This is a genomic window from Halococcus morrhuae DSM 1307, assembly GCF_000336695.1.
In the GTDB taxonomy this organism is placed as follows: Archaea; Halobacteriota; Halobacteria; order Halobacteriales; family Halococcaceae; genus Halococcus; species Halococcus morrhuae.
Genome location: NZ_AOMC01000015.1, coordinates 1 through 81171, shown reverse-complemented (window position 1 = coordinate 81171; position 81171 = coordinate 1). Strand labels below are relative to the sequence as shown.

General features: G+C 65.8%; 88 protein-coding genes and 1 tRNA gene. 38 read left to right on the top strand and 51 right to left on the bottom strand.

Annotation, left to right across the window (positions count from 1 at the left end; all coding sequences use genetic code 11):
- Window positions 1-167: 167 nt before the first annotated feature.
- From C448_RS01105 to C448_RS01095, 3 genes are all read right to left on the bottom strand, one after another.
- A complete protein-coding gene (locus C448_RS01105; RefSeq protein WP_004051282.1) occupies window positions 168-866 on the bottom strand; it encodes a hypothetical protein in 699 nt (232 codons plus the stop codon).
- Between the two features lie 176 nt (window positions 867-1042).
- Window positions 1043-1603 (bottom strand): DUF1102 domain-containing protein, encoded by a 561-nt coding sequence (locus tag C448_RS01100; RefSeq protein WP_004051281.1) that lies wholly within the window; start codon window positions 1601-1603, stop codon window positions 1043-1045.
- A gap of 416 nt (window positions 1604-2019) precedes the next feature.
- A complete protein-coding gene (locus C448_RS01095; protein WP_004051280.1) occupies window positions 2020-2727 on the bottom strand; it encodes a hypothetical protein in 708 nt (235 codons plus the stop codon).
- Between the two features lie 343 nt (window positions 2728-3070).
- Here C448_RS01095 and C448_RS01090 point away from each other — a divergent pair, with 343 nt between their 5' ends.
- The 5 genes from C448_RS01090 to C448_RS01070 all read left to right on the top strand — a co-directional run bounded on the left by C448_RS01090 (window position 3071) and on the right by C448_RS01070 (window position 7984).
- Window positions 3071-3805 (top strand): DsbA family protein, encoded by a 735-nt coding sequence (locus C448_RS01090; protein ID WP_004051279.1) that lies wholly within the window; start codon window positions 3071-3073, stop codon window positions 3803-3805.
- A gap of 22 nt (window positions 3806-3827) precedes the next feature.
- A complete protein-coding gene (locus C448_RS01085) occupies window positions 3828-4358 on the top strand; it encodes a hypothetical protein (RefSeq protein ID WP_004051278.1) in 531 nt (176 codons plus the stop codon).
- 1 nt (window position 4359) lies between these two features.
- Complete coding sequence (locus C448_RS01080) at window positions 4360-5307, top strand: cytochrome c biogenesis CcdA family protein (RefSeq protein WP_004051277.1); 948 nt, start codon at window positions 4360-4362, stop codon at window positions 5305-5307.
- Between the two features lie 335 nt (window positions 5308-5642).
- Complete coding sequence (locus C448_RS01075) at window positions 5643-6362, top strand: DUF2270 domain-containing protein (protein WP_004051276.1); 720 nt, start codon at window positions 5643-5645, stop codon at window positions 6360-6362.
- Window positions 6363-6577: 215 nt separating this feature from the next.
- On the top strand, window positions 6578-7984 hold the full coding sequence (locus C448_RS01070; protein WP_004051275.1) for an FAD-dependent oxidoreductase: 1407 nt from the start codon (window positions 6578-6580) through the stop codon (window positions 7982-7984).
- Between the two features lie 18 nt (window positions 7985-8002).
- Here the strand turns inward: C448_RS01070 and C448_RS01065 are convergent, their stop codons facing one another.
- Genes C448_RS01065 through C448_RS01055 form a run of 3 tightly spaced genes read right to left on the bottom strand, consistent with a single transcriptional unit; the run spans window position 8003 to window position 11582 of the window.
- Window positions 8003-9328, bottom strand: coding sequence for an ABC transporter ATP-binding protein (locus tag C448_RS01065; RefSeq protein WP_004051274.1), 1326 nt, complete (start codon window positions 9326-9328; stop codon window positions 8003-8005).
- Window positions 9325-10407, bottom strand: coding sequence for an ABC transporter ATP-binding protein (locus C448_RS01060; protein ID WP_004051273.1), 1083 nt, complete (start codon window positions 10405-10407; stop codon window positions 9325-9327). The genes C448_RS01065 and C448_RS01060 overlap by 4 nt, the downstream gene beginning before the upstream one ends.
- Entirely contained in the window at window positions 10404-11582 is a 1179-nt protein-coding gene (locus C448_RS01055) for an ABC transporter permease (protein ID WP_004051272.1), read from the bottom strand. The genes C448_RS01060 and C448_RS01055 overlap by 4 nt, the downstream gene beginning before the upstream one ends.
- A 248-nt stretch (window positions 11583-11830) precedes the next feature.
- Between C448_RS01055 and C448_RS01050 the strand changes: the two genes are divergently transcribed.
- Complete coding sequence (locus C448_RS01050) at window positions 11831-12844, top strand: ABC transporter permease (RefSeq protein WP_004051271.1); 1014 nt, start codon at window positions 11831-11833, stop codon at window positions 12842-12844.
- Between the two features lie 46 nt (window positions 12845-12890).
- Here the strand turns inward: C448_RS01050 and C448_RS01045 are convergent, their stop codons facing one another.
- From C448_RS01045 to C448_RS01035, 3 genes are all read right to left on the bottom strand, one after another.
- On the bottom strand, window positions 12891-13796 hold the full coding sequence (locus C448_RS01045; protein WP_004051270.1) for a serine/threonine-protein kinase RIO2: 906 nt from the start codon (window positions 13794-13796) through the stop codon (window positions 12891-12893).
- A 135-nt stretch (window positions 13797-13931) separates the two neighbouring features.
- A complete protein-coding gene (locus C448_RS01040) occupies window positions 13932-14360 on the bottom strand; it encodes a DoxX family protein (protein WP_049915997.1) in 429 nt (142 codons plus the stop codon).
- Between the two features lie 82 nt (window positions 14361-14442).
- Window positions 14443-15411, bottom strand: a complete 969-nt coding sequence (locus C448_RS01035) for an asparaginase (protein WP_004051268.1) — start codon at window positions 15409-15411, stop codon at window positions 14443-14445.
- A 214-nt stretch (window positions 15412-15625) separates the two neighbouring features.
- On the opposite strand from C448_RS01035, the gene C448_RS01030 reads away from it, so the two are divergent.
- A complete protein-coding gene (locus C448_RS01030; RefSeq protein WP_004051267.1) occupies window positions 15626-16096 on the top strand; it encodes a DUF7384 family protein in 471 nt (156 codons plus the stop codon).
- A gap of 1 nt (window position 16097) precedes the next feature.
- Here C448_RS01030 and C448_RS01025 read toward each other — a convergent pair whose 3' ends face one another.
- The 12 genes from C448_RS01025 to C448_RS00970 form a co-directional block, all read right to left on the bottom strand.
- The gene (locus tag C448_RS01025) at window positions 16098-16556 is read right to left on the bottom strand and encodes a GNAT family N-acetyltransferase (RefSeq protein WP_004051265.1); all 459 of its coding nucleotides are present in this window, start codon (window positions 16554-16556) and stop codon (window positions 16098-16100) included.
- A 306-nt stretch (window positions 16557-16862) separates the two neighbouring features.
- Entirely contained in the window at window positions 16863-17495 is a 633-nt protein-coding gene (locus C448_RS01020; RefSeq protein ID WP_004051263.1) for a non-canonical purine NTP pyrophosphatase, read from the bottom strand.
- A gap of 45 nt (window positions 17496-17540) precedes the next feature.
- Complete coding sequence (locus C448_RS01015) at window positions 17541-17816, bottom strand: DUF5808 domain-containing protein (RefSeq protein ID WP_004051262.1); 276 nt, start codon at window positions 17814-17816, stop codon at window positions 17541-17543.
- 32 nt (window positions 17817-17848) lie between these two features.
- Window positions 17849-19453: a bifunctional N(6)-L-threonylcarbamoyladenine synthase/serine/threonine protein kinase gene (locus tag C448_RS01010; RefSeq protein ID WP_004051259.1), complete on the bottom strand. Its 1605-nt coding sequence runs from the start codon at window positions 19451-19453 to the stop codon at window positions 17849-17851.
- 57 nt (window positions 19454-19510) lie between these two features.
- Window positions 19511-19645 (bottom strand): 30S ribosomal protein S27ae, encoded by a 135-nt coding sequence (locus C448_RS01005; RefSeq protein ID WP_004051257.1) that lies wholly within the window; start codon window positions 19643-19645, stop codon window positions 19511-19513.
- On the bottom strand, window positions 19645-19968 hold the full coding sequence (locus tag C448_RS01000) for a 30S ribosomal protein S24e (protein WP_004051255.1): 324 nt from the start codon (window positions 19966-19968) through the stop codon (window positions 19645-19647). Before C448_RS01000 ends, C448_RS01005 begins: the two co-directional genes overlap by 1 nt.
- Window positions 19969-20051: 83 nt before the next feature.
- Window positions 20052-20414 carry an NUDIX hydrolase gene (locus C448_RS00995; protein WP_004051253.1) on the bottom strand — a complete coding sequence of 121 codons (363 nt, stop codon included), beginning with the start codon at window positions 20412-20414 and terminating at the stop codon, window positions 20052-20054.
- A gap of 352 nt (window positions 20415-20766) precedes the next feature.
- A complete protein-coding gene (locus tag C448_RS00990; protein ID WP_004051251.1) occupies window positions 20767-21333 on the bottom strand; it encodes a GTP-dependent dephospho-CoA kinase family protein in 567 nt (188 codons plus the stop codon).
- Between the two features lies 1 nt (window position 21334).
- Window positions 21335-21532, bottom strand: a complete 198-nt coding sequence (spt4, locus tag C448_RS00985; protein WP_004051249.1) for a transcription elongation factor subunit Spt4 — start codon at window positions 21530-21532, stop codon at window positions 21335-21337.
- A gap of 2 nt (window positions 21533-21534) precedes the next feature.
- The gene (locus C448_RS00980) at window positions 21535-22110 is read right to left on the bottom strand and encodes a DNA-directed RNA polymerase (protein ID WP_004051246.1); all 576 of its coding nucleotides are present in this window, start codon (window positions 22108-22110) and stop codon (window positions 21535-21537) included.
- On the bottom strand, window positions 22110-22472 hold the full coding sequence (locus C448_RS00975; protein ID WP_193363101.1) for a PIN domain-containing protein: 363 nt from the start codon (window positions 22470-22472) through the stop codon (window positions 22110-22112). The genes C448_RS00980 and C448_RS00975 overlap by 1 nt, the downstream gene beginning before the upstream one ends.
- A gap of 14 nt (window positions 22473-22486) precedes the next feature.
- The gene (locus C448_RS00970; protein WP_004051242.1) at window positions 22487-23731 is read right to left on the bottom strand and encodes a translation initiation factor IF-2 subunit gamma; all 1245 of its coding nucleotides are present in this window, start codon (window positions 23729-23731) and stop codon (window positions 22487-22489) included.
- A 138-nt stretch (window positions 23732-23869) separates the two neighbouring features.
- Here C448_RS00970 and C448_RS00965 point away from each other — a divergent pair, with 138 nt between their 5' ends.
- The 6 genes from C448_RS00965 to C448_RS00940 all read left to right on the top strand — a co-directional run bounded on the left by C448_RS00965 (window position 23870) and on the right by C448_RS00940 (window position 29741).
- Entirely contained in the window at window positions 23870-24400 is a 531-nt protein-coding gene (locus C448_RS00965; protein WP_004051239.1) for a hypothetical protein, read from the top strand.
- 99 nt (window positions 24401-24499) lie between these two features.
- Window positions 24500-25441 (top strand): ferritin-like domain-containing protein, encoded by a 942-nt coding sequence (locus tag C448_RS00960; protein ID WP_004051237.1) that lies wholly within the window; start codon window positions 24500-24502, stop codon window positions 25439-25441.
- Window positions 25442-25537: 96 nt separating this feature from the next.
- Window positions 25538-26221 carry a haloacid dehalogenase type II gene (locus C448_RS00955; RefSeq protein WP_004051235.1) on the top strand — a complete coding sequence of 228 codons (684 nt, stop codon included), beginning with the start codon at window positions 25538-25540 and terminating at the stop codon, window positions 26219-26221.
- A gap of 47 nt (window positions 26222-26268) precedes the next feature.
- Window positions 26269-27234, top strand: a complete 966-nt coding sequence (locus C448_RS00950) for a DUF5787 family protein (protein WP_004051233.1) — start codon at window positions 26269-26271, stop codon at window positions 27232-27234.
- Between the two features lie 126 nt (window positions 27235-27360).
- Entirely contained in the window at window positions 27361-29064 is a 1704-nt protein-coding gene (gene thsA, locus C448_RS00945) for a thermosome subunit alpha (RefSeq protein WP_004051231.1), read from the top strand.
- A gap of 338 nt (window positions 29065-29402) precedes the next feature.
- The gene (locus tag C448_RS00940) at window positions 29403-29741 is read left to right on the top strand and encodes a hypothetical protein (RefSeq protein ID WP_004051229.1); all 339 of its coding nucleotides are present in this window, start codon (window positions 29403-29405) and stop codon (window positions 29739-29741) included.
- Here the strand turns inward: C448_RS00940 and lrp are convergent.
- Complete coding sequence (gene lrp, locus C448_RS00935; RefSeq protein ID WP_004051227.1) at window positions 29738-30193, bottom strand: HTH-type transcriptional regulator Lrp; 456 nt, start codon at window positions 30191-30193, stop codon at window positions 29738-29740. The two genes, C448_RS00940 and lrp, sit on opposite strands and share 4 nt — an antisense overlap.
- A 125-nt stretch (window positions 30194-30318) precedes the next feature.
- Between lrp and glnA the strand changes: the two genes are divergently transcribed.
- Window positions 30319-31689, top strand: coding sequence for a type I glutamate--ammonia ligase (glnA, locus tag C448_RS00930; protein WP_004051225.1), 1371 nt, complete (start codon window positions 30319-30321; stop codon window positions 31687-31689).
- Here glnA and C448_RS00925 read toward each other — a convergent pair.
- The 8 genes from C448_RS00925 to C448_RS00890 all read right to left on the bottom strand — a co-directional run bounded on the left by C448_RS00925 (window position 31671) and on the right by C448_RS00890 (window position 39627).
- On the bottom strand, window positions 31671-32582 hold the full coding sequence (locus C448_RS00925) for a phosphatase PAP2 family protein (protein ID WP_004051223.1): 912 nt from the start codon (window positions 32580-32582) through the stop codon (window positions 31671-31673). The two genes, glnA and C448_RS00925, sit on opposite strands and share 19 nt — an antisense overlap.
- Window positions 32583-33047, bottom strand: a complete 465-nt coding sequence (locus C448_RS00920) for a hypothetical protein (protein ID WP_004051220.1) — start codon at window positions 33045-33047, stop codon at window positions 32583-32585. It abuts the gene before it with no gap.
- Entirely contained in the window at window positions 33044-33904 is an 861-nt protein-coding gene (locus C448_RS00915; protein WP_152415488.1) for a YihY/virulence factor BrkB family protein, read from the bottom strand. The genes C448_RS00920 and C448_RS00915 overlap by 4 nt, the downstream gene beginning before the upstream one ends.
- 50 nt (window positions 33905-33954) lie before the next feature.
- Window positions 33955-34767, bottom strand: a complete 813-nt coding sequence (locus C448_RS00910) for a YihY/virulence factor BrkB family protein (RefSeq protein ID WP_004051215.1) — start codon at window positions 34765-34767, stop codon at window positions 33955-33957.
- Window positions 34768-34822: 55 nt separating this feature from the next.
- Window positions 34823-35665 carry a YihY/virulence factor BrkB family protein gene (locus tag C448_RS00905; protein WP_004051214.1) on the bottom strand — a complete coding sequence of 281 codons (843 nt, stop codon included), beginning with the start codon at window positions 35663-35665 and terminating at the stop codon, window positions 34823-34825.
- A gap of 122 nt (window positions 35666-35787) precedes the next feature.
- Window positions 35788-36894: a tRNA (guanine(26)-N(2))-dimethyltransferase gene (locus C448_RS00900; protein WP_004051211.1), complete on the bottom strand. Its 1107-nt coding sequence runs from the start codon at window positions 36892-36894 to the stop codon at window positions 35788-35790.
- 358 nt (window positions 36895-37252) lie between these two features.
- Window positions 37253-38896: a hypothetical protein gene (locus tag C448_RS00895; RefSeq protein WP_004051210.1), complete on the bottom strand. Its 1644-nt coding sequence runs from the start codon at window positions 38894-38896 to the stop codon at window positions 37253-37255.
- Window positions 38893-39627 (bottom strand): ABC transporter ATP-binding protein, encoded by a 735-nt coding sequence (locus tag C448_RS00890; protein WP_004051208.1) that lies wholly within the window; start codon window positions 39625-39627, stop codon window positions 38893-38895. The genes C448_RS00895 and C448_RS00890 overlap by 4 nt, the downstream gene beginning before the upstream one ends.
- A 112-nt stretch (window positions 39628-39739) precedes the next feature.
- On the opposite strand from C448_RS00890, the gene C448_RS00885 reads away from it, so the two are divergent.
- Window positions 39740-40084 (top strand): SWIM zinc finger family protein, encoded by a 345-nt coding sequence (locus C448_RS00885; RefSeq protein WP_004051206.1) that lies wholly within the window; start codon window positions 39740-39742, stop codon window positions 40082-40084.
- A gap of 17 nt (window positions 40085-40101) precedes the next feature.
- On the opposite strand, the gene C448_RS00880 is transcribed toward C448_RS00885, so the two are convergent.
- The 3 genes from C448_RS00880 to C448_RS00870 all read right to left on the bottom strand — a co-directional run bounded on the left by C448_RS00880 (window position 40102) and on the right by C448_RS00870 (window position 45101).
- Window positions 40102-41964: a cation:proton antiporter domain-containing protein gene (locus C448_RS00880; protein WP_004051205.1), complete on the bottom strand. Its 1863-nt coding sequence runs from the start codon at window positions 41962-41964 to the stop codon at window positions 40102-40104.
- A 142-nt stretch (window positions 41965-42106) separates the two neighbouring features.
- Complete coding sequence (locus tag C448_RS00875; protein ID WP_004051203.1) at window positions 42107-44560, bottom strand: xanthine dehydrogenase family protein molybdopterin-binding subunit; 2454 nt, start codon at window positions 44558-44560, stop codon at window positions 42107-42109.
- Entirely contained in the window at window positions 44553-45101 is a 549-nt protein-coding gene (locus tag C448_RS00870) for a (2Fe-2S)-binding protein (RefSeq protein ID WP_004051202.1), read from the bottom strand. The genes C448_RS00875 and C448_RS00870 overlap by 8 nt, the downstream gene beginning before the upstream one ends.
- Before the next feature lie 274 nt (window positions 45102-45375).
- Here C448_RS00870 and C448_RS00865 point away from each other — a divergent pair, with 274 nt between their 5' ends.
- Window positions 45376-46830 carry an NCS2 family permease gene (locus C448_RS00865; RefSeq protein ID WP_004051201.1) on the top strand — a complete coding sequence of 485 codons (1455 nt, stop codon included), beginning with the start codon at window positions 45376-45378 and terminating at the stop codon, window positions 46828-46830.
- A 90-nt stretch (window positions 46831-46920) separates the two neighbouring features.
- On the opposite strand, the gene C448_RS00860 is transcribed toward C448_RS00865, so the two are convergent.
- The 3 genes from C448_RS00860 to C448_RS00850 all read right to left on the bottom strand — a co-directional run bounded on the left by C448_RS00860 (window position 46921) and on the right by C448_RS00850 (window position 50536).
- Complete coding sequence (locus tag C448_RS00860; protein WP_004051200.1) at window positions 46921-48591, bottom strand: adenine deaminase; 1671 nt, start codon at window positions 48589-48591, stop codon at window positions 46921-46923.
- Complete coding sequence (locus C448_RS00855) at window positions 48588-49904, bottom strand: 5'-deoxyadenosine deaminase (RefSeq protein ID WP_004051199.1); 1317 nt, start codon at window positions 49902-49904, stop codon at window positions 48588-48590. Before C448_RS00855 ends, C448_RS00860 begins: the two co-directional genes overlap by 4 nt.
- A 395-nt stretch (window positions 49905-50299) precedes the next feature.
- Entirely contained in the window at window positions 50300-50536 is a 237-nt protein-coding gene (locus tag C448_RS00850) for a DUF5816 domain-containing protein (protein WP_004051198.1), read from the bottom strand.
- 94 nt (window positions 50537-50630) lie between these two features.
- On the opposite strand from C448_RS00850, the gene C448_RS00845 reads away from it, so the two are divergent.
- Window positions 50631-51035, top strand: coding sequence for a universal stress protein (locus C448_RS00845; RefSeq protein WP_004051197.1), 405 nt, complete (start codon window positions 50631-50633; stop codon window positions 51033-51035).
- A 6-nt stretch (window positions 51036-51041) separates the two neighbouring features.
- Here the strand turns inward: C448_RS00845 and C448_RS00840 are convergent, their stop codons facing one another.
- Window positions 51042-52043: a mechanosensitive ion channel family protein gene (locus tag C448_RS00840; protein ID WP_004051196.1), complete on the bottom strand. Its 1002-nt coding sequence runs from the start codon at window positions 52041-52043 to the stop codon at window positions 51042-51044.
- A 192-nt stretch (window positions 52044-52235) separates the two neighbouring features.
- Between C448_RS00840 and C448_RS00835 the strand changes: the two genes are divergently transcribed.
- The 10 genes from C448_RS00835 to C448_RS00790 all read left to right on the top strand — a co-directional run bounded on the left by C448_RS00835 (window position 52236) and on the right by C448_RS00790 (window position 59984).
- The gene (locus tag C448_RS00835; RefSeq protein WP_004051195.1) at window positions 52236-53144 is read left to right on the top strand and encodes an ABC transporter ATP-binding protein; all 909 of its coding nucleotides are present in this window, start codon (window positions 52236-52238) and stop codon (window positions 53142-53144) included.
- A 28-nt stretch (window positions 53145-53172) separates the two neighbouring features.
- Window positions 53173-54606 (top strand): Fe-S cluster assembly protein SufB, encoded by a 1434-nt coding sequence (gene sufB / locus C448_RS00830; protein WP_004051194.1) that lies wholly within the window; start codon window positions 53173-53175, stop codon window positions 54604-54606.
- A 3-nt stretch (window positions 54607-54609) separates the two neighbouring features.
- A complete protein-coding gene (sufD, locus tag C448_RS00825) occupies window positions 54610-55821 on the top strand; it encodes a Fe-S cluster assembly protein SufD (protein ID WP_004051192.1) in 1212 nt (403 codons plus the stop codon).
- Window positions 55822-55906: 85 nt separating this feature from the next.
- Entirely contained in the window at window positions 55907-56389 is a 483-nt protein-coding gene (locus C448_RS00820; protein WP_004051190.1) for a hypothetical protein, read from the top strand.
- Between the two features lie 25 nt (window positions 56390-56414).
- Window positions 56415-56846, top strand: a complete 432-nt coding sequence (locus tag C448_RS00815; RefSeq protein ID WP_004051188.1) for a metal-dependent transcriptional regulator — start codon at window positions 56415-56417, stop codon at window positions 56844-56846.
- A 56-nt stretch (window positions 56847-56902) separates the two neighbouring features.
- Window positions 56903-56975: transfer RNA gene (locus C448_RS00810), tRNA-Gln, on the top strand.
- 173 nt (window positions 56976-57148) lie between these two features.
- Window positions 57149-57715, top strand: a complete 567-nt coding sequence (locus tag C448_RS00805; RefSeq protein WP_004051186.1) for an SCP2 sterol-binding domain-containing protein — start codon at window positions 57149-57151, stop codon at window positions 57713-57715.
- A 1-nt stretch (window position 57716) separates the two neighbouring features.
- Window positions 57717-58925 carry an acyl-CoA dehydrogenase family protein gene (locus C448_RS00800; protein ID WP_004051184.1) on the top strand — a complete coding sequence of 403 codons (1209 nt, stop codon included), beginning with the start codon at window positions 57717-57719 and terminating at the stop codon, window positions 58923-58925.
- Between the two features lie 2 nt (window positions 58926-58927).
- Window positions 58928-59596: a helix-turn-helix domain-containing protein gene (locus C448_RS00795; protein ID WP_004051182.1), complete on the top strand. Its 669-nt coding sequence runs from the start codon at window positions 58928-58930 to the stop codon at window positions 59594-59596.
- Between the two features lie 130 nt (window positions 59597-59726).
- Complete coding sequence (locus C448_RS00790; RefSeq protein ID WP_004051180.1) at window positions 59727-59984, top strand: MTH865 family protein; 258 nt, start codon at window positions 59727-59729, stop codon at window positions 59982-59984.
- A 44-nt stretch (window positions 59985-60028) separates the two neighbouring features.
- Here C448_RS00790 and C448_RS00785 read toward each other — a convergent pair whose 3' ends face one another.
- The 5 genes from C448_RS00785 to C448_RS00765 form a co-directional block, all read right to left on the bottom strand.
- Window positions 60029-60286, bottom strand: coding sequence for a glutathione S-transferase N-terminal domain-containing protein (locus C448_RS00785; protein WP_004051178.1), 258 nt, complete (start codon window positions 60284-60286; stop codon window positions 60029-60031).
- Window positions 60287-60349: 63 nt separating this feature from the next.
- Window positions 60350-61747, bottom strand: coding sequence for an aryl-sulfate sulfotransferase (locus C448_RS00780; protein ID WP_004051176.1), 1398 nt, complete (start codon window positions 61745-61747; stop codon window positions 60350-60352).
- Window positions 61748-61908: 161 nt separating this feature from the next.
- A complete protein-coding gene (pyrE, locus tag C448_RS00775) occupies window positions 61909-62430 on the bottom strand; it encodes an orotate phosphoribosyltransferase (RefSeq protein ID WP_004051174.1) in 522 nt (173 codons plus the stop codon).
- A gap of 91 nt (window positions 62431-62521) precedes the next feature.
- Entirely contained in the window at window positions 62522-63124 is a 603-nt protein-coding gene (locus C448_RS00770) for a DUF502 domain-containing protein (protein WP_004051172.1), read from the bottom strand.
- Between the two features lie 91 nt (window positions 63125-63215).
- Window positions 63216-64049, bottom strand: coding sequence for a proline dehydrogenase family protein (locus C448_RS00765; protein ID WP_004051169.1), 834 nt, complete (start codon window positions 64047-64049; stop codon window positions 63216-63218).
- 87 nt (window positions 64050-64136) lie between these two features.
- Here C448_RS00765 and C448_RS00760 point away from each other — a divergent pair, with 87 nt between their 5' ends.
- The 5 genes from C448_RS00760 (at window position 64137) to C448_RS00740 (ending at window position 69260) form a co-directional block, all read left to right on the top strand.
- Window positions 64137-64682, top strand: coding sequence for a CDP-2,3-bis-(O-geranylgeranyl)-sn-glycerol synthase (locus C448_RS00760; RefSeq protein ID WP_004051166.1), 546 nt, complete (start codon window positions 64137-64139; stop codon window positions 64680-64682).
- A gap of 366 nt (window positions 64683-65048) precedes the next feature.
- A complete protein-coding gene (gene hemC, locus C448_RS00755) occupies window positions 65049-66137 on the top strand; it encodes a hydroxymethylbilane synthase (RefSeq protein ID WP_004051164.1) in 1089 nt (362 codons plus the stop codon).
- Window positions 66134-66877, top strand: coding sequence for a uroporphyrinogen-III C-methyltransferase (cobA, locus tag C448_RS00750; RefSeq protein ID WP_049915995.1), 744 nt, complete (start codon window positions 66134-66136; stop codon window positions 66875-66877). The genes hemC and cobA overlap by 4 nt, the downstream gene beginning before the upstream one ends.
- Window positions 66874-67593 (top strand): uroporphyrinogen-III synthase, encoded by a 720-nt coding sequence (locus C448_RS00745; RefSeq protein WP_004051160.1) that lies wholly within the window; start codon window positions 66874-66876, stop codon window positions 67591-67593. Before cobA ends, C448_RS00745 begins: the two co-directional genes overlap by 4 nt.
- Before the next feature lie 260 nt (window positions 67594-67853).
- The gene (locus C448_RS00740; RefSeq protein ID WP_004051158.1) at window positions 67854-69260 is read left to right on the top strand and encodes a DHHA1 domain-containing protein; all 1407 of its coding nucleotides are present in this window, start codon (window positions 67854-67856) and stop codon (window positions 69258-69260) included.
- Here the strand turns inward: C448_RS00740 and C448_RS00735 are convergent, their stop codons facing one another.
- On the bottom strand, window positions 69261-69821 hold the full coding sequence (locus tag C448_RS00735) for a class I SAM-dependent methyltransferase (protein ID WP_004051156.1): 561 nt from the start codon (window positions 69819-69821) through the stop codon (window positions 69261-69263). It lies immediately after the preceding gene.
- On the bottom strand, window positions 69821-70261 hold the full coding sequence (locus tag C448_RS00730; RefSeq protein ID WP_004051154.1) for a DUF302 domain-containing protein: 441 nt from the start codon (window positions 70259-70261) through the stop codon (window positions 69821-69823). Before C448_RS00730 ends, C448_RS00735 begins: the two co-directional genes overlap by 1 nt.
- A gap of 97 nt (window positions 70262-70358) precedes the next feature.
- Here C448_RS00730 and C448_RS00725 point away from each other — a divergent pair, with 97 nt between their 5' ends.
- Window positions 70359-71735, top strand: a complete 1377-nt coding sequence (locus C448_RS00725) for a dihydrolipoyl dehydrogenase family protein (protein ID WP_004051153.1) — start codon at window positions 70359-70361, stop codon at window positions 71733-71735.
- Here C448_RS00725 and C448_RS00720 read toward each other — a convergent pair.
- Entirely contained in the window at window positions 71732-72010 is a 279-nt protein-coding gene (locus tag C448_RS00720) for a hypothetical protein (protein WP_004051151.1), read from the bottom strand. The genes C448_RS00725 and C448_RS00720 overlap by 4 nt on opposite strands.
- Before the next feature lie 125 nt (window positions 72011-72135).
- On the opposite strand from C448_RS00720, the gene C448_RS00715 reads away from it, so the two are divergent.
- Entirely contained in the window at window positions 72136-73146 is a 1011-nt protein-coding gene (locus C448_RS00715; RefSeq protein WP_004051149.1) for a threonine aldolase family protein, read from the top strand.
- Here the strand turns inward: C448_RS00715 and C448_RS16855 are convergent.
- The 3 genes from C448_RS16855 to C448_RS00705 are packed head-to-tail and all read right to left on the bottom strand — an operon-like array spanning window position 73143 to window position 74738.
- Entirely contained in the window at window positions 73143-73274 is a 132-nt protein-coding gene (locus C448_RS16855; RefSeq protein ID WP_275039118.1) for a DUF7859 family protein, read from the bottom strand. The genes C448_RS00715 and C448_RS16855 overlap by 4 nt on opposite strands.
- 42 nt (window positions 73275-73316) lie before the next feature.
- The gene (locus tag C448_RS00710; RefSeq protein WP_004051142.1) at window positions 73317-73826 is read right to left on the bottom strand and encodes a metallophosphoesterase; all 510 of its coding nucleotides are present in this window, start codon (window positions 73824-73826) and stop codon (window positions 73317-73319) included.
- A gap of 45 nt (window positions 73827-73871) precedes the next feature.
- Window positions 73872-74738, bottom strand: a complete 867-nt coding sequence (locus C448_RS00705; protein WP_049915994.1) for an SDR family oxidoreductase — start codon at window positions 74736-74738, stop codon at window positions 73872-73874.
- Window positions 74739-74903: 165 nt separating this feature from the next.
- Between C448_RS00705 and C448_RS00700 the strand changes: the two genes are divergently transcribed.
- Window positions 74904-75347, top strand: coding sequence for a universal stress protein (locus tag C448_RS00700; RefSeq protein WP_004051140.1), 444 nt, complete (start codon window positions 74904-74906; stop codon window positions 75345-75347).
- Between the two features lie 74 nt (window positions 75348-75421).
- On the opposite strand, the gene C448_RS00695 is transcribed toward C448_RS00700, so the two are convergent.
- On the bottom strand, window positions 75422-76528 hold the full coding sequence (locus C448_RS00695) for a glycosyltransferase family 2 protein (protein ID WP_004051139.1): 1107 nt from the start codon (window positions 76526-76528) through the stop codon (window positions 75422-75424).
- A gap of 183 nt (window positions 76529-76711) precedes the next feature.
- Between C448_RS00695 and C448_RS00690 the strand changes: the two genes are divergently transcribed.
- Window positions 76712-77563 carry a lipoate--protein ligase family protein gene (locus tag C448_RS00690; RefSeq protein WP_049915996.1) on the top strand — a complete coding sequence of 284 codons (852 nt, stop codon included), beginning with the start codon at window positions 76712-76714 and terminating at the stop codon, window positions 77561-77563.
- A 47-nt stretch (window positions 77564-77610) separates the two neighbouring features.
- Complete coding sequence (locus C448_RS00685) at window positions 77611-78429, top strand: deoxyribonuclease IV (RefSeq protein WP_004051135.1); 819 nt, start codon at window positions 77611-77613, stop codon at window positions 78427-78429.
- Between the two features lie 61 nt (window positions 78430-78490).
- On the opposite strand, the gene C448_RS00680 is transcribed toward C448_RS00685, so the two are convergent.
- The gene (locus C448_RS00680) at window positions 78491-78826 is read right to left on the bottom strand and encodes a hypothetical protein (protein WP_080503131.1); all 336 of its coding nucleotides are present in this window, start codon (window positions 78824-78826) and stop codon (window positions 78491-78493) included.
- Between the two features lie 64 nt (window positions 78827-78890).
- Window positions 78891-79544 carry a DUF7095 family protein gene (locus C448_RS00675; protein WP_004051131.1) on the bottom strand — a complete coding sequence of 218 codons (654 nt, stop codon included), beginning with the start codon at window positions 79542-79544 and terminating at the stop codon, window positions 78891-78893.
- A gap of 74 nt (window positions 79545-79618) precedes the next feature.
- Between C448_RS00675 and C448_RS00670 the strand changes: the two genes are divergently transcribed.
- A partial coding sequence (locus C448_RS00670; RefSeq protein ID WP_004051129.1) for an acyl-CoA dehydrogenase family protein occupies window positions 79619-81171 on the top strand: 1553 nt, incomplete at its 3' end.

Sequence of the window (81171 nt, the reverse complement as noted above, 5' to 3'; positions counted from 1 at the left end):
TAACGTCGGAAACGTAGCGTTCGAGGCTATCGTCTTCGACCCACTCCGCGACGTTCTTCGGCAGGAGGTGTTGCTGATCTTGGTCGTATTGGATAAAGTTAGACGTCACGTGTGGATCCTTACGCTATACAGGAGTTTCCGCTAGATAAAATCTACGTCATGTGACCTCAGCACCCGTAGAATCTGATTTCCCTGCCGATGTTTCTTGGACAGGCTCTATCCTTATTATCGTTGACCGTCTCCTCGTTGTCGGACCACCCGTTACCGGCGTTCCCGCTTCGGGTGTTGCTGCCGTTGCCGCTCCCCACTCCACCATTGCCGTTACCGTTGTTCACGTTCTCGATGGAGTTGGCTTGTGACTTCTCGCTGGATTCGGTCCGAACTTCGACCGACTGGAGCAGGTTCTTGCCGGGCTCAACGCCGCGAGAGTCGATAAGCAGTCCGACGTGCAGCGACTGCCCGCCGGGTCGAAGCGTGACCGCTCCACCCTTGCTTTCGATGGGGTTGCCGTCGGATCCGACGAAGGTTACGGCCTTGCTGCCACCGGCGAACCAGACGCTCACGGGCTGTGCGCCTTTATTCGAGATCGTGAAGACGTTCTGGAATGAGGTTCGACTACCGGGATTGACACCGCGGCTGCCCTCGCCCATTGTCACCTGCAGCGCACCGTCCGAACCATAGGAAGCGAACTGTCCGTTGGGTCCCTCGGACTTTTCGAGTGCGAGAAATGCGGAGGCATCACCCGCGACGTTTACATCCGCTGACCGCTCGGCGCTCGTCGAACTGAACGCACCGGTGGCATGTACGGCGGCGAGCACCACCGCCAGCGCCAGCACTACAGTGCCGAGCTTGCGCGCCCGTTTCATGTTCGACCTCTTGCACGGAGCAGTGGCTCGATCCGCGGGCGTTCGGTCGTGGACAGGGGCGTTCTCGACATCGAGTCGGGATCGTGGTGTGTGGCGTCGAGCCGCGTTGATTCTCCCGTAAATTCTGGGTCGTCACGCGCCTCGCGTGGTCACGAGACGGTGATCGATCGTCGGGGTTAGCTCGGATCCTGTGGCTTGCCGTCAGCGCCGGGGGCCTGTCCGGAGTTGGGAGCTTTGGCGTGGACGGTGATGGCCTCGATGAGATTCCCTTGAGAGGCCCCAGAAGTGGTGTCGACCATGATACCGACCTTGACGGAGCTGCCGACGCCGAGGGAGCTGCCCGCCGATTCGAGGGAACTGGTCGGATCGCCACCCTTGTAGAAGGTCACGGCGTCGGAGCTGTCCTGGATACGGATATCGACCGACTGGCTGCCCTTGTTGGTGATCGTAAACACGTCGTCGAAGGAGGTCTTCGCACTCGGGTTGACGCCCTGGCCGTTGACCTTCGCATCGCCGTCGAGGTTCACCGCCAGCCGGCCGTTGTTGGTGGTGGCGTATTTCTGTCCGTTCGGTCCCGATCCCTGTTCGAGCGCGAGAAACGCCTCCTGGTCGCCAACGACTTCGACATCGGTGCTCCTGTCGGCCGTGACGCTGCTGAACGCGCCGGTGGCCATCACCATCGAGGCGGCGACCACCAGCGCGATCAGCGCGAGCAGTTTTCCTTGTGGCAAACGCATTGGTGTGTCTTGTCCCGCGACCGCTGGACGGCCGGCGGGGTACAGCTACCACCTCCAGCGCTATCCCCGTAGTATTGGGCCGCTTGATACACCATCACGCTCGGCTTGATATCCATCAAGCAGGGCTTGATAGCGGACAGAACCCAGTTTTTGACATAAAAACACGGCTGCAGCATCACTTTCCGAGGTGATCGTCAGCGCGAAACGACTGTAGACGGATGAAATGGCGGGATTGAGATTCTATTGGTTATCTAAACACCACTACTATCGAATCATTTATAAAGGGTATGGGTCGGGGCCGCTCGCTTGTGACGAAATCGAAAATCGATCTCGCTCGGATACGCCGAACAGTCATCCTGTCGGTCCGAAATCCCTTGCTGTGTCGGCTCAGTTAACGATCGCACTGTGTCCGCCGACTACGGCAATAGTGCTGTTCCGGCCGCAACCGCCCGGAAGGCATAGCCGAAGACGAAGACCGCGGGCACGGCCGCCGCGAGTGCGGCGCGCCCGAGACCGATCTCGTGGACCTCGCTTGTACCGACAACGAGTAGTGCTGCTCCGTACAGCGCGCAGGCGATCCTGAGCCCGGGGATCGGAACGCCAGCGAGCACGCAGGGGGCGCTTGCATAGGCGATGACCTGCACGGTTTCGCTGACGCCGGCGCGGTCGTCGTCGCCGAGTGGAAGTAGTATGAGCACTCCGGCCACTACTGCGAAGGGAAGTGCAGTCGGCGAAATAAGGCCGATGGCGATGAGGAGTACGAGAATGCCGAAAACGACCCGCTTGTCGTTGGCGAATGGAATGAGCGCGAGCGTCTCGATGGCTGCTGCGAGATGGAGAGCGAGCGGCGCGACGAACCCGACGGCGATGAGCAGTGCGAGCAGCCCCGAGGCGAGCCGCTGATCGGCGAGTACCGGATAGGAACCCGGAACGAGCGCGAAGCGGGTCGCCTCCTCGATGGCGACCACGACCATGACGAACGCGAGCCCGGGAGCCTGATCGCCCGGCGCGACCCCGGTGGCGAAAAACCGTCGTGGGCGCACCAGCACTTCGAGCCACGCCCGCGCGAGCGCTATCGGCCCCCTGTCACGCCCGCCGGTCGGGTTCTCGACCCACTGCGTCACGTCCTTTCATCGTCGCGTCCCGCCTATCCCGGTTTCGATGCGCCGGCCGGTTCGTGTTTCATCCTCGTTCGCACGTTGACGGGCTCAGCCAGGTGGCTATGGGACCACGCATCGTGGTAGCGATCCGTCAGCTCGGGGCGAAGAGCCCGCGTATTTACGTGATCGGCCACGACTAGGCGACCGTGAGCGTGGCTACCCCCGCCGTCGCGTTCGGTCGCTCCGACGACCGGCGCGCGGAGCGGTCCCCACGGCAACGAGCGGCGAACGAACCCACACGACACGGCCCGGCGAGCGATGGGTCCGTGATCGACAACGCGGCTCTGGCCTCGCCGCTCGTCCGATAATGGACGATTCGCGACTCACGCGACGGACGATACTCGGCGGTCTCGCGACGGTTGCCGTCGGCGGTGGCGTAGTGTACGGTGCCTCGACGCTCGATGCGGGTGGCTCCGGCGGCACCGCTGCGGCCGAGATGCACGCGACGACCGGGACGGGTGCCTACGATATCGAACTCGACGGCCAGCCGGTCATGGGAGCGCTCGATGCGCCGGTTTCGCTCTACTACTGGAGCGAGTATCAGTGTCCGTTCTGTGCACGCTTCGAGAGCGACACGCTGCCGAAACTCATCGAGAACCACGTCGTCACCGGCGACGTCCGCGTGATCTTCATCGAGTTCCCCTATCTCGGCGCGAACTCGATGACGGCCGCCGTGATGAACCAGTGTGTCTGGCGCGAAGTCGAGGGATCGAACCCCAATGCCTACTGGCGATGGCACTCGGCAGTCTTCGAGGCACAGGGGGAGGAGAACTCCGGGTGGGCCTCGAAGGCGAGCCTGCTCGACGTCACGCGCGATGTCGACGGCGTCTCGGCCGATGGCGTCGAACAGTATCTGACACGGAATCGCAACTCGATCGAGAAGAACATCGAGACGGATAGTCAGCGCGCACGCGCCCTCGACATCAGCGGCACGCCGGGGTTCATCGTCTACAATCGCCAGTCCGAAAAGGGCGGGAAGATCGTCGGCGCACAGCCGTACGATCAGTTCGAATCCGCCATCGAACAGGTGAAGAACTCGTGATCGATCGACGAGAGTGGAGAGCATGAGCGTCGAACGTTCGACCGGCGCTGACGGCGGCCTCGTGGCAGCGCTGTCCTTCCCGCTGACGACGAACCGCCGGGCGCTCGGTGCAGCGGTGGTTGCGGTCGTGACGTACGTCGGGCTCGTGTTGAGCTCGTTTCCCGCGTACTCCGCACAGATGCTCGGGGCCGATCTCGGCTATCTCGACGATGCGGTGCTCGCGTTGACGGCGAACACGTACGCCTCGATCGGCCCGTTCGGACTGGGGCTCGTCGTCGCCTACGCGGTGCTCACGGGCGTCGCGCTGACGAACGTGGCGACACAGCTCCGGCTGCAGGACGTCTCGGGCGTGCGCGACCTGCTCGGCGTCGTGCCGGGCCTGCTCGCCTCGGGCTGTGCGAGCTGCGGGGCGGGCGTGCTCGGCCTGTTGGGGTTTGCCGGCGCACTCGCCGCGATGCCGTTCGGCGGCAATCTCCTCCGACTGGCTGGGATCGTCCTGCTGCTCTTCTTCCTCGCACGTTCGGGCGATCCACGGAACTGTCGGGTGAGTTGAGATGGTCACGATCGACCAGCCGTCCCTACTGACGGCGGCGTACGCGGCGGGCGTGTTGATGTTCTTCGCACCGTGTAGCGTCGGCCTCCTGCCCGCGTATCTGACCTACTACTTCACCCACGACGACGGACCGCCTGCTTCCGCGAACCGGACCACGACGAACGGCGACTCGGGAAGTTTCGCGCGACAGCTGTTGCTCGCGAACGGCGTCCTGCTCTTTCTCGCCGGGGCGATCCCCTTGTTCTACATGGCGACGGCGGGGATCCGCCTGCTGTTGCCCGGTTACGAGATCGTCGTCCCGCTGGCGAAACTCGGCACTGGCAGCTATCTCCCGCCGGTGGCGGCGGTGTTCCTCGGCACGGGGCTGTCGGTCGTCGCGACCGGTCGCCGCGGCGCGATTCGTGGGCTCCGCATCGGTGGGATCGCCACCCTCGGCATCGTCCTGCTATACTTGCTCGTCGGCGGGATCGTGCTCGTCGTCGGTCAGTGGGTGCGCCCGTATCTCACGTCGCTCCAGCTGCTCGTCGGACCGTTGCTGGTGGCGCTCGGCATCGCCTACCGTTACGGTATCTCGCCGCTCCGCGCCATCGAACTCCCCGAGCGCGGCGAGGTGTCCGACTCGGAGTTCTTCACCTTCGGCCTGCTCTACGGCATCGGGAGCCTTGCCTGCAACCTCCCGGTGTTTCTGGGCGTCGTGCTCTCGTCGTTTTTCACGGGGAGTTTCCTCTCGGGACTGGCGGTCTTCGCCGCCTTCGCCGCCGGGATGGGAACGCTGATGGTCGGGTTGAGTGTCGTCGCCAGTCTCATGGAGGGGTCGCTCTCGCTCGGGCGCTACGCTGCCCCGGTCCGGACGGTCGGCAGCGCCGCGTTCGTGCTTATCGGGCTGTACGTCACTTGGTACACGTTGCGCTCGCTCGGCTATCTCCCGGATGGTGCACTCCTCGGCTAGCCGCCGACTGATTGGCTGGGAACCTGTCGTTCACACGACTAGTTGTCGAGCCCGTACGTCACTTGCGACCATGCATCTCTGTCCCACTCGTGCACGAATAGTTGATGACGATCCTCATTATCGACCCGATATCGCTACGCGCGCTCCATCGTATGGCAAGTCTTATCCGGAACAGTTCGATAGGGCGACGCACCGATCGAACCGAACTACCGGCGACGCGATGTTCGATACCGATTACGTGATTGACCGATGACGACGAACCACGAGCGACACGCGAACCGATGGCGTGACGGGACACTGACCGATCGCGACCGATCGTCGACGGGGTGGGATCCGTGAGCAGGAGCGAGCCGTTCGATCCGACCGGCGAGAGCGAGCGCCACATCGGCCGCGGGATGTTCGAGGAGGGGATGGGTCCCGGTTCGTCGATGGCCCATCTCTACCGTGGGGAAGTCCACCGGATGACGTTCTGGCGTGAGCGCCTCGATCGCACCACCAACTGGGCGGTCACGATCATGGCGGCGATCCTGACCTGGACGTTCACGAGCGACAACCCTCACTACATCCTCCTCGTTGGTATGGTGATGCTGACGGTCTTCCTCGTGATCGAGGCCCGCCGCTACCGTGGCTACGACCTCTGGCGCTCGCGCGTGCGCCTGTTACAGGCGAACGTCTTCGCGAACGCGCTCGATCCCTCGCAGGAGATCGACGATCCCCACTGGCGGCGCGAACTCAGCGAGGACTACCGCACACCACGCATCAAGATCTCCTTCGAGGAAGCGCTCGCCCACCGGCTCCGCCGCATCTACCTCCCCTTGTTGACTGTCCTGCTCGTCGCCTGGCTGGTCCGCATCACCGCGTTCATGCACGGGACGCCGTGGCCCGCCAGCGCGTCGATCGGAGACGTTCCAGGACTCGCTGTGAGTGCCGCCGTCGCCGTCTTCTTCGTCGGCGCAACGTTGGTCGCATGCCGGCCGCGCACGTGGCAGGCCAACGGTGAGCTCCGACTCACCGACGTCGACGTCTGGAGCGACGCCGACGGCCACCACGACTGATCACGCCGGTCGGCTGGGCCGCTCGACCGAAATCCACGGCCATCACCGGTCCGTAACGGTGGGTTCACCCCCTTGTCTGACCAGCAGCATACTATCGAACGGAAACAGCTGGAAAATATCACTATGAAGGGACACTCATTGCAGTGGGCTTCTGTACTTGGATCGTTAGATGTCTCTGCCCGACAGTATATACTGTCCGCCGCCGAATCTCTCGTGTGAGCACGTTCGTCATCATCGGTGGCGATGCGGCCGGCATGTCCGCGGCAAGCAAGGCCAAACGCGACGATCCCGATCTCGATGTAATCGTTTTCGAGGCCGGTGAGTGGGTCTCCTATGGTGCCTGTGGCCTTCCTTACTACGTCAAGGGCGAGATACAGTCCTTGGAGGACCTCGTCTCGATCACGCCCGAGGAGTTCCGCGAACAGCGCGATATCGACCTCCGGATGAGCCACGAGGTCGTCGCCATCGACCCGAACGATCGGACTGTCACTGCTCGTGGGGAGAGCGAGGTCGTCGTTGAGTATGACCACCTGCTCGTTTCGACCGGTGCCGCGGCCGTCGAACCCCCGATCGATGGTCTCGACAGGGATGGCGTCTACACGCTCAGCTCGATGTCCGACGGTAAGGATCTCCGTGAGTACGTCGGCCGGGCACGAACCGAGGGAACCCTCAACCAGCCTGACAGCGGGCCAGCCTGTCGATTTCTCGACGACTGTAACGGTCCCGTCGGCATCGTCGGCGGCGGTTATATCGGTATCGAGATGGCCGAGGCGCTGGCCGGCAACGGCTTCGAGGTACATCTGTTCCAGCGTGGCGAGCGCATCCTGAAGTCGTTCAGCGAGGCGACGAGTGACGCGATCCTCGATCATCTCGGCGAGCAGGACGTCGCGGTGAACCTGAACGCGGAAGTCGAAGCACTCGCTGGTGGTGATGGGGTCGAAGCGGTCGTGACCGTCGACGGACGAACGCCCGTCGAGATGGTGCTTGTTGGGACCGGTGTCAGCCCGCGTACCGATCTCGCCGAGGACGCCGGCATCGAACTGGGCGCGACGGGCGCTATCGCAGCTGATGCCTACCGGGAGACGAGCCACCCTGACATTTACGCGGCGGGCGACTGCGCGGAGGCCGAACATGTCGTCACCGGTGAACCGGCGTACGTTCCGCTCGCGTTGACGGCCAACCGACACGGCCGAGCGGTCGGTCGAACGGTCGCGGGCACACCGACCGAAGGCGGCGGTATCGCGGGGACGGCAGCCGTCAAGGCCTTTGATCGGGAAGCTGCCCGGACAGGTGTTCTTGATCATCAAAGGGCTCGTCGCGTCGGATTCGATCCCATCACCGAGACTATCGACGCGAAATCGCGCGCCGGCTACTATCCCGGTGGGAGCACGGTCGGGGTGACACTCACCGCCGATCGCGATTCCGGGCGCGTGCTCGGTGGCAGCCTCGTCGCCGAATACGGCGAGGGTGCGGTCCATCGGAGCCATGCGCTCGTCGGTGCCGTCACCGAGGGCATCGGTCTCGGCGAACTCTCGAACTACGATCTCGCGTACGCGCCGCCGTTCAACACGACATGGGATCCCGTCCTAACGGCTGCGAAGGTGCTCGACGGTAATCGTTGAGGCAGGCGAGGACGATCATCATCCGTTCTGCTGCCCGGAGAGCACTGACTCGGCCGTGGACGACTCGCCGCCCACATCGTGGAGATGACACGCCGCTCGGTGTCCGGCCTCGGTTTCTTCGAGCGCGGGCTGTTCTCGGCAACAGATCGTCGCGAACGATTCGTTGAGGCGTTCTTCGGCAGTCGCCAGCTCGCCGGCGACGATCTCCGCGAGCGCAGCCGACAGCACCTGCTCGGCGTTCGCGTCGTGCAGTTCGTCCGGGATGTCGTGAGCCGCACGGATCGCCGTTCGCAGCTCCGCCCCCGATATTTCGTCGGCGTGTTCGGCATCCCCTTCGGTGACGAGTCGTGTGCGGAGCCGCTCGGTATCGAGCGTCCGATTCCGGAGCGCAATTCGGAGATCCAGTATGCCGCGCCACACCTGCTGATCGAAGTCGTAGTCCGGCGGCTGAATCACTGCGGGACAGCGGGTGTGAAATCGACAGCCCGGCGGCGGATCCGCCGGATCGGGCACCGTGCCCGAAAGCTCCGCACGCTCGCCACGCCTGGTGGGGTCTGGCGTCGTCATCGACGCGAGCAACGCACGGGTGTAGGGATGCTGTGGATCGGCGAAGACTGCCTCGGTCGGTCCCCGTTCGACGATCTCGCCGAGATACATCACCGCGACGCGGTCGCAGACGTCGCGCACCACGCTCATGTCGTGGCTGATCAGCAGGATCGAGAGCCCGAACGTCGTCTGAAGGCGTTCGATGAGCGCGAGGATCTCGGCTTCGACGGAGACGTCGAGCGCCGACACCGGCTCGTCGGCGACCAACAGCTCCGGGTTCGACACCAGCGCCCGCGCGAGCGCGACCCGCTGTTTCTGCCCACCGGAGAGTTCGTGCGGATAGCGGTCGTAGTCGTCAGCCGAGAGACCGACCTCGGCGAGCATCGTTTCGACGAGGCTCCGGCGGCGATCATGGTCACGCAATCCGTGGAGTGCCAGCGGCTCGGCCACGGATTCGCCGATCGACAGCCGTGGGTCGAAGCTCGACGTCGGGTCCTGGAATATTATCCCCGTCCGCCGGCGGAAGCGCTTGCGTTCGTCGTCCGTCTGGTTGCCGACGATCTCGCCGTCGAACCGGATCTCGCCATCGGTGGGCGGTTCGAGTCGCAGCAGACTCCGTGCAGCAGTGGATTTTCCACAGCCGGATTCGCCGACGAGACCGAGCGTCTCGCCGCGGCGTATATCGAAACTGATCCCATCGACCGCGCGTACGCGGCCGACCTCGCGGGCCAACAGCCCCTCGGTGATCGGGTAGTGTTTCGTGAGATCATGAACCGAAAGGAGAGTGTCATCGCTCATCGGTTTCCTCCTTCCGTCGCGTGTCCGCCATCGGTTTGCTGTTTCGACTGTTCGCTCGGTTGCGCCGCGCGGTCGGCTGCGCTCTCCTGTACCACCTCTGTGTCGTGGTCTTCGTCGTAGAACACGCAGGCAGCACGATGCGTTTCGTTGTTGTTGGCGGGTTCGAGGGCCGGTTGCTCGCCGCCGATACAATCCTCGACGGCATGGGGGCAGCGTGGATGGAACCGACAGCCGGTCGGCGGGTCGGTCGGGTTCGGGAACCCCCCGCCGATCGTCTCCCGGCGTTCGCCACGTCCCGGCAGACAGCGCAGTAGCGCTTGAGTGTAGGGATGAGCTGGCGTCTCGAACACGTCGTGGACGTCGCCCCGTTCCATCACCTTTCCCGCATACATGACGACCACGCGGTCGGCCATCTCGGCGACGACGCCGAGGTCGTGGGTGACGAACAGGATCGCCATGTCACGCTCGGCCTTGATATCGTTCAAGAGATCAAGGATGCTTGCCTGGGTCGTCACGTCGAGCGCCGTCGTCGGCTCGTCGGCGATCAATAGATCCGGTTCGGCGGCGAGCGCCATCGCGATGACGACGCGCTGTTTCATTCCGCCGGAGAATTCGTGGGGGTATTCGTCGAAGCGCACCGCCGCCTCCGGGATGCCGACCCGGTCGAGCAGTTCGATCCCGCGCTCGCGGGCGGCACGCTTCGAGACGTCCCGATGGAGGCGGATGGCTTCGACGAGTTGCGCACCGACGGAGTAGACGGGGTCGAGTGCACCCTGTGGGTTCTGGAAGACGTGCGCGATACGCTTACCGCGCACGTCCGAGAGCTGTCCGGGCGAGCAGTCCGTGAGGTCGCGTCCATCGAAGTCGATTCGCCCGCCGACGAGCTTGCCGGGCGGCATCGGCAGCAGTTTGGTGATCGATTCACAGGCAACGGTCTTGCCGGAGCCGCTCTCGCCGACCAGACAGACGGTCTCGCCCCGTTCGACCGCGAAGCTCACCCCATCGACCGCCAGCACCGTGCCGTCGCTCGTCTCGAAGTGGGTTCGGAGATCGTTCACCGAGAGGAGTGGTTCGTTCATGCGTTCCCCCGTGGGTCGAGCGTGTCCCGGAGCGCGTCGCCGACGACGCTGAACGAGAACACGGTGATAACCAGAAACGCCAGTGGGAACGCCCACACCCACCACAGTTCCATGTTCAGATCGGTGAGCATCTGCCCCCACGACGGGACGTTCTCGTCGCCCAGCACGACGATGAACGAGATGGCCGCCTCGGTGAGGATCAACAGCGGGATCTGACGCGTCGTGGCCGTGAGAACAGTACTAGAGACGTTCGGCAGGATGTGTCTGCGGATGATCTGCAACCGGCTCGCGCCCGCGCTCTCGGCAGCGGTGATGTAGAGTTCCTCACGGCGCTGGGTGACTTCGCTGCGGACCAAGCGGGCGACACCACCCCAACTGAGCAGTCCGAACACGAGAACGATGAGAAACAGGCTCTGGCCGAAGACGAATCCGAGGACGATATAGACGAGAAACGCCGGCACCGTCTGCTGAATATCGACGTAACGCATCAACACGTCGTCGACCCAGCCGCCGAAGTAGCCCGCGACGGTGCCGACGGCCGTCGCAATCGGCACCATGAGCATCGACGTGACGAGCGCGACGAGCAGACTCACGCCCATCCCGGCCACGACCAGTTCCAGTACGCTCTGGCCGACCGAATTGGTGCCGAACGGGAACTGGAGACTGCCGTGACAGTACTGCTGGACCGCCGTTCCGGTCACGTCGCCGGCGCAGTTGATCGCGACCGTCCCCGCCTCGACGGTGGCAAACAGCGCCGGCTGTTTGGCGTACTGGATGTTCGTCGTCGGGCGATCGAGCACGAGCAGGCTGGCCGTCCCGAGAACGAAGAAGACGGCCAGATAGGCCGCACACGCGACAGCGAGCCTGTTCCGGCGAAATCGTCGCCAGTACTGCATCGTTCGGTCGCGGTTGCGGACGGCCGGAACGACGATGGCGAAGGCGAAGACGACCAGCGAGAGGACGAACAGCCAGTCGAGCCGCGAGGGGGCGTACCACGCACCGATCGACAGATCGTAGCCGGTGAACCGATCGTAGAGAAACAGCAGCGCGAGCAGTCCGAGCGCGACGAGAAAGCCGCCGGTTCGTCGTCCGACCACCGGTCGTTCCTCGCCCAACTCCTCCCAATCGATGGCATCGAACTGGGCGTCGATGCTCGCATCGGAATCGACCGCCATGCTACTTGTTTCCGATGTTCGCTTCCACGGTAGTATAAGCTTTCAGGATGTCATACAGAATCTGATACGACTGAATGAGGCCTGAAAACTTATGTCACGCCGGAGCATGGTCGGCAGCAGCATCGAAGGATGTACCGTCCAGCACTTTCCACACACGGTTTGCGATCGAGCCGACGACGGTATCCACTTGGCTTGCAGCGCCGCCAGCAAACTGTCCTACACCCGACGACGAGCGGTGGTGAAGCAGCGTGAGTCGTCGCTGGCAGATCACCCGCCGGGCGGTGTTCGCCGTGCTCGCTGCGTTTTTCGTCGTCTCGCTGGTCTTCGCGTTCGTCGCGGCCACGTCTGACCCCTACACCGGACAGCTCGCGCGGTCGGCCGCCGAGGAATCCGCGGAGGAAGACATTCCGGTGAAACAGACGGATGCATGGGAGCGATTGGTCGAATACAGGCAGCAGCGCAACCTCGACGAGCCGGTCGGCGAGCGCTACGTCGACTGGTTGGGCGACGTTGTGACTCTCGACCTCGGGACGGCGTTCGGGACGACGAGGACGGGGACGATGTTCGGACAGTCCTATTCCGAGGGCACACCGGTCACTTCGTTGGTGATGAGCGCGGTGTCGCGCACGCTGTCATATCTCGTTCCGGCGATCGTGTTCTCGGTCGTCGTCGGCATCAGCATTGGCGTCTACACGGCGACGCGCCAGCACACGCTCGTCGACAGACTCGGGACGAGCGTCGCCCACCTTGGATTTAGCCTGCCGAATTTCTGGCTCGCGGAGGTCGTAGTGCTCTCCGGTATCGGTGTGGGCGGGTTGCTATCGGGCGCGCCGGGACGGACGAACGGGTTTCTCTATACGGTGGTGTTTCCGGCCGCGGTGTTGGGAACGAGCCTCCTCGCCGGACAGCTCCGATACGCGCGTGCCCAGTCGCTCGAATACATCGACGCGGAGTTCATCAAACTCGTTCGGGCGAAGGGCGCGGGAAGCCGACGAGTCGCTCGGCATCTGCTGCGAAACGCGGCCGTCCCGTTGCTGTCGCTGTTTTTCGCGGATATGCTCGGGATCGTCGTCCTGAACGTCTTCGTCATCGAGTATGTTTTCGGAATTCAGGGTCTCGGCGGATTGAGCCTCGTCGCCATTCAGTCACGGGACATGCCAGTGATCCTCGGCACCACGCTGGTGATCGTGCTCGTCGGCGTGCTCGGCAATTTCGTGCAGGACATCGTCTCCCTCGTTGTCGACCCACGAGTGGCCGAATGATCGTCGCCTGCCGGCAACCGACACAATTGCTATCGTCGCATGGAGTTTATGAATCCTTCTCTAGGCTTTCGAACGTCCCCTCGATGATGTCGTCGGCGATCCGTTCGGCGTCGACGGACGGCATGGCGCTCGGATATTTCCGCGTGAAGTAGCCGAGCAGGTTCTCGACGTCGCGTTCGAGGAACTCGGTCGCGTTCGCGTGATCGGTCGGGACGGCCTGTGGCCAGTCGAAGACGGTCACGCCGTCGTCCGCGACGAAGACGTTGTACTCGCTCATGTCGGCGTGGACGTAACCCGCCTCGTAGGCCGTCGCGACCTCCTGCAACACGAGATCACAGACGCCAGCTGCCTGCTCGGCGTCGAGTGCCGCCGCCGAGAGCTCGACGCCGGCGAGTTTCTCCATGATGATCGCGTGGCGGTTCTGGTCGACCGGTCTGGGGACCGACACCTCGGGATAGAGCGTTTCGAGCGCGTCGTACTCGCGTTCGGCGGCTTTGCGGGCGGTGTACATCCAGGAGACGTGCTCGCGGTCGGCGGTGTACTCGCGCTCTTTCATCACTTCCCTGAAATTGGTGTAGCCTTCGCGATGGAACTTGAGCGCGAACGGCGTGTAGGAGGCGACCTCGTACACGTCGCTTTCCTTGCCGACGCCGAGCGGTGCACCCATCCCCTCGATGGTGCCGCGCTCGGCGAACGTGTGGAGCGCGAGCGCGTCGTAGCCCTCGAAGGTGAGCTTGTAGCCCTCGTACTGGATGGTCCGGCGTTCGAGCAACCCCCGATCGGCACAGCGATCGAGATGATAGTCGACGTTCTCCGGCGTGAGATCGGCGAAGTCGGGCAGTTTCCCCCGGTTGACCCACTCGCTGAAACGCATCCCCTGCTCGACGCCGGAGAGGAGATAGAAGTCCTCCGTGTCGAGATCGGCCATCTCGCTTGCGACGTTGCGCACCATCGGTCGCCCTTGGCCTGCCGCGGGTAAAAGCGCCGTGCGACCCAGACATAAATCCTATACTGCAATACTGAATGGCGATCCACATCGATGGGCGATCGTTCGGACGATCATGAACGGTTGAAAACTACTCCACTCTCACTCGCTCGTCTCAGAGGTCGAACGCGTGTACCACCACGCCCAGAGCATCAGGACCCCTTGGAGCGGGAGTCGAATCCACAGTGCCGCTCGCGCGATCCCCTCAATCCGGTCGGGCATCGCATCGGTCGCCACGTCGCTCGTCGCCATGTGGACGTTCGCCGGGAAGACCGCAACTAACAGCGCGATGATCCCCCACGCGGAGCGACGCCGTGTCCGCTGGATCAGAACGCCGCTTCCGAGGCCGATCTCGGCGATCCCGGAGAGATAGACGAGCGCGACCGGTTTGGGAAATCGCGGCGGGACGACTCGCGCGTAGACCTTCGGTGCGACGAAATGCAGGACGCCCGCACCGATGTAGAGGAGCCCCATCACGTAGCGGAGCGGTCGTTTGCGGCCGTTCGGACCGTCGTCGGTAGCAGTGCTCACACCGGTGGTGGGGAGTGCTCGACGAAAACAGTATCCCTCCTCGATCGACACGTTCGGGCCACCCCGCTCTCGCCGACTTCTTTCACCGCTCCGGTCGCTCGAACAGTTCGTCCAGCGCGTCGGCGGCCAGCCCGACGACGGTCGCGATGCGCGTCTTCTGGAGATTCCGTGTCGCGTAGTAGATCCCGAGTTCCTGGAGCGTCCGCTCGCTTCCCTCGAAGCCGTAGGTCTCTCGCGCGAGTCGCCCCTCGGGACATCGGCTCGTGGCGACCAGCGGGACGCCCGCATCGCGGAGCCTCTCCAGCGCGGGAACGATCGTCGCCGGGATGTGGCCCGCGCCGGTCGTCGCGAGACAGAGCCCGGCGGCTTCCTCGGCGCAGTCGAGCTGTGCCACGGGCATCTCCGCCGTGACGGTCACGGCGTGGACGTCGTTCGTCAGCGACTCGTCGGCGATGTCGAAAACCGGCGTGTCCCCCGCGATAGCGCGATGCCAGACGACGCGGCTCTTGTCGACGGTCGCGAGCGGGCCGAACTCGGGCGAGCGAAAGCTATCGAGCGCCATCGTGTTCGTCTTCGTCACGTCCCGCGCGGTGTGGACGCGATCGTCGAGACAGACCAGCACGCCACGGTCGCGTGCACCATTGCTCGCCGCCGTGCGAACGCTCGCCAGCAGGTTCCCCGGCCCGTCGGGGCTCGCGAGCGACGGATTTCGCATCGCGCCCGTCAGCACGACCGGCGTCTCGCCGCCGTAAGTCAGATCCAGGAAGTATGCCGTCTCTTCGAGAATATCGGTGCCGTGCGTGACGACGATGCCGTCGATCGACGGGTCGGCGTCGTACTCGGCACACAGCGCCGACAGCGTCTGCATCCGGTCGATCGTCAGGTGCGGGCTCGGTACGTTCGCGAACTCGTGGGTCCGTACGTCGGCGATCGATCCCAGCTCCGGGATTGATCTGACGAGCTCCTCGCCGGTCAGATCGGGCGCGGCAGCGCCGTCGGCTGCCTCGGTCGAGGCGATCGTGCCGCCAGTCGAGATGACGACGATGCTCATGCTCTCCCGCTCGCCCGTCGTGGCAATAGTCGTTCCGGGCCGCGGGTCCGGACGAACACCGAATCGAGCGCAAGCCGTTTTGCCGACGGCGATCGGAGTTCTCCTATGACCGACTCGTGGGAGAAACTGTTCGAGCGCGCCAGCGAACATGACGTGACGATCGATACAATCCAGAGCGCGCTCGCCGAGCAGCGGACGAACGAGGAGCGCCGCGGTGGATGAACCCGATCCGGCGCGCGTCGTCGCGGACGCCGACGTGCTCGCGGCCGACCTCCTCCGCGATGGGGACGCTCGCAACGCCCTGGATCTCGTGCGCGCGCATTCCTGGATCTCGCTCGTCGCGAGCGATCCGCTGCTCACCGACGCCCACGCTGTCATCGTGCATCTCGCCGATCCAGCCCTCGCCGACGACTGGCGCGAGCGCATCGACGATCTCCGTGTGCGTGTCGATCACCCGCCTGAGGATCAGCCGGCACTCGCCTCGGCGGCAGCGGGCGACGCCGCCCACCTGCTCTCGTTCGACGAGTCGCTTCGCACGGCCGAGACCGGCGTCCGCATCCGCGAGCACGTCGCCACGAGCGTCAAGCATCCCGCCGGGTTCTGTGGGTTGTTCGACCCCGAAACGCTCTACCCCACTATCGTCGACGGGGACTACCCTGGTCCGGATCGCGACCCGCGCGCGTGAGCTACAACTCCTTTTCCATCTCGACGACGGCCAATCCGCCCGGGCTTTCACCCTCGCCGACCTGCTCGTAGCCCGCTCGCTCGTAGAACCTGACGGCGTTCATCGACGATTGGAGGGCGAGTCCGGTGCAGCCGTGACCGCGGGCATACCCCTCCAACTCGGCGAGCAGCGCACTCCCGACGCCGCGACGTGCATAGTTGGGGTGGACGTAGACGGCGTGAACCTCCTGTACATCGAGAACGAGGTGGCCGAAGCCAGCGACCGCACCCTTTCTGACGGCAACGGTGAAATGCTCGCCAGCGGCGTCGACCGAGTAGTCCTCCGGCGAGCGTTCGTCGGCTCCTGCCCATTCGTCCACCTGTTCTTCAGCGTAGCCGTCGGGACCGAATGCCTCCACGGCAGCTGTGTGGAGCTCCGCCAACGCGGTGCGGTCCGTTCGGGTTGCGGGGCGGACGTACATATCTCCAATTGCGGCTGCAGATGATCAAACCGAACGGTCGTGCAGATTCGATCTGCACGACACACCATGATAACGCGGTGGTGCGAGAGCGGGGGCGGCGTGAGCGAAGCGAGCGCCATTCGAAGCGACTCGCGCGAGGGATGACTGAGCGAACGAAGTGAGCGAAGGAGTCGATTGGGGAATCAGTCAATAATTGAACCTTTCTTCCTTTCAGGGGACATTCGCTTCGCTCACGGGCGGAGCCCGTTCGCACGGCTCGTGGGACCAACGGTCCCACGGTGCTCCCCGTTCGCTCTCCGGCGGCCCTCACTCCGTTCGCGCCGCCTGTCGTTCGTGATACCACTCGCCGAACTTCGCCAACGCACGCCCGCGATGGGAGATGGCGTTCTTCTCGTCGACAGCCATCTCGGCCATCGTCGTCCCTTCGTGCTCGAAGATCGGATCGTAGCCGAACCCGCCCTCGCCGCGCGGCGGGACGATCCGCCCGCGAACGGTGCCCGAAAAGAGCTTCACGGGCAGCCCTGAGTCGCTCTCATCGTCTTCGTCGCCCGCAGCCGCCAACGCACGGTCGTCTCGATCGACCGGGTCGGGGCTCGCCGCGAACTCCTTGCCGTCGCAGTAGGCGAGCACACAGCGGAAGGCCGCCCGTCGGTTTTCTTCGTGGGCGACGAGTTCTTGGACACGCTCGATACCGAGGGTGTCCTCGACGTACGATGAGTAGGGGCCAGGAAACCCGTCTAGAACGTCGACGAACAGTCCGGCATCGTCGACGAGGATCGGTTCGTCCGCCTCGCGGTAGGCCTCGCGCGCGCCGTGGGCGGCGATCGCGCCGAGGTCGTCGCTCTGGATCTCGGTGTAGTCGAAGTCGAACTGCTCGCAGGCCATGTAGTCGCGCGCCTCGCGGACCTTCCCCTCGTTGGTCGTCACGTACTGGAGCATGGCCGCTCTCGGCGAGTCACGGAAAAGTAGCCGTCGGTCCGGCTTTCAGTCGACGATGACTTCGACCGGCTCTTCCTCCTCGTCCTCGTAGCTCTCGCTCTCGCCGCGGTTCTCCTGGACGAGCAGGACGGCCACGACCGCGAGTGCGACCCACGACCGCCAGTTGGCGAGATTGAGGGTGTAGCCGACGCCGAACGGCTTCTTCACCAGCATCTCCTCGTCGGGCTGCCAGTACGCCGACAGCATCCGCCCGAGGCTCGGGCGCTCGAAGTTGTACGGGACGCCGAATATCTCGCCGGACGGTGGTCGTTCGTCTGCCATGCCCTGCCCTACGACCGCCCCCGTTAAGTGATTTACTGGTAGCGCCCGCGTCCCTCGATCGCGCGAAGTCGCTCTTGCACGTCGTCGTCACCCACCTCGGCGTACGCAGTCTCGAACGCCTCGCGGAGCGACTCGGGATCGGCTGCCGTGCCCGCGAGCGACTGCTCGAAGACGTGGCAGTCCATCGCGTGGTCCTCGACGTCGTCGGTGTAGTGGCCGAGCCCGAAATCGATGAGATGGGTCCGATCGTCGCCAGAATCGCTCACGCGGACGTTCCGCGTCGTCGGATCGCCGTGGGCGATACCCGCCTCGTGCAGCGTCGCGAGATGACTGGCGACGTCGCGCACGCAACTCGTCCCCTCTTTCGAGTCGAGCACCGCCCGGAGGTCGCTCTCGCCGACGTACTCGACGGTCAACTCCGTTTCTGCCGTGTCGACGTCCAGGACGAGCGGCGTCGGCACCCCCTGCCGGCGCGCGTCGCTCGTGAGACGCGCTTCGAGCACGACGCGCTCGCGGCGCAGTCGCTCGTCGAGCGTCGGGTGGCGATACGACTTCGGCAGGCGGCGCTTTCGCACACGCTCGCCATCGATCTCGACCAGCGCTTCGGCCCCCTGCAACGTGTCCTCGGTCGAGCGTTCGCCCCACTGTACCTCCGTCTCTTCGCGCCACGTCACGGGCACCTGATCGGGGCGGAACCCGGAATCGACCCGCGAATCTGCGACCGCGATCGTATCGCCCGCCGCGAGCATCTTCGCGCCGAGCACGGCGATCATCCCGGCGTTGTCGCGCAGGAAACGCGCCTCCGGCGCGAAGAAATCGACGCCGCGGGCCTCGCACATCTCGCCGAGCATCGCCTGTAATCGCTGGTTCTGCCCGACTCCGCCCCCGAGGACGAGCTCGGCGCTCGACGTCAGCGAGAGCGCCCGCTCGGCCACCTCGGCGAGCATCGCGAACGTCGTCTCCTGCAGGGAGAAACAGACGTCCTCAATCCGCGTCCCGTCATCGACGGCCTCCTTGGCAGCGCTCATGATGCCCGAAAACGAGAAATCCATCCCGGTGACGACGTAGGGGAGTTCGGCGTACTCGCCGTCGCGGGCGGCGCGCTCGATCTTCGGCCCGCCGGGATGCGACCAGTCGACGTGGCGGGTGAACTTGTCGAGCGCGTTGCCGATCCCGGTGTCCATCGTCTCGCCGAGCACGCGATAGCGGTCGTTCCGGAAGGCCAGGACGTGGGCGTTCGCGCCGCTGGCGTTCAGACAGACGGGCGAATCGAAGCCCGATCGATGCCGACCGATCTCGGCGTGGGCGAGCATGTGGTTCACGCCGACGAGCGGCACGTCGAGCGAGAGCGCGAGCGCGCGGGCGGCCGTCCCCGCGATGCGCAGACACGGACCGAGACCGGGCCCGCGCGAGAAGGCGACGGCGTCGATCGAATCGGCTCCGTCGAGAACGTCCTCGACGACCGCCGGGATCGCCTCGCGCATGTGTTCGGCCGCCTCGCGCGGGTGAAGGCCGCCGCTGTCGGGCTGGTAGGCGTCAGAACTGATCGATACCTCGTCGGTCTCGGTGTCGTAGAGCGCCGCGCTCGCCGCCCACGCGGTGCCCTCGATGCCGAGGACGACCGTTCCGTCGCTCACGGCTTCGTCGCCGGTCGCGTTTTTACCGCGCGGTTCGCCTCGGTCCGGTCCATCGCCTCAGTCCCACTCGGTGTAGCCACAGCGCCCGCAGTGCACGCGGTCGTCGTGGGCGGCGAGAAAGGCGTCGCCACAGCGGGGGCACTGCTCGCGGTCGGTCGAGCCGTCCTCGTCGTAGAGCTCGTGGCGGGCCATCAGGCTTCCTCCGCCTCGGCGCTCGCCTCGTCGTCCTCCTCGTCGACGCCGATCTTGTTGCGTTCGAGCATGTAGGTCTGCTCGACCTCGCGAGCGTCGTCGGCGGAGTCGTAGACCTTCGCGTAGCCGAGCGTTTTGCGCATCCCGAACGCCGTGTCGAGCTCGTGGATGACGACCTCTTCGGCGTCCTTGTTGAGGCGCGCAGCGAGACTGTCGCGCACGGAGAGCCGCGACGGCGTCTCCTCGTCGTGGATGAGCTCGAAGCGCACGTCGGTCCGATGGAGCATGGGATTTTCCTCCTCTCGGGTGATTTCGATATCCATGTTGGTCAACAGTCCTCCTGTCGCAGCCAAAAGGATTTCGAGTCACGGAGCCGACGCCAGGGTTCGTTGCGTCGCCTCGCGTTTCAGTCCACGAACAGTCGGATGTCGTTCAGCACGTCGTTGTCCGGCTCGTCGGGTAGATCGAGCGTCGCTGTGTCGCGCCACGTCGGCATCCACTCCTGTCCCGACTCTGCTGGGATGTCGCCATCTCCGTCGGGCGACGCAGCGACGACGACATCGTAGCCCGTCGTCTCTTCGCCCGTCTCGGATCGGTAGGTGTGGTGGCGCACTCGGTGCACACCGTCGACGGTGACTGCAACACCGGTCGAATCCGTGACTGTCGCCCGCGTGGTCGCTACCCATCCGTCCGACGGAGCCACCTTCCCGTAGGGCAGCGTCGGATACGGTGCGTCCTCGTGTTCTAGGAGGAGCAGCCGGCCATCCACGTCGCCAGCTGGGAACCTCGTCGTCCGTCCACGCGCGGAGGAAATGGCCGAGGCCACCGCCGACCATGCCCAACCCGATCAGATACGCGTAAAACAGCACGTCGTAATTCGAGCCTGCGGACCCAAACGTCGCTTCGAGCATATCGAAGCCCACGATGAGGAAGTAGCCGGGGATTTGAACGGGTTGAAATTCGACGAATGCCAGCCCATACAGCCCGACGACGACCGTCGTCGCGACCACGAGGTCACGGACGAACGAAACGGACCGACGACGGTTCATACAACCAATAGTTCGACGGTGAACAAAACGATTTCCCCGATCGGATGTACTCGTGGGCGCTCGAACGCTCCGTCAGAACCCGCCGAGCGCGTCCTGCACCGCCTCGTCGCCGTCCATCTTCGCGAGCAGTTCACGTGCATGCGTCCGTGTCTCCGAATCGACTGGGACGTGGACCATCCCCTCGCCGGGTTGGCCGTAGACGACGCTCGCGCCGTCGGGGGCGACCGCGAGTACGGGGACGGTCGCCAGGTCTTCCTCGCCGTCGACGACGATGACTGTTTTTTCGTCCCGCTCGATACCGCAGCCGAGCGCGCGCAGGAGGGCTGCCGAGAGTCCTGCCGCCGGGTTCTCGACGTCGATGCGCCCGCCGTAGCCCGTGATATCTGGTTTTTCGCTCTCGGAGAGGGCTTCGCGCTCGGTCACCCAGTCCAGAATCGCGAGGTCGGGGCGCACGCCGGCTTGGGTGAGGTGGCGAGTGACGACGTCGCCGACCGCGATCACCGGCTCGCCGAGATCGGGACGGAGGCGGTTCGCGTCGGTGTGGATCGGGCCGAGGGGGTCTTTGAACGCGCCGCGGAGCTCGTCGGGCAGCGTGAGCAACACGTCGAGGTCGTCCGATCCGCCCTCGCCGCCGGCCACGCTAGCGCACCTTCAGCGCGTAGCGACCGGGCTCGGTGACCTGCATCTCGCTCGCGATCTCGCTGGTTTCGGGGTGGGAGATGACCACGTAGCCCGCCCAGTCCTCGGTCAGACTCGACGACCCGCAGGCCGGACAGGTCTGCTGGTCGGGCGAGTCGAGCACGCGATGGCATTCGCGACAGACGCGTCTGGTCGCCATGCTCACTCACCCGCCGCCGCGGGTTCGCGCTCCTCGCGGAGCCAGCCGTGTTTTCCGAGCCCGACCTGTTTCGCCGTGAGACCGATCTTCGAGTCCCGGGGGTTGCGCTCGTCGATGCTCTTGGTGACGATGCGTGCCCGCACGGAATCACCGACGCCGAGGGTCTGGTCCGACTCGCGCGAGGCGAGCATCTGGCCGTCCTCGTCGTAGGCGAGATACTCGTCGCTGATCTGTGAGACGTGGAGCAGGCCGTCGATCGGGCCGATCCCGACGAACGCGCCGAAGTTGACGATCTCGACGACCTCGCCGTCGATGACCTCCTGCATCTGCGGGTCGAAGGTGACGGCGTCGAACTCCGCCTCGTAGTAGACCGACCCCTCGTGGTCGCGCCGGCCGGGCGGTACGCGCCCGTCGCCGATGTCGTGGACCTCGGTGACGCTGACGATGCTGCCGACCTCCTCGTCCAGTCGCCCTTCGAGCTTGTCCTGCAACAGTCGTTTCACCATCCCCGCGGAGACGTCCGCGAGCAGCTGTGGCGGTACCTCCACCGTATCCGTAAGTCTAACTCGTTTGTACATTATGGCTCCGTGATCGCTAGCGTGTTTTCACCGCGCAGTCCGATGACCGGCACACCTCGTTCGAGCACCCGCTCGCGCAGCGGGCGGTCGTTCGTACAGACCAGCTCGCAGCGCTCGCCGGCGAGTTCGACGCAGGCGTCGTCGGCCTCGGTCGCCTCGTGTTCGACCGGCCGACAGCGCTCGCTCAGATCGCGCCCGACGCTCGCCGCGACGGCCTCCTCGCCGTGGCTCCCCGAAAGCGCGTCGAGCTCGTCGAGCACCGCCCGCGGCACGAGGAGTTCGGGCGTGGTGAGCAGCCGATCGAGCTCATCGAAGACGCGCATGTCGCATTCGACGGGCATCATCAGCGCGTTCGTGTCCATGAGCACCCTCTCGTTCATTCGGTCAGCGTGCCGACGCCGATGAGTCGCCAGCGCGCTCCGACCCGGCGGTTGATCGCGATGCTCGCGCCGGCGGCCGCACACACCGGCCGCTTGAGCGCGACCTCGCACTCGTCGTCGCGCGCGCTCGTGACCGAGCCGACCGTCGTGGCGGTCCCAACGGTCAACATCAGCGGCTCGCCGGTCGAAACGGGCTCGACGTCCGTGCTCTCCCCGTCGTCGCTGCTGGCGACGATGCGATCGAGCAACGAGACCTCCATCGTGAACGTCTCGCGCGTCGGCGGGAGCGTCCCCGGCGGACCGGCGATCCGCCCGGCGAGCCCGTCGCCCTTCGTCAGGCTCGGATCGAGCCCGGTGCCGACCCCCAACAGTCCGCCTGGCGTCACGCTCTCGGCGGATTCGTCGCCGGCCTGAAGCGAGCGCACGTCGGTCGTGATCGGCTGCCACTCGGTCTGGCCACCGTGTTCGACCTCGCGACCCGGTCGGAGCTCGATCTCCTCGTCCGGGGTGAGCTCGCCGGCGACGAGACTACCACCGAGCACGCCGCCGAGCAGTTCGTCGGCGCGCGTTCCCGGACGGTTGATGTCGAAGCTGCGGGCGACGTGCAGCCGTGCGTCGGCGTCCGGATCGCGCTCGGGCGTCGGGATCTCCTCCTCGATGGCCTGGATCAGCAGGTCCATGTTGACCTCCTGGCCGGCGCTCACGGGGACGACGGGTGCGTCCTCGGCCACCGTTCCGGCGACGAACTCCTGGATCTCCTCGTAGTTCGTGCGCGCGCGATCGTTATCGACGAGATCGACCTTGTTCTGGGCGATCACGATGTTGTCGATGCCGATCGAGTCGAGCGCCATCAGGTGTTCCTGCGTCTGGGCCTGTGGGACGGTCTCGGTCGCGCTCACGACGAGCACCGCGCCGTCCATGATCGACGCGCCCGAGAGCATCGTCGCCATCAGCGTCTCGTGGCCCGGTGCGTCGACGAACGACACCGTTCTGAGGGGCTCGCTCTCCGTGCCGTCCGGGCATTCTTCCGCAACGGTGTATCGTTCGGGCGCGTCCATGTCGGGACACTCCCGGAAGGTCGCGTCGGCGTAGCCGAGCCGGATGGAGATGCCGCGTTTCATCTCCTCGGAGTGCTGGTCGGTCCACGAGCCGCTCAACGCCTGCACGAGCGTCGTCTTGCCGTGGTCGACGTGGCCGACCAGCCCGATGTTCACCTCCGGTTGTTGGTGGTTCCGTGTCATCTCGAAAGTAATAGGACAACTACGCCCCGAGTCGTTCATAAACCTGCTGTTCCATATATCACGGCCGCCGTTCGACGCCGGACGGATCATCCATCACCGGGGAAACGGTTATGTTTCGCGCTCCGTAACCGTAATTTCATGTCGGACCCGTCGGGCCGCGAGCGGGCGATGGCTGCTCTCGGAACGCTGTCGAGCGTCCTCGCGCCGCTGCTCGTGCTCGCGGTGTTCGCCGTCGCCGCGATCGCGGTCGCGGTGTTCGTCTTCGACCCGCTCATGTTTCAGGCCGCGGCCGGCTCGCCGGGTAGCGTCGTCGCCGACGAGGCGAGCGTCTTCGAATCGACGACCAGCGCCGCCGGCTGTACGCCCAACGCGAGCGACAACGCCTCCATCGAGGGTTATCGCCTGCTCGGCGCGCGTCACCTGGAGATCACCGGCAACGTGAGCCTGCCGGACGCCGCCGATCGGCTCACCGAGCCGACGATCACCAGGCGCTCGCCGGGGACGTTCGTACTCTCGATCGATCACCGGGGGGCCGACGCCGCCAACCGAAGCTGTCGCGGGCTGGCGCGCTACACTGCGAAAGTCCAACTCCCCTACGGCGTGACCGACTACGAGTTCGTCGTCCGCCACGGCACGAACCGTACTCTCCGGGTCATCGAGCGCTCCTGACGGGCCCCATCGACTCGGCACGAATTTGGGTCCGAATCAGGAAAATACTCATATGTGTTATCCATCTGGGTAGTGGTGTGCGAAAGCACGGAGCATACCATGACCGATGACGCCACCACCGACACGGGTCGTACAGTACGGGACGACGAGGAGTTCGATCGTAACGAAACCGCCACAACCGACGGCGAGAGCGGTCCACTCGGCCGTATCGGCGACGAACTCCGCTCGCGGCGGAACTTCCTCTCGAACACCGCGAAAGTCGGAGCCGGTGCCGCTGCCCTCGGTGCGCTCGGGAGCGGCACCGCGGCGGCTGCCCACGGCGAACAGCCCTACTCCGATTCGGACTACGAGGACGCCAACGAGTTCGGCTACGGCGCGCTCACCGACGTTCAAATTGTGAAGTTCGCGCTGATCCTCGAACGGCTCGAAGCCACGTTCTACACCGAGGCGGTCGGCACCGCGCCGGTCGGCAAGATGGGGACGGAGGGCAACGGTAACGGCGGCCAGCTCGGCGAGCACGACATCGAACGCTCGGATATCGCCGCGCAGTTCGCCAACCCCTCCCGACGCTACTCCACCTTCCAGCGCTTCCAGCAGATCCGCGACCACGAGCAGGCTCACGTCAAAGCGCTCGAAGGTGTGCTCAAGGAGGTCGGCAGCAATCCGGACTTCGCCAGCGACCTCGAGTTCGAGTTCCCCTACGAGGGCACCGTCGAGTTCGTCGGCCTCGCGCAGGCGCTCGAAGACACCGGTGCCGGAGCCTACACCGGCGCTGCGCCGGCCGTCGACACCGAAGAGTATCTCGCGGCGGCCGCACAGATCCACGGGGTCGAGAACCGTCACGCGAGCTACCTTCGGGTGCTCAACAGTCCGTTGCCGGCTGGCTCGGGCGCGCGCAACCCGTTCCCCGAGGCCTTCCAGCCGCGATTGAGTGTGCAGGAGGTCGTCGACCGCGCTGCACCGTTCATCAAGGGCGTCGACAGCCTCGATCAGGTCACGGAACTGCTCGGTGGCTACGCGAAGGACGTCACCGACGACTGATCCGCCGGGGACGCTAGCCGCTCGATCGACCCGCTGACGCCCGCTCACCACTTTTTCGCTGCAAGCGTTGAAGATCCGTGACCGACTGGCTCGTGTATGGCTCTCGATCCTGACCAGGTCACAACCGTGACCTTCGATTCGTACAGCACGCTCGTCGACGTCGAGAGCGTCGAGCACGCGCTCGCCGAGCACGTCGCGAACCCGGAACCGGTGTCGACGCTCTGGCGCGAGCGCTCGCTGGCCTACACGTTCGTCGCCGGCGATCTCGACACCTACCAGCCCTTCTACGAGATCCTGCGTGACGCGTTGTCGGCCGCACTCGCCGCTCACGATATCGATCTCACCGAGGACGAACGCGAGGCGATCCTCGAAACCTACCACAACCTCGATGTGTTCGACGACGTACGCGACGGCATCGAGCGGCTCAACGACGGCGGCTACGACTGCTACGTGGTCTCGAACGGGAACCCGGCGATGCTCGATTCGATGGTCGAGAGCGCCACCATCGGTGACCTCGTCGCGGACACGGTGAGTGCCGACGAGATTCGCACGTTCAAACCCGATGTCTCGCTCTATCGCCACGCGGCCGAGCGCACCGACACGCCGATCGACGAGATCGCTCACGTCTCGGCGGGCTGGTTCGATGTCCAGGGAGCCGAACACGCCGGCATGCACGGTGTCTGGATCGACCGCGACGACCAGCCGTGGGAACCGTTCGACGGCGATCCCGACCTCACGATCGAGAGCATCCACGATCTCGCCGCGGGGCTCGGGGTCTGAATCGTCGTGAGCGCGACGCTTTTGCCCCATCGGCCGCTATCGTTCCCGTGCGCGAGTTCGCGTTCGAGCTAGCACTGTGTGCCCGCCTCGAAGCCGATATCGAGGGGATCGTGAGCCGCCAGCTTAGCACGAGCCTCAACGGCAACCGGGTGATGGATATCGTCCACGTCGAACCCGGGCCTGATTTCGACGCGCGAGCGCAACTCACCCCACACGAGATCCCCGACGCCGCGATCGAGAGCAACGTCGGCGTCGGCACGGCGCGCTACTGGAAGGACGCCTTCGACTGCCATCCCGAGCGGGCACGGACCGCGACCGACCGGGCGATCGAGATCGGATTCTTCGAACGCGAGCGCCGCGGCGGGCGCGAGTACGTCCGCCAAACGGCGCGCTATCCCGACGACTGGTTCGGCAAACTCGTCGGCATCGAGAACAAACCCGACCTCGGCCGGCCGGGCGATCTCGAAGCCCAGCTCCGCCGGGACGTGAGCCTCGGACTGCTCGACGAAGTGATCCTCGCGACCGCCTCGCACGTGACCGGTGCGCATCTTCATCGGATCCCCGACGAGGTGGGTGTCTGGCGGTTCGACCCCGACCAAGGCATCAGGGAAGTGCTGCGCGAGCCGACAACCCTCTCGCCGACGGAGTGTGGCATCGACATCGGCGACCGCCGACCGACTGAAACGGCGATAGAGCCGGTGGGGCCTGCTGCAAAGGCGCGGGCACGCCGCCGCATCGCCGAACGCGCCTACGGAAAGGGCTGGCGCATCGATGACTTTCCACACTGTGCACAAGTCGAGGACGGTGAATACGCGGGCGCGCGTGGGATGCCGTACTGTGAGTGGAAGGGACGATTCGTCCATCCGGCGGCCGAATGTGGCGTCGAATGTGCGGGTCACGAACCCGGAGCCCCACCCGATGTCGACGTCGACGCGGAACGCGATCGGCGCTCGTCGTGGGTGGCCGATCCCGATGGACGCCAGCGCCGACAGGCGGGCCTCGATCGGTTTTAGTATATAAGGGCTGTCTGCGGTGCGATAGCACACCGTCGAACCGGCGGACGTGAGCGAACACGCCGGTCAAAACCGATGCTTTTATGTAGAACTCCAATCAATCGGTAGGTGACTATGGCTCAGCAGATGGGTAACCAGCCCCTCATCGTACTTTCGGACGATTCACAGCGAACGTCCGGCAAGGACGCACAGTCGATGAACATCACCGCGGGTCAGGCGGTCGCCGAAGCGGTTCGGACGACGCTCGGGCCGAAAGGGATGGACAAGATGCTCGTCTCCGACGCGGGCGACGTCGTCGTCACGAACGACGGCGTCACCATTCTGAAGGAGATGGACATCGAGCATCCGGCGGCGAACATGATCGTCGAAGTCGCCGAGACACAGGAGGACGAGGTCGGTGACGGCACCACGACCGCCGTCGTCGAGGCCGGCGAACTCCTCGAAAAGGCCGAGGACCTGCTCGATCAGGACATCCACGCGACCACGCTCGCACAGGGCTACCGCGAGGCCGCCGAGGAAGCCAAGAGCATCCTCGAAGAGACCGCCATCGACGTCGACGAGAGCGATACGGAGACGCTCGAACAGATCGCCGCGACGGCGATGACGGGCAAGGGTGCCGAGAACTCCCGCGACCTGCTCGCCGAACTCGTCGTCAGCGCCGTGACCGCCATCAGCGACGACGAGGGGATCGACACCGACAACATCCAGGTCGAGAAGGCCGTCGGCGGCAGCGTCGACGAATCCGAACTCGTTGAGGGCGTCATCGTGGACAAAGAGCGCGTCCACGACAACATGCCCTACTTCAAGGAGGACGCGAACGTCGCGCTGCTCGACTCCGCCCTCGAAGTCAAGGAGACCGAGATCGACGCCGAGGTCAACGTCACCGACCCCGACCAGCTTCAGGAGTTCATGGACCAAGAAGAGGAGCAGCTCGAAGAGATGGTCGACCAGCTCGTCTCCGTCGGCGCTGACGTGGTCTTCTGTCAGGACGGTATCGACGACATGGCCCAGCACTTCCTCGCTCAGGAAGGCATCCTCGCCGTCCGCCGCGCGAAATCGAGCGACATCAACCGTCTCGCTCGCTCGACCGGCGCACACGTCGTCTCGAATCTCGACGACATCGAGGAATCCGATCTCGGCTACGCCGGCTCGGTCGCCGAGCGCGACATCGCGGGCGATCAGCGCATCTTCGTCGAGGATGTCGAGGACGCAAAGGCCGTGACGCTCATCCTCCGCGGCGGCACCGAGCACGTCGTCGACGAGATCGAGCGCGCCATCGAGGATTCGCTCGGCGTCGTGCGCGTCACGCTCGAAGACGGCAAGGTGCTGCCCGGCGGCGGCGCACCCGAGACCGAGCTCTCGCTCGGCCTGCGTGACTACGCCGACTCCGTCGGCGGCCGCGAGCAGCTCGCCGTCGAATCGTTCGCCGACGCGATCGACGTCATCCCGCGCACGCTCGCCGAGAACGCCGGTCTCGACCCGATCGACTCGCTCGTCGAGCTCCGCAGCCAGCACGACGGCGGGAGCGACACGATGGGTCTCGACGCCTACACCGGCGAAGTCGTCGACATGGAAGCCGACGGCGTCGTCGAGCCGCTGCGCGTCAAAACGCAGGCGATCGAGTCGGCCACCGAGGCCGCTGTGATGATCCTCCGCATCGACGACGTCATCGCAGCTGGCGACCTCAAGGGCGGCCAGACCGACGACGGCGACGACGGCGGCCCGCCCGCTGGCGGCCCCGGCGGCGCACCCGGCGGTATGGGCGGTATGGGTGGCATGGGCGGTATGGGTGGCATGGGCGGTATGGGTGGCATGGGCGGCATGATGTAAACCCACTTTTTGCATCACTCGCGGGCCTTCGGCCCGCTCGCTCGCAAAAACTTGGGAAAAAGACCGCACCGCAACCGCAACGAACCGCACTGCGGCCGCGACCGCACCTGCACCGCAGAAGCCCTCGGCGCGCGGAGCGCGCCTCGCCCTTCATCCGCCAGGGATGCGGTGTTTACCGGTCTACGATCGTGTTGTAACTGCGACCGCACCGCGGCTGCAACCGTACTGCACCGCGACTGCATCGCGGCCGCACCGCAACCGCTCGGCGACCGACGCCGAGGTCGATTTTTCAGTAATTAGCCAGCGACGATTTACTGTTGTAGTGCATTGGAACAGTCATGAGCCACCGTTTTCGTTTCGAGCGGCCGGCGTACGCCGAGCTGGTGATCGCGGTGGTCGTCGTCTGGGGCGTCTGTGACGGGCTCTCGACGCTGTTGGCCGCGGAGTTCGCGGGCGCGCATCTGGAGGCGAACCCGTTCATCAGATCGCTGCTGTCGATGCCGGCGCTCGCGTTCGCCGTGCAGCTCGGCGGCGCGGTCGCGGCGGGTGCGATCGCACTCGCCGGCGAACGGTTCATCAGAACCGTCCCTGGCTGGCGTGTCTGGTTCGCCGTCCTCATCGGTGGTGGGATCGGCGTGACGGGATTGAACCTGCTGGTCGCGTTCGCGGTCGTTTAGTCCGTATCGAGCTCGAACTGTTCGTGTTCGCTCACGGTGTTGAGCACGATGTTCGTGTTCGACTCGTTGATGTCGGGATCGGTGAGCAGCGTTTTGATGCGATCGTTCATCTCGTCGGTGTCTCGGAACTTGCCGATGGCGACGACGTCGTGATCGCCGGTCACTTCGTAGACCGAGAGCATCTGGTCGTGCTCGCGCAGGCGTTCGGTGATGTCGGGAAGCGAACTGCCCTCGACTTTGAGCTGGAGGATCGCGGTCACGTCGTAGTCCAGCCCGGCGTAGTCGACGACCGGTACGTAGCCCCGGATCACGCCATCGTTTTCGAGATTCGAGAGGTGGTTCGACACCGTCGTGACCGAGACGTCGAGCTCGTCGGCCAGACTCCGTAGGCTTGCCCGACCGTCGTCGAGCAGCGCGTTCACCAGCTCCGTGTCGAGGTTCTCGTAGGTCATTGCACCGCGTTTCGCGTCCGGGGAGTAAAACTTTACGAACATCCAGTTTTGTTCCGTCGATCAATATTTGCGACGAACAGTAGGGCTTTTGTCTCCGGTAGTATCCTACTGAGTAGGCACAAACGATGACAAACGGAACACCGAACTCTGACGGCCTCTCTGCGGCCGCCAGGCGCGTTCTCGAAGAGATCGACGAACAGAACGTCGACTTCCTCAGACTCCAATTCACCGACATCCTCGGCACCGTCAAGAACGTCTCGATCCCCGCCACGCAGGCCGAGAAGGCCTTCACGGAGGGGATCTACTTCGACGGTTCGAGCATCGAGGGCTACGTCAGGATCCAGGAATCGGATATGCGGCTCACGCCCGACCCGTCGACGTTCGCCGTACTCCCGTGGCGCGACCACGACGACGGCACCGCGAGCGCACGACTCATCTGCGACGTGATGAACACCTCGACCGGCGAGCCGTTCGTCGGCGACCCGCGCGGCGTGCTCAAGGGCGCGATCGACCGCGCCGCCGAGATGGGCTACGACATCAACGCCGCACCGGAGCCCGAGTTCTTCCTGTTCGAACAGGCCGAGGACGGCAGCGCCACCACCGTGACGAACGACGCGGGCGGTTACTTCGATCTCGCCCCGAAGGACCTCGCGAGCGACGTGCGCCGCGACATCATCTACGGGCTGGAGGAGATGGGCTTCGATATCGAGGCCTCCCACCACGAGGTCGCCGAGGGCCAACACGAGATCAACTTCACCTACGACGACGCGCTCACGACCGCCGACAACGTCGCCACCTTCCGGGCCGTGGTGCGTGCCATCGCGGCCGAACACGACCTGCACGCGACCTTCATGCCGAAACCGATCGCACGCGTCAATGGCTCGGGCATGCACACGCATCTCTCGCTCTTCTCGGGCGGCGAGAACGCCTTCCACGATCCCGACGACGAGTTCGATCTGAGCGGGACGGCCAAACAGTTCCTCGCCGGAATCCTGGAGCACGCGCCGGCGATCACGGCGATCTGTAACCCCACCGTCAACAGCTACAAACGGCTCGTGCCGGGCTACGAGGCCCCGGTCTACATCGCGTGGTCGGATCGCAACCGCTCCTCGCTCATCCGCAAGCCCGCCGCGCGCACGCCCGCAGCCTCGCGGGTCGAACTCCGCTCGCCGGACCCCTCCTGTAACCCGTATCTCGCGCTCGCGGTGATGATCCACGCCGGTCTCGAAGGCATCGAGCGTGATCTCGCGGTCCCGGATCCGGTGCGCGAGAACATCTACGAGTTCAACGCCGAACGCCGTGCCGAACACGGGATCGAGACGCTGCCGACGACGCTCTCACAGTCGCTCGACGCGCTCGAAGCCGATTCGGTCGTCACCGATGCGCTCGGCGAGCACGTCACCGAGAAGTTCCTCGAAGCCAAGCGCTCCGAGGTGATGGACTACCGCGTGTCGGTCAGCGAGTGGGAGAAGGAGCGCTACCTCGAAACGTTCTGAGTCGGCCCGTCCTCCTTTTCACGCCCACCGATCCGTTCGTCGAGAACCGGCATCGCGACGACGCCCGCACCGACGACCGTGCCGGCGAGCGCCGTGACCACCACGCCGATATCGAGCAGGTAGACCGCAACGAAGCCCCCGCCGAGGACGAGTATTCCGAGAACGCCGACGCCGAAACCCATCGGACCGCTGTTCGCCAGCCGGTCGCCGACGGCCTCCCAGACCGCGAGCGCACCGGCGGTCGCCCCGAGCGCCAGCGCACCGTCGGCGCTCACCGTCCCGAGAAGCGCCACCACGGCAATGGTTGCGGCGATCCGGAACGCTCGTCGTGCCCGCCTGCGGGCGAGCGTCAGGACGATTCCGAGATACGCCAGTCCGAACCCGATGCCGGCGAGTACGTCGACGAGATAGTGGACGCCGAGCACCAGTCGCGCGAGACAGACGACGGCGACGATCGTTCCGGCGACGAGCGCGCGACGGGCGCGTGTGCCGACATCGAGGACGGCGGCGAGCCCGCCCCAGACGACCGTCGCGGTGAGCGCGTGGCCGCTCGGGAAGCCGTAGCCCGTCGCGGTCGCCGCGTTGGTGTAGATCGCGTGGAGGAACGCAGGCACGTGCTCCAGTGCCGTGGCCTCGCCGGCCAGCGGTGGCCGTGCCAGCGCGAAGAGCTGTTTCGCCACGACGATGAGCGAAAGCCCGCCGAACGCGACCGCGATCAGCAACGCTCCGCGTTCGCGCGGGAGTGAAAGTGGTGAGCGTTCACCGAACCAGTACAGGAGGGTGAGCAACCCGAGGACGAACCAGACGTCGGCAAGTTGTGTGAGAACGGCGAACGCGAGCCTGAACGCGTCGGGGAGCGCGTCGAGCGCCTCGGTGACCCCGAGGCCGCGCATCTACGAGCGAAAGTCCCGGATTCGGTCGGTGAGCCGTCCCGGCGCGCCGAGCGCCGCGCCGGTGAGCCCGACGAGCACCATCAGGACGTAGAGGCCGAGCGTCGAGAGCCAGACGACGAGCATCGCGAGGATCGCCCAGCCGCCGCTGAGATAGGCGAACGCACCGATCGTCATGGCGGTGCCGTAGAGAAGCACGAGATAGGGACCCCAGCCGCGGGCGTGACCGCGGCGCTGGCGCTTGCGGACGTACTGCTTCAGATCGCTTTCGAGCGTGTCGCGCTTGATGATGCGCCCTTCGACCTCGTCGGCGAACGCGACGACGTCCTCGCGCAACGCCTCGACGTCGTCGAGGGTCGCGTTCCGATCGTCGCTCTCGCGATCGTGGTCGCTCTCGCGCACCGCCTCGCTCACCATCGACTCTTCGTCCGTCGCTTCGTCGTGGTCGGATTCAGTGTCCTCGTTCATGGTCTGCCTCCGGCTTTCAGCCGCGCCGCCAACCCCTCGTCGCTCGGTTCGTCCGCCCCACCGGTCCGCCCGGCGAGAACCGCGTTCAACACCACGCCGAGCAGCAGTATCATCCCGGCGAAATACAGCAGCGTGACGAGCAACAGCACCGCGCCGATCACCCCGTAGGCCTCGTAGCTACCGGCGTTGGCGGCGTAAAACCGGAAGCCGATCTGGAGAACCGTCCAACCGACGGCGGTAAAGAGCGCGCCCGGGAGCGCCTCGCGCACGGTCACGCCGCCGCCGGGGAGGAAGTAGTAGAGCGGCAACAGCGTGAGCGCGAGCCCGAGCAGCGTCGCCAGCGTGCCGGCGAGACCGACCGCCGAGACGCCCGCGACGGTCACGTCGACCGGCGAGAGCGAGACGACCGCCCCGACGCCGACGGTGATGGCGATGCCGAGCACGACGGCGACGAGCGTGACGAGCCCGTTTTTCAGCTGTGTCGCGAGGCCCGGCGAATCGCGCCCGTAAGCCCGCGAGAAGGCAGTATCGAGCCCGCGAAACACCTTGAGCGCGCTCCAGAGCAGGGCGAGCACGGAGACGATCGTCGCACCGCCGGCCCCGCTCCGATTGCTGATGGCATCGCTCACGAGTCCCTGTCCGCTCGGCGAGAGCGCGCCGCCCGCCGCCTGCGCGATGCTGTCGGCCATCGCGTCCCCGCCGGCGAACGACACGGCGACGAGCAACAGCAACACGAGCGGGATCAGCGAGACGAACGCGTAGTACGCGAGGCTTGCGGCGAGGAACGTGATCTCCTTGTCCTGCACTTCACCGACGAACGTCCGGCCGAAGGAGGTCACGCGCGCGCTGGTACTCACGACCGCGCATTCGACCGAGGGGTACATAAATCGGCGGGAAGCCGTCCGGCTCACCGGTCGACCGGCAGCCAATCCCCGTCGAGATCGGCGCGATCGGTGAGAGTGGCGTTCAACGCCGCACCGATCAGCAGTGCGAACCCGCCGACGTAGAGCCAGACGAGGATCAACAGCACGGCGCTGGCCGCACCGTAGAGCTGCGGTAGCGTCGAGATCGAGGTGTAGTAGCCGAACAGGGATTGGAGCACGGTCCACGCCGCGGCGGCGAAGATCGTCCCCGGGAGGATCTCCACTACACCGCTATCGACGTCGGGCAGGATGTAGTAGAGTGGGACGAACACGACGGTGAACACGGCGAAGACGACGATCGGTCCGAGGGTGTTCCACAGCCGGGTTTCGACGAACAGCGACAGCACGACGCCGCCGACGACCATCGCCACCACCGCGACGACGATGACGATGAACACGAGCACGATGTCGACGAGGGTTCCCACCAGCGAGCGCTCGCCCTGGGTGCCGTAGATGCCGCTGAAGGCGGTGTTGAGCGCCCGGAAGGTCAACAGTGCGCCCCAGAGGAACACGGCGGCGCTGAGGATCGTCGCGCCCTGATCGGCCGCACCGAAGACGATCCCCTGCAACAGTTCGGCGTTCTCGGGAACGAGCGTGCGCGTCGCCCGCATGATGGCACGTATCGCGAGTGCATCGCCGGCGAGCGTCGAGATGGCGACCACGAGCAACAACAGCAGCGGCACCAGCGAGATGAACGTGAAGTATGCGAGGCTCGCCGCCGTCAGGACGATCCGCTCGCGGCGCGCGAGCGCGATGACGTCGGCGAGAACGGCCACGACGTCGTCGGTCCTCGACACGACCCGCTTTGGCGATCGAGACGTAAGTACGACCCGCGCCCGGCGCTGCTGTCGATTAGCGATGGGCCGTCGGCAGCCACTCGGCATCGGGATCGACGCGATCGGCGAGCGTGGCGTTGAGCGCCGCGCCGACCAGCAGCGCCAGCCCGCCGACGTAGAGCCAGGTCAACAGGAGCAACACGCCGCCGGCGACGCCGTAGAACTGCACGCTGCTCGACGTCGTCGCGTAAAGTCGGACGACGACCGCCGAGACCGTCCAGACGAGCGCTGCGAGCAAGGTTCCAGGAAAGATCTCGGCGAGCGTGACGCCCTCGACCTCCGGCAGGAGGTAGTAGAGCGGGGCGAAGACGACCGCGAGCGTGACGAACAGGAACAGTGGGCTGGCCACTCGCAGGAGGAGGCGGTCCTTGACCGTGAGCGCGAGCGCGCCGCCGATGAGCGCGAGCGCGACGGTCGCGAGCCCCACGGTGACGAACACGATCACCGCGTCGACCGCCTTGTCGACGAGCGAGACCTCTTCGCGCTCGTCGTAGACCGCCGCGAACGCGCCGTCGAGTGCGCCGAACGTCCTGAGCGCGCTCCACGCGAGGATGACCGCCCCGAGCACCGCCGCGCGGAACCGTCCCTGGGTGTTCGCGAGCAGCGTCTTCGGCACCGAGACGCCGCTCGGTAGGACGGTCCCCGACGCCGTTCCCGAGAGCTGTCCGAGCAGCCCGTGGCCGAACAGCGAGAGCGCGATGACCGAAAAGAGCAGCAGGGGGACGAGCGCAGTGAAGAGGTAGTAGGCGAGGCTCGCGGCCATGAGCGTGATCTGCTCCTGTCTGGCGACCGCGACGACCGTTCTGCCGATCGAGAGCAGGTCGTCCGTCCGCGAGCTCGTGGTGCTGCCGGTCTGCACACCCACCGTTCAGCGTGCGCCGGTATGAACCCCACCGACTTCGATTCGGGTGATCGTGGTGCTGGCTGATCGGAACGCGCCGGTCGATCGGAGTGTGTCGGCCGCTCAGGCCGTGTCGATCTTCAGGCCATGTCGGCCGTCGTGGTCGCGCGTTCGATCTCGGCGACCGTCGCGTCGGTCTTGAACGCCGTCCCGTGGTAGTGCGCCCGCGAGGCTTCGTAGCCCGCCTCACGGAGCCGGGCCAGAAAGTCGTCCATCGCGCTCGCCGAACGCGTCCACTGCCGGCAGAGGCGGTGTTGATCGTAGTGTGTGGGCAGTTCGAGTTCGCCGTCGAGGGTTTCGAGCAGGTCGCGAGCGCGCTCGGCAGTGCCCATCTCGTCGGTGACCTGCTCGCGAACGCGCGCGAGGAACTCGTTTTCGTGGACGGGACCGAGCCAGAGCGGGCCGGCGGTCCGCACCCGTCCGCCGCAGGCCGGGCACTCCTCGGGTGGATGCGCGATGAGTCCCTCCTGGCTCTCGCGGTGGAGACACGAAAAGCAGTGGTGAACGTAGCCCATCCCGTCGAGCGCGTCGTTGGCGTCGCTGGCCCGCCGCGACAGTGAGAGATACGTCCGGACGTAGTGGCTCGTCGCGTGGCTCAACACCGGGATGGCGGCGACGTCGTACCGCGCGGCGGTGCGGACGAGCGCACCCAGAAGGATTCGGAGCCCCATCTCGGCGTGATACTCCGTGTTCTGCGGGACGGCGCTGTACGAGCGAACGCCGCTTTCCTTGTGTGCCCCACACAGCGGCGCGGTATCGGTCGCGGTGACGCAGACCAGCTTGCGCGCCCCCCGAAAGGCGGCGTCGGCGAACGGGATCGGCGTGCCGAACGGGTCGAGATCGACGACATCGAACCCTTCCTCGGAGAGCAGCGCGTTCACGTTCCGGTTTACAACTTCCCCGTCGAGCTCGTTCCGATCGAGGTTCGTCCGACAGAGTTCGGTCGCATCCCCATCGCGATCACAGAGCGTTACCTCGTACCCCTCCCCGGCGGCGCGGACACCCCGTGCACCGGTCGCGGCGTGCGCATCGAGATACGAGTCGCAGTCCTCCCCGACCGCCCGCAGCACCGCCACCGTGAGGTCGCGGTTGAGCTCCTGTTCGGAGTTGAAAAAGACGCCCTCGCCGATGCCCGCTTCTGGCTGTTCGGGCACCGTGAGGTCGAGACCGCCTTCGGTGACGTGCATATCGCCGCTCGGTCTTCGAGCGCGAAAAACGGTCTGTCCTCGATCGCACGATATTCATCCATTTCATCAGGTCGTCGAGTACGGGCCGAAAGCACATCTTGATCAGGATTATCTGCTTGGTTCGACAGAGACGATCTGTGAGGCGGCTGAAACGGCTGTCCTGACAGCACTGATCCTGACGACAATGCGAAACCGCAACCGCCCCGCACGGCCCACACACCTCCCCAGCCGATTCGCTCACTCGCTACGCTCGTTCGCTCATCCCTCGCGCGTTCTCCGGCCTTCGGCCGGATTCATCGCGCGCCACCGCTACCAATTCGATTTTGATAGTTGGGAAAATCTCGATTCGATTCTGGATTCAGGCGAGCGTGTAGCTCTCGAAGCGCCGTGCGACGTACCGATAGGCGAGCGGCGGGGCGACGACCACGAGCCCGATGGCGGCGGCAGCGCCGACGACGCGGAGCACCGGCGGGGCGATGGCGACCGAAAGCCCGGCGAATCCCGCGATGATCTCGATGATGGTGGAGAGAACGGCTGCACCGCCCGGGATCAGCGCGATCGCGGCCCCGAGAGCGCCGACGGCCACCGCGACCGTGTAGCAGGCGAAGGCGGTCTTGCTCGGGATCACCACCTCCCGACTCCGGCTGACGCTGACCGCTCCGAAGCGTGGGAACCGAGTGCCGATCGCCAGCGCGAGGAGCGGGCCGACGAGACAGAGCACCGCGCTCACGGCGGTGAGCAGCAGCCAGCGCGCCGGCGCGAGCGGACTCAGCACGCCGGCAACCCCCGTCACCACGACAACGAGCGGCAGGCCGACCGTCGCCACCGCGATGACGTGTCCGCGCACGAACTGCCCGCCACGAACCCCGGTCGTGAGCGTCACCGGCAGCAGCGCTCCCTCGTCGCCGAACGGGTTGAGCGCCGCTGCGCCGACCGCCCACGCTCCGTACAGCGCCAGCAGGATCGGCAGCGACGCCGGCACCGATCCCGTGGTGAACGCCTGCTGGAGCGGCGCGAACAGGAAGAAGAGCGGATAGGCGACGTAGATCAGCCGGATCGGCGCGCGCTTCGTCCGCCGCCAGACCTTCTCGACGACCGCGCGCGTCGGGCCCGCGGCGATCCGCGAGAGCACCGTCGCGTCGGTATCGCTTTCCTCGTAGGTCCGCGTTCCGGGCTGTGCCCTGTCGGCGTACCAGAGCCGCTCGACCGCGCGCACGTCGATCGCCAGCAGGAGGGGGACGCCGATCGCGACCAGCGCGATTGCGCCGGCCATCCGTGGCAACGACGGCGCGACGCCGGGAATCCCGACCACGAGCAGGTCGCCGAACCACGCCGTCGGCGCATCGCGCAGTAGCGCCGATAGTTGGAACAGGGCACGGCCGACCGTCTCCGAGGAGACCGCGACGAAATACGCGAGCAGGGCGACGACCGCGATGACGGACTTGTATCGCGTGAGCAGTTCGGACTGGCCGACGACGATCTTGATGACCACACCCACGATGTGTCCAGCGAGCAGCGCCGTCGCGAACACCGCCAGAACGGCCACGACGACGCTGACGAACGCCGTCGGCGCGCCGATGCCGAGCGCGAGCGCGCCCGCCACCACGAGCACCGGCACAGCCACGATCGAGAGCACGCGTGCGGATTCGGCGAGCAGCAATCCCCCGAGAACGTCGGGGGCCGGCACGGTCGTCAGCATGCCCGTCTCGTGCTCGATCCGGGCGGTCTTGCCGACGGCGCGCTGGGCGATCAGGAACACTGGCCCGAGCCACGCCAGCGCGAGCGCGCTGCGCGCCCCATCGAGCACCGGCAGCGTCTCGATCAGTCGCTCGCCGGCCGTGTAGGCGAGATAGCTCCCGCCGACCGTCGGCAGCCCGACGAACAGCAGGAGAAAGGCCCCAAATCCGAGCAGCTGCGTCGTGTTCTGCGTCATCGCGCGCAGGCTCCGGCGGTACTCGACGCGCGCGATGGTGAGACTCCGCCCGACCGTTGGCCAGTTCATTGGGCTTCCACCGGCCGCTCGCTCGTCACGTCGAGGAAGGCGTCCTCCAACGTGCGCTCCTCCTCGGCGCGGTGGGTGAGTCGCTCCGGGGAATCCTCCGCGACGAGCGATCCATCGCTGAGCACGCCGACGGTGTCGGCGAGTCGCTCGACAACAGGTAAAATGTGTGTCGAGAGGAAGACGGTGGCACCGCGGTCGGTGAGCTCGCCGATGAGATCGTAGACCGTGCGCGCGGCGCGCGGATCGAGCCCCGAAGTCGGCTCGTCGAGGAAGACCACGCTCGGCTCGTGGACGAGCGCCTGGATCAGCGCCGTCTTCTGTTTCATCCCCTTCGAGTACGTCCCGACCCGTTCGTTCGCGTCGGCGGCGAGATCGAGCCGGTCGAGCAGCGTCTCGATGCGGTCGTCGCCGTCCACGTCGCGGAGATCGGTGATGTAGCGCAGCTGCTCGCGCGCGGTGAGCTCGTCGTACAGCGGCGGCTCCTCGGGGAGAAAGCCGATCTCGGGGACCACTGCCTCGCGGTTCTCGATCGAATGACCGGCGACGCGGGCCGTCCCGCTCGTCGGCCGGACGAGCGTCGTTAGCATCCGCATGGTCGTCGTCTTGCCCGCCCCGTTCGGCCCCAGAAAGCCGTAGACGGAGCCGGCGGGCACCGTCAGATCGACCCCTGAGACGACGGTCGTCTCGTCGAAACGCTTCGTCAGGCCGTCGGTTTCGATGGCGGGCGGCATACGGGCAAATAAGTCAATCGTCGTAAAAATATTTTCATCCGACGCGATCGCCGTCCGAACATCCCGCCCCGCCCATCGAACGGGTTTTCATCCGCCGGCGCGAACGCCCGCTGTGACCGCAACCGAGTGGCAGCGCGCGCTCGACGACGCCGGCGAGCTCGATCCGTCGATCACCGAGCGCATCATCGACACGCACGGCGACCGCGGCGTCAGAGCCATCGAGGCGGTCGCCGAACGGCGCGTCAAGCAATATCTCGATTTCACCGTCGTGGTGGGCCACTCCGACGAGTACGTCGTCGAGGACGGCGGCTGTACCTGCAAGGATTCGGCCTACAACCTCGACGCCGACGACGAGAGTCAGCGCTGCTGGCACGTCCTCGCCGCCGCCATCGCCCGCCGTGTCGGCGCGCTCGACCACCACGACATGTGGTACTCCGACGTCCGCGAATTTCTCTGAGTTCGACCCGTCGATCGCTACCCGGTCCGCCCGAATAGTGCACGGGCGTCGTCGACGGCCTCGGTCCGGCCGAGCAACGTAACGGTGTCGCCGCGCTCCAGATCGAAATCGTCGCCCGGATAGTGGTTCGTGCCGTCGCGGTTCACGAGCGCGAGCAGACACTCGCTCGGGAGATCGTTTCTGACCGCGGCGATCGACCGGCCCACGGTTGCGTCGGCGGTGACGTCGACCTCGCGGACGTCGCCCGACTGTCCCAACTCGACGGTCCACTTCAGGAGTGCGGGACGCTCGACGAGGTTGTCGATCGCCCAGATCGCCGATTCCGTCGGCGAGATCGCCCGAACCCCGAGATCCTCGAAGGCATCGGTGTTCTCCGGTTCGTTCACCCGCGCGATGATGTGATCGACGTCGAACGTCGAGCGAGCGAGCTGTGCAGCCAGCAGGTTCGCGTCGTCGTCGCCGGTTGCGACGACGAGGAGTTTCGCGTCGGCGACGCCGACATCGCGGAGCGTCTCGGCGACGGTCCCGTCGCCGACGTGGACCGTATGGCCGTCGTCGCGCGCCCGACGGGCGATGTCGGCGTCGCTCTCGATCAGGACCGGGTTTTCACCGTGTGCGTCGAACCGCTCGGCGAGGCCACGCCCGACCGTGCCGCCGCCGACGATGACGATCTGCATGGGCACCACGTCGAGCGCCGACGCAATATATGGTGCCAATCCGCCTTCGAGGACGACCGTCGCGAGGATCACGAGAAACACCGTCCCGACGAGCGTCGTCGCCTGCTCCGGAAGTCCGGCATCCGTGAGTTCGACGGCAAACAGCGTCGCGACCGATGCGGGGATGATCCCGCGCGGCCCGATGAGACTCATGAACAGGCGCTCGTCGCGGCTGAACTGGCGGCCGCGCGTCGAGATGAACACCAAAAGTGGCCGGATGACGAACATCACCGCCACGACGACCACCAGCCCGCCGACGCCGAGCGCGGCGATGTCATCGAACGACAGCAGCGCGGCCAGCGCGATGAAGATGAACGAGAGCAACAGCGTGGTGACGTCGCCTTTGAACTCACTGATCGTCTCCTTGTAGGGAACGTCGAGGTTCCCAAGCGCGAGACCGGCGGTGGCGGCCGCGGCGATGCCGGCCTCCTCGGCGAGCAGGGTCGCTCCGGCGTAGGCGACGAACGCACCCGCGAGCGCGAGTAGGCGTGCGTTCTGGGCGGCGTTGCCCGCCGCACGATCGACCGCCCGGATCAGCGATCGCAGGACGACCGCGACGAGCGCGCCGACGACGATCCCGATGGCAAGTCGCGCGGCGAACTCTTCCAGAAACGCGATCCGCGTCGGCTGCTCGGCGAGCACGACCTCGAACGAGACGTACGCGAGGATCGCCGCGGTCACGTCGTTGACGACGCCCTCGAACGAGAGCGCGTTCGCCACGGAGTCCCGCACCGCAACCACGTCGAGGATCGGATCGATGACGGTCGGGCCGGTCGCGACGAGCAACGACCCGATCAGGAAGGCGAGATCCCACGGCGTGCCGAGCGCGAACCGCACCGTGATCGCGGTGCCGACCAGCGAGATCAGCGCGCCGACGGTGATGAGACGAAGCCGCGTCGACCGCGTCGCCTTGAGGTCCTCATAGCGGAGATGGAAGGCTCCCTCGAAGACGATGAGCGCGACCGAGAGATCGACGATCACCGGGAGCGCGACGCCGAACGCCTCGCGCGTGACGATGCCGAGCCCCTCGGGGCCGAGGACGATCCCGGCGACGATGAGGAAGATGATGCTCGGAATGCGGTAGCGATCGGCCAGCACCTGCGCGAAGATGCCGATCGTGAACACCAGGGCGACGAGCGCAACGAGGAGTTCGACGCGTGCCATGTGATCGTCCCGTCCTTATGTCGGAACGGCAGACACGGAAAACGATTCGGTCGTTCGTCGGATGGCTATCGGGAGTTTGCCCCACCCTCACTGCTGCGAGGGAAAAAACGGTAGCGAGAACCGATCGGCGACATCGGTGGCTTCAGTCGGCGGCCTCGTCCGCCGTGTCGAGTTTCGCCTCGATCTTCTCGGCGGTGATCGGCAGGTCGCTGACACGGACGTCGACGGCGTTGCGGATGGCGTTGCTGAGTGCCGGTGGCACGCCGTTGACCGGGATCTCGGCGACGGATTTCGCGCCGAACGGCCCCGTCGGCTCGTGGGTCTCGACGATGATCGACTCGATCGGTGGCTGGTCGTCGGCCGTCGGCATCCCGTAGTCACGGAAGCCGAGGGTTTCGGGCGTGCCGTCCTCGTCGAACGAGTAGCCCGAGGAGACGGCGAGCTCGTAGCTCATGTGCAGCGCACCCTCGATCTGACCCTCGACGAGGTCCGGATTGATCGCGACGCCACAGTCGACGGCGTAGACGAGATCGTGGATCTCGAACTCGCCGGTGCGATCGTCGACGGTAACGTCGACGAACTGTGCGCCGAACGGCGGCGGCGATTCGTCGGTGCTGTGGCTCGCCTCGCCCATCACCTGTGCGCGCTCGTCGTCGCCGTAGATCGAGCCGTAGCCGACCTCTTCGAGCGTGACCGACTCGCCGGTACGCTCGGCGTGGACCGCGCCATCGCGCGCTTCGAGCGTCTCCGGGGGCTCGTCGAGCAGCTTCGCGGCGAACTCAAGCAGCTGCGTGCGTGCCTTCTCGGCGGCTTTCTTGACTGCCTGCCCGGTGACGTACGTCGTCGAGGAGGCGTAGGCACCGTAGTCGAACGGTGAGACGTCCGTGTCCGACGGCTGGACGAGCACGTCCTCGGGCGGCGCTCCGAGCACCTCGCCGGCGATCTGGGCCATCGCGGTGTCCGCGCCGGGACCGATATCGACGGCACCGGTCTGAAGGATGAACGATCCGTCCTCGTTCATCTTGATGTGTGCGGCACCGAGCTCGTCGCCGGCGACACCGCTTTTCTGTGCGGTGAGCGCGACGCCACAGGCCCGGTGGAGATGCTCCTCGTCGGGCTGTTCGACCTCGTCCCAGCCGATCGCTTCCTTCCCGCGGTCGATGCACTCGCCGAGCCCGCACGAGCGGATCCGGCGGGTGTGTTCACCACCCGAGAGCACCCCGGAGGCGTCGTCGATGTCGCCCTCCTCGATGCGGTTGCGCGCGCGAAGCTCCAGGGGATCCATGTCGAGCTCGTGGGCGACCTCGTCCATGTGGCCTTCGAGGGCGAAGTGACCCTGTGGCGCGCCGTAGCCGCGGATCGCGCCCGCGACCGGGAGGTTCGTGTGAACCGCCGTCGCCTCGAAACGAATGTTCGGTGCGTGCGTGTACAGCGGCAGCGGTTTCGAGCCGACCGAGCTGCCGACCGTCATCCCGTGTGGCCCGTACGCCCCGGAGTTCGTCACCGCCGACAGGTCGAGCGCCTCGACGTCACCCTCGTCGGTGACGACGCTGCGCATGCGCACGCGGGCGGGTCGGCGCGAACGGAGCGCGTAGAACTGCTCGCGACGGGTCGTTTCGAGCTTCACCGGCCGACCGGCGGCCTCCATCAGCGCGATCGTGATCGGCTCGATCAGCATCGACTGCTTTGCACCGAAGCCGGCACCGATGCGGGGTTTGCTCACGCGGATATCCCTGATCGGCACGTCGAACAGATGCGAGAGCTGTCGGCGCGTGTGGTAGGGCACCTGCGTGCTCGTGATGAGGTGATAGCGAGCGTCCTCGTCACGGTGGGCGATCGTCGTGTGCGGTTCGGGGACGCAGTGTGACTGGTAGGGGAGTTCCCACTCGGTTTCGGTCACGATCCGGTCGTCGCTGTCGGCGGCTGCCTCGAACGCACCCGCCACGTCGCCGATCTCGCCCTCGATGTGCGATTCGATGTTGCGCTCGTAGTCCGCGCCGGGCTGATGGTTCTCGATGTTGTCGGGATCGTGGATCTGCGGCGCGTCGGGGTTGGTCGCCGCAGCGGTATCGAAGACCCCCTCCTCTTCCTCGTAGCTGACCTCGATCGCGCGCGTCGCCCGGTCGGCGGTGTCGCCGTCGACGGCAGCGACCGCGGCGATCGGATCGCCGACGTAGTTGACCTCCCGCCGGAGCACGTGCAGGTCCCAGGGGCTCGGCTCGGGGTAGGGCTGGCCGGAGGAGGTGTACGGTTTGTCGGGTACCTCTTCCGAGTCGGGTGTGACGACGGCGTAGACACCCTCCATCTCCTCGGCGGCGCTCGCGTCGATCTCGGTCACGCGCCCGTGTGCGATGTCCGAGCGCAGCACCGAGCCCGCGGCGAGATCGGGGAAATGCTTGGCGTAGTCGGCGGTGTATTTCGACTCGCCGGTGACGATCTTGCGCGCGTCGTCTTTCTCCTCGCGCTCGGAGATCGTCTGGCGATCGCTCGCCGGCTTGCGGTTGTTCGGTGCTTCGTCCCACTCCATCGGATGTTCGCTCTCGGCCGCGGCGGTGTGCTGGCGTTCGCTGCTGCCGGCGTCGTCGGGTTTACTCATCGTTCACCCCACAGCCACAGCCCGAACAGGATACGTCGTCGACGGGCTGGCCACCGTCGGCGGCGACCGCGGTGTCGCCGTCCATCCGCTCGGCCGCGTCCTCGACGGCGTCGAGTATCTTCTCGTAGCCGGTGCAGCGACAGAGGTTGTCCGAGAGCGCCGCGCGGATCTCCTCCCTGTCGGGATCGGGGTTCTCCTCCAGGAAGTCCCGCGAGCGCATGATCATCCCGGGAATGCAGAAGCCACACTGGAGTGCAGCGTTGTCGACGAACGCCGACTGTACCGGGTGGAGATCGTCTTGGCTGCCGAGGCTCTCGATCGTCTCGACGGTCGCGCCGTCGATCGTCGCGACCGGTTCGATACAGGACATCGTCGATTCACCGTCGACGGTGACGGTGCAGAAGCCGCAGTTGCCCGTATCACAGCCGCGTTTCGCGCCGGTGTAGCCGTTCTTCCTGAGGACGTCGAGCAGCGAATCCGACCGCTCGGCCTCGAAGGTCCGTTCCTCACCGTTGAGCGTGAGGTCGATTTCTACTGTCATGGTCGTTTAGGTTGTTTATCGCCGTTCAGCGGGGCGCTCCCGCCGTGAGACGTCTGGCTGTGGTGTGGTTTCGATACACATAACTGTTGTGCCTAAACGTTTATTATCCAAAAGGTTCATGACGATATCGTTTTGGTTCCTCATAATTAAATATACGGTATGGATGTCGGATATCTGGCTGACTGCGGCGACATACGGCAATATTCAATTATATTACATCATTACTCACGAACGACCCCAACAATTAAGCCGGTAGGTAGTATGGGAGCATATTATGGCAGGTGGTAACAAGCAGTCTGCAGGTGGAGAGAGCGAGGGTGGGTCGGTAACGACCACGCTCGCGAACTACTTCGGCTTCGATGAACACGGCACCGATCTCCGAACGGAGATCGTCGCGGGGATCACGACCTTCCTCGCGATGTCGTACATCATCGTCGTCAACCCGGCGATACTGACCGGCGTACCGAGCGAGGGCAAGCCCGGGATCGTGATGCAGGGCTACACCCCGGTGGAGGTCCAACAGATGCTGACGGTCGTGACGATTGTCGCGTCGGTGATCGCGCTGCTGGTGATGGCGTTGTACGCCAACCGCCCGTTCGGGCTTGCGCCCGGGCTCGGGCTGAACGCCTTCTTCGCGCTGACGGTCATCGGAACGATCGGCGTCCCGTGGCAGACCGCGCTGGCGGCGGTGTTCACCGAGGGTGTGATCTTCATCCTGTTGACGGCCGTCGGCGCGCGCTCGTACGTCATCAGGCTGTTCCCCGCCCCGGTGAAGTACGCCATCGGCACCGGGATCGGCTTCTATCTCGCGATCATCGGGCTCCAGGCGATGGAGGTCGTCGTCGCCGACCCGGCGACGCTCGTGACGCTCGGCTCGGTCGCGTCGAACCCCGTCGCGCTGCTCGCGGTGTTCGGGCTGTTCGTCACGCTCGCGCTGTACGCGCGCGGGATCCGCGGCTCGATCGTCGTCGGCATCGTCCTCACGACGGTGCTCGGCTACCTCGCGACCGTCGCCGGGTTCGTCGATCCCGGCGTCCTGTTCCCATCGACGCTGCCGAGCGCCCAGTACGACATCACGCCGCTGATCGGTGCCTTCCTGAGCGGGTTCGCCAACGTCGACGCGTTCGTGTTCTCGCTCATCGTGTTCACGTTCTTCTTCGTCGACTTCTTCGACACCGCAGGGACGCTCGTCGGCGTCGGACAGGCCGGCGGCTTCCTCGACGAGGACGGCAACTTCCCCGACATCGACAAGCCGCTGATGGCCGACGCGGTCGGTACCACGGCCGGCGGGATGATCGGCTCCTCGACGGTGACGACGTTCGTCGAATCCGCCACCGGCGTCGAGGAGGGCGGACGGACGGGGATGACGGCGCTGGTGATCGCCGCGCTGTTCCTCGTCGCGCTCGTGATCGTCCCGTTCGCGGCCGTGATCCCGCAGTACGCCTCGCACATCGCGCTGGTCGTCGTCGCGCTCCTGATGCTCAGAAACGTCGTCGACATCGAATGGGACAACATCGCCCACGCGATCCCCGCCGGGCTGACGATCCTCGTCATGCCGCTCACCTACTCGATCGCCTACGGGATCGCCGCCGGCCTCATCTCTTACCCGATCACGAAGACCGCCGTCGGCGAGTTCGACGACATCAGCGTCGGCCAGTGGCTGATCGCCGCCGCGTTCGTCGTCTACTTCTTCGTCCGCACCAGCGGGATGCTCCAGGGCGCGATGTAACTCCGTTCGAGAGCATACCGTTTCAGGTGATGAAGCGACGAAAAACCTCGAAATCCGAACCCTCTCCACGTTTTAAACGACCGAACAGTGCTACCGATCGCGAACGGTGTCGACGTACTCCATCGTCGCGACGTCGACGAGCCCGTTGTTGGTGAGCCGGAGCTCGGGGATCACTTCGAGCGAGAGGAAGGACAGCTCCATCAGGCCGCCGTCGTGATCGAGCCCGATCGTCCGGGCCGCTTCCTCGACCGCACCGAACTCCTCGGCGACGACGTCGAGCGGGTCGTCTGACATCAGTCCTGCCACCGGCAGCGAGAGCGCGGTCGTCTCGCCGGACGCCGGATCGTGGACGGCGACGCCACCGCCGATTTCGCGGAGCTGATTCGCAACCGTCGCCATCGCCTCGTGGGACGCGCCCGCGACGACGACGTTGTGGGCGTCGTGGGCGACGGTGCTCGCGACTGCGCCACGATCGAGCCCGAGCCCGTGGACGAACCCGTGACCGATGCTGCCGTCGCCGCCGTGGCGCTCGACGACGGCGAGCGGGAGGACATCGTCGTCGATGGCGGCCTGGAGCACGCCATCCGACCGTGGTACGCTGGCCTCCAGTCGTGCGGTCTGGAGCCCGCCGACGGCGTCGATCGCTCGCACCGCGACCGCTCCGTCGCCGTCCGGGGCTTCGATCGCGAGATCCTCACCTTCGACCGGCTCGAACGAGACGGTGTCCGTGGGGATCGACGAGGACGGTGGCTCCGGACGATCGGCGGTCGGATCGAGCACGCCGTCGATCATCACGCCCGTGGGGGTCCACGGATCGAGCTCGTCGAGCAGGACGAGATCGGCCGGCGAGCCCGGCTTGAGACGACCGAACGGGAGGTCGTAGCTCTCGGCGACGTTGATCGTCGCCATCCGGACTGCCGTCACGGGATCGACGCCCTCGTCGATCGCCGTGGCGACGGCGAAGTCGATCCCACCGTGCTCGACGAGATCGGTCACGTGGCGGTCGTCGGTACAGAGACCGAGCCATCGATCGTCGACCGCCTCGACGAGATCGAGCAGGTTGACGAGGTTCTTGCTCGCCGATCCCTCGCGGAGATAAACCCGCAGGCCGACGTCGGCCTTCGCGCGCGCCTCCGCGAGCGTGATGCTCTCGTGATCGCTGTCGAGATGGCGTGCGGCCTCCTGGAGATCGTCGCCTCGAACCCGCGGCAGGTGGCCGTCGACCGGGAGCCCGCGCTCGCGGGCGGCGTCGATCTTCGCGTGCACAGTTGTATCGCCGGCGACGACGCCGGGGACGTTCATCACCTCGCCGAGCGCCACGACACGGGGCGCGTCGAGTAGATCGGCGACGGTGTCGGCGTCGAGACTCGCACCGGTGTCCTGAAGGTCCGACGCGGGAACGCTCGACGGCACGGTGATGCGGGCCTTGAGCGGCGTGTGCTCGGCGTCGTCGATGGCGGCCCGAACGCCCGCCGCGCCGCAGACGTTCGCGATCTCGTGGGGGTCCCAGACGATGCCCGTCACGCCACGCGGGACGACTGCCGCGCCGTAGTGGGGCAGCGTGACCATCGACGACTCGACGTGCATGTGAGCGTCGATCAACCCCGGTGCGACGTAGCCGACCTCGATCTCGCGGTCGGCCGGGCGCTCGGCGAGCGCGACGATCTCGCCGTCGTCGATCGCGATCGCGCCGTCTTCGAGTTCACCGGTATGGACGTTCACCAGTGTACCGCGGATCAGCGTGTCGACCGCCGTCGTCACGGTGCTTCGGCGGCGAGCGCGTCGATATCGAGGTCCACGCTCCGTGCCTCCCGGCGGATCGCCGCCGCGTCGACGTGCGCGAACTCGCCGTCCTCGTAGAGCACGTTGCCATCGACCATCGTGAACTCGACGTCGTCGCCGTGAGCCGCGAAGACGAGATGCGAGAGCACGTCGTGCAGCGGCGTCGCGCGCGTGAGATCGGTCGTGAGGCCGATGATGTCGGCCTTCCAGCCCTCTTCGAGCTTGCCGACCCGCTCGAAGCCGGCGGCGTCGGCCCCGTTGATCGTCGCCATCTCGAAGACCGTCTCGGCGGGCGTGCTCGTCGGATCGAGCGCGTCGACCTTCTGGAGCAGACTGGCCTGGCGCATCTCCGTGAACGGATCGAGCGTGTTGTTACACGGCGGGCCGTCGTTGCCGAGCGCGACGTTGATCCCGCGATCGAGGTAGTCGGGCACCGGCGCGATGCCCGAGGCGAGTTTCATGTTCGACGACGGACAGTAGGTGACGTGCGTGCCGGTTTCGGCGAGCACCTCGCGCTCAGTCTCGTCGGTGTGGACGCAGTGGGCGAGCACGACGTCTTCCCCTGTGAGTCCGACCTCGTCGAGCCAGTGGATGTTGCGATAGCCGGTCTCGCGCTCGACGGTCTCGATCTCGTCCTGGTTCTCGCTCGCGTGCGTGTGAATCGTCACCCCGTCGTACTTGTCGGCGAGCTCGCGCGCCCCGCGGAGACAGTCTTCCGAACAGCTCACCGCGAACCGTGGCGTCACCGCATAGCGGATGCGATCGTCGAACGCGCCGTGATACTCCTGGATGAGCTGCTCGCTCTCGTCGAGGCCGGCGTCGGTCTCCTCCAGCAGCCCGTCGGGCGACTCCTGATCCATGAGCACCTTCCCGAGCCGCCCGCGGATGCCGATCTCGCCGGCCGCCTCGAAGGCACGATCGGCGTGCGCCACCGAGAGATGGTCGATACAGGTGGTCGTGCCGCTCTCGATGCATTCGAGATAGCCGAGTTTGGCGGCCGCCTCCATCCCGTCGGCGTCGAGGTTCGCCTCCATCGGGAGGATGTAGTCGAACAGCCAGTCAAGCAGTGCCGTATCGTCGGCGATCCCCCGTCCGAGACTCTGTACCGAGTGGATGTGACCGCCGACGAGCCCCGGCGCGAGCACGTCGTGATCGGTGATCTCGTGATCGGGATGGTTCTCCTCTAGCGACGCCGCATCGCCGACGGCGGCGATCCGGTCGTCCTCGACGACGACCGCCCCATCGCGGATGACGGTATGTGCATCGGCAACGACAGTGCCACGTAATAACATGACGAAATATCGATTCCCGGTCGACGAACAAAAAGGTTGCTAAGCGATGGTCAACGGCGAGCAGCGATGTATCATCCGTCGCCGTTTCACGCCGCGAAACGGGGCAACTGTTGCAAAAGCAGCGATTATCGTTCCGATTCCGTGTCGTCGGGGAGTTCGGTTCCGCACTCCCGACATTGGTTCGGTTGCCACGCAACGGTTTTGACGACGGACTGGACGGCATCGCACTGTGGACAGTATTCCTCGGTGTCCGATCCCTTGCTGTACGGCATACTGTGGCCGGTGTATCGGATCGGTCGAGGGAAGTATTTGTTGTCTAGTCTATACTTCTTCCACACACTATTAAATGCAAATCGAAAACCGACCGAAGCGATCCCGTTCGTCGGCAGTACCATTCACTCGTGGGCGGCGTCCCACTCGTCGGGCTTCTTGATGTTCGCACAGCGATTACATTTGAGACGGCCCATCGCGTCCATCGCGTTGTCGACGGTCTCGCAGTTCCCGCAGAGATAGCCCCACCGCTGCTCGGCGCGCTCGTCGGTGTAGACGACGAAGAACGGTCCCTTCGAGCCGCGCACAGTCTGCTCGCGGTCGACGTAGCGGGTCCGCCCGTCGACCGTTGTCGCCTCCATAACTCGATTGGGCGCTCGATCGGCAAGTGACTGCTGGGTCGCGCTCGCGTCGAAATGGAAACGTTCAGGCGTCTCCGACGGTTTCCTCCGTTACATGACGCTGGTCGTCGTGCCCGTTCGCTATCCGCTGAGCGAGCACTCGCGGCGGACCCTCAAGACCGCCATCGACGTCGCCGACGAACACGATGCGGCCCTCAGCGTGCTGCATATCGACCTCTATCATTCGAGCAAGCGTGTCACCCAGTCGGCGCTGAAAAACGCCGTCGAGGAAGCCTTCGGCCCGCTGTCGAACACGCGCTACGCCGTGCGACCGGGCTTCCTTGTCGAGGAGACGATCCTCGACGAGATCGCCCTGGAGGACGCCGATATCGTCGTCATCGGCCGCAAACAGACCAGCCGCTGGCGGCGGATGGTCGATCGACTCATCGACGAACCCGACGTCGCCGATTTCCTGCGCGAACAGCTCGACTGTCGGGTCGTCACCGCGTCGGCCGATTGAGGTGCGTTATCGCGGGCGCTCCGAAACCCCGGCATCGTCCGGTTCGTCGAAGACCACCTGTCGATGCGGGTACGGAAAGCCGATCTCGGCAACCTCGAACGCCTCCCAGATGTTCTCCTGGACGCGCGAGCGCACCGCAGTGAGCTTGTAGGGCTCCTTCACCCAGTAGCGAAGCCGCAGCGAGACGCCGTTGTCGGCGTACTCGTCGATGTAGCAGGTCGGGGCGGCCGGATAGCGCGCGCTGCCGATGCGAATGTCCGGGCCGCCGCCGATGACGATGTCGTCCTCGCGAGCCGCCCGTTCGATGAGCGATCGTGCCTCGGCGAGGTCGCACTCGTAGGGGATCAGCACGTCGAGGGTGAGCCGCGTCCGGAGATCCTCGGCCGAGTAGTTGATCACGTCGCGTTCACGGATCGTGCCGTTGGGGATCACCAGAAAGGTGTTGTCGAGCGTGAAGATCTTGGTGTACTGGAAGGTGATCTCCTCGACGAATCCGCGTGTGCCATCGTCGGCGTCGACGATCTCGATCATGTCGCCGATCTCGTAGGATTGATCGGTGAGGACGAACAGGCCGCTGATGATGCTGCCGAGGATCGGTGCGATGACGACACCGGCCGCCGCCGTCAACACCGTCACCGACAGCAGGATGTCGTCGAGCCCGACGCCGACGAGCGCCGCCGCCGTCAGCACCGCGAGGAACATGACGGCGACGCGTATCGAGCGCAACACGGCCTGGCTGACGCTCGGACGGCGAAAGCGCCGGGCGACGCGGCGACCGATCAGTCTGACGAGCAGTTTGCCGCCGTACCACGCGAACGCGAGCACGAGGACGGCGAGGACGGCTCGCACCCACCACTCGGGCACCCATTTTGGGAGGAGTCGGTTGGCGGTCTCGACGACCTCCTGCGAGCCCTGCTCGAAACTCCCGTTGGTGCCGTTGGTTCGGTTGCCGTCCGGTGTGGCGAACTGGAAGCGGCGGACGCTCGTCAGCACGCCAACGGGGTCCATACGCCCGGCTCAGCGCCGTCGCGAAAAAGGGTTGCGGACGGCACCCGCCGATAGTGGAGTCGAGCCGACGGGAGCGCCGGTCACAACAGTTCTCTTTCGCACAGGTGAAAATGATTTTCCCTCATCGAAAATCGTTACCGGTGAATGGAAACGATTATGGGTGTCACGAGCCAACGGGTGAGTGATAGGACGATGGCACGTTTAGAACTCGATGACCTCCACGCAGAGGTCGCAGAGGGCGGCGAGAAGATCCTCGACGGAGTGGACCTGGAAGTCCAGTCGGGCGAGATCCACGCACTGATGGGGCCGAACGGCTCGGGCAAATCGACCACCGCGAAGGTCATCGCGGGGCATCCGGCCTACGAGGTCACCGAGGGTGCGGTACGCATCCATCTCGACGAGGACGAATTCGACGGCGTCGAGATCCCCGACGAGATGCGTACCTGGGACCTGCTCGATCTCGAACCGAACGAGCGCGCGGCGCTCGGCGTCTTCCTCGGCTTCCAGTATCCCGCCGAGATCGAGGGCGTCACGATGGTGAACTTCCTGCGCACGGCGCTCAACGCCAAACTCGACGAGCGTGAGGAGCTGTTCGAGGACGACGAGGGCGAGGCCGAAGAGGCCGACGAGGACGCGGGCTACGAGACCTCGCCGATGGAGGGTGACGTCGAGGAGGGTGAGGTCGGCGTCGCGGAGTTCCAGGAGATCATGTCCGAGAAGATGGAGCAGCTGGACATGGACGCCGAGTTCGCCCAGCGCTACCTGAACGCGGGCTTCTCCGGCGGCGAGAAGAAACAGAACGAGGTGCTCCAGGCCGCAATTCTGGAGCCGTCGGTCGCGGTGCTCGACGAGATCGACTCGGGGCTCGACATCGACCGCCTCCAGGACGTCTCGACGGGCATCAACGCGCTGCGCGACGAGCAGGGCGCGGGCATCCTCCAGATCACCCACTACCAGCGGATTCTGGATTACGTCGAGCCCGATCACGTCCACATCATGCTCGACGGCAAGATCGCGAAAAGCGGCGATGCCGATCTCGCCCGCAAACTCGAGGACGAGGGCTACGACTGGGTCCGCGAGGAAACCTACGAGACAGCCTGATAAGGCTTCAACCGCTACAAACCACACAATGAGTTCAGACCAAGACCACCTACGAGAGACCGACTCGGAGAAGCGCTTCGAGTTCAAGAAAGAACAGAACGCCGCGTTCGCGGCCGAGAAGGGTGAGCTGGACGAGGAGACCATCCGTCTCATCTCCGAGGACAAGGACGAGCCCGAGTGGATGCTCGAGCGACGTCTCCGTGCGCTCCGGCAGTTCCACGCGATGCCGATGCCGACCGACTGGCCGAGCCAGCCCGACCTGAGCGAGGTCGACGTCAAGGAGATCGTCCCGTACATCCGCCCGGACGTCGACATGCGCGGCAGCGTCGACGACTGGACCGAACTGCCCGATGAGATCAAGGACACCTTCGACAAGCTCGGCATCCCCGAGGCCGAGAAGAACGCGCTCTCGGGCGTCGGTGCCCAGTACGAATCGGAGGTCGTCTACCAGAACATGCAGGAGCGCTGGGAGGAGAAGGGCGTCATCTTCTGCAACATGGACAAGGCGGTGCAGGACCATCCCGAGCTCGTCAAGGAACACTTCATGACGAGCTGTGTGCCGCCGTCGGACAACAAGTTCGCGGCGCTGCACGGTGCGATCTGGTCGGGCGGCTCGTTCGTCTACGTCCCCGAGGGCGTCACCGTCGAGATGCCGATCCAGGCGTACTTCCGGATGAATTCGGAGGGAATGGGCCAGTTCGAGCACACGCTCATCATCGCCGAGGAGAACTCGGAAGTACACTATATCGAGGGCTGTTCCGCACCGCAGTACTCGAAGTTCAACCTCCACTCCGGCGGTGTCGAGGTGTTCGTCGGCGAGAACGCCCACGTCCAGTATTCGACGGTGCAGAACTGGTCGAAGAACACCTACAACCTCAACACCAAGCGCGCGATCTGTGAATCCGAGGGGACGATGGAGTGGATCTCGGGATCGATGGGGTCGAAGGCGACGATGCTCTACCCCTCGACGATCCTGAAGGGTCGCGGTGCGACCGACAACCACATCACCATCGCCTTCGCGGGCGAGGGCCAGGATATCGACACCGGCGCGAAAGTCTACCACAACGCGCCCGACACGAAATCCACCATCGAGTCGAAGTCGATCAGCAAGGACGGCGGTCGCACGAACTACCGCGGTCTGATCCACATCTCCGACGGCGCGGAGAACTCCAGTACCTCCGTGGAGTGTGACGCGCTGATGTTCGACAACGAGTCGACCTCCGATACGATGCCGTACATGGAGATCGAGGAGTCGAAGGTCGACGTCGCCCACGAGGCAACGGTGGGGAAGATCGGCGACGAGGACGTCTTCTACCTCCAGTCGCGCGGACTGGACGACGACGACGCCAAACAGATGATCGTCGCCGGCTTCATCGAGCCCATCACCGAGGAGCTGCCGATCGAGTACGCCGTCGAGCTCAACCGGCTGATCGAGCTCGAGATGGAAGGGAGCCTCGGGTAATCGATGAGTGCACAGCTCCACGCGAATCTCACGGAAGCACAGGTTCGCGAGATATCCGAGAGCCTCGACGAGCCGGAGTGGCTGCTCGAAACGCGCCTTGACGCGCTCGACGCACTCGACGAGCTCGATATGCCCGACGTCATCCGGACGCCGGGGCGTAACTGGACGAACCTCTACGATCTCGATTTCGCGGGGTTCGTCGATCCGCTCAACGCGGCCGAGGAGAAGGACCAGGTCGGTCCCGACGAGGTCGAGGTCATGTCGATCGCCGAGGCGCTCGACGAGCGCGAGGAGCTCGTCCGCGAGAAGTTCGGCTCGGTCATCGATCCGACCGAGAACTACCTGACGGCGCTGTCGACCGCGCTGTTCTCGACCGGCACGGTCGTCTACGTCCCCGACGGCGTCGACGCCGAGGACGTCACCGTCCGGACGCGGATGAACTCGCGGTCGCTGTTCAACTACACGCTGGTCGTTGCCGGCGAGTCGAGTTCGGTGACGATCCTCGAACGCCAGACCACGGGCGAGGACATGGACGGTGAGCGCTACTACTCGGGACTCGTCGAGATCGACGCCGACGAGAACTCGACCGTTCAGTACGGCTCGCTCCAGAACGTCGATCAGGAGACGTACACCTACTCGCTCAAGCGTGGCCACGCCGACACCTACGGCACGATCGACTGGATCGAGGGCAACCTCGGCTCGCGACTCACCAAATCGTCGGTCGAGACGCGACTGCTCGGTGACGGTGCCGAATCGCAGATCATCGGGGCCTTCTTCGGTCACGACGACCAGCACTTCGACGTCGCCTCGCGCGTCTGGCACGAGGCCGAACACACGACCGCCGATCTCGTGACGCGGGGCGTGCTCGACGACGAGGCACGCTCGGTCTACGAGGGCGTTCAGGACGTGGGTACGGAAGCCTGGAACACCAACTCCTACCAGCGCGAGAACACGCTGATGTTGAGCGATGAATCGGAGGCCGACGCCTCGCCGAAGCTCATCATCAACAACCACGACACCGAGGCGAGCCACTCGGCGACGGTTGGACAGGTCGACCAGCAGGACCTGTTCTACATGACCTCGCGCGGGATCTCGCCGCGGGCGGCACGGAACATGCTCGTCGAGGGCTTCTTCGTGCCGGTGCTCGACGAGATCGCCGTCGAGGAGTTCCGCGACGATCTCGACGATCTCGTCGCGGCGCGCCTGCGGGAGTAATCGCTTAAGGGGTTGGATTCCCCAGACAGGCTATGGACACGAACGAGGCATCGGTTTTCGACCACGCTGCGCGCGGGAGCGCTCCGTGAGCGTCAGCCAGCCGGTGGCCTCGGACCACCAGCTCGCCCGACTGCTCCAGATCGGGATGGTGCTCGAAGAGGTCGTCGAGGCACGCGCGCATCAGCATTATCGCTCCGTCAGCGCGGATCTCGACACCGAGATCGAGGCGCTGTTGGAACACGCCGCCGAGGAGTCGGCCGATCACCGCGACCGGCTGGCGGCGCTGATCGACGATCTCGACGCCGAGCGGATCCCGTTCGAGCAAATCGAGCCGCTCGTCGCCGACCATTACGATCGCGACCGTGACACCGACGGTGTGCTGTACGATCAACTGTGCAACGAGGAGACCGCTTACAAGTTCTATGACGATCTCATCGCCGCTATCGAAGCGAGTTCCGCGTCGTTCGGTATCGACCGCGAACACCTCGTCGAGACGCTCTCAGCCATCCGCGAGGAGGAGGCCGACGGCGCGGAGGAGGTCACGCGACTGATGGAGGCGCGCGAATGAGTCACGGACACTCGGGGTGGCACATATGAACACGGCCGAGCAGTATCTGAAGGCGATCTATCTCGTCCAGCAGGTCGAGAACGGCCCGGCGGCCACGGGACGGTTGGCCGATTCGCTCGATGTGAGTCCGGCGAGTGCCAACGAGATGATCGGCAAACTCGAAGAGCGCGGGCTCGCCGACCACGAGAAATACAAGGGCGTGACGCTCACCGACGAGGGGATCGAGCGGGCCCGTGACTCGCTCCAGACCTACTGCATCATCGAGCGTTTCCTCGTCGAAGTGCTCGGTGTCGAGGACTTCCGCACCGAAGCCAGCCAGCTCGAAAGCGTCATCGACGAGACGGTCGCCGAGCGCCTCGACACGATCATCGACCGCGAACCGCAGTGTCCGGACTGTTTCGCCCCCGACGAGGACGTCTGTGCGCTGCTCGATCCCGACGGCGGAGCCGCCGACTGATCGGACCTCTCGAAGCGTTCAAGTGTGCTCCATCGATACGTGACTGTGCAACGAGCAGTCCCGTGGTGTAGCGGCCAATCATAATGGCCTTTGGAGCCATTGACGGCGGTTCGAATCCGCCCGGGACTATGATAACTCTTTGACAATTCTCGACGCGATGACGCTCTCCCGGTCGGTGCTGGCTCCCACGACGCTCCCGTCGCTCGTCCAACGGTATATAAAGCACCTGTTATTCATCGAAGCAAGCCCATTGCGTTCCCGACCGTTTCGATCGTACGGTCGGCGACGAGCCGACACACACTATGACCGACGATCAGCTCATCCAGCGAATCGAGACCGCGCTCGAAGCGGAGCAGGACCAGCTCGAAGCGGACCTCCCGGCCATTCTCGCCGACATGGAGGGCCAGACCGACGAGCTCGTGCGCGAGCATCCGGCGGTGATGGCCAGAATTCTCGGGCGTATGGAGGCGATGGACATCGCCTCGTTCGTCTCCGCAAACCCCGAGACGGCCGACCAGTTCCAGGAACTGCTCTGGTCGGGCATGCGCGTGATGGTCGAACGGAACCCCGAGGTCAAAGAGCAGATCAACGAGGACATCACCACGAATTTCGAGGCGGACGACTGCCCGATGGAGGGCCACCTGAAGGTCCGCGAGGAGGAAGAGCTCGTCACGGGCGGGGCGGGCCAGCTCGACGACGCCGACATCACCATCACAGGACCGGCCGACGTGCTGGTGGGGCTCATCACCGGTAACGTCGACCCCATCCAGGGGTTCATGCAACAACAGTACGAGATGGACGGTCCGGTGCAGAAGGGGACGAAGCTCGCGCCGATCATGAACAGCCTCTCCGAGCAGGTGCCCGAGTGAGATGGAGCTGACCGACGAACAGCGGGCGTTTCGCGACGATCTCCGGGAATATCTCGACGAAACGATCGACCCGATCGTCGACGAGGCCGATAGAAACGGTCCGATGGACCGAGAGGAACTGCTCGGCTACGTCAGCGATTTGAACGAACTCGGCGTCGGCTTCGATCCCGAGACGGCACCGAACTTCTTCGGCGACGTCTGGAACTTCACGATCGCCGCCGAGGAGATCAGCTACACCTGGCCGAGCCTGCTCGTGGGCGTGATGATGTCCTTTCCCGCCCTGTTCGTCCAGTTCGCCGCCGAGCAGACCCGGGAGGCGATGCTCCCGAAACTCGAAGATGGCGACTGTCTCGCGGCGCTCGCCGTCACCGAACCCGAGGGCGGCAGCGACACCGCGCGACCGAACACCGTCGCGAAGAAGGACGGCGACGAGTTCGTCATCAATGGCGAGAAGACGTGGGTCGGCAACGCCCACTACGCCGACTGCGTGCTCGTGGTCGCCCACGACGACTCGACGGGGGCCTCGGACATGTTCATGGTCGACCGCGCGAACAACGATTTCGAGACCCGGGAGATCGACAAGATGGGCTGGAAGGGCGTCTCGAACGCCCGGATCTCCTTCGACGACGTGCGCGTGCCCGAGGGCAACCGCCTCTCGAACATGTTCTCCAATGCGATCATGGCGGGTAACGAGATGAACGACATCGTCCCGTTCCCCGAGAGCGTCACCCAGCTGTTCTTCGATCAGAAGCCGCTCAACGCGACGTTCTCGTTCATGCGCACGGGGATGTCGTTCATGTCCGTCGGCATCATGCAGGCGGCGTTCGACGCCGCGCTCGATCGAGCGACCGACCGTGAGACCTTCGGCAAGCCGATCGCCGAGCACCAGCTCGTCACCGAGCAGCTCTACGACATGAAGGCCGGACTCGAAACCTCGCGCCAGCTCTCCCGGCGCGCGGCCGAACTGCTCGAAGACGGCAGCGAGGACGCCCGCCTGATGTCCTCGCTGGCGAAGGGCTACACCAGCGAGACCTGTAAGGACGTGACCGACGACGCGATCCAGGTGTTCGGCGGCGAGGGGTTGAAGACCGAGAACCGGCTCGAACGCTACTACCGCGACGCCCGCGTCATGACCATTCCCGACGGCACCACGGAGATCCAGAAGCTGATCGTGGGGAAGGAACTCACCGACGCCAGCGCGTACAGTTGACGGTGGAGCGATCGACCGACGAGCGCGCGCACGTCCGGCAGTTCACCCTTTCGCTCCGGCCGGGTGAGGGGCTCGTCCATCCCGTCGACGACGCGCTCGCGGCCGCACCGGCGCTCGACCGGCAGTCGTTGAGACATGTCCAGAGCAACCCGGAAACGAGCACGCTGTGCTACCGGATCGAGGGTGACGAACGCCGCCTTCCTGAGGTGCTCGACGACCGATCGGACGTCCTTCTCGACGACGTCATCCACGACGACGGTGGCGCGTTCGGGCTGTATCTCCGTGTCGAGGGCGAGCTCGCCGTGTTCGAGCGCTGTTTCTTCGAACAGGGGGTGCTCGTCGATTCGCCGATCGCGATCACCGCCCGCGGGCTCCGACTGCAGGTCATCGGGACGCCCGCGATGATCAAACGCTCGATGGAGCGTCTGCCCTCTGAAGTTGCTTGCTCGGTCGATCGACTGGGCGGTGCCGAGAGCGATGGCCTGCTGGTGGCCGCACTCACCGACCGCCAGCGCGAGGTCATCGAGACGGCCTTCGAGCTCGGTTACTACGAGATCCCGCGAAAGACGACGCATGCCGATATCGCCACCGTGCTCGACCTTTCGGGTTCGACCATCGACGAACATCTCCGCAAGGCCGAAGCCAAACTGATGGAACAGCTGCTCTCTTGATTGGATGTCGTGTCGCCATGAGCGGTCGTGTGAGTGTGAGCGGGCAAACGGCGGACACTCGTGAATATTTAAATTCCACCGTATGAGCGGCCACAGAGCTACCCCGCGACGGCACCATCCCCTACCTGCGATGTCAGACAAAGACGACATCAGACAGCAGCTTCACGACGGGTTCGAGGACGCCGACTACCCCGTATCGAGTCCGATGGATCTCGTGCCGGCGCTGCCGAACGGCCCGTCGACGACGTTCGAGTCCGGCGACGTGAGCTTCACCGCGATGGAGCTCAACACCCAGGCCGGTGGCCGGCAGGAGTTCCCCTACGAGGACGTCGATCCGCTCGTCGACGACGTCATGGCCGGTCTCGACGACGAGGGCTACTTCGACTGAGACGCGGCGCTATCGAACGCTGATCATCACGAAAAAGCGCGTTTTCAGGCCGCTGCGTCGCCGTAGGTCTCGTCGAGATAGTCGACGATGTCGTCGGACTCGCTCATGCCGTCGACGTCGTGCTCGGGATCGACGAGGACCGGGACGCCGGTCTGGCCGCTGACCTCCTCGACTTCGGTGCGCTCGTCGTGTGAGCTCGGCACCATATGCGATTCGTAGTCGAGATCGAGATCGGCGAGCTTGTCCTTCACTTTCGCACAGTACGGACAGCCGTCCAGTTCGTAGAGTTCGCGGTTCGACATCACCAGCAGTACGAGAGCGAGCCACAAGAACGCCACGATGTTGCGCGCAGGGCACAACACCGATCAGGAGAACACGCCCGCGACCCGCCGCCGGATGCGCCGGCGTTGATAGACGAGCTCACCGGCGGTCCAGACGAGCACGACGAGCAGCGCCCCGACGAGCGCGGCGAAGGCCCAGCTCGACAGCCAGACCGGGCGGAAGAACGGCGTCACGTGCGCATAGCGCTCGGCGGCCGACTGGACGACCTTCTGTACTGGCGTGTCGGCTGCTGCGGCCGCGACCCACGACGAAAACCTCGCCCGGTCGCCGGGACCGCTCTCGGCGCTGCCCGAGAGGCTGTAGTTGCCCGACGCGTTCATTTCGGTCGCGGTCGGACCGTGTGACCCGCCGACCGAGGCGTTTCGCTCGCTCGATCCGGCGGCGCTCAGCCGTTCGGCGTCGTAGGGTGCCCACGGTGCGTAATACTCCCAGACGATATCGCCGTCGGGCGTGACCTCGACGACGCGATGGTTGAGCGTGTCCGTGATGAGCGTGTTGCCGTTGGGGAGGCGATCGGCGTCACGCGGCCAGTTGAACCCGCCCGAGAGCTCCCACGTCCGATTCCACTCGCCGGGGCCCTCGCGGGCGTACTCGACCACGCGATCGTTCTCCGAGTCGGCCACCAGTATCGTCGGTGTGCCGTTCGGCCCTTCGAGATAGTCGGGGTTGTGCTGTTCGAACAGCCGCGAGTGGTTGCCGTCGCTGCCGAGGCGTGTGGTAATGTTGCCCGTTTTCCGATCGACGACGATCGCCTGATCGAAGTTGCGCGGCGAGGCGAGATATTTCCCATCGTCGATCTTGTCAACATCGTTGACGTGTGACCAGTCTTCCGAGTAGCCGCCGTCGGTCGATTCCGGGAAGTGTTCGTTGAACGTCCACTCCCAGACGATCTCACCCTCGCTGCGATCGTAGATGAAGAGCCGGTCGTTCGCGACGCCCGATTCGTTCGTCTTCCGCATGTTCGCCACGAGCAGCTGATCGCCGTTGATGAGATCCACGTCGTGGGTGTCCTCGGCGTCGAACGTCTCCTCCCAGACGCGGCTGTCGGTCTCGGGATCGAGCTCGTACACCACGGTGTCGCCCGGCACCGTAGAGGTCACGAGCAGGTTGCCGTTCGCGAGCGGATCGACGTCGTAGAACCAGCGTGCACCCTCCTGGGAGCCGTTGTGGACCCATTCGGTCGCCCCACGTGGGTCGGCGGAGACGAGTCGAGCCGGCTTCTTCCCGTTGTCGATGCCCTGGAAGTGGAACCCCTGCACGCTCACGACCGTCGAGCCGTTGGCGGGCTCGTCGATCGTACCGGGGCCGAGATTCGTCGGCTCGTAGGTGGCCGCCGAGACGGCCGCCGCGAGGAGCAGTGCGCCCACGACGAGCGCGAGCGCTCCCCTGAGCAGCCAGCGCCGCGGCGGAAGCGAAGCCATACGCGTTCAGCGCAGCCCGGCGGTTGAATCGCTTGCGATTGTACTGTCGGACAGCAATCCGTGAACAGTGGATCGAAGACTCCCGTACGACGAATAGCCGTTCGTATCACAAATCCTCGATCCGCTCTGTCCGACAGTATACCGTCACGCAAGCAGACGGTTTACTCGTCGGCGAGCAGTTCCGACGCCGTGACCAGCGCGTCGAGTTCGACGTCGGCCTCGGCGAGGGTTTCGCAGGCACCCTCCTCGCGGTCGACGACGACGAGCACGCGCTCGACGTGCGCGCCGGCCTCCTGCAGCGCCGTGACCGCATCGAGCGCGCTCTGGCCCGTCGTGGCGATGTCCTCGATGACGACGACCGACTCGCCCTCGGCCAGCTCGCCTTCGATCCGATTGCCCGTTCCGTACTCCTTTTTCTGTTTCCTGGCGATGACGTACGGCGAATCGGTCTCGACGCTCGTCACGGCCACCAGTGGCACCCCGCCGAGCGCGACGCCGGCGAGTGTCTCGTCGTCGAGCCGTGTCGCGAACGCGTCGGCGATCAGCGAGAGACAGTCCGGGTCGGTTTCGAAGCGGTATTTGTCGACGTAGTAGTCGCTCGTGCCGCCATGGGAGAGTTCGAACTCGCCGAATTCGACCGCGTCGGCCCGCTGCAGCGCCTCGATGAGCTCCGTGTCGGTCATGCCGTCGGATCGACCGCGCCGGGTATAAACGGCGCGACAGCGCCCGACGGCGGTTGGTGCAGTCGGCGTGAGAATATCCGTCGGTGGTGCGCTACGACTCGCGATAGAGCGGTTCATCACGGACGTCGATGGGGACTTCGGAGTCGTTGGTCTCGCCGAAACCGGCGCTGAGAACCCGTGTGAGTGCGTCCTCGACGCGCTCGTCGGTCTCCTCGTACTGGTCGGGCGTGACCTCGATGACGAACCCCGTGGTGATGTTCGGCGCGGTCGGCAGGAAGAGCACGTCGCGGCCGTCCTCGGTTTGCTTACCCGTCTTGAACGCCGTCATCCGCAGGCCGTCCCACGTCTCGAGTTTCACCGGTGCCTGGAGATCACCGGTGCCCGTGACGGCCGTCTCGACGGCCATCTTCGAGGCGTTGTAGACCACCCGGAGTCCCGGCAGGCTGTTCATCACGTCGTCGATCGCTCCCTCCACTAACGGGCCGCTCGCGGTGCGCATCAGGTAGCCAGCGCCGAAGACCAGCAGTCCGAACACCGCGAGCGTGAGCGGCACTCGGACGATCGCCGGCTGGATCGCCTCGATGAAGGGCAGGCTGGCGATCGTATTGTAGACGAATGCGAGCACGTAGAGGGTGACGATGATGGGTACGAGGACGACCAGTCCACGGGTCCCATCGCGCTTCCACGAGTCCATTGGCCCGTATGATTTCCCGAAGGTTATGATACTGCCGGCGAAATCTGGGTCGAGCGACGGTCCGTCGGCGTCGTCCGATGCGGATCGCCAGCTATCCGCCGACCAGCGCGCGCAGCCCGAACAGCAGGTTCTCCCGACGCTCCATCATCCGACGGTAGAAATACGACAGCCAGCTGTCGCCGTAGGGGATGTACTGATAGACCTCGTGATCGGCGGCGAGGTCGTGCTGTGCGTCCTCGCGAACACCCATCAGCATCTGTATCTCGAACGCCGTTCCGTGCTCGTCGTGGAGCTCCTCGGCGTCATCGATCATCGCGGGATCGTGGCTGCCGACTGCGATGCCGCCGTCGAACTCGGCGAACATGATTTCGAGACACTCGCGATAGGCCTCGTTGACCCGCGACTTCTCCCGATAGGCGACGTCACCGGGTTCGTCGTAGGCACCCTTGACCAGTCTGACCTTTCCCGGGTAGTCGGCCAGCCGGCGGAGATCGTCGGGCGTCCGTTTGAGGTTCGCCTGCACGCAGACGCCGATCCCGTCGTACTCCTCGACGTGGTGGGTGTAGGCATCGAGCGTCGCGTCGGTCGTCTCGTGGTCCTCCATGTCGATCCAGAGGAACACTTCCTGCTCGGCCGCCCGCTCGACGACGAGTTCGAGATTGGAACGAAAGCATCCCTCGGCGATGCCGAGGCCGAGCTGTGAGGGTTTGATCGAGACCGTGGCGTCGATATCCTCCTCGCCGATCGCCTCGATGAGCGCGCAGTAGGATTCGCGGTCGGCGGCGGCCGGCTCGGGGCTGTCGTAGTGTTCGCCGAGGAGGTTGCAGATGCTGTTGATGCCCTCGGTGTCGAGCACGCGGGCGTGGGTGATGACATCGCGTTCGGTCTCGCCGGCGACGAACCGATTCGCGATCGGCGGTATCATGGTCGCAAGTTTTGCCGTCGACGGCAAAGAACTGTCGCTCGCGCGGCGAATCCGGGCGGTTAAGAGCGCCCCGCATCGAGTGCCCCCGTGACTCTCGTCGAGACGGTTGCCGTCGCGATCTGGGCGCTGTTGCCGGCGTACGTCCCGAACAACGCCGCCGTGCTCCTCGGCGGCGGTCGCCCAATCGACGGCGGTCGGACGCTCGACGGCGCACGCCTCCTCGGCGACGGCAAGACCTGGCGCGGCGCGATCGCCGGCACGCTCGCCGGCGTGGCGGTCGCGGCCCTGCTCAACGCGATCACCCCCACCGTCGGGACCGCGACCGGACTGGCGCTGCCGACGTTTCCCCCCGCTGCCGCCCTCGCGCTCCCGCTCGGGGCGATCCTCGGCGACATCGTCGCCTCCTTTCTCAAACGGCGCACCGGCCGCTCGCGCGGGGCGGCGTTCCCGGGCCTCGACCAGCTCGATTTCCTCGTCGGCGCGCTCGTCCTCGCCGCACTGGCCGCCACCGCGTGGTTCACCGCGATCTTCAGCCTCCCCGTGATCGCGGCGGCACTCGTGTTGACGCCGCTTCTGCACGTCACGACCAACGTGATCGCCTATCGTGCCGGCCTGAAAAGCGAGCCGTGGTAGTACCTTTTTACTGCGGGGGGTCGCGCTCGCTCACCGTGTTCGCTCGCCCGACCCCCGCTTGCAAAAAGCTACGCTGAAAACTCCCGCTCGCTCCCTGCGGTCGCTCACGGCGAACCGCGCTCGTTCCACTCGCGCGGATGCGACAACTCCCGCACAGCACCGCCGAAGCCCTCGGCGCGCTCCCTGCGGTCGCTACTCGCTCGGCCTGCGGCCTCGCTCGCGCCTCGCCCTTCATCCGCCAGGCCCGCACCGCACCGCAACCGCCGCCGGCCGGCCGGCGGCAGCGCCGACACCGGACCCTTGACGATCCATCGAGAGGTGGGCCGCTCTCGAAGGGGGTATGAACCCAGCCGTCCGAGTGCGGGCATGAGCACACACGAGGGAGCCATCAGGCTGGCGACGAGGGGGTCCGACCTCGCGCGTCGACAGGCTGCTGGCGTCCAAGAACACCTCGAATCACGCCGTCGGTCGGTCGAACTCGTCGAGGTCGAGACGACGGGTGACAAGATCCGTGACGAACTCATCCACCGCCTCGGCAAGACGGGTGCGTTCGTCCGCGCGCTCGACGAGGAGGTCCTCGACGGCGACTGCGATCTCGCCGTCCACTCGATGAAGGACGTCCCGACCGAGGGGATGGACGATCTGGTCGTCGCGGGCGTCCCCGTGCGGGCGACCCCGGGCGACGTGCTCGTCACGCCCGACGGGACGACGTTCGAGGAACTGTCCGAGGGCGCGACCGTCGGCACGTCGAGCCTCCGCCGAAAGGCCGAGATACTCGCCACCCGTCCCGATCTGGATGTCGAACCGCTCCGGGGCAACGTCGACACCCGCATCGAGAAACTGCTCGCGCCGCATCGCCAGCGCGAGCACGAAGAACGGATCGACGCCGACGAGGAGGACGACGACGAGTTCGAGCGCACGCCTCAGGAATGGTTCGACGACCTGCGCGAGATCGAGCGGCGGTCACTCGAACGCGAGGTCGATACGGAGTACGACGCCATCGTGCTCGCGGCGGCGGGGATCGAACGCACGGGGATCGGGCGCGGGCTCGACGTCCAGGAGCTCCCGCCCGAGACGTTCGTCCCGGCTCCTGGCCAGGGTGCGCTCGCGGTGACCGCCCCCGACGGGCCGTTCGCCGAGACGATCAACGAGGCCATCGACCACCCGCGAACGCGCGTCGAGACGACCGTCGAGCGTGTGGTTTTGGAGGAGCTCGGCGGTGGCTGTGTCGCGCCGATGGGCGCGTACGCGGTCGTTCAGGGTGAATACGTCCACACCGTGGTGCGCGTGCTGAGCGAGGACGGCACTGATGAAGTGAGCACGACGCGGGATCTCCCCGTCGAGAGCCATCCCGAGGCGGCCAGCGAGCTCGCCGCCGATCTCGCCGAGCAGGGTGCGGCCGAACTCATCGAACAGGCCCGCGGGACCGACGGGGAGGCCAAGCGAGCCGAATGAATGGTACTGTGTCCCTCGTCGGCAGCGGTCCGGGCGATCCGGAGCTCCTGACCGTGAAGGCACGCCGGCGCATCGACGCGGCCGACGTCGTGCTCCACGACAAACTCCCGGGCCCCGAGATCATCGACACCATCCCCGAGGCGAAGCGCGAGGATGTCGGCAAGCGTGCCGGCGGCGAGCGCACGAGTCAGGAGTACACCAACGAGCGGCTGGTCGAACTCGCTCGCGAGGGCAAGGACGTCGTCCGGCTGAAGGGTGGCGACCCGTTCGTCTTCGGCCGCGGTGGCGAGGAGACGAGCCATCTCGCCGCCAACGGGATCGATTTCGAGGTCGTGCCGGGTATCTCCTCGGCGCTCGCCGCGCCCGAACTCGCGGGGATCCCCACGACCCACCGCGAGCACGCTTCGAGTGTGTCGTTCGTCACCGGCCACGAGGACCCGACGAAAGAGGAATCGGCCGTGAACTGGGAGGCGCTCGCCGCCACCGGGGGGACGCTCGTCGTCCTGATGGGCGTCGGCAAGCTCCCCGACTACACCGCCGCGCTCCGAGAAGCCGGAATGGAGAGTGACGTTCCGGTCGCGCTCGTCGAACGCGCGAGCCGCCCCGACCAGCGCGTCGCGACCGGAACGCTCGACACCATCGTCGACGTCGCCGAGCGCAAGGGCATCGAACCGCCCGCAGTCACGGTCATCGGGCAGGTCGTCGGCGAGCGCGAGCAGCCCCGGGAGGTCGAGCGATGAACGTCGCCGCCTTCCGACCGGACGACGAGCGTCTCGAACGCGCTGGTGAACTGCTCACGTCGCTCGGCGTCGAGCCGGTTCTCGATCCGATGCTCGCGGTCGAAGCCACAGGGGAGACGCCTCGGACCGATGCCGACTACACCGTACTCACGAGCAAGACGGGTGTCGAGATCGCCACCGAGGCGGGCTGGCAGTCCGATGGCGTGCTCTGTGCCATCGGCGATGCCACGGCGACGGCGCTGCGCGCGGCGGGCTACGACGTCGATCGCGTGCCGGCGGAGTTCTCCTCCGTGGGTCTCGTGGCCGACCTCGAAGACGAGATCGCGGGCGCGCGCTGTGAGGTCGCCCGGAGCACGCACGGCTCGCCGAAGCTCACCGATGGGCTCGAACGCGCCGGCGCGTACGTCCACGAGACGGTCCTCTACGAGCTGCGCCGCCCGCCCGAATCGGGCGAATCGGCGGCGCTGGCGGCGAGCGGCGATCTCGCGGGCGCGCTGTTCACCTCCTCGCTCACAGTCGAGAACTTCCTCGCGGCCGCCGCCGAGCAGGGCGTGCGCGAGGCCGCCGTCGCCGGGCTGAACGGCGCGGTCGTGGGGGCCATCGGTGAGCCGACACGAAAGACCGCCGAGCGCGAGGGCATCAGCGTCGACGTCGTTCCCGAATCTGCGTCGTTCGAGGCGCTCGCGCGGGAGACCGTTGGACAGCTGTCGAGGTAAGCAGCGAGATCGCCTGTATCGGACGATTCGGCGGATTGGTCTTGCTACCGTTTCGTTTGCAGTGAAACCGCAGACGACCGCTACGCACCGCGACGGCCACACCCTCCCCAACCGATTCACTCACTCGCTTCGCTCGTTCGCTCATCCCTCGCACGAGTCGCGCCTTCGGCGCTCCCGCGCGCCACAGCTATCGGTCGATTTTTCGCGTTCACAGCACACGGTCCGGAGGTTTAAACCCGATTGCGCCGTAGCTGCCGCCGATGGGTGGACCGATTCCGGCACTCGACGCACGCGCGAGATCGTGCGCCGAGCGCCTCGCTCGCGCCGAGCGGGTGCTGCTCGCCTCGCATATCGACGCCGACGGACTCACGAGCGCGGCCATCGCCGCCGAGGCGCTCGATCGCGCCGACATACCCTTCGAGACCGTCTTCGAGAAACAGCTCGATCCCGACGCAATCGCGGGGATCGCCGAGCGCGACTTCTCTACTGTGCTCTTCACGGACTTCGGCAGCGGCCAGCTCGACGATATCGCCGACCACGCGGCCGCGGGCGCGTTCACACCGGTCATCGCCGACCACCACCAGCCGGCCGACGCCGGGACCGAGTTCCATCTGAACCCGCTCCTGGAAGGACTCAACGGCGCGACCGAGCTCTCGGGGGCCGGCACGACCTACGTCCTCGCGCGGGCGCTCGGCGACGAAGCGAACCGCGACTTGGCGGCGCTGGCGGTCGTCGGCGCGGTCGGCGACATGCAGGACTCGTCGGGCGAACTCGTCGGCGCGAATCGCGAGGTCGTCGCCGAGGGCGTCGCTGCGGGCGTGCTCGCCGAGACGACCGATCTCGCGCTCTACGGCAAGCAGAGCCGCCCGCTGCCGAAGCTCCTCGAATACGCCAACGATGTGCGGATCCCCGGCATCTCGGGCAGCGAGCGCGGCGCGATCGGCTTCCTCTCCGATCTCGACATCGAACTCGAACGGGACGGGGAGTGGCAGCGCTGGGTCGACCTCACGACCGACGAACGCCAGACGGTCGCGAGCGCGCTGTTGCAGCGTGCCGTCGCCCGTGGCGTGCCCGCGAGCCGCATCGACGATCTCGTCGGGACGACCTACACGCTCACGAACGAAGCCGAAGGCACCGAACTGCGCGACGCCAGCGAGTTCTCGACGTTGCTCAACGCGACTGCACGCTACGACCGCGCCGATGTCGGGCTGGCGGTCTGTCGCGGCGATCGCGACGACACACTCGACGAGGCCAGAACGCTGCTCACCAACCATCGGAAGAACCTCGCGACGGGGCTCGACTGGGTGAAGCGCGAGGGCGTCACGCAGGGCGAGCACGTCCAGTGGTTCGACGCCGGCGAGGCGATCCGCGAGACGATCGTCGGCATCATCGCGGGGATGGCGCTCGGAACCGACGCGCTGCGCGGCGATCGACCGGTCATCGCGTTCGCGGCCAAGAGCGACACCGAGAGCAAAGTTTCCGCGCGCGGGACACACAGACTGGTCCGATCGGGGCTCGACCTCTCGGCGGTGATGGGCGAGGTCGCGCGGGCGCTCGGCGGCGACGGCGGCGGACACGACGTGGCCGCGGGGGCCACGATTCCGAGCGGACAGGAAGAGAAGTTCGTCGAACGCGCCGACGCCGTCGTCGCCGACCAGCTCGGCTGACTACTCGATGGTGGCGACTATGAGAAAGGTCTCGGGGCGTGTGAACGTGTGCTCGATCGCGAACCCGTGTTCGCGGAGTTTCTCGGCAGCCGTTTCGGCGGTGTAGCGCTCGTCGAGCGGTGGGCCGTGATCGCCGATACCCTCGCCGCTCCAGTCGACGATCGCGAGGCGACCGGGTGTGGCGAGCACCCGCCGGATCTCGGTGAGCGCGTCGTCGCTCGCAAACTCGTGATAGGTCATCGTCGAGAACGCACCATCGATCGAGCCGTCCTCGAATGGTAGTTCCTCGATGCCGGTCGTCACCGGTTCGACGTTGTCGGGCAGCCCTTTCTCGGCGTAGTGGTCGTGCATCGCCTCCTGGATATCGATCGCGTAGACCGTGTCCGCGTGTGGAGCGACGACGTCGGTGAAAAAGCCCGTTCCGCTGCCGAGATCGGCGACGGTGTCGCTCGAATCGGGTGCGAGCGCCCAGAGCAGTTCCTCGCCGGAGACGTACCGGTAGCGACGCCCGGCGTCCTCCAGCTTGTCCGCGCGATCGGCGTCGAAGGTATGGTGGCCCATCAGAGCGCCTCGAACGCTTCATCGGCGAGCGCACCGGTGTCCGCGACGATGTCGGCCATCACCTCGTCGTCGGGGGCCAGTCCGACGAGGCGCGCGATGCGCATGATCGAGACGTGGTAGACGGTCTGCGTCCCGGGTTCTTCCTCCCAGACGACGACGTTGCAGGGGAACAGTCCACCCATACGGTCGTCGGTAGCGTCGAGCGCGCGGTCGGCGATCGCGGGATTGCACGCGCCGAGCACGTAGTAGGGGTCGCGGTCGGCGTCGATCTTCTCGTTGAGCAGTTCCGACGGCGAGAACTCGACGGGGATCCCGAAGTCCGCATCGAGGAACGTCTCGCGGACGTGTTCGACGGCCGCCTCGTGGTCCATCTCCAGGGTCGTCCGCTTCACGCCGACGTCGTCCTCGTCCAGCTGGGTGGGGTCGATGGGGAGTGCCATTCGGGGAAAGTATTGTGCGCTTCGTGAAAAACCCTTTCGAGCCGATACTCGCCTCCCTGCGCTAAACCGATTTATGCGTCGGGCGTCTCTCGACGGTATGGCGAACTTCGACCTCGTCGTCTTCGGCGGTGGCACCGGCAACACGGTCGCGTCGGCGGCGGCCGCGGCGGGACTCGACACGGCGCTCGTCGAGCGGGGACCGATCGGCGGGACCTGTCTCAACCGTGGCTGCAACCCCTCGAAGATGCTCATCCAGCACGCGAACGCGCTCAACGACGTCCGTGCGGCCGAGCAGTTCGGCATCGAGGCGACAGTCGAGGAGGTACACTTCGGTGAGTTCGTTCGCGAGGTGAACGACGAGCTCGCCGACGCCGCGAGTGGAAAGGAATCGAACAAGCGCGAGGAGGAGCACCTGACCCTCGTTCAGGAGGAAGCCCGGTTCGTCGACGACCACACCATCGAGACCGAGAGCGGCGAAACGCACACCGGCGAGAAGATGGTCGTCGCGGCCGGATCGCGCCCGATGGTGCCCGACGCCATCGACGGGCTGAGCGAGATCGACTACCTCACCAGCGACGACGCGATCAGGCTCGAAACGCCGCCGGACAGGTTGGTCGTGCTCGGCGGCGGCTACATCGCGGCCGAACTCGGCTACTTCTTCGGCTCGTTCGGGACCGACGTTGCGCTCGTCGAGATGGAAGATTCCCTCGTGCCCCGCGAGGATAGCGAAGTGGCGGACGCGTTCACCGAGATCGCCCGCGAGCGCCACGACGTTTATACTGGGCATCGCGTTACGGGCGTCGACGAATCCGATGGGGAGATCGTCGTGAACGCCGAATCAGAGGACGGCGACGAGATCGACGTGGCGGGCGACGAACTGCTCGTGGCGCTCGGTCGCCGTCCGAACACCGATTCGATCGGGCTGGACGAAACCACTATCGAAACGACCGACGCGGGGTTCATCGGGACCGACGAGCAGTTGGCGACGAACGTCGATGGCGTCTGGGCGATGGGCGATATCGCCGACAACGCGATGTTCAAACACTCCGGCGACTACGAGGGCGAGATCGTGACCGACAACGTCGTCCACGGGGCGGAACGAGCCGCCGACTTCGACGCCCTTCCACACGCGGTGTTCACCGAGCCACAGATCGGTGCGGTCGGGAAGACCGAGGCGGCGCTCGACGACGAGGGGCGGGAGTACGTCGTCGGACGGGCGGAGTTCACCGACACGGCGATGAGCCGGGCGCTGAAACTCGATCGCGGGTTCGTGAAGGTGCTCGCCGATCCCGACAGTCACGAGATCCTCGGCTGTCATATCCTTGGCCACGAGGCCGCGACGCTGCTCCACGAGGTGACGCCCGCCGTCCGGTACGGGCTGGGGGCCGACGAGCTCGCGAACACACTGATCCACGCCCATCCCGCGCTGAGCAAGGTCGTGATGCAGGCGTGTGCGGACGTCGCCGGAAACTAGCCAGCTTCGAACTGGTCGAGCGTCGCCTCCAGTAACTCTCGCTCGTTCGCATCGCGCGCCAGCACGCGCTGTTTCCACTGCTCGCGCTCGCGGTCGAACGTGAGATACAGCACGGTTCCACCGGTGAGGACGGTCGCGGTGCTCGTCACGTCGTGGCCGTGCTCGTAGCTCGTCGGGAGTTCGATGACGCTTCGCACCGCGGGGCGTTCGCGGAGGCGATCGACATCGCGTGCGGCGAGTGACTCGTCTGGCAGTTCGGTGGCCAGATCAACCATTGCTCGGGGCTACACCAGTGTCGATCATATAGATTCGGCCTGCCGATGACGGGCGGCGAGGACGTTCTGCCATCGGATCGAGCGGGTGGCGCTGGGTATTTCACGTCCCAACCGATACGAAAACCGTGATAGATCTCCGCAGCGACACGGTGACGCGACCCGACGCGGCGATGCGCGAGGCGGCCCGGACGGCCGCCGTCGGCGACGACGTCTACGACGAGGACCCCACGGTCAACGAGCTCGAAGCCCGTGCCGCCGAGGCCGTCGGCATGGACGCCGCCCTCTACGTTCCGACGGGGACGATGGGCAACCAGATCGCCGCGCGCACCCACGCCGACCGTGGCGACGAACTGCTCTGCGAGCGCGACAGCCACATCTACAACTGGGAGGTCGGCGGCCTCGCACAGCTCTCGGGGCTCCAGGCGCGCCCCATCGACGGCGGCGCACGCGGCGTCATCACCCCCGATGCGGTCCACGAGGGGTTCGTCGAACGCACCGATCACCGACCCGGCACCGGCCTGCTGGCACTCGAAAACACCCACAATCAGAAGGGTGGCGTCGCCATCACTGCTGACGAGATCGACGCCGCCGCCGCGGCCGCCCACGAGCACGATATTCCGACCCACGTCGACGGTGCCCGGCTGTTCAACGCGAGCGTCGCGCTCGACACGCCCGCCCCGCGACTGCTCGACAACGCCGACTCGGTGATGTTCTGTCTCTCGAAGGGGCTCGGCGCGCCCGTCGGCTCGATGCTCGCCGGGAGCGAGGCGTTCATCGACCGTGCACACCGCAACCGAAAACTGTTGGGTGGCGGGATGCGCCAGGCGGGGATCGTCGCCGCTCCGGGGCTGGAGGCGCTCGACAACGTCGACCGACTCGCCGAGGATCACACGAACGCCCGGACGCTCGCGGCGGGACTCGACGCCATCGACGGGCTCGCCGCCGAGACGCCCGAGACGAACATCGTCCTCGTCGAGACCGACCGCACGGCCGAGGCGTTCATCGAGGCCATCGCCGCGGAAGGGGTCCGTGCATCGGCGTTCGGCCAGCACATCGTTCGGTTCTGTACTCACTGGGACGTCGACGGTGACGACATCGAACGGGCGATCGAGTGCGTCGAGCGTGCGATGAGCTAGCGCCGACCGCGCTTGCTCCCCTCGCGGAAGGCGGTGGCGGTGCGCCGGATGAGGAGGTAGAACCCGAAGAAGACCAGCAGGATGACTGCAAGGAGAACGAGCAACACCGGGTCGAGACCGAGAGCCATGCGGGGCGTAACTGACCGGGGCCTAAATCCGTTTCGGGCGGTTCACAGCCCCACGGTGAACTCCTCGAAGAGCTCGCCGTCGGGCTCGTGGAGCCGTCCCTCGATACGACCCTCCTCCACGTCGAGCGCCGCGTAGCCCGGCCGATACCACCGTGGGTCGGCGTGACTGCCAGGGTTGAGGAGAACGATTTCACCCGTGTCGGTGACGCCCGGCTGGTGTGAGTGTCCCGAGACCACGATGTCGGCGTCGGCTTGCCGACCGAACAGTGCCAGTTCCGTCTCGTCGTGGCCGTCGCCGTGGGTGAGCGCGATGGTAGCCCCCTCGTGCTCGACGACGCGCTCGGCCGGCAGGCGCTCGCGGACGGTCGGCGTGGCGTTGTTGCCGTAGACTGCACGGATTTCCTGTGACTCGGCCTCGAAGGCATCGAGCACGCGCTCGGTCGTGAAATCGCCGGCGTGAATCACCAGCTCGGCCTCGCGAACGGTATCCAGAAGCTGGCCATCGAGACGATGGTTGTCCGCGCCGTGCGTATCGGAGAGAACACAGATCATGGCCGAGCTAGCCGCCACGGGTGAAAAACCGTTCCGTATATGGACTTATTCGGCCTGCGCGCTCTCGAAGGCGTCGGCGTAGTCGGCGACGAACCGTTCGAGCGGGATGGGTTCGCGACCGATCAGCGCCTCGACGTCCCGGCTCACGCGCCCGGCGAACCCGAGCCGCGCGATGGTGTAGATGCCGACCATGACGAGGACGAACGCGAGCGGCTGTCCCTCGGCACGGAGCCGCCGGACGAACGCCGGGATCGAGGGGTTCGCGTAGCCGATCGGTCGGTCGAGCACGTCGGAGAATATCTCGGCGACCGTCGCGTAGTCGAACGCCGCCGGCCCAGTGATGTCGTAGGCTCGATTCTCGTGGCCGGGTCCCGTGAGCGCGACCGCGGCGGCAGCCCCGATATCGCGCGCGTCGACGAAGCTCGTCTTTCCGTTCCCGGCCGGGACGAAGATCTCGTCGCGCTCGGCGATGGCTTCCCGATGGACCTCGGCGAGGTTTTGCATGAAAAACGACGCCCGGAGGAACGTGTAGTTCACGTCGGCATCCCGAAGATGGGCTTCGATGCGGCGATGGGGCAGGATCGGGTTCCTCTCCGCACCGAGCACCGAGAGGAAGACGACGTGCTCGACGCCCATCCGCGCGGCGGCGTCAATCGCGGGCGTGATGTGGCGCTTGACGCGCCCGATCGTCGGCGGCCGGATGAGAAAGAGCGCGTCGATCCCGTCGAACGCCGCACCCCACGTCTCGGGTCGTTGGAAGTCGAACTCCGCGTACTCGATACCGTCACCGAAGCGCTCGCGGGCACGCGCGATGTCTCGTACGCCCGCTCGCACCGTGATGTCACCGTCGACGAGGCTCGTCACGACGTGTCGACCGACGGTCCCCGTAGCCCCTGTGACCAGTATTCTCATTGTCGGACGAACGCGGCCACGAATCCTATATCTGTCTACCGGAGGGGGGGGGGGGGGGGGGAGGGGGCGTCCGGCGGATGGTTCGGATGGGTAAGACGGAGAGAGGAGACGGGAGCAGGATGATTCAGCGCCAACGTTTATGTCATAACCGTCCGTGAACGACGTATGCTGCTGGTTCCCTTCGACGGCTCGGCGCTCGCGAAGACGGCGCTCTCCCGCGCTCGCGAGTTCGGATCGGCGCTCGGCGAGGACGTGCTCGTGCTCGTCGTCGTCCCACACGACGCCTCGTTCGCCCGCGAGCGTGGCTGGATCACGGCGGACGAGCCGTTCGATCCCCAGCGCGCCGGCGACGAGCTGGCGATGACCGCGGGGGAGATCGCGCCCGAGAGCGAGGTCCACGTCGAGACGACCGAAGCGACGAGTTCGCTCGCCTCGACCGAGACCGACATCAGTCGGACGATCCGTGAGGTCGCCCACGAGCGCGACGCGACGGTCGTCTTCGTCGGCAGCGAGAACGCCGGTCGCGTCACCGCGCCGCCGACCAGCGTCGGCACGCCCGTCGCCGAGGATCCCGACTACGACGTCTACATCGCCCGCAACGCCGAGTAGCTCCGGTCGGCGCTCGGGACTCGACAGGACGGACGATTCCCATCTGCGCTGTGAACTGTTGCTGGTCGACGGTTTCAGTCGGTGGTTTTCTCGGTGACGTGGAAGTCGTCAGGCGGCGCGATCAGGCCGGCCGTCGCCCCCACGGAGTGGACGAGCACGGCCAGCGGAACGAGCGCGAACATCGGCAGCGATCGCAGCGACAGCCGGTCGTACTGCGAGAGGCCGATCGCGAACCAGGCGACCATCAGCAGCGCAAGCGATACCGAGAGGACCTGCAACAGCCCGGAGCAAAACAGCTGCAGGCCGCTGAGCGTCACGCCGACGGTGATGAGCGGCATGATCGGGGCGACCGCCCAGACGTACGACCGGCTCTTCGCGAGCAGTTTGTACCGCAGCGGGAGGTTCGACGCTTCTTGATGGTTGCCGGCGGCCCACCGGCGGCGCTGCTGGAAGATCTCGCCGAGGCTCGGCGGTGCCTGATTCGAGAAACTGGCCGGGCTGAGCGCGTACGAGACCGATTCCGATTCGGCGGCTCGCCAGAGGAAGGCGGTGTCCTCGACCAGCGTCGGCCAGTCCCACGTCACCCGGTCTTCGAGCGATTTCCGGATGGCGATGCCGCCGCCCCACGCGAACAGCGGGATGCGAAAGCGATGGAAGGCGTGCTGTTCGATCTGCGCGCCCATGCGAAAGACGTCGGCGAAGTACGCGAGCCACGACCCCGTGTAGCGGGGCCGCTCGCTGAACTGCACCACGTCCGCGTCGGGCAGTCCATCGAACTCCTCGACGATGCTGTCCTCGTCGAGATAGAGGACGTATTCCCGATCACACGACAGGGTTTGCCGCGCCCACTCGATCGCGCGGCCCTTCCGGACCGCCTCGCAGGAGAACGATTCTGGGACGACGTGAACCTCCGCCCCGTCGATCGCGATCGGTTTCTCGGCGATCACGTGCCGATCGGTGATCGACGCTGGCAACGAATCGACCGTCTGCTGGACGACGGCCTCGGCACCGATCGTGAGGATGCGCACTTGGACGTCCTCCGGGCCGTACGCCGTCTCTTGATCGTCTCGGTACCGGGCGAGAACGAGGGTCTCGAACAGCCAGAAGAGACCCGCGACGGCGAACAGGATGGTTACTGACCAGATGAACGCCGATGCGACCGCTCCGGGTGGATGAATCATTGATACGTGAATATTCGAGCCGTGAATAGATGAGCGTTCTGTGATATATGTAGACATGAGAGTTGATCGCAGCGCTCACGGCCTGTACTGTCCGTTTTCGTGCAGGCGGTGGAACGTGGAACCAACTCCTGGCTCGACCGCCGGGTCCACAACGGCTTTGCGTCGACGATCGTTTCACTCCGCATGGCCGACATCGAGGATCGGGAGTGGCGGCTCATCCGCGAGGACGTCAGGCCCGGGCCGCTGAACATGGCGCTCGACGAGATCGCCGCCGAGACGGCCGCTGCGGGCGGCCCGCGGACGGTACGCGTCTACCGCTGGGAGCCGGCGACGCTCTCGCTCGGCTATCGACAGGAGCCGGCGACCGTCGACTGGGAGTTCTGCGATCGCGAGGGGATCTCGGTGACGCGCCGGCCGACCGGCGGTGGCGGCATCTACCACGACAACCACGGCGATATCTCCTATTCCATCGTCGCGCCCGCCGCCGAACTCCCCGGCGATCTGATGGACACCTACGAACTGCTCTGTGAGCCGCTCTTCGATGGGTTCGATCGCCTCGACGTCCCCGTCTCGTTCGCGAGCGAGGATCGCCCGGCCATCCACGAGCCCGCCTGCTATCTGCGCGCACTCCATCCGGCCCACGACGTGGTCGCCGCCGACGGCCGGAAGATCAGCGGCAACGCCCAGTACCGCCGCCGCCGCGACAGCGTCATCCAGCACGGCTCGGTCCTGTTCGACCGCGCGACCGAGCGCCATCTCTCGTGTTTCGTCGACCCCCCAGCGGCCGAGCGCTTCGACGAACGGGTGACGAACGTCCGGGAGCAGGCGAACGTGGATCGCGAGCGCGCCGTCGCGGCCTTCGAGAACGCGCTCGCCGACTGGGCCGACGCCGAAGTCGGCACGTGGACCGACGACGAGCTCGATCGGGCACGCGAGCGCGCCCGCGAGAAGTTCGCGAGCGACGCCTGGAACCACGACCGCGAGGATCCCACCGCAGCGCGAGCTGCAGCCGACCGCGAGGAATCGACCGAGTAGTCGCGGCCCTTCGATGGCCCTATGAGTACCCCCGGCGACGTCAGCATATGCACGTCGGAGCACACGTCTCGATCGCCGACGGCGTCGACAACGCCATCGGGCGCGAGGAGGACGTCGGCGGGAACTGTGGGCAGATATTCACGGCCTCGCCACAGGTCTGGGCCGGTCCCGATATCGACGACGAGGAGGCGACCCGCTTTCGTGAGGGCGAGCTCGGCCCCTGGGTCATCCACGCCTCCTACCTCGTGAACCTCGCCACGCCGAAGGACGACCTGCGCGAGAAGTCCATCGCGAGCCTCCAGGACGAGTGCGATGCGGCCGCCGAACTCGGCATCGAGTACGTCAACGTCCACCTCGGCGCACACACCGGCGCGGGCGTCGAGAACGGGCTCGACAACGCCGCGAGCACTATCGACGAGCTCGACATTCCTTCGGATGTCACCCTGCTCGTCGAGAGCGACGCCGGCAGCGGCACCAAACTGGGTGACGAGTTCGCTCACCTCGCGGCCGTTCGCGACCGCAGCGATACGGACATCGGCTTCTGTCTCGACACCGCCCACACCTTCGCCGCGGGTTACGACCTCTCGTCGCCCGAGGCGGTCGAAGAGACCGTCGCCGCCTTCGACGATACGGTGGGTCTCGACGATCTCCACTGTTTCCACCTCAACGACTCGAAACACGCCTGCGGGACGAACAAGGACGAACACGCCCACATCGGCGAGGGCGAGATCGGCGACGCGGGCATGCGCGCGATCGTGACTCACGACGATCTGCGCGAACTCCCATTCGTCCTCGAAACGCCGACTGAGGACGGCCGCGGATTTGCCTGGAACATCGACCGCGTTCGCGAGCTGCGCGCCGACTGAGACGTCGTTTCACCGCATCTCGGAGCGATCGATCGGTCAGTTCTCGAAGCGCACCTTTCGACTATCCTTCCTCGCCACCTTCGCCGCCTCCGTTTTCGCCGCCTTCCTGCTCCCCGCCACCACCGTCTTCCCCTTCGCCACCGCCACCGCCTCCATCGCCACCGTTCTCGCCGCCTTCTCCTCCTTCGCCGCCTCCGCCGCCTTCTTGCTCGCCTCCCTCTCCGCCACCGCCCCCGTTTTCGCCACCGTCTCCGCCCTCACCACCGGCTTCTCCTTCTTCGCCCTCGCCACCGAGGCCGATATCGGAACAGCCGGCGAGCCCGACCGCGAGCGCACCGGCCGACAGCGAGAGTGTTCGTCGGCGAGTCAGCCGCCTCTCCTCGTGATCTTCGGTCATGCAACCGGCCGACGATCGGTGAGGAGTTAACCCTTCTCGTGTTCCGTTGCGGCGCTGCGGCGGCTCAGACCACGTCGCCGCGAACGCTCGCGCCCTCCTGGCGGTCGCGGTACTCCCGCACCGCGTCGGCAGCACGCTTGGATTCATCCTCGTCCATCCCGACCATTCCGAGCGCGTCGGCGAGGGTCGGAAAGACGAACTCGCCTTCTTCGAGTTTCTCGAACGCGTCCTCGGATCGCTGGCCGTCGAGCCAGAGACAGACCCCGCGCGGGTCGAGGATCTCCGTGTAGTTCTCGCGGGCCATCGCCCCCTTGAGGCGCTGGGTCACGTTGTCCTCGAAGCTCGCGTTGCAGACCTCAAGATGGATCGGTTCGTCGTCGCCGACGAGCTGGGCCGCGAGACATTTTTCGGGGGCGGCGTAGCCGTTGGCACTGGCGCGGATCCGGTCGGGATACTCGTCGGCCCAATCGGCGCTCACGGTCTTGCCGATCCCCTCGACACCGTGTGTCTCGCGGAACTCCGCCTCGCGATCGTCGTCGCCGCCGAAGAGCAGGTCCTTCGTGAGATAGACGTCGAGGCGATCGACGGGATCGAGCCCGAGCGCGAGATCGCCGTAGACCCACAGTTCGCGCACCGGGACGGGCATCGGCTCTTCCTCGACGGTCTCGACGAGGCGCTCGACGCGCTCGACGGCCTCCTCGCGGGTGAACGCGGTCATTGCTGGCTGGAGTCGCTCACGGGGAAAAAGCGACTCGCCCCAGCGGTTATTGCGATGGCAGGTAATGAATGAGTATGACACGCGAAGTCATCGACTACGCGAATTTCGAGGCGGGTCGCGACGTGAACTACTGGGAACTCGATCGGACGCTCCAGTTCGAGGTACAGCGAACCTATCCCGACGACGAGTTCGCGTGGGCCGAGCCCCGACTGTCAGAATTTGGAGATGTCGTCGGCTCGACGGTCGCCGACAACGCCGACCGTATCGACAGACACGAACCCGAACTCCACACGTACGACGAAGAGGGTGAGGTCCGAAACGAGGTCGAATACCACCCCACACAGCACGAAAACGAGCGCATCGCCTACGAGGAGTTCGGCCTGACACACGACGCCTTCCACGCGCCGCCGGATCGCGAGGAGCCGATGGGGTTGACGCACACGCTGACCCAGCAGACGCTGCTCTCGTACGCCGACGCGGGGTTCGTCTGTCCGGTCTCGATGACGAACGGCGTCGCGCTCGTACTGGAAAAGTTCGACGATGGTCCCCTTGAGGACTATTTCGAGCGTCTCACCAGCCGGGACGCCGACGAGCACATCGAGGGTGCGATGTTCCTCACCGAAAAGCAGGGCGGCAGCGACGTGGGAACGAACGAAACCGTCGCCGAGCGGACGGACGACGGCAGCTACCGACTGACCGGCGAGAAGTGGTTCTGCTCCAACATCGACGCCGAGGGTGCGCTCGCGCTGGCCCGGCGACCCGACGCCCCCGACGGCACCGCGGGGCTCTCGCTGTTTCTGGTGCCGCGCACGAAATCGAACGGCGAGGTCAACGACGCGCTCTTTCGCCGGCTGAAGGACAAGTTGGGGACGCTCTCGGTGCCGACGGGCGAGATCGAGTTCCGCGGTGCAGAGGCCTCCCTCGTCGGCGAACCTGAGAACGGCTTCCGACAGATGACCGCGATGCTCAACTTCGAGCGACTCTCGAACGCCGGCGCGGCCGTGGGGATCATGGGTCGCGCCCTCCTGGAATCGAAGGTTCAAGCGGCGACCCGCGAGGCGTTCGGCGAACCGATCCAGGAGAAACCGCTCATGCGCCGTGATTTAGTGGATATGAGCGTCGACTACGAGGCCGCCGCAGCCTTTACCTTCGAGTGTGCCGGCCTGCTCGACCGCCATCGTCGGGAAGAGGATCGGGAGGCGTTCACGCTCATGCGCGCGCTCGTCCCGATCGCGAAGCAGGTGACCGCACGGATGGCCGTCGAGACCGCCTCCTACGCCTGTGAGATCCTCGGCGGCAACGGCTACGTCAGGGAACACGTCACGCCACGGCTGCTCCGCGACGCACAGGTCCTCCCGATCTGGGAGGGTACCTCGAACGTCCTTAGCTTAGACCTGCTCCGGGCGCTCGACCGCGAGAACGCCCACGAGGCACTGTTGCCGGCGATCCGGGAACACATCGACGCGGTCGACCATCCGGTGCTGGCCGACTGTGCCGAAACGGTCGACGACGAGTTCGCGCGACTCCAGGAGGCGCTCGTCCATCTCGCGGGGGCGGACACGGACGAGGCGCAGTTACAGGCGAAGGAACTCGCCGAGTACGTCCTGTCTCTTATACACATCTCTGA

Bases quoted from the DNA above. Each gene is read 5' to 3' on its own strand.
- C448_RS00850 (WP_004051198.1), bottom strand. From the start codon at position 50,536: ATGGAGGCGACAACGGTCGACGGGCGGACCCGCTACGTCGACCGCGAG.
- C448_RS00880 (WP_004051205.1), bottom strand. From the start codon at position 41,964: ATGGCACGCGTCGAACTCCTCGTTGCGCTCGTCGCCCTGGTGTTCACG.
- C448_RS00840 (WP_004051196.1), bottom strand. From the start codon at position 52,043: ATGGACCCCGTTGGCGTGCTGACGAGCGTCCGCCGCTTCCAGTTCGCC.
- C448_RS00890 (WP_004051208.1), bottom strand. From the start codon at position 39,627: ATGCCGCCCGCCATCGAAACCGACGGCCTGACGAAGCGTTTCGACGAG.
- C448_RS16855 (WP_275039118.1), bottom strand. From the start codon at position 73,274: ATGGCTCTCGGTCTCGACCCGGTGTTGCTCGTTCTCCTTGCAGTCATC.
- C448_RS00980 (WP_004051246.1), bottom strand. From the start codon at position 22,110: ATGTACAAACGAGTTAGACTTACGGATACGGTGGAGGTACCGCCACAG.
- C448_RS00965 (WP_004051239.1), top strand. From the start codon at position 23,870: ATGTCGGACCCGTCGGGCCGCGAGCGGGCGATGGCTGCTCTCGGAACG.
- C448_RS01005 (WP_004051257.1), bottom strand. From the start codon at position 19,645: ATGGCCCGCCACGAGCTCTACGACGAGGACGGCTCGACCGACCGCGAG.
- C448_RS00745 (WP_004051160.1), top strand. From the start codon at position 66,874: ATGAACGTCGCCGCCTTCCGACCGGACGACGAGCGTCTCGAACGCGCT.
- C448_RS01100 (WP_004051281.1), bottom strand. From the start codon at position 1,603: ATGCGTTTGCCACAAGGAAAACTGCTCGCGCTGATCGCGCTGGTGGTC.
- C448_RS00720 (WP_004051151.1), bottom strand. From the start codon at position 72,010: ATGGTTGATCTGGCCACCGAACTGCCAGACGAGTCACTCGCCGCACGC.
- C448_RS00895 (WP_004051210.1), bottom strand. From the start codon at position 38,896: ATGAACTGGCCAACGGTCGGGCGGAGTCTCACCATCGCGCGCGTCGAG.
- C448_RS00695 (WP_004051139.1), bottom strand. From the start codon at position 76,528: ATGATTCATCCACCCGGAGCGGTCGCATCGGCGTTCATCTGGTCAGTA.
- C448_RS01065 (WP_004051274.1), bottom strand. From the start codon at position 9,328: ATGAGCGATGACACTCTCCTTTCGGTTCATGATCTCACGAAACACTAC.
- C448_RS00770 (WP_004051172.1), bottom strand. From the start codon at position 63,124: ATGGACTCGTGGAAGCGCGATGGGACCCGTGGACTGGTCGTCCTCGTA.
- lrp (WP_004051227.1), bottom strand. From the start codon at position 30,193: ATGACCTACGAGAACCTCGACACGGAGCTGGTGAACGCGCTGCTCGAC.
- C448_RS01015 (WP_004051262.1), bottom strand. From the start codon at position 17,816: ATGGCAGACGAACGACCACCGTCCGGCGAGATATTCGGCGTCCCGTAC.
- C448_RS00685 (WP_004051135.1), top strand. From the start codon at position 77,611: ATGCACGTCGGAGCACACGTCTCGATCGCCGACGGCGTCGACAACGCC.
- C448_RS01085 (WP_004051278.1), top strand. From the start codon at position 3,828: ATGAGCGTCGAACGTTCGACCGGCGCTGACGGCGGCCTCGTGGCAGCG.
- C448_RS00735 (WP_004051156.1), bottom strand. From the start codon at position 69,821: ATGGGCCACCATACCTTCGACGCCGATCGCGCGGACAAGCTGGAGGAC.
- C448_RS00815 (WP_004051188.1), top strand. From the start codon at position 56,415: ATGAACACGGCCGAGCAGTATCTGAAGGCGATCTATCTCGTCCAGCAG.
- C448_RS01045 (WP_004051270.1), bottom strand. From the start codon at position 13,796: ATGGTGCGCAACGTCGCAAGCGAGATGGCCGATCTCGACACGGAGGAC.
- C448_RS00960 (WP_004051237.1), top strand. From the start codon at position 24,500: ATGACCGATGACGCCACCACCGACACGGGTCGTACAGTACGGGACGAC.
- C448_RS01080 (WP_004051277.1), top strand. From the start codon at position 4,360: ATGGTCACGATCGACCAGCCGTCCCTACTGACGGCGGCGTACGCGGCG.
- C448_RS00805 (WP_004051186.1), top strand. From the start codon at position 57,149: ATGACCGACGATCAGCTCATCCAGCGAATCGAGACCGCGCTCGAAGCG.
- glnA (WP_004051225.1), top strand. From the start codon at position 30,319: ATGACAAACGGAACACCGAACTCTGACGGCCTCTCTGCGGCCGCCAGG.
- C448_RS00875 (WP_004051203.1), bottom strand. From the start codon at position 44,560: ATGAGTAAACCCGACGACGCCGGCAGCAGCGAACGCCAGCACACCGCC.
- C448_RS00740 (WP_004051158.1), top strand. From the start codon at position 67,854: ATGGGTGGACCGATTCCGGCACTCGACGCACGCGCGAGATCGTGCGCC.
- C448_RS01055 (WP_004051272.1), bottom strand. From the start codon at position 11,582: ATGGCGGTCGATTCCGATGCGAGCATCGACGCCCAGTTCGATGCCATC.
- C448_RS00920 (WP_004051220.1), bottom strand. From the start codon at position 33,047: ATGAACGAGGACACTGAATCCGACCACGACGAAGCGACGGACGAAGAG.
- C448_RS00900 (WP_004051211.1), bottom strand. From the start codon at position 36,894: ATGCACGTCACCGAAGGCGGTCTCGACCTCACGGTGCCCGAACAGCCA.
- sufB (WP_004051194.1), top strand. From the start codon at position 53,173: ATGAGTTCAGACCAAGACCACCTACGAGAGACCGACTCGGAGAAGCGC.
- pyrE (WP_004051174.1), bottom strand. From the start codon at position 62,430: ATGACCGACACGGAGCTCATCGAGGCGCTGCAGCGGGCCGACGCGGTC.
- C448_RS00725 (WP_004051153.1), top strand. From the start codon at position 70,359: ATGGCGAACTTCGACCTCGTCGTCTTCGGCGGTGGCACCGGCAACACG.
- C448_RS00925 (WP_004051223.1), bottom strand. From the start codon at position 32,582: ATGCGCGGCCTCGGGGTCACCGAGGCGCTCGACGCGCTCCCCGACGCG.
- C448_RS01035 (WP_004051268.1), bottom strand. From the start codon at position 15,411: ATGAGCATCGTCGTCATCTCGACTGGCGGCACGATCGCCTCGACCGAG.
- C448_RS00955 (WP_004051235.1), top strand. From the start codon at position 25,538: ATGGCTCTCGATCCTGACCAGGTCACAACCGTGACCTTCGATTCGTAC.
- C448_RS01105 (WP_004051282.1), bottom strand. From the start codon at position 866: ATGAAACGGGCGCGCAAGCTCGGCACTGTAGTGCTGGCGCTGGCGGTG.
- spt4 (WP_004051249.1), bottom strand. From the start codon at position 21,532: ATGGCGACCAGACGCGTCTGTCGCGAATGCCATCGCGTGCTCGACTCG.
- C448_RS00710 (WP_004051142.1), bottom strand. From the start codon at position 73,826: ATGATCTGTGTTCTCTCCGATACGCACGGCGCGGACAACCATCGTCTC.
- C448_RS00700 (WP_004051140.1), top strand. From the start codon at position 74,904: ATGCTGCTGGTTCCCTTCGACGGCTCGGCGCTCGCGAAGACGGCGCTC.
- C448_RS00690 (WP_049915996.1), top strand. From the start codon at position 76,712: ATGGCCGACATCGAGGATCGGGAGTGGCGGCTCATCCGCGAGGACGTC.
- sufD (WP_004051192.1), top strand. From the start codon at position 54,610: ATGAGTGCACAGCTCCACGCGAATCTCACGGAAGCACAGGTTCGCGAG.
- C448_RS00785 (WP_004051178.1), bottom strand. From the start codon at position 60,286: ATGTCGAACCGCGAACTCTACGAACTGGACGGCTGTCCGTACTGTGCG.
- C448_RS01090 (WP_004051279.1), top strand. From the start codon at position 3,071: ATGGACGATTCGCGACTCACGCGACGGACGATACTCGGCGGTCTCGCG.
- cobA (WP_049915995.1), top strand. From the start codon at position 66,134: ATGAATGGTACTGTGTCCCTCGTCGGCAGCGGTCCGGGCGATCCGGAG.
- C448_RS00835 (WP_004051195.1), top strand. From the start codon at position 52,236: ATGGCACGTTTAGAACTCGATGACCTCCACGCAGAGGTCGCAGAGGGC.
- C448_RS00870 (WP_004051202.1), bottom strand. From the start codon at position 45,101: ATGACAGTAGAAATCGACCTCACGCTCAACGGTGAGGAACGGACCTTC.
- C448_RS00940 (WP_004051229.1), top strand. From the start codon at position 29,403: ATGAGCCACCGTTTTCGTTTCGAGCGGCCGGCGTACGCCGAGCTGGTG.
- C448_RS00675 (WP_004051131.1), bottom strand. From the start codon at position 79,544: ATGACCGCGTTCACCCGCGAGGAGGCCGTCGAGCGCGTCGAGCGCCTC.
- thsA (WP_004051231.1), top strand. From the start codon at position 27,361: ATGGGTAACCAGCCCCTCATCGTACTTTCGGACGATTCACAGCGAACG.
- C448_RS00730 (WP_004051154.1), bottom strand. From the start codon at position 70,261: ATGGCACTCCCCATCGACCCCACCCAGCTGGACGAGGACGACGTCGGC.
- C448_RS00680 (WP_080503131.1), bottom strand. From the start codon at position 78,826: ATGACCGAAGATCACGAGGAGAGGCGGCTGACTCGCCGACGAACACTC.
- C448_RS00780 (WP_004051176.1), bottom strand. From the start codon at position 61,747: ATGGCTTCGCTTCCGCCGCGGCGCTGGCTGCTCAGGGGAGCGCTCGCG.
- C448_RS00855 (WP_004051199.1), bottom strand. From the start codon at position 49,904: ATGTTATTACGTGGCACTGTCGTTGCCGATGCACATACCGTCATCCGC.
- C448_RS00975 (WP_193363101.1), bottom strand. From the start codon at position 22,472: ATGGACACGAACGCGCTGATGATGCCCGTCGAATGCGACATGCGCGTC.
- C448_RS00790 (WP_004051180.1), top strand. From the start codon at position 59,727: ATGTCAGACAAAGACGACATCAGACAGCAGCTTCACGACGGGTTCGAG.
- C448_RS01060 (WP_004051273.1), bottom strand. From the start codon at position 10,407: ATGAACGAACCACTCCTCTCGGTGAACGATCTCCGAACCCACTTCGAG.
- C448_RS00865 (WP_004051201.1), top strand. From the start codon at position 45,376: ATGGCAGGTGGTAACAAGCAGTCTGCAGGTGGAGAGAGCGAGGGTGGG.
- C448_RS01000 (WP_004051255.1), bottom strand. From the start codon at position 19,968: ATGGATATCGAAATCACCCGAGAGGAGGAAAATCCCATGCTCCATCGG.
- C448_RS00765 (WP_004051169.1), bottom strand. From the start codon at position 64,049: ATGATACCGCCGATCGCGAATCGGTTCGTCGCCGGCGAGACCGAACGC.
- hemC (WP_004051164.1), top strand. From the start codon at position 65,049: ATGAGCACACACGAGGGAGCCATCAGGCTGGCGACGAGGGGGTCCGAC.
- C448_RS00705 (WP_049915994.1), bottom strand. From the start codon at position 74,738: ATGAGAATACTGGTCACAGGGGCTACGGGGACCGTCGGTCGACACGTC.
- C448_RS01020 (WP_004051263.1), bottom strand. From the start codon at position 17,495: ATGCTCCAGTACGTGACGACCAACGAGGGGAAGGTCCGCGAGGCGCGC.
- C448_RS00970 (WP_004051242.1), bottom strand. From the start codon at position 23,731: ATGACACGGAACCACCAACAACCGGAGGTGAACATCGGGCTGGTCGGC.
- C448_RS01025 (WP_004051265.1), bottom strand. From the start codon at position 16,556: ATGTACGTCCGCCCCGCAACCCGAACGGACCGCACCGCGTTGGCGGAG.
- C448_RS00845 (WP_004051197.1), top strand. From the start codon at position 50,631: ATGACGCTGGTCGTCGTGCCCGTTCGCTATCCGCTGAGCGAGCACTCG.
- C448_RS00800 (WP_004051184.1), top strand. From the start codon at position 57,717: ATGGAGCTGACCGACGAACAGCGGGCGTTTCGCGACGATCTCCGGGAA.